This is a genomic window from Streptomyces sp. NPDC051452, from assembly GCF_044454765.1.
In the GTDB taxonomy this organism is placed as follows: domain Bacteria; phylum Actinomycetota; class Actinomycetes; order Streptomycetales; family Streptomycetaceae; genus Streptomyces.
Map to the genome: position 1 here is coordinate 112,213 of NZ_JBITEB010000012.1, position 113,435 is coordinate 225,647.

A 113,435-nucleotide genomic window follows, 5' to 3' on the forward strand; every position below is an offset into this window, starting at 1 on the left:
ATGCGCTCGTAGGCCGCGTGCGGATCGGCGGCGAACTCGGCGTCGTAGAGCGCGACGCGCGTCGCGGGGCTCGCGCTGCCGGGGGCGGGGATGGTCATCTGCGGGGCTCCACGAGAGATGCGGACGGGGTGTGCCGGGTGGTCAGGAACTCGATGAGCCCGATGAGCGCGTGCACGCAGGACCGGCGGTCCCGCGCGTCGCACTCGGCCAGCGGTGTGTCGGGGTCCAGCGCGAGCGCCTGCCGTATCTCGTGCAGGGGGTAACGGGGCGCTTCGGGGAAGACGTTGATGGCGACGGCGTACGGCGTGTGCTGCTCCTCCAGCAGGCTGAGCACCTCGTGGCAACCGTCGAGGTCCCGGGTGTCGACCAGGACCAGGGCGCCGAGCGCGCCTTCGGTCAGCCCTTGCCACAGGGGCCGGAACCGGGTCTGGCCCGGGGTGCCGAACAGGTACAGCACAAGGCGGTCGCCGAGCAGATGGATGCGGCCGAAGTCCATGGCGACCGTGGTGGTCGTCTTGTGCGGGGTGCCGCGCAGGTCGTCCACGCCGACGCTCGCCTCGGTGATCGGCTCCTCCATGCGCAGCGGTGTCACCTCGGACACGCTGCCGACGAAGGTGGTCTTGCCGACCCCGAACGCCCCGGCGACGACGATCTTCGCCGACCGGTTGACGGCCGGGGCCAGATAGTGGGGAGCGGGCTGGTCAGACCAGTTCGCGGAGTCCACGCAGCACCTCCTGTAGCAGGTCGAGTCCGGGCCGGCCCTCCTGGACGGGGACCGGGCTGGCCAGATGGCCGCTGTCCATCAGCGCGGAGACGATGATCCGGACGGTGGAGGGCGGCAGTTCGAGGGCCGCGGCGATGTCCGCCACGGCCAGTCCGCCGCGCCCCCCGGCGAACAGGCGCATCACCCTGCGGGCGTCCGGTCCCAGCTTCTCGGTGGAGCCGGCCGCCGCGATGACCACGGTCTCCACGCGGACATCCCGGCTGGGCCGGTTGCGTCCGCCGGTGCGGACGTAGGGCCTGATCAGGTCCGGGTCGTGCCGTGGACCGCTCACGGCGCGGTGCCGCCTTCCGGTGCGGAGCGGCGGTCGCCGACCTCCAGCTCGTGTCCGAGCCGGGTGGCCAGCCGCACCATGTGGTGGGTGATCAGGCCGACGTCGGCCTCGGGGCCGGTGGTGACCACCGAGAGCATGGAGTTCCTGGCGGCCGCGGTGGTCAGCCCGATCCGGCCCTGCGACTCGATCAGCAGCTGGCACATCCCCTTGCCGCCGACGTGTTCGTCCCACGCCTTGCCGGCGGCGCGCAGTGACGCGGTCACGGCGGCGAGTTTCTCCGCGTCCTCCTGGCCGATCGTCCGCGTGCGGGCCTGCAGCAGGCCGTCGCTGCTCATCAGCACCGCGTACTCGACTCCCTCGACGAGGCCGAGTTCCTGGTCGAGCAGCCATCCCAGGCTGTTGCTGTGCGTGTCGCGCATGGTCAGTGTCCTTCGGTGGTTCCGTGGTTTTCCTCGGTCTGGCGTCCCCGGCGGGTGCCCGCCGCCCAGGCGGCGGCCACGCTCGGCCGGCCCGGCACGACGGGCGCCTCGGGCTGGGCCGCGGGCGCCGGGCGTGCCGCGGCGGGGCGCCGGCGGACGGTGAGCCCGCTGGCCGTGGTCGCGGCGGGCGCCGGAACGGCGGCTTCCCGCGGGTCCGGCGAGCGCGTGGGCTCGAGCGGCCCGGCCGGCTCGGGCACCGCGCCCGTGCGGGGCGGCAGGTGCGGCTCGGGCGGCGCGGTGCGGGCGGGCGCCGCCGCCGGGGCGACGGCGGCGGGGAAGACCAGAAGGTTCTTCGGCAGCACCAGTACGGCCCGGGTCCCCTGGTAGATGTTCGGTGCGGTCAGCTCGACGCGGAAGCCGTAGTTCTCGGCGAGCAGCGAGGCGACCCGCAGACCGGTCTGCGGGTGGGCGCCCAGCTGGGTGATCTCGTCGCGCGCTTTGCCCGACATCACGTCGCTGGCCCACAGCAGCCGTTCGTCGTCCATCCGCAGACCGGCGTCGTCCACGACGAGGAAGCAGGCGTGGTGGCCCTCCTCCACGGAGACGTGCACCCGCGCGGCCGGCGGGGAGTAGCGCAGGGCGTTGTCCAGCAGCAGCGCCAGGGTGTGGACGACGGCCTCGACGGCGCGGCTCTGCACCGCGACGGTGTCCAGTTCGTGGTGTTCCACCCGCTGGTAGCCCTCGACCCGGCCCATCGCCGCGCGGATGACATCGGTCAGGGAGGTGCGTGGCCAGCGCCGGGAGAGCTTGTCGCCGGCCAGCACCGCGTAGCCCTGCGCGGTGAGCAGCATCTGCTGGGCGATGTGGTCGATGTGCACGAGGGTCGCGTAGGCCTCGTCGTCCTGGTGGGAGCGCACTCCCTGGCTGATCTCCCGGCTCAGCCGGGACGCTCGGGCCACCACGCTGGACGCGAAACCGCGCACGGCCGCCCGGGTGGCCTCCTGCGCCTCGCGGCGCGCGTCGGCGATCCGCCGGTCGGCGTCGGACCGGATCCCGGCGATGTGCCGGTCGGCCGTGTCCTGTGCGCTCTCCCGCACCCGGGTCACCGTGGCGGTCACCTGGCCGGTGAGGTCGCGGAGCCGGTCGGCGAGGGCGGTGCGGCTCAGCGGCGGGGGCAGGGTGGGCTCGACGGCGCGCTGCTCCCCGGGCCGGGCGTCCGCCAACGCCGGTACGTTGGCCGTGAGTTGTGCGAGGACGTATTCCACGGCGCCCAGCTGCTGGGCGAGCTGCTCCGCCCGGCTCCGCACCTGGTCGGCGCGGCTGCGCTCGCGTCGGTACGCGCGGCGGAAGCGCCAGGCGGTCACCGCGGCCGCCAGGGCCACCGCGGCAGTGGCGGCCAGTATCAGATGGGTCATCGAGTCCTCTCCAGGGTGTCCGGCTCGCGCACCGGTCGGCGCCGGGTGTCACGACCGGGCGGGACGGGGTCACCGGCTGCCGCGGCGACCCCGTTGTGGATGCGGGCATGACAGGTGGGGGAACGGGAGCCATGCGGGGCCGCGCCGTCCCCGGCGGCCGGGCGGGCCGATGACGGGGTGTGGCCCCGACCGGCGTCGGCAAAGGTGGAGATGGGCACGGACCACGCGCCGGCCGGGTCGCCGGCGGCCGCGACGGCCCGGGCACGACCGAGGTGCGCGGGCCTGCCGGATAAGGCAGGGAGGGCGGCGGGCACAGTGTCCTCCGGGTACGCGGTCCTGTCGTCCTGCGTCACGTCCGCGACGCCCGGGGGCCATGTCCGGTCTCTCTCGACCTTATCGGGAAAGCCACGGGTGTTCGACGCCCGCAGGCCCCAACCCTGTGAAAGATCGATGACAGTCCGTGCCAACCGGCCTTCCCCGTCGCTCCGTTGCGACGGGTGTGTCCCAAACGGGCCTGATATGAGGGTCGTTGAACGGTCAAAGTCATGGTGGGGCGGTCGGGAGGGCACCCGCTTCAGCGGCCACGGTTGCCGCCGGCCGCGCCCGCGGCGAGCCAGCGGGCCACGTGCCGTGGGTCGGCCGCCGTGCCGGCGGCGCGCAGCTCGCGATGGACCGCCCGGGGAAGCTCGGGGCGGTCGAGCAGCGGGGCGGCGGCCGGGTCGGCCGCGACGAGGGCGAGGACGAGGCCCGTCCAGGCCTCGGGTGCTTCCGGCTCGTCGGCCAGAAGGCGGGCGTAGGCGTCCGGGGCGGCGGGATCGCGGGCGACGAGAGCCCGGTCGGCGGCGGACAGTCCGGGGGCGGTCGGATCGGGGGTGGGCGGTCGGGGCCCGGCGAGCGCGCGCCGGATCGCGCAGGTACGGGCATGGGACCAGGAGGCGGCGAGGTCCGGGACGACGAGGGACCCGGCGATCGGACAGTCGGCCGCGGCACCGGCGGCGAAGGCCCGGGCCAGGGCGCGGACGTCGTCCGGGGCGGGACTCAGGTGCCGGATCCGCCAGCCGGTGCGGTGATCGGTGGCGGCGAACTCGGCGAGGGCGTCGATGTCCGGCCGGACGCGCCGGTCGGCGGCCCACGCGGACAGCCGCGCGGCCATGCCCCGCAGAAAGCGGCGTCCGTGCCCGGTCAGGCCGGGGTCGGCGCGCAGGACGCGCAGGGCGTCCTCGGTCTGCCGCCTGCGTAAGGCGAACTCGAACTGGGCGGGCGGGCGTTCGGACCGGGGCGCCGCGTCCAGATAGCGGGACCAGAATTCGGTGATGCCCAGGAAGGCGTACGCGCCCTGGAGCAGGCCGCCCAGCGGGCGGGGATCGTCGCGCCAGGGGGCGTAGTGCCGCGCGGTTCCGGCGTCCTGTTCCAGGGTCAGCAGATGCAGCAGCGCGCCCAGTTTGGTGTGCTGGAACTCGTGGACCACCGTCACCGCCAGGGTGGCCGGATCCGGCGGCAGCGACGCCAGTACGGCACCGAAGGCGTCGCCGGCGGAGGCGCTGTGCACCACCCGGTCCGACGTGGGCCGGACGGCGGTCAGGGTGCGCAGTCCCCCGGCGACGGCGGCGGCCATGTCCGGATCGATGGCGGCGAGCAGGCCCAGCGCGCCCTCGAACCGCTCCTGCCAGCGAGCGACCTCGTCCTTGTCGAGGCGCTCCGGGGGCAGCGGTTCGCTCAGGTCCCGGTACGGGTCGATGTCGTCGAGCCACACCTCCACCGGCCGCCCGGTCACCCGCGCCCGCAGCCGGCGCAGTCCCCGCCAGCCCGGGGCGTCGGCGTCGGCCATCCGGGGCGGGCCCACGCAGGCGCCGTACGGGTCGACCCGCAGCCGGTCCGGTTCGACCAGCACCTCCGCCGTTCCCCAGCGCGGGCGCCCCGGCAGGCGGGCCAGCCCGAGGGCCGGGAACATCACCGCGCCGTCGCGCAACGGCACGGTGGTGCGCAGCGGCAGCCCGGCCCGCAGGGCGGCGACGGAGCACACCGCGTGCACATGGCCGAGGTCGGTCCACAGGGGCCCCTCACCCCAGGCCGTGTGGGTCAGCCGCCTGAGGCCGTGCCCGAGCCAGACGCCGATCGGCGGATGCAGCAGCAGTTCCCGGAACGCGCGCGGCGCGTGCTCCTGGGCCGCCGTCAGGGTGTCCCAGACGCTGTCCACCGAGGGCAGCGGGCCCAGCGCGCCGGGGGTCGCGGCGATGGCGTCGAGCAGGGCCCGCAGCAGCAACAGCCGTCTGCTGTACTCGGTGGACCGCAGGAAGCGGATCGTCTCGGGGCCGCCCCGGCCCGCGGCCAGATCGTCGAAGTACGCCCCGGGGATGAGATGGTGCGAGGCTCGGGCGGGCTCGGAACGTCCGTCGGTCTGCACAGGTCTCCTCCCCCGGCGACCTCAGTCCGCGCGCACGGTCGGCGATCCGTCACCACCGCTGCCGCTGAAGTTGATGCGCGGCCGCTCGACCTGACGCAGCAGCCGGTTCAGTGAGCGCGCGTAGACATCCGGGCTCTGCGACCGGAGGGCGGAAAGCGGGACATCGCTGAGGTCGGCCAGTTCTGACCCCATGAACTCCGCGGACGTGTGCATACGACATCCCCCTGAGAACGCCCTACCTCCCGATGACTTCATGATGACGCATGCCGGAAGTGTTCGGGAAGACCGTGATCAGCCGGTCAGGCGCCCTGTTCCGGCGCCAGCCAGCGGGCCGCCCACTCCTTCAGCGCGCGCTGTTCCAGGGAGCCCGGCTCGACCAGGGCGACCGCCTCCACCAGTGCGGCCAGGCCGCCCGGATGCCGGCGGCAGGTGCGGACGATGCTGATGATGTCGGGGCGCGGCGCCCCCAGCCGGGGGATGGCGCCGGACAGGTCGGCGGGCAGCATGCCGAGCACCAGCTGGCGCTGGTCGCGGTCGTTCATGCCGGGCCATCCCGCCAGCAGGTCGACCAGTTCGCCCAGCGCCGCGTCGGGTACCGGTTCCTCCCGGCGGCGGGCCGCGGGGAAGGTGAGGTGGCGCACGTCGCTGGCCCAGGACCGGTACCAGAGCGAGGTGGGGCGCTGCTCCCCGTCGGCGAAGTTGTCGATGACGGTCCGCGCGAGCGCGCTCATGTCCGGCGGCCACGGTCCATCGGACGCCTCCAGGGCGGCGAGCGTGGCCCGGGAGAACGCGCCGGTCTGCCGGGCGGGGTCGTTGACCGCCCGCCGGCCGGGTCCGGAGGCCAGCAGCACGAACTGTTCCCGGTCCGGCAACCGATGCCCGCCCGGCGGGAGTTCGGCGGGCAGCGACCGGGCGAAGCCGAGATCCTCGACAAAGGTCTGACAGGAGTCGACCAACCAGATCTGGCGCCGGAAACCGGGCAGCAGATCGGTGGTGAACGCGGTCAGCCAGGCGTCCAGGTCCAGGTTCCGCTTGTCGTCGGCGGCGGCATCGGCGTAGAAGAGCCTGCGGTGGCCCTGGGGGTCGGTGACGCCGTGGCCGCCCCAGATCACCCAGAGCAGGTCGCCTTCCAGCGTGGGCAGCCGGCGGGTCAGCACCCGCTGCACCGCTTCCCGGTCGGCGCCGCCCGCCGCGACGTCGGTGTCCGGTCCGCCGGCCCCGGGCAGGGCGGCGAGCAGCAGGTGGATGTGGGCCGCGGGCACCCCGCGCCCGCGCAGCCAGGCGGTGAAACGGCGGGCGTCGGCCGCGGGGCCCGGCAGGTCCCAGGACGGTCCGGCGGCATGCCGTTCCACACCGACGACGACGGCGTGCGTACGGTCCGGGCGGGCGGCGGCGGTCACGGCAGCTCCCTCGCGAGGAGGCGGTACAGCTCCGGATTGCTCCAGTAGGCGCTGTGGGAGAGGGGGAAGGGCTGCCGGCTGTCGACGGCGACGTCCCGGACCCGGCCCGGGAAGACACCGGCGCCGACGTAGCCGAGCAGGTCCCGCCGGTCGTAGACGTTCAGCCAGCGCGGTACGTGCGCGGGCAGCGGGCTGCCGTGTTCCAGACTGGGCAGGGCGCCCAGCTCGTACAGGAACGGCGCCTGGGAGCCGACGGTCACCAGCAGCGCGACCTGCGGGAGCGGTCGCAGCACCAGCAGGTCCAGCGCGGCGATCCCGCCGAGGCTGTGCGCGAGCAGGACGACCGGCGGTCGCGCCGCGCGCACCGCGGCCGCGACGGCCTCGCGGATCGCGGCGCCCCGGGACAGATAGAGCAGTACGTCACCGGCGGCCGGATGGGCGGCGTCGGTGAGGGCCGAACGCCGTTTCACCGCCTGCGCGGAGGCCAGGGCGAGTGCCAGCCGGCCGGCCAGCCGGCCGACCCGGCGGGTCACCGGGCCGCGATGGGCGCCCGTCCCGTCGGCCCCGGGGAGCAGTGCGCCGATCGCGGCGACCGCCTCGTCCCGGGCGGTGCCGTCGAGGACCGGGGCGGATCCGTGCCGGGTGGTGCGCCTGCGGACCGACTCGGCGACGAACGCCCGGGCGGCCACCGCCGCCTCGCCGTCGGTGGCGGGGGTGCGCAGGAAGGCACGGCAGTCGGGCGCGGTGAGTACGGCGGCCACGGCGGCGGCGAAGTCCTCCTCGATCCCGGCCGCCCGCAGCACCGGACCCAGCCGGGCGTCTCCGGCGAGGGACAGGGTCGCCGAGGACAGTGCCTCGCCCGGCGGCCGCGCGCCCGGCGCCAACTCGGCCCGCACGGCGGGCTCGGCGGTGAGCAACCGCATCTCGAGCAGCGGGTCCAGGTAGAGAAGCCCCCAGAACTCCACGTCCGCGTCCGGGCCGTCGTCCTCCACGGGTCCTGGAACGCCCGCTTCCGGGACGCCGCGCCCGGTCGCGTATCCCGGCACGGAGGCACCGTTCGAATGCAGCGCCGATCCCGCGCTTCCCCCCCAATAGCAGGAAGATATGCGGAATTCCGGCCGTAACGACCGTAAGCCCTCCCGTACGAGTTCCAGAGTTTCGCTGAAACCCGGCTCCCGCACTCCGGTGCCGTGTACGAATATCACCGTCGCCACCGCAATACCCCCACCCCTGACGGCATATACCAAGTGCACTCAACAATAGGGCTGTTCGCCCTGGAACGGCTACACTCCGTACCGACCGTGCCACAGCGTGCGGCACATGCCGGAAGGGGGATGCCGGTGGGCACCGACTCCATCGTCACCCATGTCGCCGCCGCCCTCACAGTGGTGATCGCGGTCTCCTACGCCCTGGGCTCGGTGGCCCGCAGGCTCGGTCAGCCGCCGGTCGTCGGGGAGTTGTTCGCGGGCATCGCGCTCGGGCCCAGCCTGCTGGGCCTGGCGCCGGGACGAATTTACGAAACCCTCTTCCCGGAGCAGATCCAGCCTATTCTCTCCGCCCTGGCACAAGTGGCGCTGGTGCTCTTTCTCTTCGCCGTCGGCTATGAACTGGACCTGCGCCTGTTACGCGGCCGGGGCGCGGTGGCCGCCGTCTCCCTCGGTGGGTTCGCCATTCCCATGACACTGGGCGCCGGAGCCGTCCTGCTCTTTCCCGGAGGATTCGCCTCCGCCAACGGCGGTCATCCCGTCGACGCCACCTTCACCCTGTATATCGCGGTCGCCCTGTCCATCACCGCGGTCCCGGTGCTGGCCGGCATCATCCGGGACCAGGGGCTGGCCGGCGGCAGGCCGGGGGCGATCGCGATGGCCTCAGCGGGCATCATCGACGCGCTGAGCTGGCCGGTGCTGGCCGTGGTGCTGATGGGTGGCGGGCAGGGCTCGGCGCGGACCTGGACGGTCCGCGTGGCGCTGCTGGCGGTCCACATCCTGGTGATGGTCTTCGTCGTACGGCCGCTGCTGGTGCGGTGGATGCGCAGGCCCGGCGCCCTGCTGGCCCATCACGCGCCCGTCGCCGTCGCGGTGGCACTGGGGTCGGCCTGGGCCACCAGCGCGCTCGGGCTCCATGTGATCTTCGGCGCGCTGCTGGCCGGGATCATCATGCCCCGGCTGCCGGACGGGGTGGCGGACAGCCGGTTACTGCGTCCGCTCCAGGAGACGGGCGGCCTGCTGCTGCCGGTGTTCTTCACGGTCTCCGGGATGGCCGTGAAGCTCGGCGGGCTGCACCGGTCCGACCTGCTGCTGCTCGTGGTGATATGCGCCGCCGCGATCGTGGGCAAGGTGACCGCCGGGTCCCTGTCGGCCCGCGCCGCCCGGCTGCCCTGGCGGGACGCGCTGGTGATCGGCGTGCTGCTCAACACCCGGGGCCTGACCGAACTCATCGTCCTGAACGTCGGGTTGCAGGCCGGGGTGATCGGTCCCCGGCTCTACGCGCTGCTGGTCGTGATGGCGCTGCTCACCACGGCGGCCACCGGGCCGCTGCTCGGGCCGCTGCGCCGCCGGGCCGCCCGCCCGGACGACCACGACGACCGCGCCAACCGCGAGCGGACGACGGACACCGGGCCGGATCCGGGCCAGTCCCCCACGGCCGACGCCACACCGGCACCACAGCCCTGACTCCGGCCCCGGGGCCCCCACCCCCGGGCTTGGGCTCCGGCTTCGGCGGTGAGCCGGTCGGACCCGCGGCCCGACCGGCTCGTGCCCCGTGCCGCCGGGACGCCCGCCCGGACGACCACGACGACCGCGACGGCCGCGCCAACCGCGAGCGGACGACGGACACCGGGCCGGATCCGGTACGGCGGCCACAGCCGACGCCACGCCGGCACCACAACCCTGACTCCGGTCCCGGGGCGCCACCCCCGGGCTTGGGCTCCGGCTTCGGCGGAGAGCCGGTCGGACCCGCGGCCCGACCGGCTCGTGCCCCGTGCCGCCGGGACGGTTAGAAGGGCACCGGGGCGATGTCGACGTCCGCCCGCTGGCTGCTGGCGGCGGCGACGGTCGCGGGGTGGCCCTCGCCGAGCGTGCGACGAAAGCGCGTCAGGGTCTCGGTGTGCAGGACCGTGGCCTCGTCCGCGCGGCCGAGCGCGCGCAGGTCCAGGACGACGTTGTTGGCGCAGGCCAGCGTGGTCGGGTGGTCCTCGCCGTACAGCCGGGTCAGGGCGTCCAGGGCCTGCTGGTCCAGCTCCAGGGCCTGCGCGTGCCGCTCGCCTGCACTGTGCTGGTTGGCCATGCCGATGACGGTGGTCAGGGTGAGGATGTGCTCGTCGCCCAGTGACTCGCGCAGACCGGGCAACGCCACGTCGAGGTGCTGCCCGGCGGCGTCGACGTCTCCGAGGTGGCGCAGGGTGATCGCCACGTTGGTGCGGGCCGACAAGGTGTAGGGGTGGGAGTCGCCGAGTTTCGCCGCGTAACGCTCGACGGTCGCCTCGCCCAGCTCCCTGGAGCGCCTCAGCTGACCGTCCTGGCGCAGGTCGACGACGAGGTTGGCCGCGCAGGCGACGGCGTCCGGGTGAGCGGAGCCGTAGCGGCTCTCGAACTTCGACAGCGCCATCTCGCCGAGCCGCAGCGCCCCGTCGTGGTCGCCCGCCCGCCGGCGGCACACCGCCAGCACCCGGGCACAGCCGACGCTGGCGGGGTTGTCCTCGCCGTAGTGGTCGACATAGCGGGCGTACACGTCCTCCTGGTGGGCGACGGATCCCAGGTAGTCGCCGGTCTCCCGCATGTCGATGGACAGTCCGCTGAGGGTGTTCAGGGTGTCGAGGTGGTTCTCGCCGAGCGTGAGGGCGCGCAGCCGCGCCGTCTCCGTGTCGAGTTCGCGCGCCTCCTGGTACAGGCCCATCAGCCGCAGGCCGACGCCCAGGCTGTGGGCGGCGCGCAGGGTGGCCGGGTCGTCCTCGCCGAAGGCCCTCAGCGAGCGTTCGTAGACCGAGCGGTTGATCTCCAGCCCCCGCGTCATCTCGGCCCGCAGCCGCAGTCCGCTGCACAGCTGGATGAGGGCGTCGAGGGTGCCCTCGTCGTCCTCGCCCGCGATCCGGACGTAGGTGTCGGCGGTGCGCTGCATCATCTCGGCGGCTTCCCGGTACTCGCCCAGCATGCGCAGGATGAAGGCGAGCCACTTCGCCATCTCCAGCGTCTGCTGGTCCTCGGCGCCGAACTTCTCGGTCCAGATCTCCACCGCCTCGCGGGCCATCGACGCCGCGCCGTCGTGGTCGCCCCAGATGTAGAGGAACTCCACGATGCCGCGCACCAGGCCGCGCACCCAGGGCGAGTCGCACTCGACGGCCCGTGAGACGACCACGTGCGGCAGCAGGGCCTGGTAGCGCGGCCAGAGTTCGCGCGAGCCGGGGCTGTTGGGGTTGGCGTCGGCCAGGAGCAGGTGCGCACCGTGCCGCATGTCCGCCTGCTGCTGCGGGGACATGCGGTTGACCAGCACCGCCTGGACCAGACGGTGCAGCTGGACCGTGTCGTGCCGGTGCTCGATGCGGGCCAGGGCGTAGACGCCGATCTCCCGGATGGCCCGGCCGAGTTTGATCGGGTGGCGCAGGGCGTCGTCCAGCTCGGGGGCGATGGTGGTGCTCCGCGAGTTGTTGAACAGGCTGCGGGAGATCGGCTCGGGCGCGAAGAAGGAGCAGACCTGGAGGAGTTGGAGCGCGGCGGGGTTGCGCTGCTCCAGCTGGCGCAGTGAGACGTCCCAGGCCGCGGCCACCGACATGGGGTAGTCCGGGGAGGGGACGAGTTCGAGCATCAGCTCGGCGATCTTCTCGTTGATCAGCCGCAGGTACTCGGGCACGGACATCCCCGTGACCGCCTGCCAGGCCGCCGCCTGCTCGATGGCGAGCGGCAGGTCGCCGAGGGCCTCGGCGAGCCGGTCGGCGTCGAAGTCGCTCAGGTCGCGGGCCCGGCGGCGCAGCAGCGCCTTGCTCTCCTCACGGGTGAAGATGTCGACGGACAGCGTCCTGGCCACCCGGTCCCACTCCTGGTTCCGGGAGGTGATGAGGATCTTCCCGGTGCCGCCGGTCGGGAAGTAGGGGCGAACGGCCTCGACGTTCTCGGCGTTGTCGAACACCAGCAGCCAGCGGTTGTAGGGCTGGCCCCGGCGCAGCGCCTCGCGGACCGCGGGGACCGCCCGGTTGGCCTCGCTGCTCACGTTCAGGCCGAGCCGGTGGGCGAGTTCGGTGAGCGCGGTGAGGATCATCGTCGGCTGCTCGGACGGGATCCACCAGACGACGTCGTAGTCGGAGGCGTACCGGTAGACGTACTCGATGGCGATCTGCGACTTTCCGACACCGCCCATGCCGTGCAGGGCGTGCGGCAGCACGGCCGAGGTGTCACCGGTCACCAGCTGTTCGCGCACCTGCGCGAGCAGATCCTCGCGCCCGACGAAATTGGGGTTGTTGGGCGGCACGTTGCCCCAGACCGCGGGCACGGCGGCACGCGGCGACTGCGACTGCGACTGCGACTGCGACTGCGACTGCTGTGACTGTCGCGTCGGCTGGGACTGTTGCGTCGGCCCGGACTCCTGCGTGTGCTCGGCCTGATGTGCCGACGGGCCCGGAATCCCCCTGTGCGGGGTGCTGTTCGCGGTGCCCCCGTCTTCCCGCTGGTGCTGATTGGCGGTGGTGTCGGTCATGATCAGGCCATCCGTGTCGGAATTTATGTGTGCATTACTGGCATCGCTGACATCTCTGGCATCACTGGCATCGCTGACATCGTGGACCATTCGCTCCGCGTTCGGTGTGATCGACGCTCCCGGCGCCGCCCCTTCCAGGGCCGCGCTGACCCGTCGGGCGCGCAGCAGGTAGGGCCCCGAGAGGGCGCGCAGCACGGCCAGTTCCACGCGCACGAACGGCAGGCTCTGCGCCGTCACCGCCGGCACGGGCACCTCCTCCGGGGCGAGCAGGGCACCGTGCAACCGCCGGGCGGCCTCGGACCGGTCGCCGTAGAAGTCGGACACCGAACTGACCACCCGCGCGGTGTCCGCGCGCATCGCGGCGGACAGCAACTCCTCGCGCGCGCCGTCGACGAAGTCCAGTGGGATGTGGAGTTCGTCGTCGCCCGGCGCGTCGGGCGGGGTCTGTTCGAGCAGACCGCTCAGGAAGAGCTCGGCCAGATGTACCGGCTGGGCCTCCGGCACCAGCTTGCGCCGCACGTCGCGCACCAGGCGGGGTTCGAGGACCGCGGCGGCCAGATGGGTGGCCAGCCGGAAGGCGGTGGGGGTGGCGTGGCTCCGGAAGCGCCGGATGCGCTCGCGCACCGAGGGCGCCGGCGGTGCGGGCAGCGGCTCGCCGTCCTCGGGTGCGGGCCGGTCGGCGACGCCCAGCAACAGCGCGCAGGCGTCGACCCACCCGGGTGCCTCACCGGCCACCAGCGCGGCCCACCGGCCCAGCCAGTCGGCGTCCAGCTCCAGCACGGGGACGGCCGCCGACCAGGTGTCGGGGGTCGGGTCGAAGGGGTCGCGCCACTCGGCCGGGAAGTCCACCGACAGTTCGGTGTTGGGGGCCCCCGCGCGCGGGCTGCGCAGCCGCACCTGCCGGGGCACCAGCTCGGTGCGGTGCCAGTCCCGCTGGGACAGCAGATGCACCACGGCCACGGGCCCGGCCGCCGACCAGAGTTCCAGCGCCTTCCGTCCGGCCCCGGTCCGCCACAAGGGCCCGAGACCGTCGGTCAGTACGAGGACGATCCGGCGGCCCGTCCGGTCGATCAGCTCGGCGGGGTCACCGGCGCGGTCGTCGTCCGCGTCCGGGCCGAGCAGTACCGCCTCGTCGCCGCCGGGTCCCTCGCGCAGCCCCAGCCGACGCGTCCGCACGTCACGGAAGGCGCCGAGCTGCTCGGCCACGGCGGTGAACTCGGTGATCGTCTGCTGCCAGATCACCAGGGTGGCGTGGTCGTCCACCACGAGCACCAGCTCGAACCGGCGCTCGTCCGCCGACCGGGTGTACGGCAGCCACAACCCGTCCTCGGCGGCGTGCTCGGCGGTGGCCACCTCGTCCAGCTCGATCTCGGTCGCCGAGGGCACGACCTGCTTCAGGGGGCGCAGCCGCCGGCCGATCTCCGGCGCGTCCCGCAGATCCGGTGCCGGTGGGGCGGTCCCGGCCTTGGCGTGGGCGACCGGAACCTGCCGGTCGGGCGGCACGGCCCCGGGCAGCGGCGGTCCGGCGGGCAGCAGCAGCCACGGCAGCCGGCCCGGGTCGCCGCCCGGCGGCGCCGGCCACTCACCGCCGCCCGCGTCGCCCGGCGCGCCGGCCGCGCCGACGAGGTCCGCTTCGTCCCCCGCGTCCGGCACATCCGTCGCGTCCGCCGGGTCGCCCGCCGCCGGGTCACGGGGGCGCCCGGGCGTTTCGGGCGCCCCGGGTGACCCCTCCTCCCCGGGCCTCCCGAATGTCCCGGGTGTCTCGGGCAGCCCGGAGAGCCCGGACAGGGTCGGCGGCCGGGGTTGGGGCGGACGGTCCGAGGACGGCAGCCGTGCCGCCAGCGTCTGGTAGGCGTGCAGCCACAACGCCTCCGCCAGCTCGAAGGCCTCGGGGTACGGACGCGGGTCCTCACCCATCAGGGCGCCCCCGACAGCTCGCGCCACAGAGCGTCGAGCAGCTCGCCCCAGGCCCCGTCCTCGTCACGGACGCCGGCCGTCCGCAGGAAGACGGCGTTCAGCAACTGGTCCGTGGCCAGTCCCCCGTTCTCCCGGCTGCGCTCCACGAAGGCGCGGATCAGGGCGTCGTGCCGGCCGTCCTGGTCCCGGAAGTGGGCCGCGATCATGGCCGCGAGCTGGTCCTCGCGCGGCGGTGAGACGTCCAGCCGGACGCAGCGGCGCAGGAAGGCGGGCGGGAACTGGCGTTCCCCGTTGCTGGTGATGACGACGAAGGGGAAGGCCCGACAGCGCACCCGGCCGTCGGTCACCGTCACGGTGCTGTCCGGGTCGTCGGTGAAGACCTCCGCGTGCCGCTCCCGACGACGGGCGCGGACCAGTTCCGGGATGTCGTACGAGCCGTTCTCCAGTACGTGCAGCAGGTCGCTGGGCAGGTCGATGTCGCTCTTGTCCAGCTCGTCGATGAGCAGGGCGCGGGGCAGCTCGTGGGGCAGGAGCGCGGTGCCCAGCGGGCCCAGCCGCACGAAGTCCCCGATCCGCGGGACGCCACCGGTGCCCTGTTCCGCGTCCGCCCCGGATCCCCCGTCCGGTGCCCCGGCCGTCCCCCGCTCGCCCCGCGTCCCCTCCCTCCCCGGCGCCCCCGGTGTCCCGGTCGGTACGGGGGGCCCGCCCGGGCCGCGTCCGAGGGAGGCCTGGGCCCGGCCGATGGCGTCGTACTCGTACAGACCGGAACGCAGGGTGCTGCGGGAGGTGATGCCCCAGTGCAGGACGCGGCCGAGGCCCAGTTCGCGCGCGACCAGGTAGGCGAGCGTCGACTTGCCGATGCCGGGCCGGCCCGTGACGAGCAGCGGACGGCGCAGCAGCAGAGCCGTGTTGATCATGTCGATGTCGTGCGGGTTCTGCCGGGGGGTGGCGCGGCCCACGGCGCCGAGCCGGCGGTCGGTCTCGGCGCTCTCCGCGGGCACGGGCGGCAGGACGGGGCCGCCGTCGAAGTTCCGCCAGGCGGGCGGCGGCGGCAGGACGTCGGCGAGGCGGATGTCGGTCAACGGCTGCCCGGTGCCCCGGTAGATCCACCAGCTGCGGCTGCTGACGGAACCTCCGTTGCCGTTGCTGTGGGCCGGGTGCTGGACACCACCGGTCATGAATCCCCCTCGTCGTCGTGTCCACCCCGCGCGCCTTCGGGATCCGCGCCGGGGGCGGCGGACCAGTCGACGATGCGGTTCGGGTCGTCGAAGAGCACCGCGAGATGGCGTCCCGCGTGCGCGTCCCGTTGCGACGCGGCGGCGGTGGCCGCCTCGTTGCGCAGCTGCTGGAGCCGCTGCGGCAACTCGATCGCTTTGCCCTTGATGAGCTTCTTGACCCGTCTGCGGAACTCCCCCGGCGGCTCCGGCCGGCGGTCCCAGACCGCGAGGGGCACCCCGGCGCGCAGGGCGGCCTCCAGCGAGGCCTGGCTGCCGCCGGGACCCGGCAGCGGCGGCGCGTTGAGCGCGACGGAGACCAGCCGCTCGTCGGCGGTGAGTCTGCTGGTCCACTGGACGGGGTCGTGGCCGCGCCGGCCCGTGGTGTCCCAGTGGCAGACGATGCCCGCGTCCTGCGTCATCCGCTGCCAGCGGTTGTGCCACCGCCGGTGGAACTCCCGGGCGCGCATGCGCTCCAGGCTGCGCAGGACGACGGGGTAGCTCAGGCACAGCGCGGTCGCGGAGGAGGAGTGCGAGGCCATCGGCAGCCATTCCATGGGGTGGTTCAGCAGGTGCAGGGGCAGCACGAACTCCAGCACCGGCCTGCCGGGGCGGCCGGCCCACTCCTGCTCGGCGCGGATGACCAGCCGCTCCACGGTGGCCTCCACGTCGCCCAGGGCCACGATCTGGTCCTCCCCGCGCTCTGGCCGCCAGGGGCCCGGCCGTATCTGGTTCCAGTGGGAGAGCACGTACCGGTCCGGGCTCATCCCGTGTCTGCTGAGCTGGACAACGAGGCAGGCGGGAGCCGGTACCGCCGGGCCCCGGGTGATCTCCGCGCGCAGCGAGTCGAGCTGCGCGCCCAGGCCGAGCACCGCCGCCCGGCTGTCGTTCCATTCGCGCAGGCCGTCGGCGACGGGCCGATGGGCGTCCGTCTCCCGCAGTGCCGCGAGGACGTGCTCCACCAGTGCCATCACGGGGAGCAGGCCGTCGGCGCGGGCGTTGGCTCCGGCGAGGAAGTCGACGGCTTCCCGGAGGGTGGACACGCCCCGCTCCGGAAGAGGCAGGTCGCCGGCCGCCGCGTACAGCATTCCGCGGGCGTCGAGGTGGCCGACGCGGGCCAGCAGTGAGTGCAGGGCCCGTAACTCGGCCTCGGACAGGACGGCCAGCACCGGGGTGGTGACGACGAGGTCCCGGATCCTGAGCACGGGGGTGGAGTTGGGTGCGTAGTCGTGCAGGGTGGCGACCAGCTCGGGCAGCCCGTGGGGCTCCTGCAGGCACGCGCGGACGATCTCCAGCATCTCGAGCCGCGTCCGGCCGTGCCGCCGGATGTTGCCCAGCTCGGGTAAGCGGCTTGCCAGCATACTGATCAAGAGATCGCGCCCCTCCGGTGCGTCGAGTCCCGTCACCGCGCACATCTGATCGACCAGCTCACGCTCGAGTCCTGGCGCACGACCGCCGTGTCCTCCGCCGTACAAGCGTCCCCCCGTCTCGGCCCGCTCCCCTCAACTCCTCCTCGAAGCGGGGCAGTACGGGCTCCGCCGCCCGGTGTCCAGGGTATGGCCCACGCCTGACAGGTCGCCACCCTGCGCGACGACCCGATAACAGCCCACGGCCGACGACACCCGCGCCCCCACCGCACACGGAAAAACCCCCTCCGTCGGGAGGGGGCCGGGGATGTTTCGCAGATGAAAACGTTCCTGCACGGAAGTGGTGTGGTGGGGCGGGTGGGACTCGAACCCACGGCCGACGGATTATGAGTCCGCTGCTCTAACCGGCTGAGCTACCGCCCCATAGCGGCGTGTCGCGTACATGTGTGCGCGCCGTCTGCCGCAGCATAGCCGCTCATACGATCTCCTGCTTCGGATGGTCGGCTTCCGCGCTGCTCACGACCTTGAGGACATCCGCGCAGGCGCGGCGGTTCCCGCGGACATGAAAAAGGACCCCGGAGGGGTCCTCGTTCAGCGTGCTCCCCCGACTGGACTCGAACCAGTAACCTGCCGGTTAACAGCCGGCTGCTCTGCCAATTGAGCTACGGAGGACCGAAGCTCCCCCGACTGGACTCGAACCAGTAACCTGCCGGTTAACAGCCGGCTGCTCTGCCAATTGAGCTACGGAGGATCGCCTCGATTGCATCGAACGTGCCTACCTGGGTATTCGCCAGGGGGCGGGCGCTCGCTGCGACACATACATTAGCGCAAGCAGGGGGGTGCTCCGCCAATCGGTATCCCCCGGCGCCGACGCCGCACCAGAGACCTAGGCAAGGGAAGGGTGGCAGCCATGCGCTACCGGCTCACGTTCGTCGCCGGACTGGCCCTCGGTTACGTACTCGGCACGAAGGCCGGACGCGAGCGCTACGAGCAGCTGAAGAAGACCGCTCGGCAGATCTCGCAGAACCCCGCGGTCCGCAACACCGCGGAGACCGCGGCACAGCAGGGCCGCGTCTACGCCGGCAAGGCCTTCCACACGGTCAGCGACAAGGTCGGCGACCGCGTCCCGGCCTCCGTCGCCCAGCGGGTCCGCTCGCTGCGCGACCGCAATGTCAACGGCAGCGCGGAGGACGACTGGGGCACGAGCAACACCTAGCGCACCCCCGGCGCCGCCTCCCGCGCCGGGCCCCCGCCCGGCACGGGAGGCGCCCGGGGCCGGAGCAGGTCCGGCGGTACGGCAAAATCCTCGGTATGGGGATAGTCGCCGGGTTGGACAGCTCGCCTGATTTCACTCGCATCGTCGTCTGCGACACGGACACGGGCGCCGTGCTGAGGCAGGGGTATGCCCCGCATCCGGTCGAGGCGCCGGACGGCGCGAGCGGCCGGCCCAGCGACGTGGACCCGCAGGCCTGGCTGCTCTCCCTGGGCGAGGCAGCGGGCGGCGGTCTGCTGGAGGGCGTGCAGGCCATCGGCGTCTCCGCCCAGCAGAACGCGCTGATCCCGCTGGACGCCCAGGGCAACACCGTGCGCCCCGCGCTGGTCGGCGGCGACAAGCGGGCGCAGGTCGCGGCGGCCGATCTGGTCGACGCGCTGGGCGGCCGGGAGGCCTGGGCGCAGGCGGTCGGCTGCGCCCCGCAGGCCGCCCTGCCGGTCACCAAGCTGCGCTGGCTCGCCAAGAACGAACCCGAGAACGCGCTGCGCACGGCCGTCCTGCTCCAGGCCCACGACTGGCTGGTGTGGCAGTTGCTCGGCCGGCCCCTACGGCGCACCACCGACCGCGGCGGCGCCTCGGGCACCGGGTACTGGTCCCCCGCCACCGGGGGCTACCGGCCCGACCTGGTCGAGCTGGCCCTCGGGCACCACGCGATGCTGCCCGAGGTGATCGGCCCGGCGGACGCGGCCGGTACGACGCCGGAGGGGCTGCTGATCTCCGCCGGGACCGGGGAGACCATGGCCGCCGCCTTCGGCCTCGGGCTCGGCCTCGGGGACGCGGTCGTCTCGCTCGGGGCGTCCGGGTCCGTGATGGCCGTGCATCCCGAGGCACTCGCCGACCAGTCCGGCATGATCACCTCCCTCGCCGACGCCACCGGCATGCACCTGCCCGTCGTCACCACCCTCAACGCCGTACGGACCCTGCGCGGCGCCGCCGAACTGCTCGGGCTGGCGGACCTGGAGGGGCTGTCCGAGCTGGCGATGAAGTCGACCCCGGGCTCCCACGGCCTGGTGCTGCTGCCCTATCTGGAGGGCGAGCGGACACCGAACCTGCCGCACACCGCCGGGACGCTCGCGGGGCTGCGCCGTGAGTCGATGAAGCCGGAGCATCTGGCGCGGGCCGCGTTCGAGGGCATGCTGTGCGGGCTCGCCGACGCGCTGGACGTGCTGCGCGGACGGGGCGTGGACGTGCGGCGGGTCTTCCTGCTCGGCCCGGCCGCCGAGCTGCCGGCCGTGCAGGCGGCGGCCCCCTCCCTGTTCGGCGCGCAGGTCGTCGTGCCGCAGCCCGCGGACTACGCGGCGATCGGCGCGGCCCGGCAGGCCGCCTGGGCGCTCGGGGTGTCGCAGGGCACGCTCGACCCGCGCACCCCGCCGGCCTGGCAGGGCGCGGCGGCGCAGGTGCTGGAGCCGGGCGACGAACTGGCGGTGGGCCAGGCGGTCCGGCAGCAGTTCACCGCGGTGCGCGAGCAGACCCATCCCGGAGCGTTCCAGCCGTAGGACGGGCGAGGCCGCCGGGGGCGGGCGACCGCCCGGACGGCGGCAGGCGTGTCCGCCGTCGGGTTAATCGGTTGGGGTAACGCGGGTGGAGTGTTCCACGATAGGGGCCAGGGGCACACCCCGCCCCGACCGCCGACCGCGAGAGACCCAGCGTGCTCATACGACTTCTGCGGACCTATCTCAGGCCCTACAAGAAACCCATCGCTCTCCTGGTGCTGCTGCAACTGCTGCAGACCTGCGCCACCCTCTATCTGCCCACCCTGAACGCGGACATCATCGACAAGGGTGTCGTGAAGGGTGACACGGGTTACATCCTGTCCTTCGGTGCCCTGATGATCGGCATCTCGCTGGTACAGGTGGTGTGCAACATCGGCGCCGTGTACTTCGGCGCCCGGACCGCCTCGGCGCTCGGCCGGGACGTGCGCGGCGCCATCTTCGACCGGGTCCAGTCCTTCTCCGCCCGCGAGGTGGGTCACTTCGGGGCGCCCTCGCTCATCACCCGTACGACCAACGACGTACAGCAGGTCCAGATGCTGGCCCTGATGACGTTCACGCTCATGGTGTCGGCGCCCATCATGTGTGTCGGCGGCATCGTCCTCGCCCTCGGGCTGGACGTGCCGTTGTCCGGGGTGCTCGTCGCGGTCGTCCCGGTGCTCGGCATCTGCGTGACGCTGATCGTGCGCCGGCTGCGGCCGCTGTTCCGGACCATGCAGGTCCGGCTCGACACGGTGAACCGGGTGCTGCGCGAGCAGATCACCGGCAACCGGGTGATCCGCGCCTTCGTCCGCGACGAGTACGAGCAGGGCCGGTTCGGGAAGGCGAACGGCGAGCTGACCGAGATGCAGCTCGCCACCGGCCGGATGCTCGCGCTGATGTTCCCGATGGTCATGACGGTGGTGAACGTGTCGTCGATCGCGGTGGTGTGGTTCGGCGCCCACCGCATCGACAGCGGGGGCATGGCGATCGGCGATCTGACGGCGTTCCTCGCCTATCTGATGCAGATCGTCATGTCCGTGATGATGGCCACGTTCATGTTCATGATGGTGCCGCGCGCGGAGGTGTGCGCCGAGCGCGTACAGGAGGTGCTGGCGACCGACTCCAGCGTGGTGCCGCCGGTGGCGCCGGTCACCGAGCTGCGCCGGCACGGGCTGCTGGAGATCCGGGCCGGGGGCTTCCGCTATCCGGGTGCCGAGGAGCCGGTGCTCAAGAGCATCGACCTGGTGGCCCGGCCGGGCGAGACGACGGCCGTGATCGGCTCCACCGGCAGCGGCAAGTCGACGCTGCTCGGGCTCGTCCCCCGGCTGTTCGACGCCACCGAGGGCGAGGTGCTGGTCGACGGCGTGGACGTACGGGAGGTCGAGCCGCGGCTGCTGGCCCGCACGGTCGGGCTCGTCCCGCAGAAGCCGTACCTGTTCGCCGGCACCGTCGCCACCAACCTGCGCTACGGCAACCCGGACGCCACCGACGAGGAGTTGTGGCACGCGCTGGAAGTGGCGCAGGCCAAGGACTTCGTGAGCAAGCTGGAGGGTGGGCTGAACGCGCCCATCGCCCAGGGCGGCACGAATGTGTCGGGCGGTCAGCGCCAGCGTCTGGCCATCGCCCGCACGCTGGTGCAGCGCCCTGAGGTCTACCTCTTCGACGACTCCTTCTCCGCGCTCGACTACGCCACGGACGCCGCGCTGCGCGCCGCGCTGACCGAGGAGACCGCCGAGGCGACCGTCGTCATCGTCGCCCAGCGGGTGGCGACCATCCGGGACGCCGACCGGATCATCGTGCTGGACGAGGGCCGGGTCGTCGGCTCCGGCCGGCACCACGAGCTGATGGCGTCCAACGAGACCTACCGGGAGATCGTGCTCTCCCAGCTGACGGAAGCGGAGGCCGCCTGATGGCCGGTCCCATGGGACGCATGATGGCCGGGGGCGGCCCGGACCAGCGCTCGATGGACTTCAAGGGGTCGGGCAAACGGCTCGTCGCCCGGTTCAAGCCCGAACGGGGCACCCTCTACGGCCTGCTGTTCTGCGTGGTCGTCAGCGTAGGCCTGAGCGTGGTCGGCCCGAAGATCCTGGGCAAGGCCACCGACCTGGTCTTCGCCGGCATCATCGGCCGGCAGATGCCGGCCGGGGCGACCAAGGAACAGGTCCTGCGGTCGATGCGCGAGCACGGCCGGGGGCAGGTCGCGGACATGCTCCAGAGCACCGACTTCACCCCCGGCAAGGGCATCGACTTCGACGCCGTCGGGCATGTGCTGCTGCTCGCGCTCGGCACCTTCCTGCTCGCCGGTCTGCTGATGGCCGTCGCGACCAGGCTGACCAACCGGGCCGTGAACCGGACGATGTACCGGCTGCGGGAGTCCGTGCAGACGAAGCTGTCGCGGCTGCCGCTGTCGTACTTCGACAAGCGCCAGCGCGGCGAGGTGCTCTCCCGGGCCACCAACGACATCGACAACATCGGGCAGACGCTCCAGCAGTCGATGGGCCAGCTGATCAACTCGGTGCTGACCATCGTCGGCGTGCTGGTGATGATGTTCTGGGTCTCCTGGATCCTGGCGCTGGTCGCCCTGGCCACCGTGCCGCTGTCGTTCGTGGTGGCGACCCGGATCGGCAAGCGGTCGCAGCCGCACTTCGTGCAGCAGTGGCGCACCACCGGCAAGCTCAACGCCCATGTGGAGGAGATGTACACCGGGCACACCCTGGTGAAGGTGTTCGGCCGGCAGGAGGAGTCGGCGAAGCAGTTCGCCGAACAGAACGACGCGCTGTACGAGGCGGGGTTCCGGGCGCAGTTCAACAGCGGTGTGATGCAGCCGCTGATGATGTTCGTCTCGAACCTCAACTACGTGCTGGTGGCGGTCGTCGGTGGCCTCCGGGTCGCCTCCGGCGCGCTGTCCATCGGCGACGTACAGGCGTTCATCCAGTACTCGCGGCAGTTCTCGATGCCGCTGACGCAGGTCGCGTCGATGGCGAACCTGGTGCAGTCGGGTGTCGCCTCGGCCGAGCGGATCTTCGAACTCCTGGACGCGGAGGAGCAGGAGGCGGATCCGGTGCCGGGCGAGCGGCCGCAGGAGCTGACCGGGCGGGTGCGTCTGGAGCACGTGTCGTTCCGGTACGACCCGGAGAAGCCGCTGATCGAGGACCTGTCGCTCGCGGTGGAGCCGGGGCACACGGTCGCCATCGTCGGCCCGACCGGCGCGGGCAAGACCACGCTGGTCAACCTGTTGATGCGGTTCTACGACGTCTCCGGCGGGCGGATCACGCTGGACGGCGTGGACATCCGGAGGATGTCCCGGGACGAACTGCGGTCGGGTATCGGCATGGTGCTCCAGGACACCTGGCTGTTCGGCGGCACCATCGCGGAGAACATCGCGTACGGCGCCGCGCGGGAGGTCACCCGGGGCGAGATCGAGGAGGCGGCACGGGCCGCGCACGCCGACCGGTTCGTACGGACCCTGCCCGACGGGTACGACACGGTGATCGACGACGAGGGCGCGGGCGTCAGCGCCGGTGAGAAGCAACTGATCACCATCGCGCGGGCGTTCCTGTCCGACCCGGTGATCCTGGTGCTGGACGAGGCGACGAGTTCCGTGGACACCCGCACGGAGGTGCTGATCCAGAAGGCGATGGCCAAGCTGGCGGCCGGACGGACCTCGTTCGTGATCGCCCACCGGCTGTCGACGATCCGGGACGCGGACACGATCCTCGTGATGGAGAACGGGTCCATCGTCGAGCAGGGCGCGCACACGGAGCTGCTGGCGGCCGGCGGGGCCTACGCCCGGCTGTACCAGGCGCAGTTCGCGCAGGCCGTGGCGGAGGTGGACTAGGGCCTGTCCGACAGGGCCTGGGGGCGGGGGGCCGTCGGCCGGTGGCCGGTGGCCCCCGCTTCAGTCCAGGTAGCCGCGCAGCTGGTCCGCGAAGGCGTGGTCCCTGAGTTTGTTCAGGGTCTTGGACTCGATCTGCCGTATCCGTTCGCGGGTGACGCCGAAGATGCGGCCGATCTCCTCCAGGGTGCGGGGGCGTCCGTCCATGAGGCCGTAGCGCAGCTGGACGACCTTGCGTTCGCGTTCCCCGAGCGTGGACAGGACCGTCTCCAGGTGCTGACGCAGCAGCAGGAACGCCGCCGACTCCACCGGGCTGGCGGCGTCGCCGTCCTCGATGAGGTCGCCGAGCGCCACGTCGTCCTCCTCGCCGACCGGGGCGTGCAGCGACACCGGTTCCTGGGCGAGGCGCAGCACCTCCCCGACGCGTTCCGGCGGCAACTCCAGGTGGGCGGCGACCTCGTCGGCGGTCGGTTCGTAGCCCCGCTCCTGGAGCAAGCGCCGCTGGACGCGGACGACCCGGTTGATCAGCTCCACGACGTGGACCGGGACCCGGATGGTGCGGGCCTGGTCGGCCAGGGCGCGGGACATGGCCTGGCGGATCCACCAGGTGGCGTAGGTGGAGAACTTGTAGCCGCGCGCGTAGTCGAACTTCTCCACCGCGCGGATCAGCCCGAGGTTGCCCTCCTGGACCAGGTCGAGCATGGTCAGGCCGCGGCCGACGTACCGCTTGGCGACGGACACCACGAGCCGCAGGTTGGCTTCGATGAGGCGGCGTTTGGCCATCCGGCCGAGGACCACCAGCCGGTCGAGGTCGCCCGCCAGCCTGCTGTCGAGGTCGGGGGCGTTGGACAGTTTCTCCTCGGCGAACAGGCCGGCCTCGACCCGGCGGGCGAGGTCGACCTCCTCGGCGGCGGTGAGCAGCGGGATGCGGCCGATCTCGCGCAGGTACTGGCGGAACAGATCGGCCGAGGGACCCGCCGACTCGGCGCGGGCGGCGACCGGCGCCTCGACAGGCTCGACGGAATCGGCGGGCTCGGCGGGCTCCATGGCATCGACGGGATCGACGGGATCAACCGGATCGGTGGGGTCGGCCAGGTCCGCGAGTTCCCCGGCTTCCCCGGGCATCGCCTCCGGGTGCGTGCCGCCAGGCCCCTGCGGAGGCACGGCCACGAGAACCTCCCGGTCCGCGTCCGGCTCGTCCGCGGCGGTGCCGGAGCTGCTGTCGGTCTGGCTTCGGGTCTGGGTCTGCACGGGAGGCGACCTCCAGGATGATCGCTGCCAGGGGTGTGCGGCAGCGGTACTGCGGAAGCGGAGAGTCGACGGCCTGCGCTCCGAGGACTCGGGCACCGATCCAGTGTGGAGTACGACACATCCCCGCCACGAGGGGCGTGCGGTGACTTTTTGCGTCCGCTTCGTGACCCGCTGGTGACCGGCGCCGGGAAACCGGCCCGGCCGTCGCGCCCGCCGGGGCGTCAGAGGGCGGCGGCGCCGCGCGTCTTGAGGGCCTGGTCGTACTGCTGGAGGACCCACAGTTCGTTGCGCGCCGTGGCCAGCAGGGCGGGGTCGCCGCCCGCCTCCAGCCGTCTGACGGTGATCTGGATCTCCTGGACGCGCCGCTCCACGGCCCGCCGGCGGACGGTCACGAGCTGCTCGCCCGCGTAGTTCTCGTCGACCGTGCGGCGCATGATCGCCTCCACGGCCAGTTCCGTGACCATGGCGCGCACCGCGTCGTCGGGAGCCGCCTCCCGGACCCGGACCAGGTATTCCTGCGCGTCCCGCAGACCGTACTCGGCGCCGCCCGCGTCCATGATGGCCTGGCGTACGGCGGCGTAGGGGGCCGCGGTGAACTCGTCGACCCCGTAGGCGTCGAAGGCCGGGGAGACCAGCTCGGGGCGTTGCAGGGCGAGCTTGAGGAGTTCGCGCTCGGTGGCGAAGACGGGGTTGCGCAGCTGGAGGGCGGGGCCGCCGGTGGCGGGGCGCCGGGCGGTCTCGTACGGCTGCGGGCCCGCGGCGGACGCCGGTGCCTTGCCGCCTCGGTCCCGGGCCCAGCGGGCCAGCTGGGCCACGCGCCGGACCACGAACTGGGTGTCGAGGATGCCGAGCATGCCGGCCAGTTCGACGGCGACCTCGTGCTGGGCGCCGGTGTTCTTGATGCGGGCGACGATCGGCGCGGCCTCGTCCAGGGCGGCGGCTCGGCCGGCCGGGGTGTCCAGGTCGTAGCGCAGCACGACCTGGCGGAGCGCGAACTCGAAGAGCGGGGTACGGGGTTCCACCAGGTCGGCGACGGCCTCGTCACCCTTGGCCAGCCGCAGCTCGCAGGGGTCCATGCCGTCCGGCGCGATCGCGATGTAGGTCTCGGCGGCGAACTTCTGGTCGTCCTCGAAGGCGCGCAGCGCGGCCTTCTGCCCGGCCGCGTCGCCGTCGAAGGTGAAGATCACCCGGGCCGAGCCGTTGTCCATCAGCAGCCGGCGCAGGATCTTGATGTGGTCCGTGCCGAAGGCGGTGCCGCAGGTGGCGATGGCGGTCGGCACCCCGGCCAGATGGCAGGCCATGACGTCGGTGTAGCCCTCGACGACGACGGCCCTGCTGGACTTGGCGATCTCCTTCTTCGCCAGGTCGATGCCGTACAGCACCTGGCTCTTGCGGTAGATCGGCGTATCGGGCGTGTTGAGGTACTTCGGGCCGTTGTCCGCCTCGTAGAGCTTGCGGGCGCCGAAGCCGACGACCTCACCGCCGATGTCCCGGATGGGCCACATCAGCCGGCCCCGGAACCGGTCGATGGGGCCGCGGCGGCCCTCCTGGGCCAGGCCGGAGAGGATCAGTTCCTTGTCGGTGAATCCCTTGCCGCGCAGATAGCGGGTGAGGTGGTCCCAGCCCTGGGGGCTGTATCCGACACCGAAGTGGACGGCGGCGGCCTGGTCGAAGCCGCGCTCGGCGAGGAAGACCCGGCCGGTCTCGGCCTCGGAGCCGGTGGCGAGCTGTTCCGCGTACCACTGGGCGGCGATCTTGTGCGCCTCGACCAGGCGGATGCGCTCGCCGCGCTGGTGGGACGGGTTGTACCCGCCTTCCTCGTAGCGCAGGGTGATGCCGGCCTGGGCGGCGAGGCGCTCGACCGCCTCGGAGAAGGAGAGGTGGTCCACCTTCATCACGAAGGTGATGGTGTCGCCTCCCTCCTGGCAGCCGAAGCAGTGGAAGAGTCCCTTGCTCGGGCTGACCTGGAAGGACGGCGACTTCTCGTCGTGGAACGGGCACAGGCCCTTGAGGTTGCCGCCGCCCGCGTTCCGCAGCTGGAGGTACTCGGAGACCACGGCGTCGATCGGGACCGCGTCCCGTACCGCCTTCACGTCCTCGTCGTTGATCCGTCCTGCCACGCGTGAATTCTACGGGGGCGGTGTGACAGGGGCGGCGCCGCGCGGGTCAGGGGGCGAGGCTGTCGAGGGGTACGTGGGGGTCGGCGAGTGCCTCGGTGTTCACCGGGGCCTGGGAACGGATGAGTCGCTGGATCCGCTCTGTGACATCCCACACGTTGACGTTCATCCCGGCCAGGACGCGGCCCTGCTTCACCCAGAAGGCGATGAACTCCCGCTTGCCCGCGTCACCGCGGATCACCACCTCGTCGTAGGAGCCCGGGGGCGCCCAGCCGCTGTACTCCATGCCCAGGTCGTACTGGTCGGTGAAGAAGTAGGGCACGCGGTCGTAGGTGACGTCCTGGCCCAGCATGGCGCGGGCGGCGGCCGGGCCGCCGTTCAGGGCGTTCGCCCAGTGCTCCACCCGCAGCCGGGCGTCGTACCGGGCGAGTGGGAAGGAGGCCACGTCACCGGCGGCGAAGATGTCGGGGTCGGAGGTGCGCAGCCGTTCGTCGACCACGATCCCGCCGCCGTGCGCCCGGTCGGCCAGCTCCAGTCCGGCCGCCTCCGCCAGGGCGACCCGCGGGGCCGCGCCGATCGCCGCGAGGACGTCGTGGGCCGGGTGCTCCTCGCCGTCGTCGGTGCGGGCGGCCAGGACCATGCCGTCCTGGCCGACGATCTCGGTGAGCCGGGCGCCGAAGTGGAAGCGCACGCCGTGCTCGCGGTGGAGCTCGGCGAAGACGTTGCCCAGCTCGGGTCCGAGGACGCCGTACAGGGGGGTCTGCTCCGGTTCGATCACCGTGACCTCCGCGCCGTACTGGCGGGCCGCCGCGGCGACTTCCAGACCGATCCAGCCACCGCCCGCGATGACGAGGTGGCCGTTGTCCCGGCCGAGAGAGGCCAGTACGCCCTTGAGCCGCTCGGCGTGCGCGAGCCGGCGCAGATGGTGGACGCCCGCCAGGCCGGTGCCGGGGATGTCGAGCCGGCGGGGTTCGGCGCCGGTGACGAGGAGGAGTTTGTCGTAGCGCACGAGGGTGCCGTCGTCGCCGTAGCGGACCGTCTTGGCCGCGCGGTCGACGCGGTCGACGGTCTGGCCGAGGTGCAGCTCGATGTCGTTGCGCGCGTACCAGGCGGGCTCGTGCACGAAGACGCTGTCGCGTTCCTCCTTGCCCAGCAGATAGCCCTTGGACAGCGGGGGGCGCTCGTAGGGGTGGTCGCGCTCGTCGCAGATCAGTATCACCCTGCCGGTGAAGCCCTCCGCCCGCAGCGTCTCGGCCGCCTTGGCGCCGGCGAGGCCGCCTCCGACGATGACGTACGTCTGATCCGCGTCGACCACTTGTTGCCTCCTCGTAAGGGTGTCGCCACATGCGAGCGTCCCGCACCGGGCGTGCTGCGGGAAGAGGGAGTGACCCGATCAGGCCACCACCGGTCACGTTCCTCTCACATATGCCCGGTCAGTCTCGCGTGCAGCGAGCGCGCGGAGGCGTCGGTGAGGGAGGCGATGTGGTCCACGATCACCCGCTTGCGCGCGTGGTCGTCGGGGGCGTGGTCGAACAGCGCCCGGAACTGCGGGTCCAGGCCGTCGGGCGCGCGGGCGGTGAGCGCCTCGGCGAGTTCGGCGACGATCACCCGCTGGTCGGCGCGGAGCAACTCCTGTTCGGCGCGCTGCATCACATAGCGGTCGGCGACCGCCTTGAGCACCGCGCACTCCAGCCGGGCCTCGCGGGGTACGACGAGCGCGGCGTCGTAGCGGGTGAGGGGGCCGGTGCCGAACGCGGCGCGGGTGGCGCTCTCGGCGGCCAGGCAGAAGCGGCCGATGAGCTGGCTGGTGGCGTCCTTCAGCCGGGCCTGGGCGACCGCCGTGCCGTCGTAGCCGTGCGGCCACCACTCCTGGTCCTGGAGGCGGTCGAGGGCGGCGGCCAGTTCCGCCGGGTCGGTGCCGGCCGGGACGTACCGGCCGATGGCGACTTCGAAGACCGCCTGCCGTTCGGGTTCGGCGTGCAGGCAGTTGGGGTCGATGTGACCGGCGTGCAGGCCGTCCTCGACGTCGTGGACGGAGTAGGCCACGTCGTCCGCCCAGTCCATGACCTGTGCCTCGAAGCAGGTGCGGGTGCCGGGGGCGGACGCGCGGACCCAGTCGAAGACCGGACGGTCGTCCTCGTACACACCGAACTTGTGGGACGCGGGGTCGGTGGGGTGGGCGCCGCGCGGCCAGGGGTACTTGGTGGCGGCGTCGAGGGTGGCGCGGGTGAGGTTCAGCCCGACGGAGCCCTCCGGGGTGAAGCGCTTGGGTTCGATCCGGGTGAGGAGGCGCAGGGACTGGGCGTTGCCCTCGAAGCCGCCGCAGTCGTCGGCGAACTCGTTCAGCGCCTGTTCGCCGTTGTGGCCGAAGGGCGGATGGCCGAGGTCGTGGGCGAGACAGGCCGCTTCGACGAGGTCGGGGTCGCAGCCGAGGGCGGCACCGAGCTCGCGGCCGACCTGGGCGCACTCCAGGGAGTGGGTGAGCCGGGTCCGCGGGCTGGCGTCCCAGGCGGAGGTGCGGGTTCCCGGGGTGACCACCTGGGTCTTGCCCGCGAGCCGGCGCAGGGCGGAGCTGTGCAGGATGCGGGCGCGGTCGCGTTGGAAGGCGGTGCGGCCCGGACGTTTGTCGGGCTCGGGGGCCCAGCGGTCCTGCGCGTCCTGGTCATAGCTGAGGGGGGGTGCGGTGCCTTCCATGATTCGACAGTAAGCGGCGGCGCCGACATTCGTGGTGCCGAGGGGGGTCTGATCGTCTGTCCGGTGGCCGATTCCCGTTCCGCTCCCGTTCCCCGCACGTGGGAGGGCCGTGGGGGGAGGAAACCGGACGGGTGCCGCCGGCGTCCTCCTTGGTCGGAACCGATCGTCTCCCGGGGGGCCGTATGAAGATCCGTCGACCACGGTTGCCGCGCACCCGGGCCGGGCAGCGGCGGCTGGTGCGGGCCGTGGTGGCCGGGTGCGTGCTGGCGCTGTCGCCGGTGACCTGGCTGTACGTGTCTACGGCGGACCGGCTGCGCACCACGGCGGACGCGCCGAGCGCACCCGTCGCCGTGGTGTTCGGGGCGGGGTTGTCGAAGGGCGAGCCGTCGCCGTACCTCGCGCACCGGCTGGACGCGGCGGTCACGCTCTACCGGGAGGGGCGCGTCGAGGTCGTCCTCGTCACCGGGGACAACAGCCGCGAGGACTACGACGAGCCGGACGCCATGCGCGCCTACCTCACCCGGCACGGGGTACCGGACCCGCGGATCGTCGAGGACTACGCCGGCTTCGACACCTGGGACTCGTGTGTGCGGGCCAGGAAGATCTTCGGGGTGGACCGGGCGGTGCTGATCAGCCAGGGGTTCCACATCCGGCGCGCGGTGGCGCTGTGCGAGGCCGCGGGGATCGACTCCGTCGGTGTGGGGGTCGACGCCAAGCACGACGCGACCTGGTACTACGGCGGCACACGCGAGGTGTTCGCGGCGGGCAAGGCGGCGCTGGACGCGGTGTTCCGGCCGGGCCCGCGGTTCCTCGGGCCGAGGGAACCGGGGGTGGCGCGGGCCCTGGCGTCCGCCCGGTGACGCGCCGCCCGTGGGCGCGGGTGGTGTTCACGTAGGTTCGGGGCATGTCCGACCTGGAGAAGCGCGACCTCGACGCGTATCTGCGCCGCATCGGCTGGGAGGGGGACGCACGGGCCGACCTGGCGACCCTGCGGGGGGTGCATCTGGCGCACGCCCTGGCCCTGCCCTTCGAGAACCTGGACTCCTTGGCGGGCCGGGCCCCTTCCCTGGACCCCGCCGATCTGGTGGCCAAGCTGGTCCACGGCCGGCGCGGCGGCTACTGCTACGAGCACAACATCCTGCTGTGGCGAGCGCTCGAGGCGCTGGGGTTCCGCGTGTCGGCGCTGGCGGGACGGGTGGTGCTGGGGGCGGGGTCGCCGGAGAGCCGGCCGCGCACCCACGCGATGCTGCGGGTCGAGGTGCCGGGCGAGCCCCTGCCGTATCTGGCGGACGTGGGCTTCGGGGCGGTCGGATCGCTGCTGGCCCCGGTGCCGTTGGCCCTCGGTGTGGAGTCGGAGGGCGGCGGGCGCCGGCACCGGTTCGCGGTGCTCGCGCACGAAGGGCCGCTGGAGTTGTGGGCGTTGCAGGCCTACGACCGGGTGTCGGGGGACTGGGTGAGCCAGTACGCGTTCACGTCGGAGCCGTTCACCGCCGCCGACTTCGAGGTGTTCAACTGGCACGTCGGCACCAATCCGCGTTCCCCGTTCACCCGCCGCGCCTATCTGAAACGGACCACCGCCGCACACCATCTCTCGCTGGACGGAGGGGTGTTGACCGAGACCCGGGCCGACGGCGCGGTGTCCGTACGCGAGTTGTCCGACGAGGCGGAGGCGCGTCGCGTGGTGGAGGAGGAGTTCGGCATCGAGGTGCCCGAGGGAGCGAGGCTGCTCGGCTGACGCGCCGGGCCGGCTCCGTGGTGGGGCGGCGGCGGGGCGTTCCGTCGGCCCGGCCGGCGCGGTCGGCTCTAAGTGGATGAGTTATCCGCATGCCTGATACACTCGCGCTAACCGGATTACCTATCCGGATATTTGGTCGGCATAGGGGTGAGCGAGCCATGAAGAGGACCGCTGTGGTCACGGCCGGAACGGCCGGCATCGGCTTGGAGACGGCGCTTGGACTGGCCGCCGCCGAATTCTCGGTCACCGTCGTAGGCCGCGACGCCGACCGGGGCGCCCGGGCGGTCGACCGGATCAACGCGACGAGCCCGGCACACCCCGCCCGGTTCCTGTCCGCCGACCTCTCCGCACTCGACGAAGTGCGCACGCTCGCCGCCCGGATCGCTTCCGAGCATGCCGCCGCGGGTGAACCGCTGAGCGTGCTGATCAACAACGTCGGGGCGATGTTCCCGGACCGACGGGACCTGAGCGGCGTCGAGGCGTCCTTCGTCGTCAACCATCTCTCGCCGTATCTGCTGACCGAGCTGCTGCTGCCCACGCTGACGGCCGGCGCACCGAGCAGAGTCGTGAACGTGACCTCGGGTGCGGTCGCGACCGCGAAGCGGGTGTTCGATGCCGTCGAGCCGCCCGGCGGCTACTACGGCTTCCACTGGTACGGCCGCGCCAAGCTTGCCAACCTCGCCTACACGCTGGACCTGGCCAGGCGGCTGGACGGCACAGGCGTATCGGTCTTCGCCGCCGACCCCGGGGGCGCCGCCACCGACATGACCAACGGCACCCTGCTCGACCCGAAGATCGTCTCACCCGCACTGCGGCTGTTGTGGCCGCTGGTGCGCCGCAAGTTCGAACGCTCGACTTCCGGCCCGGCGTCCACGGCTGCCAGACCCTCGATCACCGCCGCCACCGACGGCGCCCTGACGGGTCGTACCGGCATCGTCGTCGGCGCCCGGTCTCGCCCGGTCGCGCCGCTCCGCACCGCCACCGACCCCCGTGTCGCCGACGCCGTCCGGCGACTCAGCGAGCGGTACGCGCCCCTCACGGCCACCTGAACCGCCCTGCGACGACGACACGGGCGACGGGTTATCCGGATGGGGCATCCACTTAAGATGTCCTCATGACGACGCCGCCACTGCGCAAGGACGCCGCCCGCAACCGGGACCAGATCGTCGCCGTCGCCCGTGCCCTCGTGGATGAGGGCACACCGTTGCAGCTCAACGACGTCGCCCGCCGCGCCGGAATCGGTGTCGGGACCGTCTACCGGCACTTCGCCACGCCGGAGGCGCTGCTGGAGACCGTCGCCACCCCCTGCCTGGAAGCCCTGGTCACACACGGCGATCAGGCCCTGGCCGACCCCGACCCCTGGCGCGCGCTGGAGGGCTTCCTGACCCGCACGGTCGAAGCGCAGGTCGGCGACGCCTCCCTGACCCCGGTCACCGCCGCACCCGAGAACGCCCTGCCGCGCACCACGGAACTCAAGACGTCGCTGTGGTCGGCCGGCACCACCCTCCTGGACCGGGCACGCGAGGCCGGGACGGTCCGCCCCGACCTGACCGCGACCGACCTGGTTGCCCTCATGTGCGGCGTCGCCTACGCCGTACACGTCCACGGCGGCACTCCCGCCGACCGGACGGTCACCGCTCGTCGCTACCTGGGCACACTCCTCGAGGGCCTGCGAGTCACCCCACCGAACGCCTGAGTCGCGTCCCGCGGCACGCGGACCGGCAGGAACGAGGGAACGAACACCGGCGCCAAGCCCTTCGCGCGCCCGGCGTCGCCTAGCCCTCCGGCACTGCGAACCACCGCTCCAGCGCCTCCGCCAGGGTGTCGACGCGGCCGACGCACCCCGCGGCGCGGGCCCGGAGGTCCGGGTCGTCGGTGAGGTGGAGCGGGAGCGCCCGGCCGCCGTGGAGGTGGTCCGCGCGGCGTGCGCCGTCGGCGAGTTCGGGGTCCGGGGTGCTGCTGCCGGTCAGCGGGCGCTCGCCCGGCAGCTCGTACCGCACCCCGGCGCCGTTGAGCCGCGCGGTGGGGTACGTGGTGCCCACGACCGGCCCCGCCAGGTCACTTGCCGCTGCACCTCGGCCGGCGCGGGCAGCATGCCCCCGGCGACAGAGCGCCTCGGCGCCGGGCGGGTGATCACCCCGCCCCTGATCTTCGCGTCCACTTCGGTCAGGCGCTCCAGGACGGCCAGCCGCGCGCCTTCGAGCCGGAGCTCGCAGGCAGGCGTCAGTCCGACCGGGCCCCCTTGGGCCACCACTACGTCCTACTCCATGGCGCCCAGCCCGATCGGGCGGTCGGGTCGTCAGGCGGTCAGCGCCGCGAGCTCCGCGTTGGCGCGCTCGGTGACCAGGGCGAGGACTCGGCCGGCAGCGGCCAGGTCCTCGGCGGGTATCCCGCCCCAGACGCGGGCGGCGATGGGGGCCGTCTCCGCGCCGGCGGCGGCGATCAGCTCGCGCCCCGCGGCCGCGGGGCGAAGGTGCGCGCCGTCCGCGACGAGCAACTGCTTGGCCAGCAGCTCGTCGAGAGTGCCCCTGATGTCGGCGGGATCGGCCTTGAGTGAGCCCTGGATCCGGGTGACGAGGTCGTCAGGTGTCTGCGGGGCTTCGGCGGTGACGGCTGCCCGCAGGGCGATGTGCTGCCGGAAGGTGATGCCGTGCCGGGCCAGGACGTGCTCCAGGACGCCGCGGGCGGCGTAGTGGGCCAGGCCGAGGGCACGGCCGTCGGCGACGGGCGCGCTAGCGGTGGACGCGGTGGTGGTCATGGTGTTCTCCCCTGAGCGCTCTGGTCGTTCGGCAGGAATGGAGCGAGAGGTGCGTCGAGCAGGGTCGTCAACTCGTCGGTGAACGCGCGCGTACGCGGGGCGTCGAGGCCGCCGAGCGGCTCCAGCAACTGCTGAAGCAGTCCCTGGACCACCGCGATGGCCCGCCTCGTGACGTCCTGGCCCTGCTCGGTGAGGGCCAGCTGTACGGCGCGCGGGTCGCGGGGATCGCGGGTGCGCTCGATCAGGCCGGCCGACTCCAGGGCGCGGGCCAGCTTCGAGACGTACAGCGCCTCCAGACCGGTGTGGTCGGCGAGTCGGCGCTGACTGGGACGCTCGCCGGCGCGCTGCATGCCGTACAGCGAGGCGACCAGTGAGTACTGCGCGTGGGTGAGGCCCAGCGGAGTCAGCGCGCGATCGACCGCGACACGCCACTTGTTGGCGAGCCGCCATACGAGGAAGCCGGGCGTGGGGCCCGGTGAACCCTTGCTCATAGCGAATAGATTACATGGCTACTATGTCCATGGCTACCATTTTCGGGCTTCCCGCGCCGGGACCGCGGAAGGCGGCGTGCTCGTCCAGCGGCGCTCGGGTCTGCCCCTACGACGGCCTCACCGCACCTTCGCCCGGCGGGAGTTGCCGAGTCCGACCGTCGCGGCGCACCATCAGCCGCCCACCACGGCCGACGGATCCCCGGCGCCGGACTTCGGGTGGGATGGCGGAAAAGATTCCATACCCCCACCGGCCCGCCACACATCTCCATGGAGGCGCTATGGACACGCTTGTCATGCCCGCTTAAAACTGTCTCGTCATCAGCGCCACCCCCACGCCTAGCTCGGCGCCTCCCCGAGGAGACAGATGAACCGGACACGGCAGCACGCCCGAGGAACCCGCCGGCTCGCCACGGCCGGTGTCGCGGTCACCACCGCGACCCTGCTGGCCGCCGCCCTCTCCCCCGCCGCCCAGGCCGCCGGCAGACCCAGCCGGGCCACCGCGGTCGAGAACGCGGCGTCGGCACTGCTCGCCCACGCCTCCGGGCTGGGCCTCACCTCCGCCCAGGACACCCGCGTCCGGGACGTGATCGTGGACAAGGACGGCACCCAGCACGTCCGGTACGACCGCACCTACCGGAAACTCCCGGTCCTGGGCGGTGACTTCGTCGTCCATCTGACGGCCGACGGCGGCTACCGCGGCGCCGACCGCGCCACGCGCAACCGGATATCCCTGCCCTCCGTCACCCCGAAGGTATCCGGCCCGCGCGCCGCCGGCCTCGCGGTGAACGCGCTGCGCGCCGCCCACCCCGGCAGCGGGCTGAAGCAGGTCAAGGCCGCCCCGGAGCTGGTCGTCGACGCCCTGCACGGCGCGCCGAGGCTGGCCTGGCGCACCACCGCTGCCGGGTTCGACTCGCTCGGCAACCCCGTCGCCCGCACGGTGCTGACCGACGCCCGCACCGGCGCCCGGATCGACGCCTGGGACAGCATCGAGACGGCCACCGGCGACGGCGCCTCGCTGTACAGCGGGCAGGTGCCGCTGGAGAGCACCCAGTCCGGGGGGTCGTACCAGCTCAAGGACCCGACGCGGGGCAACACCTACACCGGTGACGCGGCCAACAAGACCGACCTGTGCATCTTCGGCATCTGCATCAGCCGGGCCCCCGCCACCCTGTTCACCGACGCCGACAACCACTGGGGCACGGGCAGCACCGCCGACCGCTCCTCGGCCGCCGTCGACGCCCAGTACGGCACCAACGAGACCTGGGACTACTACAAGAACGTCCAGGGCCGCAACGGCATCGCCGGCGACGGCAAGGGCTCGTACAACCGCGTCCACTACGGCAGCAACTACAACAACGCCTTCTGGGACGACAGTTGTTTCTGCATGACGTACGGCGACGGTGACGGGACCACCTTCGGGCCACTGGTCGCCCTCGACGTCGCCGGGCACGAGATGACCCACGGCGTGACGTCCAAGACCGCCGCGCTGACGTACTCGGGCGAGTCCGGCGGCCTGAACGAGGCCACCTCCGACATCCTCGGCACGATGGTCGAGTGGTACGCGAACAACTCGTCCGACCCCGGTGACTACCTCATCGGCGAGAAGATCGTGAAGCCCGGCTTCGGCAAGGCGGCCCTGCGCTTCATGGACAAGCCGTCCAGGGACGGCAGCTCCGCCGACTACTGGAGCAGTTCGGTCGGCAACCTGGACGTCCACTACTCCTCGGGCGTCGCCAACCACTTCGCCTACCTCCTCGCGGAGGGCAGCGGCGCGAAGACCGTCAACGGGGTCGCCTACGACTCCCCGACGTACGACGGCTCCACGGTCACCGGCATCGGCCACGACAAGGTCGGCAGGATCTGGTACCGGGCGCTGACGGTCTACATGACGTCCTCGACGAACTACCAGGGGGCGCGGACGGCCACCCTCAGCGCGGCGAAGGACCTCTACGGCGCCGGAAGCACGGAGTACAACGCGGTGGCCGCCGCCTGGAGCGCGGTCAACGTGAAGTGATCGGGCGGTGACGTCGAGAGGCCGGTGCCCCGGGGCGGGCACCGGCCTCTCGCGCGTGCGGCGAGCGAGCCGTGTCTGCGCTGACAGCCCGTCACCCGTTCACCGGTGCCCGCCGCTCCATTCGTGTTCTTTTCATACCGGCTTCTCCGTCTGCCTCGGACACCGCCCATGACCTGCCGGAACCCGGCGCCGACTCACCCGTGTGGGGGGCACGGCCGACACCCGTTCACCGTATTCCTGACGGCCTCTCAGGAAGCGGGGCGCCCCGGGAGCCACTTATCTCGGTAGGGCACGAGTCGGACAAGCTCTGGGGAGCACCATGCGACGCATCGCCCGTCTGCTGACCGGTACCGCGCTCGCCGTGGCCGTCGGGGCACCCGCCCACGCCGTCGACGCCGGCCGCCTGGACGTCTACCCCTCCACCGTGGCGCCGGGCGACCAGGTCACGGTGAACACGGCCGCGTGCGGGGACAAGGGCTCCGCCACCGGCGACGCCGGCGCGGTCGGCGCCGGGGTCTTCACCCTCGCGCCCAGCACGCACGAGGGCGAGGCGATCGGCCAGTTCCGGGTGCCGCCCAGCGCGCAGATGGGGACGTACGAGATCGTCGCCACCTGCGCCGAGGGCGATCGGCAGGTGAAGGGCGACCTGATGGTGGCCCTGACCGCGGTGCACGAGCAGTTGCAGCCGCGGGGAAGTGTCAAGACGGGGGTCGGCGGCGCACTGGGCCCCGACCCCGTACAGACCGCGGCGGGTGTGGCGGCGCTTGCCGTCGCCGCCGCGGGCGGTACCTGGCTCCTGCATCGCCGGGCGAGAGGCGACGGGATCTGACGGACATCCTCCGCCGTCCGTCCGCCGGTACCGCACGTCCCGCCCCCTCCGGGTCCGATGCCCCTCGCGGCCCGGAGGGGGAGGGGGCCTTCGGGGGCCCGCCTCCGGGAGAGGGGTTCACATGCGCAAGCGCGCCAGACGCGACAGGCTCGGTGACACCGCGATAGCCGCGGTCACCGTCGTCGCCCTCGGTTCGGGGGTGTGGCTGCTCGGCGACGGCACCGGCGCGCACACGCCACCGCAGCCGTCCGCCGTCGAGGGCCGCCCCGACCCGGGGGGCGAGCGGCCGGCGGCCCCCGCCCTCGCACCGTCCCCGCCCACCCGCATCCGTATCCCCGCGATCCGGGTCGACGCCCCGCTGATGGGCCTGGCCCTCACCCGCTCCGGCAGCCTGGACGTGCCGCCCCCCGAGCAGAAGAACCTCGCCGGCTGGTACGAGGCCGGCACCCTGCCCGGCGAGACGGGCACCGCGGTCGTCGCCGGCCATGTCGACAACACCGAGGGCCCCGCCGTCTTCTACGACCTCGGCGCGCTCAGGCGGGGCGCCCGGATCGAGGTGGACCGCCAGGACGGCTCGGTGGCCGTGTTCGCCGTGGACGCCGTGGAGGTGTACTCGGCGCGCGCCTTCCCCGACGACAAGGTCTACGGCGCGGCCCCGCGCCCCGAGCTGCGCGTCATCACCTGCGGCGGCGGCTATTCGAGGACGACCGGCTACCAGGGCAACGTGGTGGTGTTCGCCCATCTGACGGGCAGCCACTGAGCCTGCGGCCGGGACCGGTCAGGCCAGCCACTGCTGGTACGCCAGGTTCGCCACCAGTGCGAAGACGACGGTCAGCAGCACGACCCGGACGAAGCCGCTGCCCTGTTTGAGCGCGGTGCGGGCGCCGAGGGTGGCGCCGGCCAGGTTGAACACGGCGAGCAGGGCCGCGAAGCGCCACAGCACCGTGCCCTGCCAGGCGAAAGTGGCGAGGGCGCCCGCGTTGGTGCAGCAGTTGACGATCTTCGCGGTGGCGGACGCGGTGACCAGGTCCAGCCGCAGGACCGCGGTGAGCGCGAGGACCAGGAACGTGCCGGTGCCGGGGCCGATCAGGCCGTCGTAGAAGCCGATGCCGAGGCCGGCCAGACCGATCGCGGCGAGCTTGCGGCGGCGGCCGACCGGGGCGGTGGCGGGAGCGGTGCCGAAGGCGGGGCGCAGGATCACGAAGGCGGCGACCGCGAGCAGCACCACCATGATCACCGGCTTGAGGACCTCCGTGCTCATGCCGGCCGCGAGGAGGGCGCCCGCCGAGGAGCCGGCCAGCGCGGCCAGGCCGATGCGGACGGCCGTGCCGACCTCCACCGGCGCCTTGCGCACGTAGGTCAGCGCGGCGCCGCCCGTGCCGACGATCGCGATCGCCTTGTTGGTGCCGAGCGTGTACGCGGCCGGGGTGGCGGCGGGCAGGCCGAGCAGCAGGGCCGGCAAGAGCAGCAGCCCGCCCCCGCCGACGACGGCGTCGATCCAGCCGGCCGCGAGAGCCGCCAGGCAGAGCAGGACCAGGACGAGCACGGGTATGTCGGGCATGATCGCGACCCTAGGAAGCCGACGGGTGTGGCGTCCACGTATCTGAGCGGCTTCTGAGGCTTCGCGTCCGTCCACGGACGGTGGCGACTCGCCGTGAGCCCCGTGCGGCCGGCCCGGCGGTGCCGTCCCGACAGGCCCTGGTCCCGACAGGCCCTGGTCCCGACGGGCCCTAGTCGATCCCGGACCGCTCCACCCCCGCCACGATCCACCGCTGGAAGCACAGGAACACCACCAGCAGCGGCAGGATCGACACGGCCGCCGCCACGAACAGCTCGTGCAGCCGCACCACTTGGGAGGTGGTGAACGACGACAGCGCCACCTGCACCGTCCAGGCGTTTTGGTCCTGCCCGATCACCAACGGCCACAGGAAGGAGTTCCACGCGCCGAGGAACACGATCGTGCCGACGGCCGCGAACACCGGCCGCGCGTTCGGCACGACCACCAGCCAGTAGGTGCGCCAGTACCCGAGCCCGTCGACCTGGGCCGCGTCCTCCAGCTCCCGGGGGAAGCCGAGGAAGTACTGCCGGAAGACGAAACAGGCGAAGGCGGAGAACAGGGTCGGCACGATCAGGCCGCGCAGGGTGGAGATCCAGCCCAGCGACGACACCAGCACGAAGCTCGGTACGAAGGTCACGGCGGCCGGCACCAGCAGGGTGCCGAGGATGCCGTAGAAGACCTTGTTCGCGTGCCGGTAGGGGATGCGGGCGAGGCCGTAGCCCGCGAGGGAGGCCAGGAGCAGTGTGCCGAGCGTCGTCGCGACGGCGATCAGCGCCGAGTTGAGCAGTGACCGGGCGAAGGGGACGGACGGGTCCTCGAACAGCTCCCGGACGTTGCCCCACCGCACCTCGTGCGGGAAGAAGGTCCACTCGGGCGAGGTGATGTCCCGCTCGGCGGAGAGCCCGTTGCGGACCAGCAGATAGAACGGGACCAGGAAGAGCAGGGCGAGCGCGCACAGCAGCACCACGCGCAGCGCCCGGCCGGCGCGCACCAGGGCGTCATCCATCGGTGTCCGTCCTTCCCAGCCTCAGCCACCGGGCCTGCCCCACCGTGACCAGGGCGATGATCAGAGCCAGGATCACCGCCCCCGCGCTGCCGAGCCCCAAGTCCTGCCCCTGGCCGAGGGCGAGGTAGTAGAGGTAGACCAGCGGCGGTCTGGCATAGGGCGGGTAGCCGCGCGCGTCGGAGAGCAGGTTGTAGAACTCGTCGAAGGCCTGGAAGGCGTTCACGACGAGGAGCAGCACCACCGCGACCGAGGTGGCCCGCAGCTGGGGCAGGGTGATGTGCCGCAGCACGGTCCAGCCGGGCCGGGCCCCGTCCACGGCGGCCGCCTCGTACAGCGCCGGGTCGATGCGCTGCAGCCCGGCGAGGAACAGGATCATGTAGAACCCGGTCTGGAGCCACAGCCGTACGGTGACGATCACCAGCCAGTACCAGGGCGGGTCGGTGGTCGACAGCCAGGCGACGGAATCGCCGCCGAACCATCCCAGCACGGTGTTGGCCAGCCCGAACCGCACCCCGCTGAAGACCGACATCTTCCAGATCAGCGCGGCCACGACGTAACTGCACGCGGCCGGGAGGAAGAACACCGACCGGAAGAAGGCCCGGGCCCGTCCGACACGGTTGACCATCAGGGCCAGGGCGAGCGCGGACACGAAGGTCACGGGCACGATGAAGGCGGTGAAGACGAGGAAGGTCCACAGACTGCCGACGAACGCGCCGTCCTTCAGCATCGCCGTGTAGTTGGCCGTCCCGACGAAGTGGGTGGGCGTGACGGTGTTGTGCGCGTCGAAGAAGCTCAGGCCCACGCTCCACAGCAGCGGAACGTAGGTGAACAGCGCCAGCCCCAGGGCGAAGGGCCCGACGAACACCCAGAACCACAGGGCCCGTCGGCGCCTCACGACTTCTTCTTCACCCGGTCGAGTTCGTCCGCCACCGCGCGTACGACGGCCCTCAGCTCACGCTCCGGATCGGCCCCGCTTCCGATGATCCGGCTGAGCGCGTCCTGGTAGGCGGTCTGGCCGGCCGGGGTCCACAGCAGCGGCTGGCTGTAGCCGTGGTCGGTGGCGAACCGCACGGCGTCGGCCGCGGCCCCCTTCCTGAGCTTGGCGGCCTTCTTGGCCAGGGAGATCCGGGCGGGGATGTGGAAGCCGTAGGACAGCGCGAAGTCCTCCTGATAGTCGGTGCGTTCCACCCACAGCCACTTCACGTACTCCTTGGCGGCCTCCTTGTGCCGGCCACGGGCGCTGACGGCGGCGGCGTAGGCGCCGACCGGCACGGACGGCCGCCCGTGGTCGCCGTCCTTCGGGAACGGCAGCACCCCGAAGTCGTCACCCAGCTCCTTTCGCACCTGCGGCAGCGCCCACAGACCGGACCACTGCATGGCGGTCAGCCCCTGGACGAAGGCCGCCGGGTCGGACCAGTCGGAGGGGGCGCCGAGGAGCAGGGACTTGTCGGCGTACAGCCGGTGCAGCTTGCCGAGGGTGCGGGCGGCGGCGGGATCGTCGAAGCCGACCTTTCCCTCGGCGGTGACGAGCTGAAGTCCGGCCGCGTAGAGGGGGGTTCCGCCGAGCACGCCCGCGCCGCCGTCATTGCCGAGGAACAATCCCTTGACCTTGCCGTCGGTGAGCTTCCGCGCGGCCTCGACCAGCGCGTCCAGCGTGGTGGGCGGCTCGATCCCCGCGTCCGCGAGCAGGCTCCGGCGGTAGTAGAGCAGTTGCATGTCGATGACCTGCGGGATGCCCCACACCCGGCCGTCGTACGTCTTGGGTGTGAGCACGGCCGGGTTGAAGTCGTCCTTCACCCCGGCCAGCAGTTCGGTCAGATCGAGCACCTGGCCGCCCTGGATCTGGTCCAGCGTCGGCCCGTTGACCTCGAAGACGTCGGGTCCGGAGTCGGTGAGCAGCGCGGCGGCGGTCTGCTGGTCGTAGTTGCCCGGCCGCCACTGGACGCTGACGTGGGCCTTCCGGTAGGCGGCGGCATAGCGCTGCACCGCCTGCTCGGCGCCGGGTTCGCCGTACTGGTGGTACCACTGCGACAACCGCGTCCCCGAACCACCGCCGCCGCGACCGGTGTTGGACCCGCAGGCGGTGAGCATCCCGGCTCCCGCCCCCGCGCCCGCCATCAACAGTGCCCTGCGGCTGAAACTCCCCATCGTGTGCCCCCTGACGCTCGCCATCGATGCACGGCCCAACGATCAACCATGCGCGGCGATTACGAAAGGGGCGTTGCGGGCGTGTGTCGGGCACGGGGTCGGGGGCTGGGGCTGGCTCGGAGGGTGGAGTCGGGGGGCTGCCATGGACAGATGTGGGGGACGGAGGTGCGCTGACGTCCACAGACATCTTCGAGCCGGGCCTGCGCGCCCTGCTCACGCGTTCGCTGCACGCCGCCTGGTCCGCCAGCCCGTCCTACCCCCTCACCGTGCGCGCCCTGTCAGACTCTCGTACTGGTCGCACAAGAGGTTCAGGACCCTTGCCAAGCGTCGGGCGTGACCGACGGCTCCGCCATATCGGCGACCAGGCTGGGCCTCGAGTCTGCTGCGCGCCTCCCACGCGCAGGACAGCGCACCGTATCCGGCGACACTTCCCCTGCCGACGCGCTCGGCGGCCTGCTCGACTTCGGGAATCAGCAGGGCGAGGTGACCGCGTAGTGCCAGCGCGAGGACCTCCAGTTCCCCGGCCGAGGGAGGCAACCCATCCGGGGCTGCGTCCGGACCCAGCAGCAGCCGCGCGGTCTCCCGCATGGTCCTGACGTCCACCGGCGAAAGGACGGTACGGCCCTCCTCCAGCACTCGCACAGTGGGTCGCTCCGCGGTGACCGCGCCGTACCGGTCCACCGTGTAGACGCGGAGGGTCATCTTGGCCCGAGGCGCGTTACCTCGGGCCGGGGCCGTGTCGTGGGTCATCTCGACGCTCCTTGTCAGGTTCGACCGCCTGACAGGAGATTGGACCGGTGGACCGGTCCAGTCAAGTCAACAGGGAAACATGGCACGCCAGTTCCCGTGTCACATCTGGTAGTCATCCGTTTGTTCGAACACGTGCGCCGGGACCACGCCTTCCTCACACACGAGCGGCAGCTGATCCTGGTCCCACGCCGTGTGCAGCACGACGGCCACCGCCGCAGGCTGGTCGAGTCCCAACAGCCGGGCCTCCTCGTCTCCTGCCAGGCGCACTGTCGTGACATCCGTACCGCCGATCGGCGAACGGCCCGTCTCCCGTCGGACGTAATGCGTGGTGCCCTCCGCGATGGGTCCCTTCGCGGCGAGACGCGGCGCGGCACCGGCAACCGACGGCGGGAACCATGCCGTCACCAGGCTGTGCGGGGATCCGTCATCGAGAAGTACCAGCCGGACGCGCCGCAACGCCTCCTCCCCCGGACCCAGCTGAAGCGCCTCGGCGATGTGCGCGGGCGGCACCGCACGGTCAGGGGTACCGAGCCGACGGTAAGGCGCGCCACCCCCGACACGCGAGGAGCCCGCCCTCCGGCCGCCTGCCGGCCGGGCGATCGGCGTCTGCACGACCGTGAATCCCGAACCCTGCTGGGCGACCACCAGACCGTCACCGCGGAGGATGTCGTACGCCTTGACGACCGTCGCGCGGGACACCTGCCACTGCTCGGCCAGATCCCGGCCGGAGGGCAGTAGTTCACCCGGGCTGAACTCACCGTTGGCGATGCGGGCACGCAGGTCTCCGGCAATTTGCTCATACTTCAGCAAGGGCATGTCGCGTCGCTCCGATCACTGGACTGGTCCACCGGTAAGCCATCAGAATGCCCTCATGACGAGCCCTGAGGTAGCTGTGGAGATCGTGAGGTTCTACACCGAAACTGTTGACGAGGCGAGCCGTCTGACCGTCGCGGCCGACGGCGTCCTGGAGATGGTACGCACCCAGGAATTGCTCCGCCGCCACCTGCCGACGCCACCCGCGCGCATCATCGACGTGGGAGGCGGACCGGGCGCGCACGCCAGGTGGCTGGTGCGGGACGGTTACGACGTCCACCTGGTCGACCCCGTGCGACGGCATGTCGACCAGGCCAGGGCGACCGGCGCGACCGTCGAGCTGGGCGACGCGCGGCAACTGACGGCGGACGACGGGTCCTACGACGTCGTACTGCTGCTGGGTCCGCTCTACCACCTGCCGGAACAGGCCGACCGCGAGCGGGCCCTCGCCGAGGCCCGGCGAGCGCTGAAGCCCGGGGGCATCCTCGCGGCGGCCGGCATCAATCGTTACGCGTCACTCTTCGAGCACACCGCCTTCGCGCACCTCCACCGGGAGCCGATGCGCAAGAGCATCGACGGCATTCTGGCCACCCAGGTCCACGACGGCAAGAAAGCGTTCACCACGGCCTATTTCCACAGCGGAGAGCAACTGCGCCAGGAAGTGGCGGCTGCCGGGTTCGCCGACACGCAGGTGTACGGCGTCGAGGGACCGGCCTGGTCCATGCTGGCGGCGGCCGAACGGAACACCGGACAGTCCTTCACCGGTACGGATCTCTTCGACTCGGCACTGACCGCGGCCAGACTGGCCGAGCCCTACCCGGAGTTGCTGGCAGCCAGCTCCCACCTACTGACCGTCGGACGCCGACCGGTTTGAGAAGCACGACCCGCCGGGACGACGCAGGGCCACTCGGGCCCGCACCACCGAGCAGCTCAGTGCACGCCTGAGAGGCCAAGGCCTCGGCCCCGCACACCCGCATACCCGCACGCACGGCAATCAGCCGCCTGTCGCTTGATGGGCCCTAAGCAAGGTCCTGTACGGCCTCCGTCCGCATGGCCCCAGCCGTCGGACTCAGATAGGACTCCAGCCACATCCTCGACCGCCATTGGTCGACGGGGATCGCCATGCCCGTGTACAGAGTCCAGAAGGAGATGAAGTCTGCGTGAACCGGCCCACCGCGCCTCCGGCCAGGAGGTTTGTCTCTGGCGGGGGGCGGATTATGCGGCCTGGGCCGTCTCTGGGCGGTGATCCTGAGGGTTTGACGACGGATTCAGCAGTCACCGCACCTACGAGTGCGCTCACCGCATGACACAAGCCGGCGAGCGGCCGTCTCCAGTTCGCATGGATCCCGGTCACGGATCAGTGACGATGCCCTCACGGGGCCTGCACTCGGGCGCATCATGCGGCGGAAGCCACGCCACGCATCGGGGGACTCATGCGCCGCACCGCCACCGCCATCCTGCTCACCGCTATCGGCCTAGCGGGCTGCTCAACTGCGACCGACACGCCCAGCGCGCCGAGCCCGGCGCAAAAACTCGCGGACATGGACGGCGACAACCGCCCTGCCAGCCAGTACCAGAGAGCGCTGGACACGTGGGCGTCCCGCTGCAACGAGGGTCCGGAGAAGCTGGCCGGATACGTGTACGCGACGGTGCAAGATCTTCAGAAGAACGGCATCAATGGCGAGACTGAGTACAGCGCGCTCACCCACTTGAAGGACTCGACGCCGGCCGGGGTGAAGATGAAGTGCGCGGACGTGGCGGCTGGTTATCTGACGTTGCGGGAGAGCGGGAAGTAGCGTCTCCCTCTGGTTGGACGTGGGCTTCAACGTGCGGCAGTGGGAACGCCGACTCCCAGGTGCCGTCGATGGCTTTGCGCGTCCGTCCCTCACTGCTCAGCATCAGGTGCGTGTAGGTCCGGAGCGTGAACCCTGGATCGCTGTGACCGAGGTACTGACTCAGCGCCCGGATGTTCTCTCCTGCGTCGAGCAGCACGGATGCGTAAAAGTGCCTGAGCGCGTGCACGCCGTGCTCCGGAGCGGACGCGTACCGCTCGCCCGCCTTCCGCGCGGGGATGATGCCTGCGGCAGCGAGAGCGGGCTTCCAGTGATGATCGTTGAAGTTGCTTACGCGGACGTGGTCCCCCCCGAGCCGCTGAAAATGAGCCGCAGACCGCCTTCCCCAACACCGCTTGACTGATCAACCGCATCGGATGTCTGTCTCCGCCCCGCTCCAGCCCGGCCGGCGCCCGGGCCGCGCGCACAGCATGCAGCCACCTGAGGCCAGAGAAGGGGTACGTCGTGGCTGGGGCGGTCGGCTCCACGGCTTTACGGAGCCACTTTGGCGCGAGCCTCGAAGATCATGGCCCCAAGTCGTGCTTTACCGGGCAGGTCCACTACCTGCCCGACGCGCCGGAAGCTTACGGGGCCATGATCACTCGCGCCAAAGCAGCGCCACCCCAAAGCCGCTCCGCCGACCTCTCATGGCCGCCCCAGAATCCTGGCCGCGACAACTAGGCCATCATTGCTAATGCTAGCCGGGTAGATTCGGATAGGCGCACTCGAATAATCACCCTGCGAGTCATCCCCCTGGAAAAAGAGGTCATCGGCATCCAATTCCAGCGATGACCCGTCTTCCTTGAGAGCTGAGTCGCGAGCGTAAGTTTTAGCCTCGAATTCTCGAATACCTGCAACCAATCGCCCAATATCCACCCCCAGCCATTCTGCCGCGGCAAGTAGACCGTCAACGTCTTCATGGAGGTCACTTTGACTAATCCGAATCACTCCATGTTCTAGATTATCGAGAAACTTCCATGCTACTTGCCCCAGATTAAGACGCAGGGAGGCTCTCTCGACTTGCCCCAGTGCCCGATATCGCTTGGCGTAGATTCGAGCAGAAGAGAAGTGTGCCGGAGCAAAAACCTGACTGAAGAAGTAATCGCGTAGATGATCTATGAGCCATTCACGGAATTCCCTCCAGTGCGAATCATCAGACATGCCGCGCGAGAACCATAGGTGGGACAACATCCCTTCCTTGCCCGAAATGCGCGCGGAGGGAAAGACTCGGGTCAGCGACTCTGGGATCCATTCCTCTTGCTCCATTCGATGGCTCCTGACGAAATCCCAGATGGCTTTCATCCTGCGCTCAGCAGACAACGGCGGCATGACTTTCCATCGCTGCAATCCATTGCCATAGGCGGGATGAAATTCATAAATACCTGAAGGGAACAGTCGTAGCATAGCTTCAATGAATGCCCTGCGCGTCGCCTTTCCTCCCGGGCCCGAAATAGCTACGGGAGAAGCGAATCGGTCGATGCTAATTTGGGCCGCCTCATCCACTGACCCGTCATCCAGCCAGGCCTCCTTTTCGCTTGTCGGGGTCACGAGGCCTACCAACACTTCCACTTGCGAAAACGTGACAGCACTGGCCAGAAGCCCTTCGATGGCTGCAGTGTCGGCAGAGAGCCGAAAGGCCACGTAGTCGCCGATGGATGCGTTGGCAAACCCCACCAGTGGCAAGCTATAGAAGTCGCTTATTTCGATGAAGTCGCCATCTATCGCACGCATGGCCTGCCGAATTTCACTTTTGGTGGCTGGCTCGCCAATTTCTTGCGTGTATCGCGCCGTAATCTCCACCGCGTCGTCGAAAAGAAGTGTACGAAACCGTGCTAAGCACTTGCAGAACACACCTCTGGAGCTCGGTAAGCTGATCATCGTAGATCCCCTTCCAGAGGTCCAGAGGCGACTCGAACGCCTGCAGAAGCCCCAGCGCAAGCTCTCTACTAGTTAGAGCCGATGCATCTTCTCCACGTGCAACGCTAGCCACACGGTCGATATAGAAGTGCGACAACCGTGGGTTAAAGTTTCGATGCTTGATAACTTCGACCCATTCCGCCTCTGCTAGAGGTTGCTGCAACACTGGATTGGCCTCGGAAAAAAAGATCTGCCGATATAGAACTTCCGCCCTCTCCAGCGCCGTCATATCCGAGGAGTCCATGATAAGGCGAGATAGATCTACGCTCGTATCCTGAAGTCTCTGATGGTGCATTTTCGCATTCGTCAAGATGTATTCCCGCGTAGTCAGGATCAGCCGCAAATTGTCTGAACGGCGGGCGTCCTGAAGCAGCCTGACGATGCGGGCATCTTCATTCTTTCCATCCAGGAAGGCGGTTCGGAGGGAGGATCCTAGAAAGTCGTCGTAGAAGACAACCTGCCGTTTTTCATCGTCCAACACCTCTTCCGCCTCATCGATGTTGTTGACTGCGACGACAGGATCCCACCCGGCCGAAATGCACTCGCCGATCAGAATTTTCGCAGCTGAAGTCTTTCCCACGCCTGGCGGCCCCGACAGGATTACTGCGCCCTCCGATTCGAGAATATTTCTTGCCCTGTCGACGTCACGGGTGTTAACAAGATAAGCGCTATCCCTGGCAAGTTCCTCTACAAGGTGCCTACTTCGCCTGATTTCTTTTGAGTGTAGGACGCGCTGCAGATTCAGCGTATTACCCACCCAGAGCTTGAAATGACGTTGCTCCACTCGGGGATGCCGAGCCAGCATGGACTCAAGATCTTCCCGGCCTAGAATTTGGGAGACGGAAAACCCTGCACCGTATAGCTTGGCAATCTCATTCTTTCCATGGATACTGAGAGGCGCAGTCGTGACGGCAAAATAGCGAAAGCTGAGGCGATGAACACCACGCTTTGCCTCTTTTTGAAAAGCCGCCCTTAGGCGAGCCAGGGTTGCCGTCGGATAGTGCTTAACCTGTGCTACCGCAAAACTTCCCTCCGGCAACGTCAGGGGAGAGGCGCACGGTCCATTGACCCTTAGATCAACGCCCCCGTCCGCCCCTGCTTGGAACCTCTCTACGTGAACGCCCCACTCTGCGGACAGTAGATCGCAAACGATCTCCTCCGCATCGCGGTCCGAAAGTTTCCCCCACTGGTACATCCTGGAACGCCTCCCCAAACCCTGATGCGAAGTGTGTCTGTTAGTGGTCGGAATACGCAACCAACGTGCTACGTCTGAGGGCCCCCAGGAGCGCCGTTTTGGTGCTTTTGGCACAGCCGTAGCGTCTCGCTCCATCGAGACACGAGCGGTAACGGGGCTGGAGCTGATGCGGTGCAGCGAGGTACGCGTGCCGGCTTGGTCGGCGAACCCCGCTCTCGTTACGACTGGTACATGGGCAGCTTGTACGACGCCGGCAGCATCGACTGCTGGACCACCTACGGCGACCTATACGAGGCGTTACGCGGTCTCTAGGAGCCTGCTCCACGTGCGAGGTCGCGCTGAGTGTCTGACTGCGTGACAACCACGACGCACAACCGCGAACAGCCGCGAACGTCAGCGGACCATCAGGGCAGGTGACAGGCGCAGCAGCCCAAGAGCAGCGATCATCCCGAGTTGCTTCGGGACGAAGAGGCCGTGGTCTCAGTCGCCGTTCGTTCCGGGGCGATCCGTCAACATCTGTTGAAGTCCGATGGTGCCTTTGACCAGGGGCGTGGGCGGCGCGGCGAACATCGGTGGACGCCTCCGGACCAAGATCGCACAACTCGTCATGCGTCGGTTTCGGTCTTGGCCGCGTTGGCCGTCAGCCTCGGTATTTGGCATCGCTGGGCGCATCGACTGACAATTCAAGCAACAACTCTCGGGCCTTTCTTTCCACCGAAACAAAATTCAACTCTGACGCGAGTACAGCTTCCACATCGATCCTGGCAGCAACGGGCTCACCGTCTTCAACGAGCCACTCCGCCCGTTTCAGCCTGGCTGACATCTTTTGCTCCTTGACGATGTCAGAGGAATCCAGAATCGATTCGATGTCCCTATAGGCCTCTTCATGATCTCCGGATTTTCGCAGCGCAAGCGCTCGACGGATGTGCGCAATGAAGCGCCGATTGTAGGTCGTCTCTGCTAGTTCAAGGATGGCCGTACGGTCCCGAACTGCAGAGCGCACATCCCCGTCGTCATCAAAAATATCGGCCCGATTGTTGAGTGCACAGGCACGAGACTCATCATCTGCGAACGGGTTCTCGGCGACCGCGGTGAAGTCTGCTTTGGCAGCTTCAGGGGCGCCGAGGCTCAACCACGAGATTCCGCGGTTGTTCAGGAGACCAGCGTGCACCTGCCAGTTCGCTTCACAGAGAGCTAGCGCCTTCGAGTAGAGATCATTGGCCCTGCGGGCATCACCTTCGTTGAGGACGAGGTTGGCTCGTCGAAAGTGGGCATTCACGATCAACTCGTCCATCGTCCCGCCGGACATAGATTCCTGCACAGACTGCAGACGCGAGAAGATCCAATCCAGGACAGGGTGGTCGCTGCGCTGAAGTAGCGGGATGCTCTCCAGGGCCATCTCCGCACACGTTGCTGGTGCCCCGGCCCAATCACCGGCGTCGAGCAAGTCCACAACTCTCGGGTGCTCTTTGTGGTCACCGACCGCGCGTTCCACGAACGCCCGATACGCTTCCTGGTCCTTCCGCCAAGCCAGTTTGAGCAAGGCCATCGCGGCAAGGCGCTCGGCGCCGGCCGTGTCTAGCCGATCGAGAACGTACAACTCGCCCAGGATGTCGGGCCGAACTCCATCAAGGAGATCATCAAGCGGCAGCGAGGAGAGGTCGCTGTACACGTCGGGCAGCAATCCGGTGGGCGGTTCAAACGTCTGAACGAGGTGAGCGTACGACTCGACCGAGAGGCCGCCGAGTGCAGTTCCCAGAATCTGTGCGTTCCGTATGTGTCGCACGCTCTTCGGTGAAGCTGCGGCGGCTTGCACCGTTTGCCCGTCCATGCGGGCGATCAGGCGTCGCAGCGCCGCGTCACGGTCAGCGCTGACACCGTTTCCGTCCAGCCAGTCCAACGCTGCGACGAGTGCGAAAAGCGGTCGCCCGTCGGGGTCGATCTTCTCGGAGTGGTCTGCGATGTCCTCAGCGTTCGTGGAAGACAGCACGACACCAGCATGTTCCGCGACGGCCTTCACCAGCTTGCGAATCTGTGGCCGCGGCAAGCCACCGAGCTCCCGCGGAAGACCATACGCGCGTTCCTGAATCTGAAAAGACTCCTCCATACGATGTGTTCGTTGCACCAGGTCCCACCAGGGTCCTTGGGCTCGACGCTCCAAGATCAGGATGCGCACTGGTGCATTTAGAACGCGCTGGCTCAATCGGAATAACGCATCCGAAAGCCACTCACCTCGCTGAGCGGCATAGTCCACAACCGCGAGCGTTGGGCGGGTCGGTTGGAGATCAGCCAAGGCACGCTGATTGTCTTCACGCAGAAACCCGGCATGCCATTCCCCGGCTTTCGCACGGCAGAGCTCGATCGCCAGGCGACTTTTCCCAGTACCGGCGGAGCCAGTCCAAAGCCACCACGAAAACGACGTATCTGCTTCAAGAAATGCCCCCAGCTCTCTGATCTCTTCCTCTCGGCCAACGCGAGCAACGGCCGTACTGGCGAAAGCGAGCAGGGATTCGGGAGAATCAAGATTTGGCAGCGCGAGCGCAAGAGATTCATCAGCCGGGCGAGCTCCCGATCGAAGCAACAGAAGGGCCCGTTGTTCGGCTTCGGCCTTCCACTGACGCAGGGTTTGCACTGTATGACGCGTAACGTCGCTATCGATGAGCTTGCCACAGTTCTGGCACAGCCAGAGCCCATTGGCTTCGGCAGAGCGCTCGGTGGAGGTGAGAGCGGGATCGTAACGTGGTCCCCCTGGGCTCGCTGCAGTTATGTGTGCGGCAACGCCGAGATTGACAGCACCGCCTTCCCCCAGTTTGGGTCCAGCCGTCACAGCCGAGCAGTCAGGGTTGCTGCAGCGGAAAGCAACCCTGGCAGCAAGGGTCTCCTTCACCCGCCTGCTGAAGTCGTCCCTCAAGCTCTTGGGCGTCTTCTCCTCCATGGGGCCCCCTGGACTCAGTTACCGACACTCGCCATCACGGCTCGGTCCCGACCTGATCCTAGGATCGCTCAATGCGAGCCGTCCTGGAGATGGAGATGCCGTACCGGTACAGCGCTCCCAGGCATCGTCTGCGGTACGCCAACAACTCCCTGACCCTAATTCGGGACAAAGTGGTCCATGGGCAAGACAGGGTTAGTCGGACACCCCCAGGTCCTCACGCATGATCCGGCGCATCGCGGTCAGTGCGGGTTCTGCCGCCTTCAGGTCGATGAGCGCCTGGTCCGCGCTCTCCCCTTCCCGGGCCAGACCCCGATCAATGCGCTTAGCAGTAGCGTCGATCGCGGCCAGGACGACGTTCAACTCGCGAGATGCCCTGAGTAAGGCTTCGGGGACGATCATCTGAGCCTCGGCGTAGCGATCCCGGTAGTCCCGCCGCGCCTCCTCGACCTGGGCGCGATCGTCGTCGGTGCCTCACGTGGGAGGGCACACAGAGGGCACAACGGCTCCAGACGGAGCCAACGGCAACCAACCCCAACAAACGCTATTTCGCCTGGTCAGCGACGTAGCTTGACAGTCTCCCCAGCTGACGCACGAAGAGGCGGCACCCCCGCACAGGGTGCCGCCTCTTCTCTTTCGTGTGCCGGAGCCGCCGCCGATCGGTCTGAGGGTCGGGGACCGACGACGGCTCCGGGGTTCGAGCGGCCCGAGGGCCTATCGGTGGTCGCTGCCCGCCGACTGGGTGGCCGCGCGCCCCGCCTCCAGGCGGGCGACCGGGATACGGAACGGGGAGCATGAGACGTAGTCCAGGCCGACCTCGTGGAAGAAGTGGACCGACTCCGGGTCGCCGCCGTGCTCGCCGCACACACCGAGCTTGAGGTCGGGGCGGGTGCGCCGGCCGGCCTCCGCGGCCAGCTTCACCAGGGAGCCCACGCCGTCGCGGTCGATCGTCTCGAACGGGGAGACGCCGAAGATGCCCTTCTCCAGGTACGCCGTGAAGAAGGAGGCCTCCACGTCGTCGCGGCTGAAGCCCCACACCGTCTGGGTCAGGTCGTTCGTGCCGAAGCTGAAGAACTGGGCCGCCTCGGCGATCTGGCCGGCCGTCAGCGCGGCGCGCGGCAGCTCGATCATCGTGCCGATCGCCAGCTTCAGCTCGGTGCCGGTGGCCGCCTGGACCTCTGCGATGACCTTGTCGGCCTCCTCGCGGACGATCTCCAGCTCCTGGACCGTGCCGACGAGCGGGATCATGATCTCGGCGCGCGGGTCGCCCTTGGCGCCCTTGCGCTCGGCCGCGGCCTCGGCGATGGCCCGCACCTGCATCGTGAACAGGCCGGGGATGACCAGGCCGAGGCGGACGCCACGCAGGCCGAGCATCGGGTTCTGCTCGTGCAGCCGGTGCACCGCCTGGAGCAGCCGGAGGTCGTTCTCGTGCGGCTCCTGCCGGGACTCGGCGAGCGCCACGCGGACCGACAGCTCGGTGATGTCCGGGAGGAACTCGTGCAGCGGCGGGTCCAGCAGGCGGATGGTGACCGGCAGGCCGTCCATCGCCTCGAACAGCTCGACGAAGTCCTTCTTCTGCAGCGGCAGCAGCCCCTTGAGGGACGCCTCGCGCTCCTCCTCGGTGTCCGCCAGGATCAGCCGCTCCACCAGCTCGCGGCGGTCGCCGAGGAACATGTGCTCGGTGCGGCACAGGCCGATGCCCTGGGCGCCGAAGCGGCGGGCGCGCAGCGCGTCCTCGGCGTTGTCGGCGTTGGCGCGCACCCGCAGCCGGCGCTTGCGGTCGGCGAAGGCCATCATCCGGTGGACCGCCTCGACCAGTTCGTCGGCGTCGTCCGCACCGGGGTGCATCCGGCCCTCGAAGTACTCCACCACCGGGGACGGGACGACCGGGACCTCACCGAGGTACACCTTGCCGCTGGAGCCGTCGATGGAGATGACGTCGCCCTCCTCCACGACGTGCCCGCCGGGGACCGTCATACGGCGGCGCTTGGTGTCGACCTCCAGCTCCTCGGCGCCGCAGACACAGGTCTTGCCCATGCCGCGCGCGACGACGGCCGCGTGCGAGGTCTTGCCGCCGCGCGAGGTCAGGATGCCCTCGGCGGCGATCATGCCGTCCAGGTCGTCGGGGTTGGTCTCCCGGCGGACCAGGATGACCTTCTCGCCCGAGCGGGACCACTTCACGGCGGTGTAGGAGTCGAAGACCGCCTTGCCGACCGCGGCGCCCGGCGAGGCGGCGATGCCCCGGCCGACCTTCTCGATCTTCGCGGACTCGTCGAAGCGCGGGAACATCAGCTGCGCGAGCTGGGCGCCGCTGACGCGCTGGAGCGCCTCGGTCTCGTCGATCAGGCCCTGGTCCACCAGCTGGGTGGCGATGCGGAAGGCGGCGCCGGCGGTGCGCTTGCCGACGCGGGTCTGCAGCATCCACAGCTGGCCGCGCTCGATGGTGAACTCGATGTCGCAGAGATCCTTGTAGTGGTTCTCCAGGGTCTCCATGATCTGCATGAGCTGGTCGTACGACTTCTTGTCGATACGCTCCAGCTCCGCCAGGGCGACCGTGTTGCGGATGCCCGCCACGACGTCCTCGCCCTGGGCGTTCTGCAGGTAGTCGCCGTAGACGCCCTGGTGGCCGGAGGCGGGGTCCCGGGTGAAGGCGACGCCTGTGCCGGAGTCGGGGCCGAGGTTGCCGAAGACCATCGAGCAGACGTTGACGGCGGTGCCCAGGTCGTGCGGGATGCGCTCCTGGCGGCGGTAGAGCTTCGCGCGGTCGCCGTTCCACGAGTCGAAGACCGCCTTGATGGCGAGGTCCATCTGCTCGCGCGGGTCCTGCGGGAAGTCCCGGCCGGCCTCCTTCTTGACGATCTTCTTGAAGGCGGTGACGAGCTTCTTCAGGTCCGCGGCCTCGAGGTCGGTGTCGACCGTGACCTTCTTGGCCTCCTTGGCCTTGTCGATGGCCTCCTCGAAGAGGTCGCCGTCGACGCCGAGGACGGTCTTGCCGAACATCTGGATCAGCCGGCGGTAGGAGTCCCAGGCGAACCGCTCGTCCCCGGCCTGCTTGGCCAGGCCCTGCACCGACTTGTCGGAGAGGCCGATGTTCAGGACGGTGTCCATCATGCCGGGCATGGAGAACTTGGCGCCGGAGCGGACGGAGACGAGCAGGGGGTCGTCGGCCTGGCCGAGCTTCTTGCCCATCTTCGCTTCGAGGGCGTCGAGGTGTGCACTCACCTCGTCACGCAGTGCCGCGGGCGCGGTGCCGCTGTCCAGGTAGACCTTGCAGGCCTCGGTGGTGATGGTGAAGCCAGGAGGGACCGGGAGGCCGAGGTTCGTCATCTCGGCGAGGTTGGCACCCTTGCCACCCAGGAGGTCCTTGAGGTCCTTGTTGCCCTCGGTGAAGTCGTAAACGAACTTCGCTGCGTGGGGTTCTTTGTTTTCCGACACGGGTCTCGACTCCTTGAGGCCACGGTGGCTGCCCTGACGTCGAGGAACATACCCAGATCGAAGGTTCATGGGTACGTCTGCCTGCGCGTCATGTGCCTGTAACCACCCGTCCGCCAGCGGATCGAAAGTCAAAGCTTGGCAAGCTCAGCCACTCCTTTGCGTTCACTTCTTGAACGCAAGCACGCTCACAGACGTCACTTCCTGCTCAAGTGAGCGAAGCTGGGCACGATTGATTTCGATCGATGAACGATCAGAGGGTGGCACCCAGTGCCACCCCTTGGAGAAGTGCAACCGCGCTTGATCCGCTCATCTGAGCGCAACCCTTATCAAGGGTGGCGAGAATCACGCTGCCACACACGCGCGGATTTCACCATGCGGACACCGGGCGCGGACCGAAACGGAACGCGAACACGCCTGTCACAGGGCCGCGCCTCGGGCCCTCACACACCCATCGCGGTGAGCCGTTCCTCGGCCCGGGCCGGCGTGTACAACCGCTCCACGACCAGCGCGCCCGCTCCGATGAGCGCGGCCCGCTCCCCCAGCCGGGACGTGACGACGTCCAGATGGGCCGTGGAGCGCGGCAGCGCCCGCTGGTAGAGCAGCTCGCGCAGGCCCGTGAGGAAGGGCGTCCCGGCCAGATCCCCCGCGATCATCAGCACCCCCGGGTTGAGCAGGGACACGACCGTCGCCAGCACGTCACCGACCCGGCGCCCGGCCTCCCGGGCCAGGGCGGCGGCCTCCGGGTGCCCGGCGGCCAGCAGGTCCCGGACGTCCGAACCGGAGGCGGCAGGCACCCCGGCCTCGGCCAGTCGCCCGGCCACCGCGCCGCCGCTCGCGACGGCGGCCAGGCAGCCGTACGAACCGCACCGGCACAGCGCGTCCCCGCCGACCCGGATGTGCCCGATGTCGCCCGCGCCGCCGTCGGCCCCCCGGTAGATCGAGCCGTCGACCACGACCCCGGCACCGATGCCCGTCGACACCTTCACCAGCACGAACGCCGTGCAGTCGGGGTGACCGGTGCGCTGTTCGCCGTAGGCCATGAGGTTGGCGTCGTTGTCCACCAGGACCGGCACGGCCGGGGCGCCGGTGTGCTCGGTGAAGGCGCGGGAGAGGCGGCCCCTGATGTCGTAGCCGTCCCAGCCCGGCATGATCGGGGGCTGGACCACCCGGCCGGTCTCGCTGTCCACCGGGCCGGGCACGGCCAGCGCGATGCCGCACACCTCCTCCGCCCGGCGCCCGGTCCTGGGCAGCAGCTCGCCGAACCAGGAGCCGAGTGCGGCCAGTACGGCCTCCGGGCCGTCCTCGACGACCGCGGTGCCGGAGTGTTCGGCGAGTATCTCGCCGGTCAGGGTGAGGACGGCCGCGCGGGCGTGCCGGGTGTCCAGGTCGGCGACGAGGACGACCGCGTGCGAGTCGTCGAACTCCAGCGTCACCGCGGGCCGGCCGCCGAGCGGTGAGCCGGCCGGGCCGCCGGCGCCCTCGCGCAGCCAGCCTGCCCGGAACAGCCGGTCCAGGCGCTGCCCGACGGTGGCGCGGGACAGCCCGGTGGCCTGCTGGAGCGCGCCCCGGGTCACGGCCCGCCCACTGCGCACCAGTTCCAGCAGATCGCCGGCGCCGGCCTGGCCGCCACCCTTGCCCGTCCTGCCGGGCTGTCCGGTCATGCGCACCCCCTTGTGCTTCTCAAGTTTGCATTACATATTGAGTTTTGCGTGTTAAATAGACGTAACCCTAGTGCTCGCACAACCAAACCTGGTCGGCCGGACGTCTTCGGGGAGCCCCGAGTGGATCGCACTGCCCAGCTCACTGCCCGTCTCCCGGGACGCGACATCGCATACGATCCGCCGGTCTGCGGCACGTCGCCGCACGTCAGGGCGGCCCGGGTGCTGGAGGCGAACTGGACGGGCGCCTCGACCGTGCCCTCCCGGAGCCTGTATCCCCACCAGTGGTCGTGGGACTCGGCGTTCATCGCGATCGGGCTGCGGCACCTGTCACCGCTGCGGGCCCAGACCGAGCTGGAGACGCTGCTGGCGGCCCAGTGGGGCGACGGCCGTGTCCCGCACATCGTCTTCAACCCCTCCGTGCCGCTCGACGCCTACTTCCCGAGCCCCGACTTCTGGCGCTCCTCCACCGCCGGCCACCGCGCGGGCGCCCCGCGCACCGTACAGACCTCCGGCATCGTGCAGCCACCGGTGCACGCCCTGGCGGCCTGGCTGGTGCACCGCGCCGACCCGGTCCTGTCCCGGGCCCGGGGCTTCCTCGCCCGGGTCTACCCCCGGCTGGCCGCCTGGCACCGGTATCTGCTGCACCGGCGGGACCTGGGCGGCGGCGGCCTCGCCTGTGTCGTGCACCCCTGGGAGCAGGGGATGGACAACAGCCCCTGCTGGGACGCCCCGCTCGCCCGCGTCACCCCGGCCCCGGCGCGTTCCTTCCGCCGCGCCGACCTCGCCCACGGGGCGCCCGAGGACCGGCCGACCGATCTGGACTACGGGCGGTACGTGCGGCTGGCCGCCGACTACCGGGACGCCGGGTACGCCGACGGGGGCCGCGGGCCCGGGGGCGCGAGCGGGGGCGGGGGGTTCGCCGTGGAGGACCCGGCGTTCAACGCCCTCCTCATCGCCTCCGAGCACGCGCTGGCGCGGATGGCGGCCGAGCTGGGCGCCCCCGGCACCGCCCGGCACGCGCGCGCCGAACGGCTCACGGCGGCCCTGGTCGAGCGGCTGTGGGACCCCGCGAGCGGGATGTTCCTCTGCCGGGACCTGCGCGCAGGCGACCGGCTGATCCCCGAGCGCGGCGTCTCCGGCCTGATCCCGCTCCTGCTCCCCGGCCTCCCTCGCGAGGTGGTGCGCACCCTGCTCGGCACCCTCGGCGGCCCCCACTTCGGGCTCGGCGAGCGCACCCGGCTCGTCCCGAGCTACGACCTGCTCGGCGACGCCTTCGACCCGCACCGGTACTGGCGCGGACCGGCCTGGTTCAACACGAGCTGGCTGCTGGAGCGCGGGCTGCGCACACACGGCGAGCGGGAGCGGGCGGACGCCCTGCGCGCGGCGGTGCTGCACCTGGCCGACGCCACCGGCTTCGCCGAGTACGTCGATCCGTACACCGGCGAGGCCTGCGGCGCGACCGGCTTCGGCTGGACCGCCGCGCTCGCGCTGGACCTCCACCACGAGCTGCACCAAGAGCTTCTCAAGCACCCCGGACAGGGCGTGTCCCCGACGGGCACCGGCACGTTCGACACGAGTGACAAGGGAAGGGACCGGGCATGACGGACCGGCATCATCTGCTCGTGCAGGGGACGACGTTCGCCGCCGTGGGCGACCGGGGCGACATCAGCGGAGTCCGGGGCGGCGGCTCCCCGGACGGGTTGTTCGTACGGGACGCCCGGCACCTCAGCCGCTGGCAGCTCACCGTCGACGGCGCGGTGCCCGAGGTGCTCAGCCCCGTCGCCGGCGGGGACGTGACGCGCTGCGTCCTGGTCCCGCGCGGCGGCCGGCAGGAGCCCCCGGCGCACACGGTCTTCCGTGAACAGGCCGTCGGGGACAGCGCGTTCGTGGAGTCGCTCCGGGTGACCAGCAACCGCCCGGTGCCCACCGCGGTCCGGCTCGCCCTCACCGTCGACGCCGACTTCACCGACCAGTTCGAACTCCGCTCCGACCACCGCACCTACGTCAAGGCCGGCGCCCTGCGCTCCCGCGAAGTCCTCGACGACGGCATCGAGTTCACCTACCGGCGCGCCGAATGGCGCTCGCGTACGACCATCACGGCCGACCCCGCCCCGCAGGCGGTGGAGGAGACCGGCACCGGCGCCCGGCGGCTGGTGTGGACGCTCGATCTGGCACCGCACGGTACGACGTCCCTGACGCTGCGGGTGATCGCCCGGCCGCACGGCGACAGGCGCACCCTGCGCATGCCGCGCGATCCGGCCTCCGTGCGCGCGGAACTCCGCGCCCGGGAGGAGGAGTTCATGGAGGGCGTGGCCTTTCCGACCGGCCGGCCGGAGCTGGCGGCGGCCTGCGCCCGGGGTCTGGCCGACCTGGCCTCGCTCCAGGTGCCGGCCACCGGGCCCGACGGCGAGGAGCTGCGCGTACCGGCCGCGGGCGCCCCCTGGTTCCTCACCCTCCTGGGCCGCGACGCCCTGCTCGCCTCGCTGTTCGCCCTGCCGTACCGGCCACGGCTGGCCGCCGCCACACTGCCCGCGCTCGCCGCGACCCAGGCGACCGGCACCACCGAGTCCCGGGTGGCCCAGCCCGGCAAGATCGTGCACGAGGTGCGCCACGGCGAGCTGGCCTACTTCGGGCAGGTCCCCTACGGGCGCTACTACGGCTCGGTCGACGCCACACCGTTGTTCCTGATCCTGCTCGGGGCGTACGTCGAGGCGACGTCGGACACGGCGATGGCCCACCGGCTGGAGCCGCACGCCCGTGCCGCCGTCGGCTGGATGCTGGACCACGGGGGCCTCACCTCGCGTGGCTACCTGGTGTACCGCGCCGACGAGGGCGGCCTCGCCAACCAGAACTGGAAGGACTCCCCCGGCGCGATCTGCTGCGCCGACGGCACCCGGCCCAGCGGTGCGGTGATGGCCGCGGGCGCGCAGGGCTACGCATACGACGCGCTGCGCCGCACGGCGTGGGTGGCGCGCACGGTGTGGGCGGACCGGACCTACGCGGAGCTGCTGGAGCAGGCGGCGGCCGACCTGCGGGACCGCTTCCAGCGGGAGTTCTGGATGCGGGAGCACTCCTTCCCGGCGCTCGCGCTGGACGGCGCGGGTCGGCAGATCGACGCGCTGGCGTCCGACGCCGGGCACCTGCTGTGGTCGGGGCTGCTGGACAAGGAGTACGGCGAGGTGGTGGGCCGGCGGCTGCTCGAACCGGACTTCTTCTCCGGCTGGGGCGTCCGCACGCTCGCCGCCGGGCAGCCGGCGTACCACCCGCTGTCGTACCACCGCGGCTCGGTCTGGCCGCACGACAACGCGCTGATCACGCTGGGCCTGGCCCGCTACGGCCTGCACGACGAGGCCCGTGCGGTCGCCCACGCGCTGGTGGAGGCGGCGACGGCGACCGGGTACCGGCTGCCGGAGGTGCTGGCGGGGTACGGCCGCGACACCCATCCGGAGCCGGTTCCCTGTCCGCACGCGTGCGTCCCCGAGTCGCGCTCGGCGGCGGCACCGCTCGCGTTGCTGACCGCGGTGGGGGGTGTGTAGCGGCCGGGGTTTGCCTGGTGTTTGCCCGGCGCCGTGAACAGGGGTGAGGAGCCCGCCGTACGAGAGGGCGTCACGGGTCTCGCACGGAAGGACCTCCGGGTTGTCTCAGCACACGAGCACGCGCCAGTCACCGGCCACGGCCGGCGACCCCGAGACCACCCCGGAGAACACCCCTGGCCCAGCCGACTCCGGCACCGAGGAGAAGACCCCCCGGGAGACCCCGGAGGCACAAGCACCGCCCGAGAAGACCCCCCGAGAGACCCCGGAGGCACAAGCACCGCCCGAGAAGACCCCCCGAGAGACCCCGGAGGCACAAGCACCGCCCGAGAAGACCCCCCGAGAGACCCCGGAGGCACAAGCACCGCCCGAGAAGACCCCCCGGGAGACCCCGGAGGCACAAGCACCGCCCGAGAAGACCTCCCGGGAGGTCCCGGAGGCACAAGCACCGCCGGAGAAGACCCGGGAGACCCCGGAGGACGACCCGCAGGAGATGTCCGGGAAGGCTGCCGGGCACGCCGAGCCGCAGGAGGCTTCGGAGGGGGAGGGCCCCGGGGGCGCCTCGGGGGCCCGGGGTGGCCCTCGGACGTGGGTGCGGCGGTGGCGGGGGCGGCATCCCGGGGGTGCTCGGGTGGTGTCGGTCTCGGTCACCGTGCTCGCCGTGGCGCTCGTCGTCGGCGCGCTCGTGCTGCCGAACACCGTCGTGGGTCTCGGGCCCGCCAAGTTCACCCGCATCCCCGGGGAAGCCGTCATCGGGGCCGCCGTACTGCTCGCGCTGCCGCGCCGGCCACGGGTGGCGCTGGCGGCGGTGTCGGGGGCGCTGCTGGGCGCGACGACCGTGCTGAACCTGCTCGACATGGGCTTCAACCAGTATCTCGGCCGCCCCTTCAACGTCGTCCTCGACTGGAGCCTGTTCGGCGACGCGGAGTCGTATCTGGAGGACTCCCTCGGCCGCACGTCCACCCTCGCCGCCGTGACCGGCGTGATCATCCTCGTGCTGCTGCTGCTCGTCCTGACCGCGCTGGCCACGGTCCGTCTGGCCAACCTGCTCGCCCGGCACAACGGCACCGCGACCAGGGGGACGCTGATCGCCGGGGTCGTCTGGATCACCTGCTCCTCGCTCGGTCTGCAGATATCCGGCGTGCCGATCGCGTCCGACCGCACCGCCACCGCGCTCAGGATCCAGGCCCGCCGGGTCTCCGCCACCCTCAAGGACGAGGCGGAGTTCCGGAAGGTGGCCCGGGTCGACGCCTTCGGGAACACCCCGGGCAGCCAGCTGGTGCCGGACTTGCGCGGCAAGGACGTGGTCTTCACGTTCATCGAGAGCTACGGCCGCAGCGCCGTCGAGGACCCGATCATGGCGCCGGGTGTCGACCGTACCCTCGACGTCCGCACCAAGGCGCTCGCCAAGGCGGGCTTCCATGCCAAGAGCGGCTGGCTCACCTCGGCGACCTACGGCGGCAGCAGCTGGCTCGGGCACTCCACCACCATGTCGGGCCTGTGGATCAGCAACCAGCAGCGCTACCGCACCGTCATGGCCAGCGATCACCTCAGCCTGACGGAGGCGTTCGAGAAGACCGGCGCGTTCGACACCGTCGGCGTCATGCCGGGCGTGCAGAAGGGGTGGCCGGAGCAGAAGTGGTACGGCCTGAAAAAGGTCTACAACGCGTTCCAACTCGGCTATCAGGGGCCGAAGTTCAGCTGGTCGACCATGCCCGACCAGTACGCGCTCCAGCAGTACCAGGAGCGGGTGCACAGCAGGAAGCCGGCCGCCGGCAAGTCACGGATGTCGCTGCTCATCCTGACCTCCAGCCACCAGCCCTGGGCGCCGATCCCGAAGATGGTCGACTGGGACCGGCTCGGTGACGGCTCCGTCTTCAAGGGCATCCAGGCGGCGGGCAACAAGCCGGCCGACGTCATCGCCGACACGAGCAAGTCCCGGCAGGAGTACGGCAAGTCGATCCAGTACTCGGTGACCGCCCTCACCCAGTGGCTGGAGCGTTACGGCACCGACGACACCGTCCTGGTGTTCCTCGGCGACCACCAGCCCATCGCCCGGGTCAGCGGCAACCACGCCAGTCGTGACGTGCCGGTGTCGATCGTGGCCAAGGATCCCAAGGTCCTGGACAAGGTCTCCGGCTGGGGCTGGACGGACGGCCTGCGCCCCGCCCACGACGCCCCGGTCTGGAAGATGAGCTCCTTCAGGGACCGTTTCCTGAGGGCGTACGGCTCGACCCCGCACCCGCGGAAGGGCTGACCGCCCGCCCCCGGGAGGGGGGATCGCTCAGCCGCCGGAGGTGTCCAGTTCCGCGTCCTCGCCCACGCCCGCGCAGTCGTAGGGGTCCTTCAGCCAGCCGTCCGGCAGCACGACGCGGTTGTTGCCGGAGGTACGCCCGCGGGGGCCGTCCGCCCCGGCCGGCCACGGCTGGTCCAGGTCCAGTTCGTCCAGCCCGGCCCGCAGCTCCGCCAGCGAGGACGTGATGGCGAGCCGCTTGCGCATCTCGGAGCCGACGGCGAAGCCCTTGAGGTACCAGGCGACGTGCTTACGGAAGTCGATCACGCCCTTGGACTCGTCGCCGCTCCACTCCCCGAGCAGGGTGGCGTGCCGCACCATGACGTCGGCCACCTCGCGCAGCGCGGGGCGGGCGACGTCCTCGGGCCGGCCCTCGAAGGCCGCCACCAGGTCCGCGAACAGCCATGGCCGGCCCAGGCAGCCGCGTCCCACGACCACCCCGTCGCACCCGGTCTCGCGCACCATGCGCAGCGCGTCCGGCGCCGACCAGATGTCGCCGTTGCCGAGGACGGGCAGCTCGGGGACGTGCTCCTTCAGGCGCGCGATGGCGTCCCAGTCGGCGGTGCCGCCGTAGTGCTGGGCGGCGGTGCGGCCGTGCAGGGCGATGGCCGTGACCCCCTCCTCGACGGCGATGCGGCCGGCGTCGAGATAGGTGATGTGGTCGTCGTCGATGCCCTTGCGCATCTTCATGGTCACCGGGAGGTCGCCGGCGCCGGACACCGCCTCGCGCAGGATCGCCCGCAGCAGGTTGCGCTTGTACGGGAGCGCCGAGCCGCCGCCCTTGCGGGTGACCTTCGGCACGGGGCAGCCGAAGTTCAGGTCGATGTGGTCGGCCAGGTCCTCCTCCGCGATCATGCGGACGGCCTTGCCGACGGTTGCCGGGTCGACGCCGTACAGCTGGATCGAGCGCGGCTGTTCGCTCGCGTCGAACCGGATCAGCTGCATGGTCTTCTCGTTGCGCTCGACCAGCGCGCGGGTCGTGATCATCTCGCTGACGAAGAGTCCCTTGCCGCCGCTGAACTCCCGGCACAGGGTGCGGAAGGGCGCGTTGGTGATTCCCGCCATGGGTGCGAGCACGACGGGCGGTGTCACGGCGTGCGGGCCGATGGAGAGCGGGTGGGTCATCGCGGGACTCCGGGGCGGTGTGCGGCACAGGGCAAGCACCCATTGTCCCCCACCCGGCGCCCCGCTCGTCCGCCGGTACCGTCGTCGGCCACCCAGGCTGGTGTATCGCTCATTAGTTAGACGCACTATTGAAATCCGCGTACGATGCCGACATGCACGACTTGAGCCCTCGCCGACGCCTGCTCGTGCTCGCGATCTGCTGCATGAGTCTGCTGATCGTGAGCCTCGACAACACCGTGCTGAACGTGGCGCTGCCCGCCCTGCAACGCGATCTGCACGCCAAGACCTCCGGGCTGCAGTGGACGATCGACGCCTACACTCTCGTCCTCGCCTCGCTGCTGATGCTCGCGGGCTCCACCGCCGACCGGATCGGCCGCAGGAAGGTCTTCATGGCCGGCCTGGTGGTGTTCTCCGTCGGCTCCCTGCTCTGCTCCATGGCGCCCGACCTGAAGCTGCTCATCGTCTTCCGGATGGTGCAGGCGGTGGGTGGCTCGATGCTCAACCCGGTCGCGATGTCGATCATCACCAACACCTTCACGGACTCCCGGGAGCGCGCCCGTGCGATCGGCGTGTGGGGTGCGGTGGTCGGCATATCCATGGCGGCCGGGCCGCTGGTCGGCGGTCTGCTCGTGCAGTCGGTGAGTTGGCGCTCGATCTTCTGGATCAACCTCCCGGTCGGCCTCGCCGCCCTCCTGCTCACGCTCCGCTTCGTCCCGGAGTCCCGCGCGCCCAAGGCCCGGCGCCCCGACCCGGTCGGCCAGGTGCTGGTTATCGCCCTGTTCGGCTCGCTGACCTACGCGATCATCCAGGCGCCGGATGCCGGCGCGGCCACCTCCGGCCCCTTCGGCGCGGTCGCCCTGGCGGCCCTGCTCGCCCTCCTGTGGTACGAGCCCCGGCGCGCCGAACCCCTCATCGACCTGCACTTCTTCCGCTCCGCTCCGTTCAGCGGGGCGACGGTGATCGCGATCAGCGCCTTCGCCGCGCTGGGCGGCTTCCTGTTCATGTCCACGCTGTACCTGCAGAACGTGCGCGGCCTCGACGCGCTGCACGCGGGCCTGTGGATGCTGCCGATGGCCGCCCCGACGTTCGTGTGCGCACCGCTGTCCGGCCGTCTGGTCGGCAGCCGGGGCCCGCGTCTGCCCCTCCTCGTGGCGGGTACGGCGATGACGGTGAGCGGTGTGCTCTTCGCGGCCTTCGAGGCGGAGACCTCCAACAGCACGCTCCTGATCGGGTACGTCCTGTTCGGCATCGGCTTCGGCTTCGTGAACGCGCCGATCACCAACACCGCGGTGTCGGGCATGCCGCGGGCCCAGGCCGGAGTGGCGGCCGCGGTGGCCTCCACGAGCAGGCAGCTGGGCCAGACCCTCGGCGTCGCCGTGGTCGGCGCGGTGCTGGCGTCCGGCATCGGCTCCTCCCCGTACAAGGACACCTTCGTCTCGGCGGCCCGCCCCGGCTGGTGGATCCTGACCGCCTGCGGACTGACCGTGCTCGTCCTGGGCCTGCTGACCAGCGGGCGCTGGGCGCGCGGGACCGCGGAGCGGACGGCGCGGAAGCTGGAGGCGGCCGAGGTGCGCCAGGTGGCGGGGGCCTCGGGCCGGCCCGCGTAGGGCCCCTCGCGAAGTCCCCGCCTGTCCCCCGGCCCTCCGGCACGACGCCTCAGTCGCACAGCGACAGCAGCTGCTCCAGCCGCTGCCGGGTCTCCTCGTTCTTCGGCGTGTAGGTCACCATGCGGGCGCCCTGTTCGGGTCCGAGCCACAGGTCGGTGTGTTCCAGGGTGAGGTGCCCGACGTAGGGGTTGAGGTACTCCTTGGTCTTGGAACGGGAGGCCACCACCTCATAGCGCCGCCAGTTCTCGCGGAACTCCGGGGACTCCTCCAGCCGCTTCAGGAGCATCTTCCAGGCGGGCTCGCCGAGATGGCCGGCCAGGGCGGCGCGCAGCCGGGCGGCCATCAGGCGCCGGCTCTCCTCCAGGTGGACGATCGCCGCCTGCCAGTCCTTGTTGGTGTGCACGAGGAGTATGCAGTTGCGGTCCTCCGGCGGGACCGCGTCCAGGTCGCCCATCAGCCGGCCGTAGGTCCGGTTGTAGGCGAGGATGTCGTACCGGCTGTTCTGGACGCAGGCCGGGATGGGCTCCAGCCGGCGCAGCATCTCGCGCAGGGCCGGGGTCACGCTGGGGCAGTTCGCGGCCGGGGTCGGGTCGGTGGCGCCGGCGAGCCGGAAGAGGTGGGCCCGCTCGCTCGCGTCCAGCCGCAGCGTGCGCGCGAGGGCGTCCAGGACCTGGACGGAGACCTGGATGTCACGGGCCTGTTCAAGCCAGGTGTACCAGGTGACGCCGACCGCGGAGAGCTGGGCGACCTCCTCCCGGCGCAGCCCGGGGGTACGCCGCCGGGCTCCGCGCGGCAGGCCCACCTGCTCCGGTGCGATCCGCTCACGGCGGCTGCGCAGGAACGCGGCCAGCTCGTGCCGGCGGATCTCCGAGCCTCGGGTGTCCGGCTGCCGGGTCTGCTGTGCCGTGGTCGTCATGGTTCCAGGGTGCCGCCTTCCTCATCCTGTTGCCAGGTACTTCGGCTACCAGGATCAGGAGACTCTGGTACCAGGCTGGGCGGGGCCGCAGGCTTGTGGTCATGAGCGAAACCGTCACCCTCGGCACCGTCCACCGGACGGCCGCCCCGCCCTCGCTCGGCGGGCTCGGTCTGTTCACCGTTCTGCTGGCCGCGGCGCTGCCGCTGGTCGACTTCTTCATCGTCAACGTCGCCCTGCCGGCCATCGGCTCCGACCTCGCCGCCGGCGAGTCCGTGCTGGAGCTGGTCGTGGCCGGGTACGGCGTCGCCTACGCCGTACTGCTCGTGCTCGGCGGCCGGCTCGGGGATCTGTTCGGGCGCCGCCGGCTCTTCCTGGGCGGGATGGCCGCCTTCGGGCTGACCTCGCTGGCCTGCGGACTCGCGCCCGGCGCCTGGAGTCTGGTGGCGGCCCGCGTCGCGCAGGGCGCCTCGGCCGCCGCCATGCTGCCGCAGGTGCTCGCCACCATCCAGGCCTCCACGACCGGCGCCCGCCGGGCGAAGGCCATGAGCCTGTACGGCGCCACGGCCGGCCTGGCGATGGTGGCGGGGCAGATCCTCGGCGGTGTGCTGGTAGCCGCCGATGTCGCCGGGACCGGGTGGCGGGCCGTCTTCCTGGTGAACGTGCCCGTGGTCGTCGTCGGACTGGTGCTCGCCGTCCGGCTCGTGCCCGAGACCCGCTCGCAGCGTCCGGAGCCGGTGGACGTGCCCGGCACGGTCCTGCTGGCGTTGTCCCTGCTGACCCTGCTCGCCCCGCTCACCGAGGGCCGGGCGGCGGGCTGGCCGCTGTGGACCTGGCTGTCGCTGGCCGCCTTCCCGTTCACCGCGGCGGCGTTCTGGGCCGTGGAGCGGCGCGCGGACCGGACGGGGCGCACCCCGCTGGTGCCGCCGAGCCTGCTGGCACTGGCTTCCCTGCGGCGCGGGCTGGTGCTGCTGGTGCCGTTCGCCATCGGCTTCAGCGGCTTCATGTTCGTGATCGCGCTGGCCCTGCAGCAGGGCGCGGGCCTGGATCCGGTGCCGGCCGGGCTGGCGCTCGCGCCGATGGCCGTGGCGTTCCTGTTCACCTCCCTCGCCGGTCCCCGGCTGATCGCCCGCTTCGGCAGCCGGGTGGTGGTCGCGGGGTCCCTCGTGCAGGGTGTGGGCATCCTGCTGCTGGCGCTCGCCGCCTGGCGGGACTGGCCGCATCTGGGCTTCGGCCCGCTGCTGCCGGGTGCCGCCCTGGCGGGTGCCGGGCAGGCGCTGCAACTGCCCAACGTGTTGCGGATCGTGATGTCCGAGGTGCCGGCCGCGCGGGCCGGTGTGGGCAGCGGGGTGATGGTCACGACGCAGCAGTCCGCGCTCGCCCTGGGCGTGGCCACCCTCGGCACGCTGTTCCTCACCCTCGTGCCGCACCTGGGCATGCGGGACGCGCTGCTCACCACGTTGCTGGTGCAGCTGGCCGGGATCGTGCTGACCGGCCTGCTCGGTCTGCGTCTGCCCCGCGAGGTCGGCTGACCGCCGGGCACGGCCGGCCGGGGCGGCGGGCGGCCCGGGTGGCCTCCGGGGCGCGGCGGGGTCAGCCTGGGAGAGGTCTGCGGGCCTCGCCCGGAAGGGGCCCATCGAGCGACGGGAGACGACCATGACCTCGGTACTCCGCAACCGCTCCGGCCGTGTGCTGGGCGCCGGCGCCCTTTCCGTGGCGCTGCTCTGCGGCTCGACCTCCGGCGCCTTCGCCGCGGGCGGCGCGTCGGTCCCGAACAGTGCGACGGGCTCGATCACCGTCAAGGCCGACAAGTCCTCCGTGAAGGCCGGGGACAAGGTGCGCTTCACCGGCCGCACCAAGGGGCTGAAGGTCGGCACCCCGCTGGTGCTCCAGCACGAGAAGTCCGCCGGCAAGTGGACGGCCCTGAAGGCCGCCACCAAGGTCAAGAACGGCAGCTCCTACGCGCTGGTCGCCAAGCTGAACACCAAGGGCAGCGAGCACCTGCGGATCACGGCGGGGAAGGTCCACTCGCCCACCGTCACCGTGAAGGTGAAGTGAGCCCGCGTATCAGCAGTTCCACCACGGCCGTGAACTCCTCCTGGATGCCGGGGGCGGTCCACTCCCGGGCGTAGCAGGGGTCGTGGAAGCGGCCGGTGGCCTGGAAGACGGCCCGGGCCGCGGCGGCCGGGTCGGGCACCGAGAAGGCGCCCGAGCCGGTCCCCGCGGCGATGATCCCGGTCAGCTGCCCGGTCAGGTCGGCGATGTGCTCGCCGACGACCGTGCCGTTCTCGTCGGTCAGCACGGTGTAGGTGGCGAACAGCTCCGGATCGTCGCCCGCCTTGTGCCGCTTGGCCTCGAAGAGGGTCGCCAGCCAGGCCCGCAGCCGCTGCTCGGGGCTGTCGTCGGCGACGGCGATCCCGGCCAGCCTCGCCGAGGTGCGGTCCAGCCAGCGCTTGGTGACGGCCTCCCGCAGCGCCGCCTTGGTGCGGAAGTGCCGGTAGACGCTGCCGTGGCTGACACCGAGCGCGCGGGCCACGTCGACCACGGTCGCCTTGGCCGGGCCGTGGCGGCGCAGCACCTCCTCGGTCGCTTCGAGGATGCGCTCGGCGGTGAGGATCTCGCTGGTCGGTGCCATGTCGTGAACGGTACCGGGCGGCGGGTTCAGCGCTCGCTGTCGAGGTGTGCCATCTGCGCGGTCGGGTAGCGGGCGCCGGCCGCCGCGTCCGCGGGGACGGCCCGCTCGATCGCCGCCAGGTCGGTCGCGTCCAGGGTGACGTCGAGCGCGCCCAGCGACTCGGCCAGCCGCTCGCGGGTGCGGGCGCCGACCAGCGGCACGATGTCCTCGCCCCGGGAGAGCACCCAGGCGATGGCGATCTGCGCGACGCTGACGCCCTTCTGCCCGGCGATCTCGCGCAGCGCCTCCACCAGGTTCAGGTTGTGCTGGAGGTTGTCGCCCTGGAAGCGGGGCGAGTGGGCGCGGAAGTCGCCCGGCGCCAGCTGCCGGTCACGGGAGAAGTGGCCGGAGATGAGGCCGCGCGAGAGCACTCCGTAGGCGGTGATGCCGATGCCCAGCTCGCGCGTGGTCGGCAGGATCTCCCGCTCGATGCCGCGCGAGATGAGCGAGTACTCGATCTGCAGGTCGGCGATCGGGGCGGTGGCGGCGGCCCGGCGGACGGTCTCCGCGCCGACCTCGCTGAGGCCGACGTGCCGCACGTGTCCCTTCTCGATCAGTTCGGCGATCGCGCCGACGGTCTCCTCGATCGGCACGTCCGGGTCGAGGCGGGCGATGCGGTAGACGTCGATGTGGTCGACGCCGAGGCGCTGCAGGGAGTAGGCGGCGAAGTTCTTCACCGCGGCGGGGCGGCCGTCATAGCCGCCCCAGTTGCCGTCCGGGTCGCGCAGCGCGCCGAACTTCACGCTGACCAGGGCCTTCTCCCGGGCGGCGGCCGGGGCGGTGCGCAGGGCCTCGCCGACCAGCAGCTCGTTGTGGCCCATGGCGTAGAAGTCGCCGGTGTCCAGCAGGGTGATGCCGGCCTCCAGGGCGGCGTGCACGGTCGCGATGGACTCGGCGCGGTCGGTGGCGCCGTAGAGGGCGGACATGCCCATGCAGCCGAGGCCGAGGGCGGCGGTGCGGGGGCCGGTGGTTCCGAGGTTTCGCGTTCGCGTCGTCATGCCTCCACCTTGCCATGACAGCTGACAGATTTCAATATCTGTCATTCCATCTCTGTTACCCGACGGCATCTACCGATGGCATCTACGGGGACCTGGTCCAGACCTCTTGACGAAAGGTCTGGACCACGAGCACTGTTCGTACCGTCGACTGTCATGCCTACGACACCTCGCCGCACCCCACCGGGAGGCCCCGCATGCTCCGCCGTACGCTGCGACTCGTCACCGCCGCCGTCACCACGGCCGTCCTCGGCCCCCTCGCCGTCGCCACCGCTCCCGCCGCGTCCGCCGCCGACACCTGCGCCGTGAAGTCGCGGCCCGCGGGCAAGGTGCTCCAGGGGTACTGGGAGAACTGGGACGGCAGCGCCAACGGGGTCCACCCGCCCTTCGGCTGGACCCCGATCACCGACTCCCGCATCCCCGCGCACGGCTACAACGTGCTCAACGCCGCCTTCCCGGTGATCCGTTCGGACGGGACCGCCCTGTGGGAGGACGGCATGGACAGCGGGGTGAAGGTGGCCACGCCCGCGGAGATGTGCCAGGCCAAGGCGTCCGGCCAGACGATCCTGCTGTCCATCGGAGGCGCGGCGGCCGGTATCGACCTGTCGTCCTCCGCCGTCGCCGACCGCTTCGTGGCGACGATCGTGCCGATCCTGAAGAAGTACAACTTCGACGGCATCGACATCGACATCGAGACGGGCCTGACGGGCAGCGGCAACATCAACCAGCCGTCCGCGTCCCAGGCCAACCTGATCCGGATCATCGACGGGATCCTCGCCAGGATGCCGTCCAACTTCGGCCTGACGATGGCCCCGGAGACCGCGTACGTCACCGGCGGCAGCATCACCTACGGCTCGATCTGGGGCGCGTATCTGCCGATCGTCAAGAAGTACGCGGACAACGGCCGCCTGTGGTGGCTGAACATGCAGTACTACAACGGCAGCATGTACGGCTGCTCCGGCGACTCCTACCAGGCCGGCACGGTCCAGGGGTTCACCGCGCAGACCGACTGCCTCGACAAGGGGCTGGTGGTGCAGGGCACGACCGTCAAGGTGCCCTACGACAAGCAGGTCCCGGGCCTGCCCGCGCAGCCGGGCGCCGGCGGCGGCTATATGTCACCGTCCCTGGTCTCCCAGGCCTGGCGGCACTACGGCACCTCGCTCAAGGGCCTGATGACCTGGTCGGTCAACTGGGACGGCGCGAAGAACTGGACCTTCGGCGACAACGTCAAGGCTCTTCAGGGGCGTTGAGAGCCCCGGCCGGAATCGCGGCGTAGTACGACCGAGGGCCCACCCGCCGGCCGGGGATCCGGCGGCGGGTGGACCCTCGACTGCGATCCGGGTCAGCAGCCCACCAGACGGCTGGCCAGGTAGCCCTCGATCTGGTCCAGGGACACGCGCTCCTGCTTCATCGAGTCACGCTCGCGCACGGTCACCGCGTTGTCCTCGAGCGTGTCGAAGTCGACGGTCACACAGAACGGCGTACCGATCTCGTCCTGACGGCGGTAGCGGCGGCCGATGGCGCCGGCGTCGTCGAAGTCGATGTTCCAGTTCTGCCGCAGGGCCTGGGCGAGACCCTTGGCCTTCGGGGACAGCTCCGGGTTGCGCGACAGCGGGAGCACCGCGACCTTCACCGGGGCGAGGCGGTGGTCCAGGCGCAGCACCGTGCGCTTCTCCATCTTGCCCTTGGCGTTGGGCGCCTCGTCCTCGACGTAGGCGTCCAGCAGGAACGCCAGCATCGTGCGGCCGACACCGGCCGCCGGCTCGATGACGTACGGCGTCCAGCGCTCGCCGGCCTCCTGGTCGAAGTAGGAGAGGTCCTGGCCGGATGCCTTGGAGTGGGCACCGAGGTCGTAGTCGGTGCGGTTGGCGACACCCTCCAGCTCGCCCCACTCGCTGCCGCCGAACCGGAAGCGGTACTCGATGTCGGCGGTGCGCTTGGAGTAGTGGGAGAGCTTCTCCTTCGGGTGCTCGTACCAGCGCATGTTCTCCTCACGGAGACCCAGGCCCCGGTACCAGTTCCAGCGCTGCTCCATCCAGTATTCCTGCCACTGCTCGTCCTCGCCGGGCTTGACGAAGAACTCCATCTCCATCTGCTCGAACTCGCGGGTGCGGAAGATGAAGTTGCCCGGCGTGATCTCGTTGCGGAAGGACTTGCCCATCTGCGCGATGCCGAACGGCGGCTTGCGCCGGGAGGTCGTCTGCACCTGGGCGAAGTTGGTGAAGATGCCCTGCGCGGTCTCGGGACGCAGGTAGGCGACGGACCCGGAGTCCTGGGTCGGGCCGAGGTGGGTCGACAGCAGACCGGAGAACTGCTTGGGCTCGGTGAACTGGCCCTTGTTGCCGCAGTTCGGGCAGTTGACGTCGGCCAGGCCGTTCGCCGGGGCGTGGCCCTTCTTCTCCTCGTAGGACTCTTCCAGGTGGTCGGCACGGAAGCGCTTGTGACACGAGGTGCACTCGGTCAGCGGGTCCGTGAAGGTGGCGACGTGGCCGGAGGCCACCCAGACCTCGGGGGCCAGGATGACCGACGAGTCGATACCGACGACGTCCTCGCGCGACGTCACCATGTAGCGCCACCACTGACGCTTGATGTTCTCCTTGAGCTCGACACCCAGGGGTCCGTAGTCCCAGGCGGCACGCTGTCCGCCGTAGATCTCACTACACGGGAAAACGAAGCCACGGCGCTTGCTCAGGCTGACGATGGTGTCGATCTTGTCGGCGGCCACGGTGCTCTCTTCATTACGACGACGGGCGTTGAAGCGAGATGCTTCCAGCGAATGATTCAGGTTACCGGCGCAGGCTCCCCCACGACCAAATCGGCCCCCTGCTCAGGGCCCCTGACGTGCGTTGTTGACAACGGTTTCCATCTTTGTTGAAAATGACTGTCATGAACGTACGACGACGCCTCATATCCACGGCCACGGCGGCCCTGGTCACCGCCCTCGGCCTCGGCTCCCTCACCGGCTGTTCCGGCGGCTCCACGGCCGCGGCCAACACCGGCAAGTTCGACGTCGTCGCCTCGTTCTACCCGATGGCCTTCCTCGCCGAGCAGATCGGCGGCAAGCACGTCCACGTCACCAGTCTCACCTCCCCCGGCCAGGAACCGCACGACCTGGAGCTCAGCACGCGCCAGATCGCGGGCCTGGAGGAGACCGACGCCGTGCTCTACCTGAAGGACCTCCAGCCCTCCGTCGACGCCGCGGTGGCCCAGTCCCCGGCCAAGACGAAGATCGACGCGGCCTCGCTCACCACGCTGGAGAAGCACGGCAACGAGGTCGGCGGCCACGCCGCCGCGCACGACACCCACGAGGGCGAGGACTCCGGCGGCAGGGACCCGCACATCTGGCTCGACCCGGTGCGCTACGCCCAGGTCGCCCGGGGGGTCGGCAAGGCCTTCGAGAAGGCCGACCCCGAGCACGCGGCCGACTACGCCAGGAACACCGCGCACCTGGTGAAGCGGCTGGACGACCTGAACACCCGGTTCAAGGAAGGCCTCGCCAACACGAGGACCAGGACCTTCATCACCACGCACGCCGCCTTCGGCTACCTCGCCGAGCGCTACGGCCTCACGGAGGAGGCCATCAACGGCCTCGACCCCGAGTCGGAACCGAGCGCCGCGCGCGTGAAGGACCTGGAGAAGCTGGCCGCCGCCGACGGCGTCTCCACCGTCTTCTACGAGACGCTGGTCAGCGACGACACCGCGAAGACGGTCGCACACGACGCGAGCCTGGGGACGGACGTCCTCGACCCGATCGAAGGCATCACCGGGAAGTCCCGGGGCACCGACTACTTCTCGGTCCAGGACGCCAACCTCAAGGCCCTGCGACGGGCCCTGGGCACCAAGTGACCGGCACGGAGGGCGACATCATGACCGAACCCGTCATAGCGATGCGAAAGGTGACCGCCGAACTCGGCGCGCGCCCGGTCCTGCGCGGCATCGATCTCACCGTGCACCGCGGCGAGGTCGTCGCGCTCCTCGGCGCCAACGGCTCCGGCAAGTCGACGGCCGTACGCACCGTCATCGGGCAGGTGCCGATCAGCTCCGGCACCATCGAGCTGTTCGGCACCCCGCGCCGGTCCTTCCGCGACTGGGCGCGCGTGGGCTACGTACCGCAGCGCACCACCGCCGCGGGCGGCGTCCCCGCCACGGTGACCGAGATCGTCTCCTCCGGCCGGCTGTCCCGCACCCGCTTCGGCCTCTTCGGCGGCCCCGACCGTCAGGCCGTACGGCACGCCCTGGAACTGGTCGGCATGGCCGACCGCGCCAAGGACACCGTGACCGCCCTGTCCGGCGGGCAGCACCAGCGCGTGCTGATCGCCCGCGCCCTGGTCGCCGAGCCCGAACTGCTGATCATGGACGAGCCGATGGCGGGCGTCGACCTCGCCAGCCAGGAGGTGCTCGCCCGGACGCTGCGGCGACAGGTGGACGCCGGCACGACCGTCCTGCTCGTGCTGCACGAACTGGGCCCGCTGGAGCCCCTGATCGACCGGGCGGTCGTCCTGCGCGACGGCTGCGTGCTGCACGACGGCCCGCCGCCCAGCGCGGTCGGCCAGCACGCCCTGCCCGGCCACGACCACGTACACCCGCACGCACCCGCGGGCGCCGAACCGATCCGCACGGGACTGCTGAGCTGATGGAATTCCTGAACTACGCCTTCATGCAGCGGGCGCTGCTGGCCGCCGTGCTGGTCGGCATCACCGCGCCCGCGGTCGGCATCTACCTGGTCCAGCGCCGCCAGGCCCTGATGGGCGACGGCATCGGACACGTGGCCATGACGGGCGTCGGCCTCGGCTTCCTGCTGTCCTTCTCCCCGGTGTGGATGGCGACCGCCGTCTCCGTGCTCGGCGCGGTCCTGATGGAGCTGATCCGCTGGTACGGCAGGACCCGCGGCGACATCGCCCTCGCCATGCTCTTCTACGGCGGCATGGCCGGCGGCGTGATGCTGATCAACCTGGCGCCGGGCGGCTCCAACGCCAACCTGACGTCCTACCTGTTCGGCTCCCTGTCGACGGTGTCCCACTCCGACGTGGTCGCGATCTGTGTGCTCGCCGCGTTCGTGCTGCTGGTCACCCTGGGCCTGCGCCGCCAGTTGTTCGCCGTCAGCCAGGACGAGGAGTTCGCGCGGGTGACGGGCCTGCCGGTCCGCGCGCTGAACCTGCTCACGGCCGTCACCGCGGCGGTGACGGTGACGGTCGCCATGCGCGTCGTCGGCCTGCTGCTGGTGTCCGCGCTGATGGTGGTGCCGGTGGCGGCGGCGCAGCAGCTCACCCGGAGTTTCACGGCGACGTTCGCGGTCGCCGTCGCGATCGGGGTGGCCGTCACGGTCGGCGGCACGGTCACGTCGTACTACCAGGACGTGCCACCCGGCGCGACGATCGTCCTGCTGACCATCGCCGGGTTCGTCGCGCTGACGCTCGTGGCCGGCCCGCTGGCCCGCCGACGCGCCCGCGCCGCCGCCGCGGCCCACCCGGCGGGGGACCCCGCGGAGTGCTCGATTCCGGTCACCAGGGCGGCCGGGGACGAGGTCGGCGTCTGACCGCGTGCTGCCCGGACTGGCACAATGGCCCGGGCAGACGCCAGACGTGAGGAGGCAACCCGTGACGACCGCAGGACAGCCCGTGAAGGGCCGCGCGACCCGGCAGCGTGCGGCCGTGGCGGCCGCCCTGGACGAGGTCGACGAGTTCCGCAGCGCCCAGGACCTGCACGACATGCTCAAGCACAAGGGCGACTCGGTCGGGCTCACCACCGTCTACCGCACCCTGCAGTCCCTCGCCGAGGCCGGCGAGGTGGACGTCCTGCGCACCTCCGAGGGCGAGTCCGTCTACCGCCGCTGCTCCACCGGTGAACACCACCACCACCTGGTCTGCCGCACCTGCGGCAAGGCGGTGGAGGTGGAGGGTCCGGCGGTGGAGAAATGGGCGGAGGCGATCGCCGCCGAGCACGGATACGTCAACGTGGCCCACACGGTGGAGATCTTCGGCACCTGCGCGGACTGCGCCTCCGTCGGCGGCTGAGGCCGCTACGAGGTGGAATCGCCCCTCATGGCCGCTTCCATGGCGAGGAGGTCCTCGTTCGGGACGGCACCGCCGAACCGCCGGTCGCGGGAGGCGAACTCGACGCAGGCCCGCCACAGGTCACGCCGGTCGAAGTCGGGCCACAGCACGTCCTGGAAGACCATCTCGGCATACGCGCTCTGCCAGAGCAGGTAGTTGGAGGTGCGCTGTTCGCCGCTCGGACGCAGGAAGAGGTCGACGTCCGGCATGTCCGGGTAGTACAGGTACTTCGCGAGGGTCTTCTCGTCGACCTTCGACGGGTCCAGGCGGCCCGCCTTCACGTCCTCGGCCAGTGCCCGGGCGGCGTCCGCGATCTCGGCCCGGCCGCCGTAGTTCATGCAGAAGTACAGGGTGAGCAGATCGTTGTCCTTGGTCTGCTCCTGGGCGATCTGCAGCTCTTTGGCGACCGACTTCCACAACCTGGGCATGCGGCCCACCCAGCGCACCCGGATGCCGAGCGCGTCGAGCTGGTCGCGGGACTTGCGGATGAAGTCGCGGTTGAAGTTCATCAGGAAGCGGACCTCGTCGGGCGAGCGCTTCCAGTTCTCGGTGGAGAAGGCGTACAGGGAGATGTTGCGCACACCGGCCTCGATCGAGCCCTGGAGCACGTCCAGCACGCGCTCGGCGCCGACCTTGTGCCCCTCGGTGCGCGGCAGCCCGCGCTCCTTGGCCCACCGGCCGTTGCCGTCCATGACGATCGCCACGTGGTTCGGGACCAGCTCGCCGGGCAGCTTCGGGGCACGGGCGCCCGACGGGTGCGGCTCCGGCGCCTGGTACTCGCGCTGCCGGCGACCGAGGATCCCGCGTACCACCATGTGTCTCTCGTCTCCCTCTGCGAATCTCGGGGTTTCGGGGCCGCTACGACTTCTCGACGTAGCGCAGCGAGCGCAGTCCGCGCTCCAGATGCCAGTGCAGGTAGGCGGACACCAGCCCGCTGCCCTCCCGGACGTACCGCGCCTCGCACGCGTCCGCCGTCCCCCAGTCTCCCGTAAGGAGGGCGCCGAGCAGAACCAGGGTCTGCGGGGACGGTACGACGCTGCCGGGGACCCGGCAGTCGACGCAGACCGAGCCGCCGGAGGCGACCGAGAAGAACCGGTTGGGGCCGGGCATGCCGCACTTCGCGCAGTCGCCGAAGCTGGGGGCGTAGCCGTTGACGGCGAGGGAGCGCAGCAGGAAGGCGTCGAGCACGAGGTGCGGGGCGTGCTCGCCCCGGGCCAGCGTGCGCAGGGCCCCCACCAGCAGCAGGTACTGCTGGACGGCCGGCTCGCCCTCGTGGTCGGTGAACCGTTCGGCGGTCTCCAGCATGGCCGTGCCGGCGGTGTAGCGGGCGTAGTCGGTGACGATTCCGCCGCCGTAGGGGGCGATGGTCTCGCTCTGGGTGCAGAGCGGCAGCCCGCGCCCGACCAGTTCGCTGCCCCGCGCGAAGAACTGCACGTCCACATGGGAGAAGGGTTCCAGCCGGGCCCCGAACTTCGACTTGGTCCGCCGCACCCCCCGCGCCACGGCCCGCACCCGCCCGTGACCGCGTGTGAGGAGGGTGATGATCCGGTCCGCCTCGCCCAGCTTCTGGGTGCGCAGCACGATGCCGTCGTCGCGGAACAGACTCATGCCCCCCATTCTCGCCCATGCCCGCAGGCGGCCGGCCCCGGACACCGGACACCGGCCACGGCCGACCGCGAGAGGCGCGGGGAGGGCGGGGCGGTCGCACGGGGTCAGGTGGGGGGAGTGAGGACCTCGCAGTTCCTGGCGGGGGCGCCCGTCGGCCAGGTCAGGGCGTCGAAGTGGACGTCCTTGGACGTGGGGTCGAGGCTGACCACGGCGACCGCCTTGTCGTACGGGCTGCCGTTGTTGTCGAGGCAGATCATGCCCGTCGCGCCGGCGACGCCGTTCACCGAGTACAGGTTCGCCCCCTGCCGGGCCACGGCCGTGAGCGAGGGCACCGCGTCGCTCCCGGCGCGGTACGCCCGCTTGATCTCCTGCACGGCCGTGTACACCGAGTCGTGGGAGGTCATCGCCCGGGAGTCGGTCCAGCTGACGGCCCCGCCCATGTCCTCGGCCAGCTCGGAGTTCAGCCGCTCCAGCCCGGCCATCTCCTGTCCGGCGGGGGCGTAGAAGGACCGCGCGGCACCCGTCAGGCCGCTGTGGCGCCAGGCGTCGGGATGCCCCGGGGCCGCGTACTGGACGACGACCTTGAGCCGGCCGCGGCTGTCGCGTGCGTCGAGGTCGTGCCAGTCCTTGGCGTCCAGCTGGAGGGCGACCGTGGAGGCGCCCGAGCCGGTGATGACCTTGTAGTTCCGCCGGGCGCACGGCGTCTGGGCCATGGCGCCGAGGAAGATCCGCAGATGCAGCGGGCGGCCGGCGAAGTAGACGTTGCGCGCGCCCATGTCGCAGAGCGCGGGCAGCATCTGCGCGAACTGGTCGGCGGTGTCGCCGGCCTCGTCGGGCCCCGGGGAGGTGAAGACCCGGTTCTTGGTGGGGATCGTCACGACCTGGCGGAAGGCGTCGGCGAGGGAGGCGTTGTAGGTGTCGCCGGGGCGGTCGTCCACGATCAGGACGGAGTCGCCCGCCGAGGTGCCGCGGTCGTACCGGACCAGGGCGCGGGCCTGCTCGGAGTTGGTGGGGACGATGCGGACCATGCCGGGATAGCGCTCCCGCCGCTTCCCGCCCGGCGCGTTGCTCAGGTCGTCGGCGGTGAGGGGGCCGCCGACGACGGGGATGCCGTGCTCCACGGTGAGGGTGCGCAGGGCGCGTTCGGTGCTGTCGACGCTGAGGTTGAACCCGGTGACCGCGCGCAGGTTCTGGCCGGAGTCGCGGGACATGGCGACGAGGGTGTCGGTGACCGGCCTCTCATGGGCGTAGTCCCATCCCGGGTTGGCGAGGACGAGCCGGATGGCCGGCCGCAGGACGCCCCATCTGCGGCTGTGGTTGGCCTCGTACTGGGCGAGGTAGGCGCCCTTCACCTCGTTGGCCACCTGCCGCTTCTCGGGTTCGGTGGCGGGGGTCATCGGCAGCATCAGCGCCACCGTCGCGTACAGGCCCGTCCGCTCGGCGCGCTCGTTCTCCCGCGCGATCCCGCGGGAGACCTTCGCCAGGCCGGGCAGGAAGGCGTCCGCCGAGGCGCCGTCGGTGACGCCGACGCACTGGCCGTCCACCTCGACCAGCTTCGGCCGCAGGGACATGCCCTGCCCGCAGCCGAGGCCGCCCGCGACGGTGGGGCCCGCCACCAGTCCGGCGGCCACCAGGCCGAGGACGGCCGCGCCGGACAGGCCGACGGCCAGCGGTCCGCCGCCGGACAGGTTCAGCGGCCGCCCCGGCTCCGCTGCCTCCTCCGGCCCGGGCAGGACGAAGGCGGTCCGGCCGGTTCGCGCGCCGCTCACCACGCCCTCGACGACGGCGATCTCCTCGCCCGGTCCGGCGCCGGTGTGGGCCACCACGACGGGGCAGCTGCGGCGGGGCACCGGGACGCCCGTCTGGTCCTGCCGCAGATGCCGCAGCAGTGCGCCGCCCGCGGTCCCCGGCTCGGCGCGCGGCATCAGCAGCAGCGGCAGCCGGGACCGGTTCAGCCGGCGCCCGAGGTGGTAGTAGGCGTCGACGTCCGCCAGGAACGCGTCCGTCAGCCACTGGTCCCAGATCTCGCGGGGCTCGTCCCGCACCCGGCACAGGGCCAGGTACATCATCTGCGGTCCGGGGGCGTCCAGCTTCCTCTGCAGCCAGGTGCGCGCGGGCCGGTGCACCCATACGTGCCGGACGAGCCACTCGACGAGCGGTACCAGCGTCAGGCCGGCGAGGACCGCGCCCGTGGTGTAGAGGGCCGCCGCCCCCCTCAGGTCCTCCTGGAGCGCGTGGCCCCGCAGCCGGTTGAGTTCGTTGAGCAGGCCGCCCCGCTCGTCGTAGGCCGCGCGCTCGCACCTTCGCTGGAGCTCGCGTACCTGGGTGGCGCCGCAGCCGCCCGCCGGATCGCTCCAGGCGCGGTAGGCCTGTTCGGCCATCCGGAAGCGGCGGAACCGGATCGGGCGTCGGCGCCGGCACATGCCCCGGATGCCGTACCAGTCGGCGACATCGCTCAGCAGCTCGGCGACGCACGAGGCGCCGGCCGCGCCGTCCTGGAACCGCCCCGGGTGGTTGACCGGTAACCGGCCGCCGTTCTCGGCGAGGCCGAGCATGAGGGCCAGGGCGTCCCCGGGCTCGCCGCCGCGCAGCTCCACCACCACCGGCCCGGGCGCCCGGCCCCGTACACGCCGGCGACCCCACCACCGTCCGGCACCGGCCAGCTCCGCCACCGCCTCGGCGAGCACGCCCGCCGCCCCCGACCAGATGCGCCTCATGTCCGCCCGCTCCCCCGTTGTCCGCGCCGCGTTGGACGTGTGGGGGAACCTACCGCCCCATGCCCCCCGGCAACCGACAATGCACCTAAAAATCACGGTAGTTGACATGGCTCGCGCACCGCCGTCGGGACGGCCCGTGGCGGCTACGCCATTCGTGTGCGCCGTCTTGACCGCCTCCGGGGGCCCTCCTATGGTCGCGCTACCGCATCGGACGTAGGACGTCCTATCTCCCACCTCGCTCCCCCTCTTCCGCACCCACACCGCTGGAGGACCCGTGCGCGACGACGACGTGACCCCCGACGTGCCGGCACCGCGCCGCCGGTCGTTCCTGACGTGCGCCGGGGCCCTGGGGGCGGGCGCGGTACTGGCGGGCTGTTCGGCCGGGCCGCAGTCCACGAACGACACCGGCGGCGGCAGGGGGAGGGACCGGACGCTGACCGCCGTGATCGGCTACGGCAACGACGGCAGCTGGGACCCGACGCAGACGGCGTCCGCCTTCGCGATGGCCGCCAACAACCACGTCTACGAGGGGCTGCTGGACACCGACCCGATCAGCCGGGCGCCGTATCCGGCGCTCGGCACCGGGGTGCCGGCGGATCCGGGCGCGACGACCTGGCGGTTCACGCTCCGCCCGGGCGCCGCCTTCCACGACGGCAGGCCGGTCACCGCCGACGACGTCGAGTTCGTCTTCGACCGCATCCTGGATCCGGGGACCCAGACCCTCGCCAAGGGCTTCTTCGCCGGCTGGCTGGAGAGCGTGCGGAAGACCGACGCGCGCACCGTCGAGCTGAAGCTCAGATTCCCCTTCCCCGACGGACTCTCCCGGCTCACCCTGGCCAAGGTCATGCCCCGGCACGTCTTCTCCCGGCCCGGCGCCTGGGACGACGCGGTCAGGGGGCTCGCGGTGGGCTCGGGACCGTACCGGCAGACCGCGCACCACCCGAAGTCGAACACCACCTTCGAGGCGTTCGCCGCCTACAACGGCCCCCGCAGGCCCGCCTTCCGGAAGATGAACTGGCTGACGATAGTGGACGCGGCACCGCGCGTCGCGAGGATCTCCGGGACCGGGGCCGGCGCCCAGATCGCCGACAACATCCCCTACGCCGACATCCCCCGCCTGGAGCGGGGCGGGCTGAAGGTCGACGGCGGCGCCGGGATGAACAACCTGTTCCTGATGTTCAACACCCGGCGCAAGCCCTTCGACGACGTGCGGGTGCGGCAGGCGCTGCACTACGCGATCGACGCCGAGAAGATGGTGCGGGTGGCGCTGAAGGGGCACGGGAGGCCCGCGTCCTCCTTCCTCGACGAGGGCAACCCCGGCTACCGGCGGGCGCGAACCGTCTACGGCCACGATCCGGCGAAGGCCAGGGCACTGCTCAGGGCCGCCGGCGTGGAGGACCTGCGGGTCGAGCTCCTCGCGGTCGACGTCAGCTGGATCGTGGACTGTCTGCCGACCATCAAGTCCTCCTGGGACGCGATCGGCGTGACGACGACCCTGGCGCCGCAGGAGACCACGGCCGTGTTCACCAAGATGGACCAGAAGCGGGACTACCAGGTGGTGGCGGCGGCCTCCAACCCCAACCAGTTCGGTCTCGACGCCGACCTGATCATGCACTACAACTACGGCCCCGGGAACCTGTGGATGGGGTACACGCGATGGGCCGGCCACCGGGACGCCAAGCGGCTCTTCAGGGACATGGACCGGGCGACCCGGGAGCCGGACCCGGCGCGGAAGAAGGCGATGGTCCAGGACTACATCGACGTCGTCGCCGAGCAGGCCGTGCTGTATCCGGTGGTCCACAACGAGCTGATGACCGCCTGGGACCCGCGCCGGCTCACCGGCATAAGGGCCCAGCCCTACCCGGGCGTCAACCTCCTCCAGGCGCACTGGGTCTGACGGCATGACGGCCGTCGTACGGATCCTGCTGCGCCGTGTCGCGCTGCTGGTGCCGCTGCTGCTCGGGATCGTGCTGTTCGTGTTCCTGGTGATGCGGTTCTCGGACGTGGACCCCGCCTCCGCGTTCTTCCAGGGCGCCAATCCGACCCCCGGGCAGCTGCACGACTTCCGGGAGCGGGGCGGGCTGCTGGACCCGCTGCCCGTGCGGTACGTCCACTTCGTCGCCGGCGTGCTCCACGGCGACCTCGGCACCAGCGCCCTGACCCGGTCCCCGGTCGTCGACCAGGTCACCACCGCCCTGCCGCTCACCCTTCAGCTGACCTTCCTGGGGCTCGGCATCGCGGTGGTGCTGGCGCTGGCCGGCGGGGTCACGGCGGCGGTGTACCGGGACCGGCTGCCGGACCAGGTCATCCGGGTGGTGTCGCTGGTCGGGGTCGCCGCGCCCGGGTTCTGGCTGGCGCTGCTGATGATCCAGTACCTGGCGGTGGACCGGGGCTGGTTCCCGACCGGCGGCTACGTCAACCCGGCCGACTCCCTCACCGGCTGGCTGCGCACCATGGCGCTGCCCGCGCTGGCCCTGTCCCTGCCGGTGGCCGCCCAGCTGACCCGGATCGTGCGGACGTCGATGGTGGAGGAGCTGGACCGGGACTACGTCCGGACCGCGATCGGGAACGGGCTGCCGCCCCGGGTCGTCGTGGGGCGGAACGTGCTGCGCAACGCCCTCGTCAATCCGCTCACGGTGCTCGGCCTGCGGGTCGGTTATCTGCTGGGCGGCGCGGTCGTCATCGAGACGATCTTCGCGCTGCCCGGCATGGGCAAGCTGATGATCGACGCCGTGCGCAACGGCGACCCGGCCGTCGTCCAGGGCGTCGTCCTCACCACGGCGACCGGGTTCGTCGTCGTCAACCTCGTCATCGACCTGCTCTATCTGCTCGTCAACCCACGGCTGAGGGCGGCCTGATGGTCACGCGCACGAGCCTTGCGGAACGGCTCCTCCGGCCCGGCGTCCGGCCGAGGGGATGGCGTCGGCTGCCACCGTCGTCGAAGGCCGCCGTCTGCTTCCTGGCCCTGGTCGCCCTGGTCGCCGTACTCGCCCCGCTGCTCGTCCCGGACGACCCGCTCGACCAGCTGGACCCGGTGGACGGCACCGGGCATCCGTCCGCCGCGCACTGGATGGGGCAGGACAGCCTCGGCCGGGACGTCCTGAGCCGGCTGATGTACGGCGCCCGCTGGTCGCTCGCGATCGGACTGGGCGCGACCGCGCTCGCCCTGGTCGCCGGGGCGCTGCTCGGGACGCTGGCCGCCACCTCCCGCAAGGGCGTCGACGAGACGCTGATGCGCTGCCTGGACGTGGTGATGGCGTTTCCGGGCATCGCGCTCGCGGCCGTGCTGGTCGCCGTGTTCGGCGGCGGGATCGGCGTGCTGATCTGCGCGATCGCCTTCCTGTTCACCCCGCCGGTGGCCCGCGTCGTGCGAGCCAACGTCCTGGACCAGTACGGCGAGGACTACGTCACCGCCGAGCGGGTCATCGGCGCCCGCACCCCGCACATCGTGCTGCGGCACGTGGCCGTCAACTGTGCGGCCCCGGTGCTGGTGTTCTGCACGGTCCAGGTCGCGGAGGCCATCGTCTTCGAGGCGTCGCTGTCCTTCATCGGCGCGGGCGTGCGACCCCCGGCCCCGTCCTGGGGCAGTGTCATCGCCGACGGCAGGAACATGGTGCTGACCGGCGGCTGGTGGGCGACCCTCTTCCCCGGGCTGCTGATCCTGCTCACCGTGCTGGCGCTGAACGTGCTGTCCGAGGGCGTCTCCGACGCCTGGGCGGCCCCGGTGCCCCGCGAGGTCGAGGTGCCCGCCGACCGGTCGCGAACGCCGGAGCCGGGCGGCGGCGAGGTGTTGCGGCTGCCCGGGCTGGCCGAGGCCGCCCGGCGGCTGCGCTCGCGCGCCCGGCCCCTGCCCGGCCGGGACGGACAGCCGGTGCTCGCCGTGGAGAACCTCGCCATCGGTTTCCCGGACCGGCACCGGGGCGTCGACGTCGTCGACGGCGTCGGTTTCGACGTGTACCCCGGTGAGGTGCTGGGCCTGGTGGGCGAGTCGGGTTGCGGGAAGTCGCTGACCGCGCTGACCGTCATGGGGCTCCAGCCGAAGGGCGCCCGGATCGGCGGCCAGGTCCGGTTCGGGGGGCGGGACCTGCTGGCCGAGCCCGCGCGGGTACGGCGGCGGCTGCTCGGACACGAGATGGCGATGATCTATCAGGACGCCCTGTCCTCGCTGAACCCGGCCATGACCGTCCGCGCCCAGTTGAGGCAGCTGGTTCGGCGCGGCGGCCGGCGCGGTCCCCGTGAGCTGCTGTCGCTGGTCGGCCTCGACCCGGAGCGCACCCTGCGCAGTTATCCGCACGAACTCTCCGGCGGCCAGCGCCAGCGCGTGCTGATCGCCATGGCCCTGTCCCGCGACCCGAGGCTGATCATCGCCGACGAGCCGACGACCGCCCTGGACGTCACCGTGCAGGCCCAGGTCATGGAGCTGTTGCTGCGGCTTCGCGCCGAGCTGGGGTTCGCGCTGGTCCTGGTCTCGCACGACCTGGCCCTGGTCGCCGACGTCACCGACCGGGTCGCGGTGATGTACGGCGGGCGGATCGTGGAGAGCGGGGTGACGGCCGACCTGGTGGCGGCGCCGGCCCACCACTACACGCGTGGCCTGCTGGGCAGCGTGCTCTCGCTGGAGTCGGCCGAGGACCGGCTGACGCAGATCAGGGGGGTCGTCCCGGCACCCGCCGACTTCCCGGCGGGCTGCCGGTTCGCGGACCGCTGCCCGCTGGCCACACCGGTGTGCCACACCCACGTCCCGGATCTCACGGGCACCCCCACGCACACGGCCGCCTGCCACCACCCGGCGGTGCGGCCGGAGTCGGCGGAGAACGAGGAGGCACTCCAGTGACCGCTGTGGTCGAGGTGCGCGACGCCCATGTCGTCCACAAGGCGCGCGGCGGCGGCCTGTTCGGCCGGGAGCGGGTGTACGCGCTCACCGGCGCCGATCTGCGCGTCGGCGCCGGTGAGACGGTGGGCGTGGTCGGCGAGTCGGGGTGCGGGAAGTCCACCCTGGCCAAGGTGCTGGTCGGTATCGAGCGGCCGGTCTCGGGGACGGTGGCGTTCCGGGGCCGGGACCTGTGGGCGATGCCGCCCGCCGAGCGCCGGAGCACGGTCGGCGCCGGCACCGGGATGATCTTCCAGGACCCGTCGACGGCCCTGAACCGCCGGCTGCCGGTGCGGCGCGTCCTGCGCGACCCGCTCGACGTCCACCAGCGGGGCACCAGGCCCGAGCGGGAGGACCGGGTCAGGGAGCTGATGGCGCTGGTCGGTCTCCCCGGGGCGCTCGCCGACGCCCTGCCCGGGCAGCTGTCCGGCGGGCAGCGGCAGCGGGTCGCCATCGCCCGCGCGCTCGCCCTGGACCCCGCGCTGGTCGTCGCCGACGAGCCGACCAGCGCGCTGGACGTCTCGGTCCGCGCACAGATCCTGAACCTGCTGCTGGACCTGCGCGAACGCCTCGGTCTCGCCCTGGTGTTCGTCTCGCACGACATCCAGACGGTCCGGCGAATGAGCGACCGGGTGGTCACCATGTACCTCGGCCGGATCGTGGAGGAGGCTCCGGCCGACCGGGTCACCGACAGCGCCCGGCACCCGTACACCCGCGCCCTGTTCTCCGCCACGCCCGGCCTGCTGGACCCCGTCGAGCCGATCGCGCTGACCGGTCCGGTGCCCTCGGCGACCCGGCCGCCGAGCGGCTGCCCGTTCCGCACCCGCTGCTGGCGGGCGGACGGGGTGTGCGCGGAGTCGATGCCGCACTTCTCGGCCGCGTCACGGCCCGGACACCGCTACCGCTGTCACCATCCTGTGCAGGAGGACCAGCCGACCCGAGACCTAGCGCGCCAGGAGCCCTGAATGACCTTCCCCGCCCCGCTCAGCGGTGTCGTCCCGCCCGTCTGCACGCCTTTGACGCCGGAGCGTGAGGTGGACGTGCCCTCGCTGCTGCGGCTGGTCGACCATCTCGTGGAGGCGGGGGTGCACGGGCTGTTCCTGCTCGGCTCGACCTCGGAGGCGGCCTTCCTGACGGACCGGCAGCGCAGGCAGGTGGTGGAGTGTGTGACGGCCCACGTGGGGGGCCGGCTGCCGGTCCTCGCCGGTGCCATCGACATGACCACCCCGCGGGTGCTCGAACACGTCTCGGCGGTCACCGCGGCGGGCGCCCAGGCGGTCGTCGTCACCGCCCCCTTCTACACCCGCACCCATCGCGCGGAGATCGTCCACCACTACCGCCGCGTCGCCGCCGCGAGCCCCGTCCCGGTCATCGCCTACGACATCCCCATGGCCGTGCACGAGAAGCTCCCCGCGGACCTGGTGCTGGGGCTCGCCGGGGACGGCGTCCTGGCCGGGATCAAGGACTCCAGCGGCGATCTGGCGGCCTTCCGCGAGGTCGTCACGGGCGCCCGCGCGCACCCCGGCTTCAGCGTCCTGACCGGCTCCGAGCTGGTCGCCGACGCCGCGCTGGCGCTGGGCGCCGACGGGATGGTGCCGGGCCTGGCCAACGTCGACCCGCACGGGTACGTGCGTCTCTACCGGCAGTGCCGGGCGGGCGACTGGGAGGGGGCGCGGGCCGAACAGGAGCGGCTGTGCGCGCTGTTCGCCATCACCCGCGCGGGCGACCCGGCGCGGATGGGCGGTGGTTCCTCGGCGCTGGGCGCGTTCAAGGCGGCGCTGCACCTGCGCGGGATCATCGCCTGCCCGGCGACGGCCGAGCCGCAGGTCCCGCTGTCCGGCGAGGAGACCGAGAGGATCGCCAAGTCCCTGGCCACGGCGGGGCTGCTCTAGGGCCTGGGCACGCGCAGGCGGCGGAAGCGGAGCGTCTCGTAGGGGCCGGCGGTCCCCGTCTCGTAGAGGAGACCGGTGGTGGTGGCGTCGAGCTGGACGAGGTCGGAGTAGGCGGCCGGGCGGTCCGGGAGGGTGAGCAGCCTGGTGAAGGTGCGGCCGGCGTCCGTGCTGGACCACACGGCCATCGCGCGGCGGGCGGTGGGCACGGACGGACCGGAGAAGAGCAGGGGCGCTCCGGCGCCGCGCAGTTGCAGGACGCTGCCCTGGACGACCGGGACCTCGTTCAGGGTGGGCTGGACGGCGTAGGGGCGGTCGAGGGTGCGGCCGCCGTCGCTCGAGTAGCTGTCGAGGCGGTTGCCGGGGGCGGTGCCGTTCTGGTCGCGGGCGCTGAAGTAGAGGCGTCCGTCGGGGAGCTGGGTGGCGCTCGACTCGTTGGCGTTGGTCTCGCCGTCGTAGACCGCGTCCACGAAGCCCAGGTGCCAGGTGCGGCCGCCGTCGTCGCTGTAGAGGGCGTGGCCGCCGTAGTACGCGGGTTCCCGGCCGGTGTCGTGGGAGCCCGGGGGCGGGGCCGCGGAGTGGTCGGCGGGGACCAGCAGCCGGCCGGCGTGCGGGCCCCTGAGGAGGGCGACGGCGTGGCCGGGGCCGGTGGCGTACCAACGCCAGCCCGGCGGTTTCACCTCGGCCGTGATGTCGGCCGGTGGCGTGAAGTGGCGGCCGTCGTCCAGGCTGCGCTGCACGAACACCCGGCGGCCCCGCTCGGGTGTGACCTCGCCGCGCATGATCTGCGCCTCCGTCACGGTCCCGGCGTTGGCGCAGGTCACCAGGACGACCGCTCCGGTGAGCGGGTCGACGACCGGCGCCGGGTTGCCCCGGGTGTGTCCCCGCCCGGCGGTCGCCACGGTCAGCCGGCCCCAGGTGCAGCCGCCGTCGGTGGAGCGGCGCACCACGACGTCGATGTCACCGGTGTCGCCCGGGCCGTCGCGCCGGCCCTCGGCGAAGGCCAGCACCGCGCCGTGCCGGGTGCGCACCGTGGCGGGGACGCGGAAGGTGTCGTAGCCGTCCTGGCCGGCCGTGTACGGCACCGAGGAGACACAGCCCGCCGTGGCGTGCGCGGAAAGGCGGACGGTGAGCGGGGTGAGCGAGGTGAGGAGTGCGAGGGTGGTGAGGAGGGAGCGGCTCAGCGGTGTCACGCACCCATGCTCCCCGGAATCACCAGCCCCGACTCGTAGCCGACGATGACCAGCTGGGCCCGGTCACGGGCGCCGAGTTTGCCCATGATCCGGCTGACGTGGGTCTTGGCGGTGAGCGGGCTCAGCCCCAACGCCTCGGCGATCTCGGTGTTGTTCAGGCCCCGCGCGACCAGCGTCAGCACCTGCCGCTCCCGGTCGGACAGGCACTCCGGGCCGCCCGTGGCCGGTACCGAGGGGCTGCGCAGGAACCGCTCGATCAGCCGCGCGGTGGGCCCCGGTGAGAGCAGTGCCTCGCCTGCCGCGACGGTGCGGATCGCGTCGAGGAGGTCGGCCGGCCGGGTGTCCTTGACCAGGAAGCCGGAGGCACCGGCGCGCAGGGCGTCGACGATGTGCTGGTCGGTGTCGTAGGTGGTGAGGACCAGCACCCGCACCCCGGCCAGGTCCTCGTCGGCGGCGATGCGCCGGGTGGCCTCGATGCCGTCAAGGCCGGGCATGCGGATGTCCATCAGCACCAGGTCGGCACGTGCGGTGCGGGCGAGGTCGACGGCCTCGGCGCCGGTGCCCGCCTGGCCGACGACCACCATGTCCGGCGCGGACTCCACGAGCATCGCGAACGCGGCCCGTACCAGGGTCTGGTCGTCGGCGAGCAGCACTCTGACCGGTCTCATGCGCTCTCCCCCAGCGGCAGCAGGGCCCGTACCTCGAAGCCGGGGCCGTCGGCGCGCGGCCCGGCGTCGACCGTGCCGCCGACGCTGCGGGCCCGCTCCCGCATGCCGAGCAGCCCGAAGCCGGGCGTGCGACGCTCGCCGTCGGCGCCCGTGCCGTCGTCGGTGACCCGGACCCGCAGGGCGCCCTCCTCCTCGTGGACACGCACGCGCACCGAGAGGCCGTCCCGGCCGCCGTGCCGCACAGCGTTGGTGAGCGCCTCCTGGACGATGCGGTAGGCGGCCGCGCCCACGGCGGGCGGCACCTCGCCGGCCGTCAGCGACAGGTCGACGTCGGCACCGGCTGTCCGCGCCAGGTCGGTGAGGCCGTGCAGGCCGGGCAGCGGGCCGCGGGCGTCGGGGTCGGCGGGGTCGCCGGGGTCGCGCAACACCCCGAGGGTGGTGCGCAGTTCACCGCGGGCCGTGCGGCAGGTCTCGGCGATGTCCTCCAGGGACCGGGCCACCGCCGCCCGGTCCAGGCGGTCGGGGTCGGCGGCCAGCACGTGTGCGGCGACCGAGGTCCGCACGCCGATCAGGGTGATGCTGTGGGCGAGCAGGTCGTGCAGGTCGCGGGCGATGCGCAGACGTTCCTCGGCGACCCGGCGGCGGGCCTCCTCCTCACGGGTGCGCTCGGCGCGCTCGGCCCGGTCCAGCGCGGCGGCGGCGTTCTCCCGGTGGGCGCGGATGTAGCCACCGAGGACGAGCATGGAGACGATCCAGCCGGTGATCTGGAAGGTCACCGTCAGCCCGGCCATCCCGTGGTCGATCTTCAGCACGACCATGAGCGCGACGACCGCGCAGCCGACGACGGCCGTGCGCCGGGGGCCGCCGGTCACCGCCACGGTGTAGAGGATCACCATGGAGGCGGCGGTCGGCGCGGAGTGGTTGTAGTCCTGCTGGTGGTAGACCGCGATCGACGCGATCATGATCGTCAGCGTGGTCAGCGGGGCCCGCCGGCGCCAGACCAGCGGGACGTGCAGGAAGAGCAACAGCGACCAGCCGAGGGCGTCGGGGTGCCGGCCGCTGCCGACGGTGACGGCGACGACGCCGGCGAGCGCGGCGAGACAGGCGGCGAGGCAGGCGTCCTGCCGGGCGGGGTCGAGGGAGGCGAAGGCCTGCCGGGGCCGGGTGACGGTGGTGGATGCCATGGTTGCCTGCACGGGTTCATCCTCCGTCACGGGCTCACGGGTTCCGGTGTGCGGTCCGCTGCCGGCACCGGACGCGACAGCCGGCCGGGCCACCAGATCGCCCGTCCGAGGGCCACGCTCGCGCCGGCCACCAGACAGGTGCGGACGAGGAAGGTGTCCAGGAGCACACCGGCGGCGATGACGAAGCCCAGCTCGACCAGCGGGACCAGGCCCATGTTCGTCAGCACGGCGAAGGTGGCGGCGAGGACCAGTCCGGCGGAGGCGACGACCCCGCCGGTGGTGCGCAGGGCGGTCAGCGCGGCCTGGGCCGGCTCGGCTCCCGCGAGGGACTCCTCCCGCATCCGGTGGGTGAGGAAGATGCCGTAGTCGACGCCGAGGGCGACCAGGAAGACGAAGGACAGCAGGGCGAGTCCGGGATCGGTGCCGGTGAAGCCGAACAGCGGGCCGAAGACCAGACCGCCGAGCCCGAGGGCCGCGCCCCACACGGCGACCACGGCGGCCACCAGGACCAGCGGCGCCACCAGGGAGCGCAGCAGCGCGACGAGGATCAGCAGCACGCACACCAGGACGACCGGCACGACCACGAGCCGGTCCCGGGCGTCGGTGTCGCGCAGGTCGAGCTGCTGGGCGCTGGGGCCGCCGACGTACGCGCCGGGCAGCCGGTGCCGCAGTGCCTCGATGGTGGCGGTCTCGGCGGCGGACTGGGGCGGCGCGGACGCGGTCACGGTGATCTCGGTCCAGCCGCCGCCGGTGCGGCCCTTGTGCGCCTCGGCCACGCCCCGGGTGCTCCCGGCGGCGGCCAGGGCCGCGTCGGCGCGTGCGGCCGGGGCGAGGACCTCGATGGGCTGCGCGGACCGCTTCGGGTAGGCCTCGGCGACGGTCCGCAGTGCGGTGACGGACTCGGGGCGGTCCACGAAGGTGTCCAGCTGGGCGAGGGCGCCGGGCAGGTTCAGGGTGCCGAGCGCGAGGGCGCCGAGCAGGGCGGTGCCGCAGGCGAGGACGGTCAGCGGGCGGCGGCCGGCCAGGGCGCCCATGGCCGTGAACGGGGAGCGGCGGGCCGGGGGCGTGCTGCCGTGGGCGGGGATCAGCGGCCAGAACAGCCGGCGGCCGAGCAGGACCAGGACGGCCGGTAGCAGCGTCAGCATGGCGGCGAGCGCGCACAGCACGCCGACGGCGCCGAGCGGGCCCATGCCCCGGCTGGAGTCGAGGTCGGCGGCGAGCAGGCACAGCAGGCCCGCGGCGACCGTGCCGGAGGAGGCGAGGACGGCGGGCCCGCAGCCGCGCAGGGCGGCCCGCATGGCGTCGTACGGCCGGGCGTGGCATCGCAGTTCCTCGCGGTAGCGGGCGACGAGGAGCAGGGCGTAGTCGGTGCCGGCGCCGAGGACGAGGATGGTCATGATGCCGGCGCTCTGGCCGGAGACCGTGGTGCCGAAGGCCTGGTGGAGTCCGTAGGCGGCCGCCCGGGCGAGGAGGTCGGCGAGGCCGGCGGCGAGGAGCGGGACCAGCCACAGCAGCGGGCTGCGGTAGATGAGGATCAGCAGGACCGCGACGACGCCGACCGTGGTGTACAGCAGGGGGCCGCCGAGGGAGGCGTAGACGGTGCCGGCGTCGGTGGCGAGGGCGGCGGGGCCGCCGACCCGCGCCGTCAGCCCGTTCTCGCCGTGGACGGTCCGGCGGACGTCGTCGACGAAGGCGTCCCGCTTCTTCTCGTCCGTGCCGGGCTCGTCGCTGGCGACCGGGTAGAGGAGGGTGGTGCCGTCGGCGGAGGGGATGCCTCGCGGGGTGCCGGTCAGCGCGTGCCGGTGGGCGACGGCCGCCACCTGTGCGGCCGCGGTGGCCCGGTCGGCGGGGGTGAGTTCGCCGGTGCGCCGGTAGACGAGGACGAGTTCGGTGCTCTCCCCGCCCGGCAGCCGGTCCTGTAGCCGGGCGACCCGGGTGGAGTCGGCGGACGCCGGGAGGTAGTCGGTGGCCCGGTCGTGCTGGACGTCGGCGAGTCGGGCGGCGAACGGCGCCGCCGCGGCCAGCAGGACCATCCACAGCCCCAGCACCAGCCAGGGCAGCCTTCTGTCGCTCCGTGTTGTCGCGGCCCTCATGGAAACGGGCCTCCCCTCCGCGTCGGTTGTCCGGATACGGCTTCCAGACTTCCGGCGGGAGGGCAGGCGATCGTCGGGCGTGCGGGCGAGTTCGGGCGTACTGCCCGGGGTGGCCTCGGGGCCCGGTTACTCCCCGGGGAGTAGGGCCGGGTCTTTCGGCAGCGGGGAGGCCGGGGTGCTCAGGAGGGCGTCCGGGCCGCGGCCAGCAGGCGGGTCACGTCGTCGGTGCGCAGGGTCAGGGCCGTGCCGATGGTGGTGAGGGCGTCGCGTTCGGCCGGGGTGTAGGGGCCGTCGGCCAGGGCGATGCGGGCGGCCTTGAGGAGCAGGGACTCGCGGCCGGCCGCCGCGAGGTGCGGGGCGAGGGGGTCGAGGGCCTCGTGCAGCTCTATGGTCAGGCCGGCGCCGCACGGCTGCTCGAAGACCCGGCCGGTGTCGGCGGCGAGGGCCTCGACGAGGGCGGCCAACTGCTCCTCGGTGCAGCCGTCGAAGCCGGCGGCGCGGACCGCCGAGGCGGCCGTCTCCAGGGCCGTACGGGAGCAGGTGCCGCCCGCGGCGAGGACGGCGAGGGCGATGGTGTGCACGGCGTCGCGGAGCATCCCGGAGAAGCGGCGGGTGGTGGGGTGGTCGAGGGCGTCGGTGCCGAAGTGGTGGCGGCAGGACGCGCACTCCACGACCGGTCCGGTCGCCCCGCGCGGCAGCACGGGCACGCCGAGCACGGTGAGCCGGCGGCGCCCGGTGAGCCGCTGGTAGTTGCGGTCGCCTCCGCAGCCCGGGCAGTAGAACTCGCCGTCTCCCACGGGTGTCCACGCGGTGCGGGTGCCCAGGATGCGCACAGCCCTGGCGGCACGGTCGTCTCGTCCCCGTACTGGCAGCACGTCGCACCTCCGTAACCACGCGGCATCATCGCCGCGCTGGCGTGATGTTAGCCACATCCTGGAGGCTGAGTCAGTACCCCGTGAGAGACCTTTCTGTGACCTCGCCGGCGCGATGGCCGGGAAACGACGGGCCCCGGCCGCCGGTTACGGCGGCCGGGGCGTCGAAACCACCGGTCAGAGGGGTCAGCGGGTCGCGCGGTTGACGGCCGAGACGATCGCCTTCAGCGACGCACGCGTCGTGTTCGCGTCGATGCCGATTCCCCACAGGACCTTGTCGTCGATCGCGCACTCGATGTACGAGGCGGCCTGCGCGGAGGCGCCCTCGCTCATCGTGTGCTCCTGGTAGTCCAGCAGGCGTACGTCGACGCCGATGGACTGCAGGGCGTCGAAGAAGGCCGAGATCGGACCGTTGCCCGAGCCGGTCAGGACGGTGTCCTCGCCGTCGACGGTGGCCTCGACGGTCAGGGCGTCCACGCCGTCGGTGTCGGTGGTCGACTGGCCGGTCCTGACCTGGATGCGGCCCCACGGGTTGGCGGGGTTGGGCAGGTACTCGTCCTGGAAGGCCGCCCAGATGTCCTTCGGCGTGATCTCGCCGCCGTCGGCGTCCGTCTTCGCCTGGATGATCTTCGAGAACTCGATCTGCATCCGGCGGGGCAGGTCCAGCTTGTGGTCGTTCTTCAGGACGTAGGAGATTCCGCCCTTGCCGGACTGCGAGTTGACGCGGATGACGGCCTCGTAGGAGCGGCCGACGTCCTTGGGGTCGATGGGCAGGTACGGCACCGCCCATTCCAGGTCGTCGACGGTGACGCCCTTGGCCTTCGCGTCGGCCTCCATGGCGTCGAAGCCCTTCTTGATGGCGTCCTGGTGGGAGCCGGAGAAGGACGTGTAGACCAGGTCGCCCACGTACGGGTGGCGCGGGTGGACCTCCATCTGGTTGCAGTACTCCCACGTACGACGGATCTCGTCGATGTCGGAGAAGTCGATCTGCGGGTCGACGCCCTGCGAGAACAGGTTCATGCCCAGGGTGACCAGGTCGACGTTGCCGGTGCGCTCGCCCTGTCCGAACAGGCAGCCCTCGACACGGTCGGCGCCGGCCATCAGGGCCAGCTCGGCCGCGGCCACGGCGGTGCCGCGGTCGTTGTGCGGGTGGACGGACAGGCAGACGAACTCGCGGCGGGAGAGGTTGCGGTGCATCCACTCGAAGCGGTCCGCGTGCGTGGAGGGGGTCGAACGCTCCACGGTGGCGGGCAGGTTGAGGATGATCTCGCGGCCCGGGCCCGGCTGGTAGACGTCCATGACCGCCTCGCAGACCTCCAGGGCGAAGTCCAGCTCGGTGTCGGTGAAGATCTCCGGGCTGTACTGGTAGCCGAACTCGGTCTCCGGGCCCAGCAGCTTCTCGGCGTACTCCATCACCAGGCGGGTGCCGTCGACGGCGATCTGCTTGATGTCGTCCTTGGAGCCGCGGAAGACGACCCGGCGGAAGACCGGGGCGGTCGCGTTGTACAGGTGGACGGTGGCCCTGCGGGCGCCCTTGAGGGACTCCACGGTCCGCTCGATCAGGTCCTCACGCGCCTGGGTCAGCACGGAGATGGTCACGTCCTCGGGGATCGCGCCCTCTTCCTCGATGATCGAGCGCACGAAGTCGAAGTCGGTCTGGCCGGAGGCGGGGAAGCCGACCTCGATCTCCTTGTAGCCCATGGCGACCAGCTGGTCGAACATGCGCCGCTTGCGCTCGGGCGACATCGGGTCGATCAGGGACTGGTTGCCGTCGCGCAGGTCGGTGGAGAGCCAGCGGGGAGCGGCGGTGATCCGCTCGCCGGGCCAGGTGCGGTCCGGGATGTCGACCTGCTCGTAGCGGCCGTACTTGTGGATCGGCAGAGAACTGGGCTGCTGGCGATTGACCATGATGCGTAAGGCTCCTCAGGGTGTCCGGAAGGACGGCCGACGACGCAACGCCAAGCACCGCGGGGAGGGGGTCGGCCTCGACTACAGGCCCTCGCCGCGGCAGCTAAGGAGAAGCAGCCCGAAACGCATGATGCCTCGCAGCCTAGCCGAGCCGCCCCGGACGCGGGGACGCGTTCCAGTATGCGGGACCGCCACACCAAAAGGGACAAAAAGTGCGCCGTACCACATCGTCACGGAGCGTGGCGCTCCCTGTCCCGGTATTTCACCAATCATGGTGTCACCTAGTGACATCACCATCACTCAGTGCGATGGTGCGGGCATGACGACCAACGGGGGCTCACAGCCCGTCTTCTGCACGATCGTGCCGCCGCACGTCCTCGACAGGCTCGCGCAGGCCGAGGACCCCGCGCTCGCCGGACCGGCCCGCCGGTCCCTGGAGCACGACGCCTACCAGCGCACCAAGCGGCGCCTGACCACGGTGATCGGCGCGCCCGCCGTCGCCCCGCCCGCCGGAGCCACCGCCGACCGGCCGCACCGCACCATCTACGACGCCGCGCACACCGAGGACCTGCCCGGCACCGAGGTCCGCGCGGAGGGCTCGGACCCCGGCACCGACGCCAGCGTCAACCGCGCCTACGCCGGCCTCGGCGCCACCTTCGAGCTGTATCTGAACGCCTACGGCCGGCACTCCATCGACGGCGAGGGCCTGCCGCTGGACGCCACCGTCCACTACGGCGAGGGCTACGACAACGCCTTCTGGAACGGCGAGCAGATGGTGTTCGGCGACGGCGACAACGAGGTCTTCCTCGACTTCACCATCCCGGTCGACGTCATCGGCCACGAACTGACCCACGGCGTCACCCAGCACACCGCCAACCTCGCCTACTTCGGCCAGTCCGGCGCGCTCAACGAGTCGGTCTCCGACGTCTTCGGCTCGCTGATCAAGCAGTACGCGCTCGGCCAGACCGCCGCCGAGGCCGACTGGCTGATCGGCGCCGGGCTGCTCGCCCCGCGGGTCACCGGCACCGCGCTGCGCTCGATGAAGGCCCCGGGCACGGCGTACGACGACGACGTCCTCGGCAAGGACCCGCAGCCGGCCCGCATGAAGGACTACGTCCACACCGGCCGCGACAACGGCGGCGTGCACATCAACTCCGGCATCCCCAACCACGCGTTCTACCTGCTCGCCACGGCCCTCGGCGGGCGCGCCTGGGAGAGGGCCGGACAGATCTGGTACGACGTGCTGACCGGCGGCGAGCTGAAGGCGGAGGCCCTGTTCACCGACTTCGCCACGCTGACGGTGAAGGCGGCGCGGGAGCGGTACGGCGCGGGGGACGAAGTGCGGGCCGCGCAGAAGGCGTGGGAAGAGGTCGGGGTGCGGACGCTGTAGTTCCGTACTACACAGGGACCCATGCGTATTCGAGTACGGCGTACGGGCGGTTTCGCGGGCATCGAGCGCCGGGCCGAGGTGGACACCTCGGGCCGGCCCGACGCCCCCGAGTGGCAGACCCTGGCCGAGCGGGTGCTCGCGTCCGGCGACCGCACACCACCGGCCGGAGTGCCCGACGGCTTCCACTACGAGATCAGCGTGGACGACCGCACGGTCCACGCGGCCGACCCCCGGCTCACCGAGGAGCAGCGGGAGTTGGTGAGCAGGGTGCTGAAGGAGGGGGCCTAGCAGCCGCCGGGAGCGCCGCAGGTGTTCGCCAAGTTCCCTTCCGTGCACGGGCGTTGACGTCGGCTGCCCGGGGTGCGGATGATCCGGTCATGGCGACTGACTCGGGCGCTTCGATCCCCCGTTTCCCGGACGGCTTCCTGTGGGGTGTCTCGACCTCCGCGCATCAGATCGAGGGGGCGGCCGACGAGCGCGAGCCCTCGGTGTGGGACGTGTTCACGGCCGAGCCGGGGCGGGTGAAGGACGGTTCGACGGCGGCGGTGGCCTGCGACCACTGTCACCGCTACCCGCAGGACGTGGCGCTCCTCGCCGGCCTGGGCGTCGACGCGTACCGCTTCTCGGTGTCCTGGCCCCGGGTGAACTCCCCCGGCGGCCTGGACTTCTACGACCGGCTGGTGGACGCGCTGTGCGCGGCGGGCATACGGCCCGTACCCACGCTCTTCCACTGGGACCTGCCCGCCACACTGGACTGGCTGCGGCGGGACACGGCGGACCGGTTCGCCGACCACGTGGGCGTGGTGGCGAAGCGCCTCGGCGACCGGGTCGGCACGTGGATCACCCTCAACGAACCGGCGGAGCACACCCTCCTCGGCCATGCGCTCGGCGTCCACGCCCCCGGCAGGCGGCTGCTCTTCGACGCCCTCCCGGTCGCCCACCACCAGCTCCTCGCCCATGGGCTCGCGGTGCGGGCGCTGCGCGCGGCCGGGGCCCGGGACATCGGCATCGCCAACTCCCACGGCCCGGTCCGGGCCGCCTCGGCGGAGCCGCCCGACGTGGCGGCGGCGGCCTTCTACGACCTCCTGCTCAACCGGCTGTTCGCCGAGCCGGTCGTCCTCGGCCGGTACCCGGAGGGCATGGCCGAACTGATGCCGGGAGACGTGGCGTCCGATCTCGCCGTCATCGCCGAGCCGGTCGACTGGTACGGCGTCAACTACTACGCGCCGACCAGGGTCGGCGCGCCCGGCAGCGGCGACGCCGAGTACGGCGGCATCGCGCTCCCGGCGGAACTCCCCTTCTCCGTACGGGAGATCGAGGGCCACCCGGTGACCGACTTCGGCTGGCCGGTCGTGCCGGAGGGACTCACCGAGCTGCTGTGCGGCTTCCGCGAGCGCTACGGCGAGCGGCTCCCGCCGATCGTGATCACCGAGAACGGCTGCTCCTACGAGGGCATCGACGACCAGGACCGCATCGCCTACCTGGACGGCCATCTCCGGGCCCTGCACGTGGCGCTGGAGGCCGGGGTGGACGTGCGCGGCTACTTCGTGTGGTCCCTGATGGACAACTTCGAGTGGGCGGAGGGGTACGCGCGCCGCTTCGGCCTGGTGCACGTCGACTTCACCACCCAGAAGCGCACTCCGAAGGCGTCCTACCGCTGGTTCCGGGACGTGCTGCGGGCGCAGAGACGACCGCTGTCCGGCTGAGGGCGGCAGGAACCCGCACCACGCCTCAGAAGCCCAGCCTCCGCAGCTGCTTGGGGTCGCGCTGCCAGTCCTTGGCCACCTTCACGTGCAGGTCCAGGAAGACCGGCGTGCCCAGCAGTGCCTCGATCTGCTTGCGGGACTTGATGCCGACGTCCTTCAGCCGCTTGCCCTTGGGGCCGATGATGATGCCCTTCTGGCTGGGGCGCTCGATGTAGACGTTGGCGTGGATGTCCAGCAACGGCTTGTCCGCCGGACGGTCCTCGCGCGGAAGCATCTCCTCCACGACCACCGCGATGGAGTGCGGCAGCTCGTCCCGCACGCCCTCCAGCGCGGCCTCGCGGATGAGTTCCGCGATCATGACCTGCTCGGGTTCGTCGGTGAGGTCGCCCTCGGGGTAGAGGGCCGGGCCCTCGGGCAGCAGCGGGATCAGCAGGTCGGCCAGCAGATCGACCTGCTTGGCGCCCACCGCCGAGACCGGTACGATCTCCGCCCACTCGATGCCCAGGTCCTTGCCGAGCTGGTCGATGGCGATGAGCTGCTCGGCGAGCCGCTTGGAGTCCACCAGGTCGGTCTTGGTGACGATGGCGACCTTCGGCGTCTTCCGGATCCCGGCGAGTTCCTTGGCGATGAACCGGTCGCCGGGGCCGATCTTCTCGTTCGCCGGCAGACAGAAGCCGATCACGTCGACCTCGGCCCACGTGGTGCGCACGATGTCGTTGAGCCGCTCGCCGAGCAGGGTGCGCGGTTTGTGCAGACCAGGGGTGTCGACCAGGATCAGCTGGGAGTCCGGCCGGTGCACGATGCCCCGCACCGTGTGCCGCGTGGTCTGCGGCTGGTCCGCGGTGATCGCCACCTTCTGCCCGACCAGAGCGTTCGTGAGGGTGGACTTGCCCGCGTTGGGGCGGCCCACGAAACAGGCGAAGCCGGCACGGTGGACGGACTCGGCCGGCTGTTCGGATGACTGGGTACGAACGCTCATGGCGTTCATTGTCCCTGATCCACGAGGCCGCGCCGTACCAGTGGCCGCCACCGGGTCCCCGACGCCCTTCGCACGGTGAGCTTCCGGAAACACGGACGCAACGAAACGTCACGGAAACACATCCGTACGCGACCGGAAACCCGCGCCCAAGACCCTCTGACGAGCCCCCGCACCGTTGGAGACGCCCGTGACCCTCGCCGCCGCGCACGTCGACACCGGCGACACCGCCTGGCTGCTCGCCGCGACCGCCCTCGTCCTGCTGATGACCCCCGGCCTCGCCCTGTTCTACGGCGGCATGGTCCGCGCGAAGAGCGTCCTCAACATGCTGATGATGAGCTTCGTGTCGATCGCCCTGGTCACGGTGGTGTGGCTGGTCGCCGGCTACACGCTGGCCTTCGGCGACGACGCCTTCGCCGGGCTCGTCGGCGACCTGGACCACGCCGGTATGCGGGGCCTCGGCCCGGACAGCGTGCACGGCACGGTCCCCACCCTGCTCTTCGCCACCTTCCAGCTGACCTTCGCGATCGTCACGGCAGCCCTGGTCAGCGGTGCCGTCGCCGACCGGACGAAATTCTCGGCCTGGCTGGTCTTCGTCCCCCTGTGGACGCTCCTCGTCTACGTTCCCGTCGCGCACTGGGTGTGGGGCCCGGACGGCTGGATCCGCGAGCGGCTCGGCGCGCTGGACTTCGCGGGCGGTCTGCCGGTCGAGATCGCCTCCGGTGCCTCCGGACTCGCCCTGTGCCTGGTCCTCGGGCCACGGCTCGGCTTCAGGAAGGACGCGATGCGCCCGCACAACCTGCCCATGGTGGTGCTCGGCGCCGGTCTGCTCTGGTTCGGCTGGTTCGGCTTCAACGCGGGCTCCGCGCTCGGCGCGAACGGCCTGGCCGCCGCCGCGTTCCTCAACACCCTCGCCGCCGGCTGCACCGGCCTGCTCGGCTGGCTCTTCGTCGAGCAGCGGCGCGACGGCCACCCGACCACCCTGGGCGCGGCCTCCGGCGCGGTGGCCGGTCTGGTCGCCATCACCCCGGCCTGCGGCGTGGTCTCGCTGCTCGGCGCGCTGGTCGTGGGGCTGGCCGCCGGTGTCGTCTGCTCCTACGCCGTCGGCTGGAAGTTCAGGCTGGGCTACGACGACTCCCTGGACGTGGTCGGCGTCCACCTGGTCGGCGGGGTGATCGGCACCCTGCTGATCGGCCTGTTCGCCGAGAAGGCGATGACCGGCGGCGCGCGGGGCCTCTTGCACGGCGGCGGGCTCGCCCCCCTCGGCAGGCAGTTCCTCGCCGTGGTCGTCGTCGGGGGGTACGCCTTCGCGATGACGTACGCCCTCGGCAAGCTGCTCCACAAGGCGATGGGCCTGCGCGCCGACGAGGAGCAGGAGTACACCGGTCTGGACCTTACGGTGCACGCCGAGACGGCCTACGATCACGGGGTCCTGGGCCATGGCGCCCCGGTCTCCCACTCCGCCGTCCCCACCGCTCAGAAGGTCAAGACGCAGGCATGAAGCTCATCACCGCGATCGTCAAGCCGCACCGCCTGGACGAGGTCAAGACCGCCCTGCGGGAGCTGGGCGTGCACGGCCTGACCGTGACCGAGGCGAGCGGCTACGGCCGGCAGCGCGGCCACACCGAGGTGTACCGGGGGGCCGAGTACCGGGTCGACCTGGTGCCGAAGGCGCGCATCGAGGTCGTGGTGGAGGACGCGGTGTCGGACGATGTGATCGACGCGATCGTCACGGCCGCGCGGACCGGGAAGATCGGGGACGGGAAGGTGTGGGCCGTGCCCGTGGAGACGGTCGTGCGGGTGCGGACCGGCGAGCGCGGCCCCGACGCGCTCTGACCAGCAGCACCCCGGTGGACACGCCGACGGCGAACACCAGCGCCACCAGCAGCCAGGGCAGCGCGAGGAACGAGGCGCTCGCCGACTGGCGGGTGCCCGGCGCGCGCACGGTCAGCGTCACCCGGGCCCGGTCCAGCTGGGGCGCCCCGTGCCAGGTCTCGGTGAGCCGCACCCGCTGTCCGGGCAGCAGCTCCGAGGGCACGCGGGTCAGGGCGCGGTCGAGCAGTGTGCGCCCGAACAGCCCGCGCACCTTCAGCCCTACCTTTGGGTCGAGGGTGACGTTTCCGGTGTTGCGCAGCGTGTAGGAGATGGTGGCCGTGCCGGCGCCGAGGCCGGGCAGCAGGGGCTGGTGGTGGCCGATGCGCACGTGCTCCACGGAGAGCGCGGGGAGCGTGGGCCCGCCGACCCGCAGGTAGACCCGGGCGCCGACGGCCCGCCGAACCCCCAGGGCGAGCCGTCCGCCGCCGGGGTCGACGCGTTCGTCCAGCGCGACGATCGCGCCGGGGTGGTCGCCGGGGGCGGCCCCGTCGGGGACGCGCAGGGTGAAGGGCACGGTGACGGTCCGGTGACCGGGGACCGTGATCCGGGACTTCGCGGGCTTGGCCCAGGCGCCCACCCCGCGCATGCGCTCCTTGACGGTCCGCACGGCGAAACCGCCGTCGCGGGCGGTGTTGTAGGCGTCGGCCGCGTACAGCCGGAAGGTGAGCGGACGGCCGGTCTTGTTCTGGACGGCGACCCGGTCGGTGAGGGTCTGGCCCGGGTCGGCGGAGAGGTAGAAGTAGGGGCGCGCGGCGATCTTGGAGGCGACCGGGTAGACGGACCAGCTGCCGTTGTCGGCGGCCCGCGCCGGGGTGGCGAGGGCACCGAGGGCGCCGAGGAGGAGCGGGAGCAGGCTCAGGAGGAGGACGTACGGCTTGCGCATGGGTGCGGACCCCCCGTGGGCTCGGGGTGGTGGCGGTCGGGCGGGTGCGGCCCCGGTCGTGGGGCGGGGCGCCCGGCCACCGGTGTCGGGGTGCGGATCGGGTCGTCCTGGGTGCGGATCGGTGGGGGCGAGCGTCAGGTGAGGGTCAGGGTCAGGACGCCGGAGTACGAGCCCGGAGGCGTGAACGCCGGTACGGCCAGGGAGAGTCCGGCGTCGACGGTGAACTCGCCACCGGTGAGCGTGCCGTCGGGGGTCGACGCCAGGGTCGCTCCCGAGGTGCCCACGGTGCCCGCCGAACCGGCCTTGCAGGTGCTGGGACTACCCGGCTTGGTCGCACACGCGGGGGTCCAGCTCAGCCCGCTCGCGTCGATCTTGGCGCCGGGACCGGTGAAGTCGGTGACCTTGCCGGTCAGGGACCAGCCCGCGGGTCCGCCGCGGAAGTCCTTGACGGTCACCGTCCGCAGCGCACCGGTCGAAGCCCCGCCCTTGCCGAAGTCGACCGCCGACAGCGCGACGGAGTCCCCGGCCTGGGACATGGACAGCGTGCCCGCCTTGACGCTGGTGGTCAGCTTCTGGCTGCCGGCCGGGACGGGCGTGTCGCCCTTGACGACGTAGGCCGCGGGGCCCGCGCCCTTGTCCGCGTTCCAGGAGGCGCCCTCGTAGGCCACGACGCCGGTCGTCGTCTTGTCGTTGACGACCAGTGAACCGCTGAAGGCCCCCTGGGCGTTCGCGGTCACGGTGGCGGTGTCCGCGGTCTGGGTGTCGCCGGCCCGCCCGGCCAGGGTGACCGTCGCGCCCGGTGTGAAGCCGCTGCCGCCGACGGTGACGGCGGCACCCGCGTCACCCGAGGCCGAACTCAGCGTGATGGCCCGGGTGTTGGCCGGTGTGCCGTCGGTCGCCGTGACGGTCTGGGACACCGGAGCGGGCGGGGCGGTGACCGTGCACGGGGTGTCCAGTTCCAGGATGTAGCTGGTGTGGATGTTGTAGTCGCCGGGCGAGAGGGTGATCTGCCCGGCCTTGGTCACGGTGAACGTGCCGGTCATGGAGAAGGACGGGAAGGCCGCCTTCCCCGGCACCGGCGGGTTCTTCTTCGGTCCGGCGACGGTGACGGCACCGGTCTGGGCGCCGCCGAGGGTGACCTTGCCGGTCGGGGTCATGATGTCGGCCGGCAGGGCCAGATCGGTGGGGTTGCTGGCGGCGGCCTTGACCACGGTGTAGGTCACGGTGACCGTGTCGCCGACCTTCGGGCTGGTGTTGTCCGCCGACACGCTCGCGGTGGTGGTGCCGTCGATCGGCGGAAGACCCGAGACGGCGGGCGGGATGCAGTGCGTGGCGAAGTCCACGTCGACTCCGGCGGCTCCGGCCGGACAGGCGAACGCGCCGCCCGCGGTGACCGCGAGGGCGGTCGCCCCGAGCAGTGACGCCCAGCGCCACCGTCGGGATCTTCGGGGTGTCGAACCCATGGGGCCCCCTCCTGAGGGTTGTGGGCGCAGCGGCTCGTCTGCGCCGACAGGGGGCATTGATGTGGAGCGGGGGTGAGAAGTCAATGGAGATGCCGCAGAAAGCTGACGGTTCATCAGTTTCCGCGGCATCCGGAACAGATCGCTCAGTTGAAGACGAACGGGCCGGGCGACTGCGGGCCGCTCGCCTTGCAGGTGACGGTGATTCCGAAGATCACCATCTTCAGCGAGCCGCCATAGGCGTCCAGCCTTGCGCCGGGGGCGACGGTGCCGGCGAGCGGGCCGACACTGACCGGTGCGCCGCTGCCCATGGCCGGGTTCCTCGTCCCGCCGAAGACGACCGTGCCGCCGCCCGCCTTGGCCATGGTGAGGGTGGAGGTGATCGAGTCCTGGGCGACCGCGACCGGCGTGGTGATCGCGGAGGAGGTGAGGGTGAGGGTGGCCGAGGTGCCGCTCTGCGTGGCGGTGAGGGTGGCCGCGCCGCCGCCGAAGATGCCGCAGCTCGCGGTGATGGTCGCCGTCTGGGGAGTGACGGCGGCCGCGGTGGGCGCGAAGGCGAGTGCGGTGACCGCGAGGGCCCCGGCGGCCAGCGCCGCTCCCGTTGCCGTGCGTGTACTCATGATCCGCTTCCCTTCCCTGGGGAATGCCATGTGGGGATGGTCGGAAGGTGCGCCGACGCGCGGCAGGCCGGGCGGGTGGATGCGGACACACGGCACGGCGATGCGGATCTGACGGGTCGTCGGATACTGCGGGACCATTGACCCGCGGGCGGCAACCCCCGGCAAGGCCGAAATCCGGCCGACCTGTCTTCGGGGCGGAACGACGGTCCGGCGCACGAGCGGCCTCGCACGAGCGGCCAAGCACGAGGGGCCTTGCACGAAGGTCCGGTACGGGGGGGAAGGGGGGCCGGACCACCCAGGGCCCCCGGACCCCCAAGCTCCCGGCCCCCGCGTCTCAGCCCCCGGCCCCGGCGTCTCAGCCCGCGGAGACGGTCAGGCGTACCGCGCCGTCGACCCCGGCCAGCAGCACCGGCGTCGCAGCCCCGCCGAGGTCGGCGACGGCGGCCAGGTCCTCCGCCGGGAGCGCCTCCGCCTCGCTCACCACCGCCGCCGCCTCCAGCGACGTCGCGCCGGAGGCCACCGCCATGGCGACGGCCGTACGCAGCGCGCTCAGCCGCAGCGAGGCGAGCTGCACCGACCCGGCGACGTAGGTACGCCCCGTCTCGTCCCGTACGGCCGCCCCCTCGGGGACTCCGTTGCGGGCCCGCGCGGAACGGGCCAGGGTGACGATCTTGCGGTCCTCGGGATCAAGCGCGCTGCTCTCGGTCATGCCCAGAGCATACGAAGCCGCGGCCGGGTCATCCCGCCACGGGGTACATGGCGCCCCGCCGCCCCTCGGGAGAGGCCAGCCACTCCAGCTTGGCCGCGGTGTTCGCCTCCTCCAGCGGGGTGTGCAGCACGATCATGAGGTCGGGCCGGGCCGGCACCTTCAGGGCCGTCGACTCCACCACCAGCAGTCCGGCCAGCGGATGGTGCAGCTCCTTGCGGACCTGCCCCTGGTCCTCGATGTCCCGCTCGGCCCACAGCGCGAGGAACTCGGGGCTGCGCTCGGAGAGCTCGGTGAGCACCGCCTGGAACCCCTCGTCGTCGGGCCGGGCCGCGCACGCCGCCCGGAACTGCGCCACGACCGTGCGCGCGTTGCGCTCCCAGCTGTTGCTGCGGGACCGGTAGAGCGGATCGGTGAAGAAGTCGACGAGACAGTTCTGGGTGATGCCCGGCCGCATGCCCAGCACGATGGCGGCGGCGTCGTTGTACAGCACGCAGTTGTAGTACAGGTCCATGATGTGCGCCGGGTACGGCATCCAGGTGTCGATCAGCCGCCGCAGGCCGTCGCACATGTCCCGTCTGTCCGGAGTCACCTCGGGGGTGGGCGGGTTCAGCCCGGCCAGCAGGTACAGATGCCGGCGTTCGGCGTCGCTCAGCCTGAGCACCCGCGCGACGGCGTCGAGGACCTGCGGGGAGACGGAGATGTCCCGGCCCTGCTCCAGCCACTGGTACCAGGAGGCGCCCACACCGGCGAGTACGGCGACCTCCTCCCGGCGCAGTCCGGGCGTACGGCGCCGGCCGCCGGCCGGCAGTCCGGCCTCCCCGGGACTGACCCGGGCCCGCCGGCTTATCAGGAACTCGCGCAGCTCGTTGCGCCGTTGACTTCTCATCGTCCCCGCAGCAGGCACGTACCCGCCCCTCCCCCGTCGTGTCTGGTGGTGCCACCACCACCATAAGTTCCGACTCCCCAGGATTGTTCCGGCCGCCGCAAGCTCGTGCCATGGCGATCGACACCACCACACGACCCACCGCCCCCGCGGGCGCTTCGCTCGACACCCCCCGGTTGTCGACGCGTGACAAGCTCGTCCTCTTCGTCCTGTGCGCGGCCCAGTTCATGGTCGCGCTGGACTTCTCCGTCCTGAACGTCGCCCTGCCCCGGCTCGGTCCCGATCTCGGGATGAGCCGGTCCGCCCTGCAGTGGGCGGTGACCGCGTTCGCGCTGCCCTCCGGCGGCTTCCTGCTCCTGTTCGGCCGCGTCGGCGACCTGTACGGCCGGCGCAGGCTGTTCCTGGCCGGTCTCGGTCTGTTCGGCGCGGCCTCGCTGCTGGCGACGCTGGCATGGGACCCGGCGTCCTTCCTCGCCGGGCGGGCCCTGCAGGGACTGGGCGCGGCGGCCATCGTGACGACCGGCATGTCCCTGCTGACCACCACCTTCCCCGAGGGCCCGGCCCGCGACCGCGCGCTCGGCATCTCCGGCACGCTGCTCTCGCTGGGCTTCACGGTCGGCATGGTCACGGGCGGCGTGCTGACCGACGCGCTCGGCTGGCGCTCCACGATGGCGTTGCTGACGGTGTTCGCGCTGATCGTGCTGCCGCTGGCCCCCGGGCTGCTGCCGGAGTCGCGCACCCAGGGGCGCCCGCGCCTTGACGTGCCCGGCGCGGCCACCGTCACCGCCGGTCTGCTGTCGCTGATCTACGCCCTGTCCACGGCCGCCGACCACGGCTTCGGCCGCGCGGACGTCGTCACCGCGCTGATCGCGGGCGTCCTGCTGCTGATCGCGTTCACGGTCGTCGAAGCCCGGGCGACGGCCCCCCTCGTCTCCCTGCCCATGCTGCGCCGGCGCACGGTGGCGTGGGGCAACGTGGGCGGGCTGGTCACCTTCTCGATGATGTCGACGGTCGTCTTCGTGCTGACCCTGTACCTCCAGGAGGTCCTGCGCCTGTCGGCCTTCGAGACCGGCCTGGTCTTCGGCTTCCAGGGTGTGCTGTCGGCCGTCGCCGGAACCTTCGCGCCGAAGGTGATCGGCCGCTTCGGCGCCCGCCGCACCCTGGTCGGCTCGCTGGCCGGCCAGGGCGCGCTGGTGGCGGCCCTGCTGCCGCTGAGCGCCGACAGCTGGTCGGTCTGGCTCGCCACGGCCGCCGTGTCCCTGGCGAGCATGTGCCACCTGGGCGCGATCATCTCCTACGGTCTCACCGTCACCTCCGGTGTCCCGGACGACGAGCAGGGCCTGGCCACCGGCCTGGTGACCTCCACCCAGCAGGTCGGCATCACGGTCGGCATCCCCCTGCTGGGCGTCCTCGCCACCACCTCGGACGACCTGCTCCAGGGCGTCCACACGGTCCTCGCCCTGGACACGGTGATCGTCCTGGCGGCCGCCGTCCTGATCGGTGTGGGCCTGCGCCGGGGCGAGCGCCGGGGTCAGTCCAGGACCTGATCGATCCCGCTGCGCGCGGCCGTGTGCACCACGCGGCCGCGCGCGCCGTTGACCAGCGTCAGGCGGGGCGCGACATGCCCGCACTCGACGTCGGCGACGATCGGCACGCCGAGCGGGCCGAGGGCGTCGAGGACTGCCTCGTGCTGGGTGAGGGTGCGGCCGTCGGGGGCGTGGGTGCGGCCCACGAGGACGGCGGCGGCGCGGTCGAAGAACCCGGCGAGGCGCATGCCGTGCAAATTGCGGCAGATGGCGAACGCGTTGTCCTCGCCGGCCTCGACATAGACGAGCAGCGGCTCGTCGCCGGCGAAACGCGAGGTGTCGAGGTAGGGGGTACCCGCGAGGTTGGCGAGGGTCTCGACGCATCCGCCGATCAGCCGGCCCTCGGCTTCCACGTCGCCGGTGCCGTCGAGCCGGGTCCAGGTGCCTTCGGCGTCCAGGGTGAGGTCGCGGACGCCGGGGTGCCGGGCCCAGTCGTCGTACCCGCCGGACCGGTGGCGGCCGGGCGGGGTCTGGGCGAACGCCTCGCCTCTCGGCGCGGCGACGATGTCCAGCCAGGACCTGAGTCCCTTCGGCGTCCGGTAGGGCGTGTCCATGAGGTTGCCGCCGTGGACGGTCGCGATCCCGGTGAGCAGAGTCAGCGGGGTGATCAGGGTCGACATGTCCGAGTAGCCGACGAGCCAGGTCGGCTCGGCCCGCCCGATCCGCTCGAAGTCGAGCAGGGGCAGCAGGTCGATCGCGGTCTCCCCGCCCCACGGAGGCACCACGGCCCGGATCGTGGGGTCGGTCAGCATCCCCGTCAGTTCGGCGGCGCGCTCGGCGGCCGGCGCGCTCACGTGCGTCGTGCCGTCCATGCACCGGCCGACGACCACCTCGTACCCCCGTGACCGGACCTCCTCGATCGCGACGTCGAGTCGCTCCCGTAGTGCGTCGGCCACCCCGCTGGACGGGGAGGTCACACCGACACGGTCACCGGGGCGCAGGGGGCGCGGGTATCGCACGGACATGCCCGGATCCTGACATGCACCCGGCGCCTCCGGACAGCGATTTACGGCCGGTCGAGCCGGAGTCGTTCGGTTCTGGGCAGGCCTGCGACGACCAGGTCGTAGGAGTCCTCGACCAGTTCGCGGACCAGCCGGTCGGGGAGGTCGGCGTCGGCCGTGACGGTGTTCCAGTGGCGTTTGTTCATGTGCCAGCCGGGGACGATCAGCGGGGCGTGCTCGGCGCGCAGGCGGAGCGCGTCCTCCGGGTCGCACTTGAGGTTGACCTTCAGGGGCCGGGCGTCCAGGTTCGTCAGGGCGAACATCCTGCCCAGCACCTTGAAGACCGAGGTCTCCGGGTTGAACGGGAAGTCCTCCACGGCCTCGTTGAAGGACAGGCACAGGGCGCGCAGCTCGCCGGGGGTCATCCTGCTCTCTCCGGGCTCTCGTCCAAGCTCTCCTGCGGCGCCGGTTCCACCAGCACCGTGACGATCTTGTTCCGGCGTCCGGCGGCCGCCTCCGCCGTCAGCTTCAGCCGGCGCCCGTCGGGCAGTTCGACCTCGGCGGACGCGCCCGCGATGGGCACCCGGCCCAGCGCCTTGGCGAGCAGACCGCCGACGGTCTCCACGTCCTCGTCGTCGTACTCCTCCAGGCCGTACAGCTCGCCCAGGTCGGTGATGTCGAGACGGGCGGTGACCCGGTGCCGGTCGGCGCCGAGGTCCTCGACCGGCGGGAGTTCCCGGTCGTACTCGTCGGTGATCTCACCGACGATCTCCTCCAGGATGTCCTCGATGGTGACGATGCCTGCGGTGCCGCCGTACTCGTCGATCACGACGGCGACGTGGTTGCGGTCCTTCTGCATCTCGCGCAACAGGTCGCCGGCGTTCTTGGTGTCGGGCACGAAGACGGCCGGGCGCATGGCCGTGGACACCAGGTCGCCCTCGGCCTCCCGGCTGATGTGGGTCTTGCGGACCAGGTCCTTCAGATACACGATCCCGACTATGTCGTCCTCGCTCTCGCCGGTGACGGGGATCCGGGAGAACCCGGAGCGCAGCGCGAGGGTGAGGGCCTGCCGGATGGTCTTGTACCGCTCGATCACCACGAGGTCCGTCCGCGGGACCATCACCTCGCGCACCAGGGTGTCGCCCAGCTCGAAGACGGAGTGCACCATCCGGCGCTCCTCGTCCTCGATCAGGGACTCCTTCTCGGCGAGGTCCACCAGGGCGCGCAGCTCCGCCTCGGAGGCGAACGGACCGCGCCGGAAGCCCTTGCCGGGCGTGAGGGCGTTACCGATGAGGATCAGCAGGGACGGGATGGGACCCATGATGCGGGCCAGCGGCAGCAGCACGTACGCCGCCGCCGTCGCGGTGTTCAGCGGGTGCTGGCGGCCGATGGTGCGCGGGGAGACACCGACGGCGACGTACGACACCAGGACCATCACGCCGAGGGCGACGAGAAGGGCCTGCCAGGTCGCGTCGAACTGCTGCAGGCAGGCGTAGGTGACCAGGGTCGCGGCCGCCATCTCGCAGGTGACGCGGACCAGCAGGGCCACGTTCAGATAGCGGGTCGGGTCGGCGGCGATCTGGGCCAGCTTGTCGCTGCCGCGCCGGCCGGACTTGGCCGCCTCCTCGGCGCGGAAGCTGGAGACGCGCGCGAGGCCCGCCTCCGCGCAGGCGGCGAGCCAGGCGACGACGACCAGCGCGATCGCGCCGATCACGATCTGCGGAGACATCCGGCCCGCTTACGAGACGGTCGGCGCCGGGGACGGCCCGGTCAGGCCGCGCTCGCCCCGCCATCCGTCCACGATGGCGGCCTGGAGCCCGAACATCTCGGCCTTCTCGTCGGGCTCCTCGTGGTCGTACCCGAGCAGGTGCAGCACCCCGTGGACGGTGAGCAGCTGGAGCTCCTCGTCCATGGAGTGCTGCGTGTCCGCCTCCGCGCCCTGCTTGGCGGCGACCTCCGGGCACAGCACGATGTCGCCGAGGAGGCCCTGCGGCGGCTCGTCGTCGTCCTTCCCGGGCGGCCGCAGCTCGTCCATCGGGAACGACATGACATCGGTGGGACCCGGCAGGTCCATCCACTGGATGTGCAGCTGCTCCATGGCGTCGTCGTCCACGACGATCACCGAGAGCTCGGAGAGCGGGTGGATACGCATCCGAGCGAGGGCGTAGCGGGCGATGTCCAGGATCGCCTGCTCGTCCACCTCGGTGCCGGACTCGTTGTTGACGTCGATCGACATGGTGTTGCCGTGTCTCTACTTCCCCTTGGGCCCGGACCGGCCCCGGCCGCCCTTGTGGGTGCCGTTCTCGGTGCCGTGCTCGCTGTCGTACTGCTCGTACGCGTCGACGATACGGCCCACCAGCTTGTGCCGTACGACATCCTGCGACGACAGCCGGGAGAAGTGCACGTCGTCGACGCCCTCCAGGATCTCCTGCACCTGCCGCAGACCCGACTTGGTGCCGTTCGGCAGGTCGACCTGCGTCACGTCACCGGTGATCACGATCTTCGAGTCGAAACCGAGGCGGGTGAGGAACATCTTCATCTGCTCGGGGCTGGTGTTCTGGGCCTCGTCCAGGATGATGAAGGCGTCGTTGAGCGTCCTGCCGCGCATATAGGCGAGCGGCGCGACCTCGATGGTGCCCGCGGCCATCAGACGCGGGATCGAGTCGGGGTCGAGCATGTCGTGCAGCGCGTCGTACAGCGGGCGCAGATAGGGGTCGATCTTCTCGTAGAGCGTGCCGGGCAGGAAGCCGAGCCGCTCGCCCGCCTCGACCGCGGGACGGGTCAGGATGATCCGGTTGACCTGCTTGGACTGCAAGGCCTGTACGGCCTTGGCCATGGCCAGGTAGGTCTTGCCGGTGCCGGCGGGGCCGATGCCGAAGACGATCGTGTGCTTGTCGATCGCGTCGACGTACCGCTTCTGGTTGAGGGTCTTGGGGCGGATCGTGCGGCCGCGCGAGGACAGGATGTTCTGCGTCAGCACCTGGGCCGGGGTCTCCGGGCCGTCGTTCGTGCCGTCCTCGCTCGCCTTGAGCATGGCGATCGAGCGTTCCACTGCGTCCTCCGTCATCGGCTGTCCGGTGCGGAGCACCAGCATCATCTCGTCGAACACGCGCGAAATGAGGGCGACGTCGACGGGGTCGCCGGCCGCGCTGATCTCATTGCCCCGGACATGGATGTCGGCCGCCGGGAAGGCCTTCTCGATCACGCGCAGGAGGGAGTCGCCGGAGCCCAGTACGGTCACCATGGGGTGCTGGGCGGGGACGGTGAGCTGTGCTCTCGCCCGCTCCTGCGCGGGGGTGTGAGCTGTGGGTGTCTCTGTCATGGGCCGGCGCTTAAGGCCTGCGCTTCCTCCTCGTCACGGCCGCACGGCTGAGGGCGGCCTCCCGGTTCCCAGAGTACGACGCAGGACCGACAAGACCGTAGGCCTTTTCCCCAACCGCCCCACGGGGCCTCCCGGCGGCCGCCCCCCTCGTCTCACTGGAACCGGCGGAAGCCGATCGTCGGGACCGCGCGGCGCAGGGGCCACGGCCGGTCCAGTTCCTCCGGTACCAGCGTGTCGAGGAACGCGTACCGCCGGAGCGCGGCCGGTGCCTGTTCCGGGACGGACTGCACCCGCCGCCACCAGGCCCCGATCTCCGACCATCCCGGCGCCGACAGCGACCCGCCGAACTCCTGCACCGACAGCGCGGCGGTGAGCCCGGCGAAGGCCAGCCGGTCGGCGAGCGGCCAGCCGGCCAGGGACCCGGTCACGAATCCGGCGACGAACACGTCCCCCGCCCCCGTCGGGTCCAGCGCCTCCACGGCGATCGCCGGCACCTCCGCGGTCTCGCCGGTGCGCCGGTCCACGGCGTACGCCCCCTCGGACCCCAGGGTCACCACGGCCACCGGCACATGCTCGGTCAGGGCGTGCGCGGCGGCCCGCGGGCAGTCGGCGCCGGTGTACCGCTTCGCCTCCTCGGCGTTGGGCAGGAACGCCTCGCAGTGCCGCAGGTCGGCCAGTCCGCCGAGGTCCCAGGCGCCGGTGTCGTCCCAGCCGACATCGGCGAAGATCCGGGTGCCCCCGCGGGCGGCCTGGGCGATCCAGGGCGCGCGCGTGCCCGGCGTGAGGGAGGCGACGGCCGCCCGCGCGCGGGGCGGGCAGTCCGGCGCCGGTTCCTCGGGGGGCGGCTCGTGCCCGTGGGACACCATCGTGCGCTCGCCCTCGTAGGCCATGGAGACGGTCACCGGCGAGTGCCAGCCGGGCACGGTGCGCGACGCCGTCAGGTCGATGCCCTCGCCCTGGGCGAGCGCGTCCCAGCAGTATTCCCCGTAGTGGTCGTCGCCGAAGGCCGCGGCGAGGGAGGTCCGCAGGCCGAGGCGGGCCAGCGCGGCCGCCATGTTGGCCACGCCGCCGGGGCTGGAGCCCATGCCCCGGGCCCAGGACTCGGTGCCGCGCACGGGCGCCGAGTCCAGGCCGGTGAAGATGATGTCGAGGAACACGGTGCCCGTGAGGTAGACGTCCCACGGCGGGTCGCCGGTGGCGCGCAGCGCGGCGAGCGGGTCGACCTGCGTCTGCCGGCGCGCGGCCTGCGTGAGGTGTTCCGGTTCCTCTCCGGCGATCGTGTGCGACGGGGTCACGGTGCGCTCCCTGACGTGGTGCGGTTCTGGCCAGTGTGCACCAGGCCGACCGCCACACCGCCGTCGCGCGCGTCACCAGCGGGGCATCACCGGTGTCCGCCAGCCGGGTTCGGCCGTCCGCATGGCGGCCGCGTCGTCCCGGTCGCGCAGGCCGGTGTCGTCCTCGGCCCATCGCCGGTGCAGACGGGCCAGTTCGTCCCGGTCGAGCGTGACGCCGAGGCCGGGCGCGTCGGACACCGTCACCGAGCCGTCGGTGAAGGCGAGCCGCTCGGTGAGGACGTCCTCCGACTGCCAGGGGTAGTGGGAGTCGCAGGCGTGGTGGAGGTCAGGCACGGTCGACGCCACGTGGGTCATCGCGGCGAGGCTGATCCCGAGATGGGTGTTGGAGTGCATGGACACCCCGACGCCGAAGGCGGCGCAGATCGCGGCGAGCCGCTGGGTGTTGCGCAGTCCGCCCCAGTAGTGGTGGTCGCAGAGCACCACCTGGACGGCGTCCCGGGTGAACGCCTCCTTGATCTCCCCGAAGGTGGTCACGCACATGTTGGTCGCGAGCGGGACGTCCGTGCCCGCGGACACCGCCGCCATCGCGGGGGTGCCCAGGGACGGGTCCTCCAGGTACTCAAGGACGTCCCCGAGTTCCTTCGCCACGCGCAGCGAGGTCGCCACGGACCAGGCGCCGTTGGGGTCCAGGCGCAGCGGGTGGCCGGGGAAGGCCTCGGCGAGGGCGCGTACGGCCGCGATCTCCTCGTCGGGCGGGAACACCCCGCCTTTGAGCTTGAACGAGCCGAACCCGTGCCGCCGCCGCAACTCCCCGGCCTGGGCGACGATTCCGGCGGGGTCGAGGGCGGCGCCCCACGCGTCGGGCTCGGCCGGCACGCCCGCCGGGTGCCGGTCCCACTTGTAGAACAGGTAGGCGCTGTACTCCACGGCGTCGCGGACCTTGCCGCCGAGCAGGGCGTGTACCGGCAGCCCGAGGGCCTTGCCCTGGGCGTCCAGGCAGGC

At 71.5% G+C, this 113,435-nt stretch carries 94 protein-coding genes, 3 tRNA genes and 1 pseudogene (2 of these 98 only partly in view); 36 read left to right on the forward strand and 62 right to left on the reverse strand.

The features are described from left to right. The 9 genes from ACIBA9_RS26010 to ACIBA9_RS26050 form a co-directional block, all read right to left on the reverse strand. A protein-coding gene (locus ACIBA9_RS26010; protein WP_399366607.1) for a cytochrome P450 crosses the window boundary here: on the reverse strand, positions 1–98 show its 5' end (the start). It extends 1,120 nt beyond the left edge of the window; only the first 98 of its 1,218 coding nucleotides appear in the window; its start codon is at positions 96–98; its stop codon lies off the left edge, out of view. Further along, entirely contained in the window at positions 95–724 is a 630-nt protein-coding gene (locus tag ACIBA9_RS26015; RefSeq protein ID WP_393898393.1) for an ATP/GTP-binding protein, read from the reverse strand. The genes ACIBA9_RS26010 and ACIBA9_RS26015 overlap by 4 nt, the downstream gene beginning before the upstream one ends. Continuing rightward, positions 702–1,055 (reverse strand): DUF742 domain-containing protein, encoded by a 354-nt coding sequence (locus tag ACIBA9_RS26020; protein WP_362156957.1) that lies wholly within the window; start codon positions 1,053–1,055, stop codon positions 702–704. Before ACIBA9_RS26020 ends, ACIBA9_RS26015 begins: the two co-directional genes overlap by 23 nt. Beyond that, positions 1,052–1,474, reverse strand: coding sequence for a roadblock/LC7 domain-containing protein (locus ACIBA9_RS26025; RefSeq protein ID WP_362156955.1), 423 nt, complete (start codon positions 1,472–1,474; stop codon positions 1,052–1,054). The genes ACIBA9_RS26020 and ACIBA9_RS26025 overlap by 4 nt, the downstream gene beginning before the upstream one ends. A 2-nt stretch (positions 1,475–1,476) precedes the next feature. Next, a complete protein-coding gene (locus ACIBA9_RS26030; protein ID WP_399366610.1) occupies positions 1,477–2,889 on the reverse strand; it encodes an ATP-binding protein in 1,413 nt (470 codons plus the stop codon). A gap of 574 nt (positions 2,890–3,463) precedes the next feature. Then, on the reverse strand, positions 3,464–5,293 hold the full coding sequence (locus tag ACIBA9_RS26035) for an HEXXH motif domain-containing protein (protein WP_399366612.1): 1,830 nt from the start codon (positions 5,291–5,293) through the stop codon (positions 3,464–3,466). A 21-nt stretch (positions 5,294–5,314) separates the two neighbouring features. Further along, the gene (locus ACIBA9_RS26040) at positions 5,315–5,506 is read right to left on the reverse strand and encodes a hypothetical protein (protein ID WP_362156916.1); all 192 of its coding nucleotides are present in this window, start codon (positions 5,504–5,506) and stop codon (positions 5,315–5,317) included. An 86-nt stretch (positions 5,507–5,592) separates the two neighbouring features. Continuing rightward, positions 5,593–6,693, reverse strand: coding sequence for a caspase family protein (locus ACIBA9_RS26045; RefSeq protein WP_399366614.1), 1,101 nt, complete (start codon positions 6,691–6,693; stop codon positions 5,593–5,595). Beyond that, entirely contained in the window at positions 6,690–7,685 is a 996-nt protein-coding gene (locus ACIBA9_RS26050; RefSeq protein ID WP_399366616.1) for a hypothetical protein, read from the reverse strand. Before ACIBA9_RS26050 ends, ACIBA9_RS26045 begins: the two co-directional genes overlap by 4 nt. A 348-nt stretch (positions 7,686–8,033) precedes the next feature. On the opposite strand from ACIBA9_RS26050, the gene ACIBA9_RS26055 reads away from it, so the two are divergent. Then, positions 8,034–9,365, forward strand: a complete 1,332-nt coding sequence (locus ACIBA9_RS26055) for a cation:proton antiporter (protein WP_399366618.1) — start codon at positions 8,034–8,036, stop codon at positions 9,363–9,365. A 322-nt stretch (positions 9,366–9,687) separates the two neighbouring features. Here ACIBA9_RS26055 and fxsT read toward each other — a convergent pair whose 3' ends face one another. The 6 genes from fxsT to ACIBA9_RS26085 all read right to left on the reverse strand — a co-directional run bounded on the left by fxsT (position 9,688) and on the right by ACIBA9_RS26085 (position 17,627). Next, positions 9,688–14,295, reverse strand: coding sequence for an FxSxx-COOH system tetratricopeptide repeat protein (gene fxsT, locus ACIBA9_RS26060; protein ID WP_399366620.1), 4,608 nt, complete (start codon positions 14,293–14,295; stop codon positions 9,688–9,690). Further along, the gene (locus ACIBA9_RS26065) at positions 14,295–15,473 is read right to left on the reverse strand and encodes an AAA family ATPase (RefSeq protein ID WP_399366622.1); all 1,179 of its coding nucleotides are present in this window, start codon (positions 15,471–15,473) and stop codon (positions 14,295–14,297) included. The genes fxsT and ACIBA9_RS26065 overlap by 1 nt, the downstream gene beginning before the upstream one ends. Continuing rightward, the gene (locus ACIBA9_RS26070) at positions 15,470–16,924 is read right to left on the reverse strand and encodes a hypothetical protein (protein ID WP_399366624.1); all 1,455 of its coding nucleotides are present in this window, start codon (positions 16,922–16,924) and stop codon (positions 15,470–15,472) included. The genes ACIBA9_RS26065 and ACIBA9_RS26070 overlap by 4 nt, the downstream gene beginning before the upstream one ends. A gap of 298 nt (positions 16,925–17,222) precedes the next feature. Beyond that, positions 17,223–17,299, reverse strand: a tRNA-Ile gene (locus ACIBA9_RS26075). A gap of 176 nt (positions 17,300–17,475) precedes the next feature. Next, positions 17,476–17,548, reverse strand: a tRNA-Asn gene (locus tag ACIBA9_RS26080). 6 nt (positions 17,549–17,554) lie between these two features. Next, a tRNA-Asn gene (locus ACIBA9_RS26085) sits at positions 17,555–17,627 on the reverse strand. Positions 17,628–17,786: 159 nt separating this feature from the next. On the opposite strand from ACIBA9_RS26085, the gene ACIBA9_RS26090 reads away from it, so the two are divergent. The 4 genes from ACIBA9_RS26090 (at position 17,787) to ACIBA9_RS26105 (ending at position 23,459) form a co-directional block, all read left to right on the forward strand. Further along, the gene (locus ACIBA9_RS26090; protein ID WP_399366626.1) at positions 17,787–18,092 is read left to right on the forward strand and encodes a YtxH domain-containing protein; all 306 of its coding nucleotides are present in this window, start codon (positions 17,787–17,789) and stop codon (positions 18,090–18,092) included. Between the two features lie 95 nt (positions 18,093–18,187). Further along, positions 18,188–19,645: an FGGY-family carbohydrate kinase gene (locus ACIBA9_RS26095; protein WP_393898403.1), complete on the forward strand. Its 1,458-nt coding sequence runs from the start codon at positions 18,188–18,190 to the stop codon at positions 19,643–19,645. Positions 19,646–19,797: 152 nt separating this feature from the next. After that, on the forward strand, positions 19,798–21,531 hold the full coding sequence (locus tag ACIBA9_RS26100; RefSeq protein WP_399366628.1) for an ABC transporter ATP-binding protein: 1,734 nt from the start codon (positions 19,798–19,800) through the stop codon (positions 21,529–21,531). Then, positions 21,531–23,459 carry an ABC transporter ATP-binding protein gene (locus tag ACIBA9_RS26105; RefSeq protein WP_399366630.1) on the forward strand — a complete coding sequence of 643 codons (1,929 nt, stop codon included), beginning with the start codon at positions 21,531–21,533 and terminating at the stop codon, positions 23,457–23,459. The genes ACIBA9_RS26100 and ACIBA9_RS26105 overlap by 1 nt, the downstream gene beginning before the upstream one ends. 60 nt (positions 23,460–23,519) lie before the next feature. Here the strand turns inward: ACIBA9_RS26105 and ACIBA9_RS26110 are convergent, their stop codons facing one another. The 4 genes from ACIBA9_RS26110 to ACIBA9_RS26125 all read right to left on the reverse strand — a co-directional run bounded on the left by ACIBA9_RS26110 (position 23,520) and on the right by ACIBA9_RS26125 (position 29,518). Further along, on the reverse strand, positions 23,520–24,707 hold the full coding sequence (locus ACIBA9_RS26110; RefSeq protein WP_399366632.1) for an RNA polymerase sigma factor: 1,188 nt from the start codon (positions 24,705–24,707) through the stop codon (positions 23,520–23,522). A 221-nt stretch (positions 24,708–24,928) separates the two neighbouring features. Further along, entirely contained in the window at positions 24,929–26,827 is a 1,899-nt protein-coding gene (gene dnaG / locus ACIBA9_RS26115) for a DNA primase (RefSeq protein WP_362156888.1), read from the reverse strand. Positions 26,828–26,873: 46 nt separating this feature from the next. Then, complete coding sequence (locus tag ACIBA9_RS26120; RefSeq protein ID WP_399366634.1) at positions 26,874–28,139, reverse strand: NAD(P)/FAD-dependent oxidoreductase; 1,266 nt, start codon at positions 28,137–28,139, stop codon at positions 26,874–26,876. A gap of 104 nt (positions 28,140–28,243) precedes the next feature. Further along, entirely contained in the window at positions 28,244–29,518 is a 1,275-nt protein-coding gene (locus ACIBA9_RS26125) for a deoxyguanosinetriphosphate triphosphohydrolase (protein WP_399366636.1), read from the reverse strand. 182 nt (positions 29,519–29,700) lie between these two features. On the opposite strand from ACIBA9_RS26125, the gene ACIBA9_RS26130 reads away from it, so the two are divergent. The 4 genes from ACIBA9_RS26130 (at position 29,701) to ACIBA9_RS26145 (ending at position 32,949) form a co-directional block, all read left to right on the forward strand. After that, positions 29,701–30,378 (forward strand): vancomycin high temperature exclusion protein, encoded by a 678-nt coding sequence (locus ACIBA9_RS26130; RefSeq protein WP_399366638.1) that lies wholly within the window; start codon positions 29,701–29,703, stop codon positions 30,376–30,378. Between the two features lie 44 nt (positions 30,379–30,422). Next, positions 30,423–31,253: an arylamine N-acetyltransferase gene (locus tag ACIBA9_RS26135; RefSeq protein ID WP_399366640.1), complete on the forward strand. Its 831-nt coding sequence runs from the start codon at positions 30,423–30,425 to the stop codon at positions 31,251–31,253. 158 nt (positions 31,254–31,411) lie between these two features. Next, positions 31,412–32,302 (forward strand): SDR family NAD(P)-dependent oxidoreductase, encoded by an 891-nt coding sequence (locus ACIBA9_RS26140; protein ID WP_399366642.1) that lies wholly within the window; start codon positions 31,412–31,414, stop codon positions 32,300–32,302. Between the two features lie 65 nt (positions 32,303–32,367). Beyond that, positions 32,368–32,949: a TetR/AcrR family transcriptional regulator gene (locus ACIBA9_RS26145; RefSeq protein ID WP_399366644.1), complete on the forward strand. Its 582-nt coding sequence runs from the start codon at positions 32,368–32,370 to the stop codon at positions 32,947–32,949. A gap of 79 nt (positions 32,950–33,028) precedes the next feature. Here the strand turns inward: ACIBA9_RS26145 and ACIBA9_RS26150 are convergent, their stop codons facing one another. From ACIBA9_RS26150 to ACIBA9_RS26160, 3 genes are all read right to left on the reverse strand, one after another. Next, positions 33,029–33,295 (reverse strand): hypothetical protein, encoded by a 267-nt coding sequence (locus ACIBA9_RS26150; protein ID WP_399366646.1) that lies wholly within the window; start codon positions 33,293–33,295, stop codon positions 33,029–33,031. Between the two features lie 257 nt (positions 33,296–33,552). Further along, on the reverse strand, positions 33,553–34,011 hold the full coding sequence (locus ACIBA9_RS26155; protein ID WP_399366648.1) for a MarR family transcriptional regulator: 459 nt from the start codon (positions 34,009–34,011) through the stop codon (positions 33,553–33,555). Then, on the reverse strand, positions 34,008–34,502 hold the full coding sequence (locus tag ACIBA9_RS26160) for a MarR family winged helix-turn-helix transcriptional regulator (protein ID WP_399366650.1): 495 nt from the start codon (positions 34,500–34,502) through the stop codon (positions 34,008–34,010). The genes ACIBA9_RS26155 and ACIBA9_RS26160 overlap by 4 nt, the downstream gene beginning before the upstream one ends. A 364-nt stretch (positions 34,503–34,866) precedes the next feature. Here ACIBA9_RS26160 and ACIBA9_RS26165 point away from each other — a divergent pair, with 364 nt between their 5' ends. From ACIBA9_RS26165 to ACIBA9_RS26175, 3 genes are all read left to right on the forward strand, one after another. Further along, the gene (locus ACIBA9_RS26165) at positions 34,867–36,516 is read left to right on the forward strand and encodes a M4 family metallopeptidase (protein ID WP_399366652.1); all 1,650 of its coding nucleotides are present in this window, start codon (positions 34,867–34,869) and stop codon (positions 36,514–36,516) included. Positions 36,517–36,835: 319 nt separating this feature from the next. Continuing rightward, positions 36,836–37,345, forward strand: a complete 510-nt coding sequence (locus ACIBA9_RS26170) for a hypothetical protein (protein ID WP_362156864.1) — start codon at positions 36,836–36,838, stop codon at positions 37,343–37,345. Positions 37,346–37,466: 121 nt separating this feature from the next. After that, positions 37,467–38,105, forward strand: coding sequence for a class F sortase (locus ACIBA9_RS26175; RefSeq protein WP_399366654.1), 639 nt, complete (start codon positions 37,467–37,469; stop codon positions 38,103–38,105). An 18-nt stretch (positions 38,106–38,123) separates the two neighbouring features. Here the strand turns inward: ACIBA9_RS26175 and ACIBA9_RS26180 are convergent, their stop codons facing one another. The 6 genes from ACIBA9_RS26180 to ACIBA9_RS26205 all read right to left on the reverse strand — a co-directional run bounded on the left by ACIBA9_RS26180 (position 38,124) and on the right by ACIBA9_RS26205 (position 43,623). Further along, the gene (locus tag ACIBA9_RS26180) at positions 38,124–38,906 is read right to left on the reverse strand and encodes a sulfite exporter TauE/SafE family protein (RefSeq protein WP_399366656.1); all 783 of its coding nucleotides are present in this window, start codon (positions 38,904–38,906) and stop codon (positions 38,124–38,126) included. Between the two features lie 169 nt (positions 38,907–39,075). Beyond that, positions 39,076–39,909: a carbohydrate ABC transporter permease gene (locus ACIBA9_RS26185; protein ID WP_399366658.1), complete on the reverse strand. Its 834-nt coding sequence runs from the start codon at positions 39,907–39,909 to the stop codon at positions 39,076–39,078. Further along, complete coding sequence (locus tag ACIBA9_RS26190) at positions 39,902–40,804, reverse strand: carbohydrate ABC transporter permease (protein ID WP_399366660.1); 903 nt, start codon at positions 40,802–40,804, stop codon at positions 39,902–39,904. Before ACIBA9_RS26190 ends, ACIBA9_RS26185 begins: the two co-directional genes overlap by 8 nt. After that, positions 40,801–42,057: an ABC transporter substrate-binding protein gene (locus tag ACIBA9_RS26195; RefSeq protein ID WP_399366662.1), complete on the reverse strand. Its 1,257-nt coding sequence runs from the start codon at positions 42,055–42,057 to the stop codon at positions 40,801–40,803. The genes ACIBA9_RS26190 and ACIBA9_RS26195 overlap by 4 nt, the downstream gene beginning before the upstream one ends. A 261-nt stretch (positions 42,058–42,318) precedes the next feature. Continuing rightward, positions 42,319–42,807: a DUF6415 family natural product biosynthesis protein gene (locus tag ACIBA9_RS26200; RefSeq protein WP_399366664.1), complete on the reverse strand. Its 489-nt coding sequence runs from the start codon at positions 42,805–42,807 to the stop codon at positions 42,319–42,321. Positions 42,808–42,906: 99 nt separating this feature from the next. Next, positions 42,907–43,623: a GntR family transcriptional regulator gene (locus tag ACIBA9_RS26205; RefSeq protein WP_399366666.1), complete on the reverse strand. Its 717-nt coding sequence runs from the start codon at positions 43,621–43,623 to the stop codon at positions 42,907–42,909. A gap of 55 nt (positions 43,624–43,678) precedes the next feature. Here ACIBA9_RS26205 and ACIBA9_RS26210 point away from each other — a divergent pair, with 55 nt between their 5' ends. Next, a complete protein-coding gene (locus ACIBA9_RS26210; RefSeq protein WP_399366668.1) occupies positions 43,679–44,494 on the forward strand; it encodes a class I SAM-dependent methyltransferase in 816 nt (271 codons plus the stop codon). A gap of 559 nt (positions 44,495–45,053) precedes the next feature. Then, the gene (locus ACIBA9_RS26215) at positions 45,054–45,416 is read left to right on the forward strand and encodes a hypothetical protein (protein ID WP_399366670.1); all 363 of its coding nucleotides are present in this window, start codon (positions 45,054–45,056) and stop codon (positions 45,414–45,416) included. Here ACIBA9_RS26215 and ACIBA9_RS26220 read toward each other — a convergent pair. From ACIBA9_RS26220 to ACIBA9_RS26250, 7 genes and pseudogenes are all read right to left on the reverse strand, one after another. Next, positions 45,322–45,762 (reverse strand): annotated as a pseudogene (locus tag ACIBA9_RS26220) (tyrosine-type recombinase/integrase); the annotation flags it as partial. The gene ACIBA9_RS26215 and the pseudogene ACIBA9_RS26220 overlap by 95 nt on opposite strands. Positions 45,763–46,097: 335 nt before the next feature. Next, positions 46,098–47,252: a hypothetical protein gene (locus ACIBA9_RS26225; protein ID WP_399366672.1), complete on the reverse strand. Its 1,155-nt coding sequence runs from the start codon at positions 47,250–47,252 to the stop codon at positions 46,098–46,100. After that, the gene (locus ACIBA9_RS26230) at positions 47,197–48,564 is read right to left on the reverse strand and encodes a hypothetical protein (protein ID WP_399366674.1); all 1,368 of its coding nucleotides are present in this window, start codon (positions 48,562–48,564) and stop codon (positions 47,197–47,199) included. The genes ACIBA9_RS26225 and ACIBA9_RS26230 overlap by 56 nt, the downstream gene beginning before the upstream one ends. A 640-nt stretch (positions 48,565–49,204) precedes the next feature. Beyond that, positions 49,205–51,499, reverse strand: coding sequence for a hypothetical protein (locus ACIBA9_RS26235; protein ID WP_399366676.1), 2,295 nt, complete (start codon positions 51,497–51,499; stop codon positions 49,205–49,207). A gap of 192 nt (positions 51,500–51,691) precedes the next feature. After that, positions 51,692–51,898, reverse strand: a complete 207-nt coding sequence (locus ACIBA9_RS26240; protein ID WP_399366678.1) for a hypothetical protein — start codon at positions 51,896–51,898, stop codon at positions 51,692–51,694. A 312-nt stretch (positions 51,899–52,210) separates the two neighbouring features. Then, positions 52,211–54,931 carry a pyruvate, phosphate dikinase gene (gene ppdK / locus ACIBA9_RS26245; protein ID WP_399366680.1) on the reverse strand — a complete coding sequence of 907 codons (2,721 nt, stop codon included), beginning with the start codon at positions 54,929–54,931 and terminating at the stop codon, positions 52,211–52,213. A 440-nt stretch (positions 54,932–55,371) separates the two neighbouring features. After that, a complete protein-coding gene (locus tag ACIBA9_RS26250; RefSeq protein WP_399366682.1) occupies positions 55,372–56,592 on the reverse strand; it encodes an ROK family protein in 1,221 nt (406 codons plus the stop codon). 120 nt (positions 56,593–56,712) lie between these two features. On the opposite strand from ACIBA9_RS26250, the gene ACIBA9_RS26255 reads away from it, so the two are divergent. The 3 genes from ACIBA9_RS26255 (at position 56,713) to ACIBA9_RS26265 (ending at position 62,382) form a co-directional block, all read left to right on the forward strand. Beyond that, positions 56,713–58,194: an MGH1-like glycoside hydrolase domain-containing protein gene (locus ACIBA9_RS26255; protein ID WP_399366684.1), complete on the forward strand. Its 1,482-nt coding sequence runs from the start codon at positions 56,713–56,715 to the stop codon at positions 58,192–58,194. Next, positions 58,191–60,128 (forward strand): glycogen debranching N-terminal domain-containing protein, encoded by a 1,938-nt coding sequence (locus ACIBA9_RS26260; RefSeq protein ID WP_399366686.1) that lies wholly within the window; start codon positions 58,191–58,193, stop codon positions 60,126–60,128. The genes ACIBA9_RS26255 and ACIBA9_RS26260 overlap by 4 nt, the downstream gene beginning before the upstream one ends. Positions 60,129–60,618: 490 nt before the next feature. Continuing rightward, positions 60,619–62,382: a CDP-alcohol phosphatidyltransferase gene (locus ACIBA9_RS26265; protein WP_399366818.1), complete on the forward strand. Its 1,764-nt coding sequence runs from the start codon at positions 60,619–60,621 to the stop codon at positions 62,380–62,382. A gap of 27 nt (positions 62,383–62,409) precedes the next feature. On the opposite strand, the gene dusB is transcribed toward ACIBA9_RS26265, so the two are convergent. After that, the gene (dusB, locus tag ACIBA9_RS26270) at positions 62,410–63,543 is read right to left on the reverse strand and encodes a tRNA dihydrouridine synthase DusB (RefSeq protein ID WP_362156830.1); all 1,134 of its coding nucleotides are present in this window, start codon (positions 63,541–63,543) and stop codon (positions 62,410–62,412) included. A gap of 152 nt (positions 63,544–63,695) precedes the next feature. Between dusB and ACIBA9_RS26275 the strand changes: the two genes are divergently transcribed. Then, positions 63,696–65,150, forward strand: coding sequence for an MFS transporter (locus ACIBA9_RS26275; protein ID WP_399366688.1), 1,455 nt, complete (start codon positions 63,696–63,698; stop codon positions 65,148–65,150). 49 nt (positions 65,151–65,199) lie between these two features. Here the strand turns inward: ACIBA9_RS26275 and ACIBA9_RS26280 are convergent, their stop codons facing one another. Continuing rightward, a complete protein-coding gene (locus tag ACIBA9_RS26280) occupies positions 65,200–66,066 on the reverse strand; it encodes a helix-turn-helix transcriptional regulator (protein WP_399366690.1) in 867 nt (288 codons plus the stop codon). Positions 66,067–66,167: 101 nt separating this feature from the next. Between ACIBA9_RS26280 and ACIBA9_RS26285 the strand changes: the two genes are divergently transcribed. Both ACIBA9_RS26285 and ACIBA9_RS26290 read left to right on the forward strand, forming a co-directional pair. Next, entirely contained in the window at positions 66,168–67,595 is a 1,428-nt protein-coding gene (locus ACIBA9_RS26285) for an MFS transporter (RefSeq protein WP_399366692.1), read from the forward strand. A gap of 124 nt (positions 67,596–67,719) precedes the next feature. Continuing rightward, a complete protein-coding gene (locus ACIBA9_RS26290) occupies positions 67,720–68,121 on the forward strand; it encodes a hypothetical protein (protein WP_399366694.1) in 402 nt (133 codons plus the stop codon). Here ACIBA9_RS26290 and ACIBA9_RS26295 read toward each other — a convergent pair. Further along, positions 68,102–68,698 (reverse strand): TetR/AcrR family transcriptional regulator, encoded by a 597-nt coding sequence (locus tag ACIBA9_RS26295; RefSeq protein ID WP_399366696.1) that lies wholly within the window; start codon positions 68,696–68,698, stop codon positions 68,102–68,104. The genes ACIBA9_RS26290 and ACIBA9_RS26295 overlap by 20 nt on opposite strands. 26 nt (positions 68,699–68,724) lie before the next feature. Then, positions 68,725–69,735, reverse strand: coding sequence for an aldo/keto reductase (locus ACIBA9_RS26300; protein WP_399366698.1), 1,011 nt, complete (start codon positions 69,733–69,735; stop codon positions 68,725–68,727). A 194-nt stretch (positions 69,736–69,929) separates the two neighbouring features. On the opposite strand from ACIBA9_RS26300, the gene ACIBA9_RS26305 reads away from it, so the two are divergent. Then, positions 69,930–70,982 (forward strand): chitinase, encoded by a 1,053-nt coding sequence (locus ACIBA9_RS26305; protein ID WP_399366700.1) that lies wholly within the window; start codon positions 69,930–69,932, stop codon positions 70,980–70,982. A gap of 92 nt (positions 70,983–71,074) precedes the next feature. Here the strand turns inward: ACIBA9_RS26305 and ACIBA9_RS26310 are convergent, their stop codons facing one another. Continuing rightward, positions 71,075–72,457 (reverse strand): glycine--tRNA ligase, encoded by a 1,383-nt coding sequence (locus ACIBA9_RS26310; RefSeq protein ID WP_362156817.1) that lies wholly within the window; start codon positions 72,455–72,457, stop codon positions 71,075–71,077. A gap of 161 nt (positions 72,458–72,618) precedes the next feature. On the opposite strand from ACIBA9_RS26310, the gene ACIBA9_RS26315 reads away from it, so the two are divergent. From ACIBA9_RS26315 to ACIBA9_RS26330, 4 genes are all read left to right on the forward strand, one after another. Next, positions 72,619–73,578 carry a metal ABC transporter substrate-binding protein gene (locus ACIBA9_RS26315; protein ID WP_399366702.1) on the forward strand — a complete coding sequence of 320 codons (960 nt, stop codon included), beginning with the start codon at positions 72,619–72,621 and terminating at the stop codon, positions 73,576–73,578. 20 nt (positions 73,579–73,598) lie between these two features. Further along, positions 73,599–74,366: a metal ABC transporter ATP-binding protein gene (locus ACIBA9_RS26320; RefSeq protein WP_399366704.1), complete on the forward strand. Its 768-nt coding sequence runs from the start codon at positions 73,599–73,601 to the stop codon at positions 74,364–74,366. Then, complete coding sequence (locus tag ACIBA9_RS26325; RefSeq protein WP_393900646.1) at positions 74,366–75,268, forward strand: metal ABC transporter permease; 903 nt, start codon at positions 74,366–74,368, stop codon at positions 75,266–75,268. Before ACIBA9_RS26320 ends, ACIBA9_RS26325 begins: the two co-directional genes overlap by 1 nt. A 61-nt stretch (positions 75,269–75,329) precedes the next feature. Beyond that, positions 75,330–75,746 carry a Fur family transcriptional regulator gene (locus ACIBA9_RS26330; protein ID WP_399366707.1) on the forward strand — a complete coding sequence of 139 codons (417 nt, stop codon included), beginning with the start codon at positions 75,330–75,332 and terminating at the stop codon, positions 75,744–75,746. A gap of 5 nt (positions 75,747–75,751) precedes the next feature. On the opposite strand, the gene ACIBA9_RS26335 is transcribed toward ACIBA9_RS26330, so the two are convergent. From ACIBA9_RS26335 to ACIBA9_RS26345, 3 genes are all read right to left on the reverse strand, one after another. Then, a complete protein-coding gene (locus tag ACIBA9_RS26335) occupies positions 75,752–76,600 on the reverse strand; it encodes an isoprenyl transferase (protein WP_399366709.1) in 849 nt (282 codons plus the stop codon). A 43-nt stretch (positions 76,601–76,643) separates the two neighbouring features. Then, complete coding sequence (gene recO / locus ACIBA9_RS26340; RefSeq protein WP_399366711.1) at positions 76,644–77,393, reverse strand: DNA repair protein RecO; 750 nt, start codon at positions 77,391–77,393, stop codon at positions 76,644–76,646. A gap of 104 nt (positions 77,394–77,497) precedes the next feature. Further along, entirely contained in the window at positions 77,498–80,110 is a 2,613-nt protein-coding gene (locus ACIBA9_RS26345) for a hypothetical protein (protein ID WP_399366713.1), read from the reverse strand. 274 nt (positions 80,111–80,384) lie between these two features. On the opposite strand from ACIBA9_RS26345, the gene ACIBA9_RS26350 reads away from it, so the two are divergent. From ACIBA9_RS26350 to ACIBA9_RS26370, 5 genes are read left to right on the forward strand one after another with little or no spacing between them, the layout of a single operon-like run. Next, positions 80,385–82,007 carry an ABC transporter substrate-binding protein gene (locus tag ACIBA9_RS26350; RefSeq protein ID WP_399366715.1) on the forward strand — a complete coding sequence of 541 codons (1,623 nt, stop codon included), beginning with the start codon at positions 80,385–80,387 and terminating at the stop codon, positions 82,005–82,007. A 4-nt stretch (positions 82,008–82,011) separates the two neighbouring features. Continuing rightward, complete coding sequence (locus ACIBA9_RS26355; RefSeq protein ID WP_399366717.1) at positions 82,012–82,968, forward strand: ABC transporter permease; 957 nt, start codon at positions 82,012–82,014, stop codon at positions 82,966–82,968. Further along, positions 82,968–84,944 (forward strand): dipeptide/oligopeptide/nickel ABC transporter permease/ATP-binding protein, encoded by a 1,977-nt coding sequence (locus ACIBA9_RS26360; protein WP_399366719.1) that lies wholly within the window; start codon positions 82,968–82,970, stop codon positions 84,942–84,944. The genes ACIBA9_RS26355 and ACIBA9_RS26360 overlap by 1 nt, the downstream gene beginning before the upstream one ends. Further along, entirely contained in the window at positions 84,941–85,945 is a 1,005-nt protein-coding gene (locus ACIBA9_RS26365; protein WP_362156791.1) for an ABC transporter ATP-binding protein, read from the forward strand. The genes ACIBA9_RS26360 and ACIBA9_RS26365 overlap by 4 nt, the downstream gene beginning before the upstream one ends. Further along, complete coding sequence (locus tag ACIBA9_RS26370) at positions 85,946–86,872, forward strand: dihydrodipicolinate synthase family protein (RefSeq protein ID WP_399366722.1); 927 nt, start codon at positions 85,946–85,948, stop codon at positions 86,870–86,872. It abuts the gene before it with no gap. Here the strand turns inward: ACIBA9_RS26370 and ACIBA9_RS26375 are convergent. From ACIBA9_RS26375 to leuA, 6 genes are all read right to left on the reverse strand, one after another. After that, positions 86,869–88,062 (reverse strand): exo-alpha-sialidase, encoded by a 1,194-nt coding sequence (locus ACIBA9_RS26375; RefSeq protein ID WP_399366724.1) that lies wholly within the window; start codon positions 88,060–88,062, stop codon positions 86,869–86,871. The two genes, ACIBA9_RS26370 and ACIBA9_RS26375, sit on opposite strands and share 4 nt — an antisense overlap. Continuing rightward, positions 88,059–88,730 carry a response regulator transcription factor gene (locus tag ACIBA9_RS26380; protein WP_362156771.1) on the reverse strand — a complete coding sequence of 224 codons (672 nt, stop codon included), beginning with the start codon at positions 88,728–88,730 and terminating at the stop codon, positions 88,059–88,061. Before ACIBA9_RS26380 ends, ACIBA9_RS26375 begins: the two co-directional genes overlap by 4 nt. Next, positions 88,727–89,914, reverse strand: a complete 1,188-nt coding sequence (locus tag ACIBA9_RS26385; RefSeq protein ID WP_399366726.1) for a sensor histidine kinase — start codon at positions 89,912–89,914, stop codon at positions 88,727–88,729. The genes ACIBA9_RS26380 and ACIBA9_RS26385 overlap by 4 nt, the downstream gene beginning before the upstream one ends. A gap of 26 nt (positions 89,915–89,940) precedes the next feature. After that, the gene (locus ACIBA9_RS26390) at positions 89,941–92,007 is read right to left on the reverse strand and encodes an MMPL family transporter (protein ID WP_399366728.1); all 2,067 of its coding nucleotides are present in this window, start codon (positions 92,005–92,007) and stop codon (positions 89,941–89,943) included. Positions 92,008–92,186: 179 nt separating this feature from the next. Continuing rightward, positions 92,187–92,882, reverse strand: coding sequence for a TerB family tellurite resistance protein (locus tag ACIBA9_RS26395; protein WP_399366730.1), 696 nt, complete (start codon positions 92,880–92,882; stop codon positions 92,187–92,189). Positions 92,883–93,065: 183 nt separating this feature from the next. Continuing rightward, a complete protein-coding gene (leuA, locus tag ACIBA9_RS26400) occupies positions 93,066–94,787 on the reverse strand; it encodes a 2-isopropylmalate synthase (protein WP_399366732.1) in 1,722 nt (573 codons plus the stop codon). 319 nt (positions 94,788–95,106) lie between these two features. Between leuA and ACIBA9_RS26405 the strand changes: the two genes are divergently transcribed. From ACIBA9_RS26405 to ACIBA9_RS26415, 3 genes are all read left to right on the forward strand, one after another. Next, positions 95,107–96,177: a M4 family metallopeptidase gene (locus tag ACIBA9_RS26405; protein ID WP_399366734.1), complete on the forward strand. Its 1,071-nt coding sequence runs from the start codon at positions 95,107–95,109 to the stop codon at positions 96,175–96,177. 21 nt (positions 96,178–96,198) lie between these two features. Further along, positions 96,199–96,465, forward strand: coding sequence for a protealysin inhibitor emfourin (locus ACIBA9_RS26410; RefSeq protein ID WP_399366736.1), 267 nt, complete (start codon positions 96,199–96,201; stop codon positions 96,463–96,465). Positions 96,466–96,554: 89 nt separating this feature from the next. After that, positions 96,555–97,883: a GH1 family beta-glucosidase gene (locus tag ACIBA9_RS26415; RefSeq protein ID WP_399366738.1), complete on the forward strand. Its 1,329-nt coding sequence runs from the start codon at positions 96,555–96,557 to the stop codon at positions 97,881–97,883. A gap of 25 nt (positions 97,884–97,908) precedes the next feature. On the opposite strand, the gene era is transcribed toward ACIBA9_RS26415, so the two are convergent. Next, a complete protein-coding gene (gene era / locus ACIBA9_RS26420) occupies positions 97,909–98,862 on the reverse strand; it encodes a GTPase Era (protein ID WP_362156751.1) in 954 nt (317 codons plus the stop codon). 187 nt (positions 98,863–99,049) lie between these two features. Between era and ACIBA9_RS26425 the strand changes: the two genes are divergently transcribed. Together ACIBA9_RS26425 and ACIBA9_RS26430 are read left to right on the forward strand one after the other, a co-directional pair. Continuing rightward, positions 99,050–100,360 (forward strand): ammonium transporter, encoded by a 1,311-nt coding sequence (locus ACIBA9_RS26425; protein ID WP_399366740.1) that lies wholly within the window; start codon positions 99,050–99,052, stop codon positions 100,358–100,360. Beyond that, a complete protein-coding gene (locus tag ACIBA9_RS26430) occupies positions 100,357–100,695 on the forward strand; it encodes a P-II family nitrogen regulator (RefSeq protein WP_362156747.1) in 339 nt (112 codons plus the stop codon). The genes ACIBA9_RS26425 and ACIBA9_RS26430 overlap by 4 nt, the downstream gene beginning before the upstream one ends. Here the strand turns inward: ACIBA9_RS26430 and ACIBA9_RS26435 are convergent. The 5 genes from ACIBA9_RS26435 to ACIBA9_RS26455 all read right to left on the reverse strand — a co-directional run bounded on the left by ACIBA9_RS26435 (position 100,589) and on the right by ACIBA9_RS26455 (position 105,292). After that, positions 100,589–101,617 carry a WxL protein peptidoglycan domain-containing protein gene (locus ACIBA9_RS26435; RefSeq protein WP_399366742.1) on the reverse strand — a complete coding sequence of 343 codons (1,029 nt, stop codon included), beginning with the start codon at positions 101,615–101,617 and terminating at the stop codon, positions 100,589–100,591. The genes ACIBA9_RS26430 and ACIBA9_RS26435 overlap by 107 nt on opposite strands. A gap of 134 nt (positions 101,618–101,751) precedes the next feature. Further along, the gene (locus ACIBA9_RS26440) at positions 101,752–103,080 is read right to left on the reverse strand and encodes a beta-xylosidase (RefSeq protein WP_399366744.1); all 1,329 of its coding nucleotides are present in this window, start codon (positions 103,078–103,080) and stop codon (positions 101,752–101,754) included. Positions 103,081–103,223: 143 nt separating this feature from the next. After that, on the reverse strand, positions 103,224–103,697 hold the full coding sequence (locus ACIBA9_RS26445; protein ID WP_399366746.1) for a hypothetical protein: 474 nt from the start codon (positions 103,695–103,697) through the stop codon (positions 103,224–103,226). Between the two features lie 355 nt (positions 103,698–104,052). Beyond that, positions 104,053–104,406 carry a cytidine deaminase gene (locus ACIBA9_RS26450; protein WP_399366748.1) on the reverse strand — a complete coding sequence of 118 codons (354 nt, stop codon included), beginning with the start codon at positions 104,404–104,406 and terminating at the stop codon, positions 104,053–104,055. A gap of 28 nt (positions 104,407–104,434) precedes the next feature. Next, a complete protein-coding gene (locus tag ACIBA9_RS26455; protein WP_399366750.1) occupies positions 104,435–105,292 on the reverse strand; it encodes a helix-turn-helix transcriptional regulator in 858 nt (285 codons plus the stop codon). A 110-nt stretch (positions 105,293–105,402) separates the two neighbouring features. On the opposite strand from ACIBA9_RS26455, the gene ACIBA9_RS26460 reads away from it, so the two are divergent. Further along, positions 105,403–106,836, forward strand: a complete 1,434-nt coding sequence (locus tag ACIBA9_RS26460) for an MFS transporter (protein WP_399366752.1) — start codon at positions 105,403–105,405, stop codon at positions 106,834–106,836. Here the strand turns inward: ACIBA9_RS26460 and ACIBA9_RS26465 are convergent. The 7 genes from ACIBA9_RS26465 to ACIBA9_RS26495 all read right to left on the reverse strand — a co-directional run. Next, the gene (locus ACIBA9_RS26465; RefSeq protein WP_399366754.1) at positions 106,821–107,840 is read right to left on the reverse strand and encodes a S66 peptidase family protein; all 1,020 of its coding nucleotides are present in this window, start codon (positions 107,838–107,840) and stop codon (positions 106,821–106,823) included. The two genes, ACIBA9_RS26460 and ACIBA9_RS26465, sit on opposite strands and share 16 nt — an antisense overlap. A gap of 41 nt (positions 107,841–107,881) precedes the next feature. Further along, entirely contained in the window at positions 107,882–108,241 is a 360-nt protein-coding gene (locus tag ACIBA9_RS26470) for an MmcQ/YjbR family DNA-binding protein (protein ID WP_362156730.1), read from the reverse strand. After that, positions 108,238–109,545 carry a hemolysin family protein gene (locus tag ACIBA9_RS26475; RefSeq protein ID WP_399366756.1) on the reverse strand — a complete coding sequence of 436 codons (1,308 nt, stop codon included), beginning with the start codon at positions 109,543–109,545 and terminating at the stop codon, positions 108,238–108,240. Before ACIBA9_RS26475 ends, ACIBA9_RS26470 begins: the two co-directional genes overlap by 4 nt. A gap of 9 nt (positions 109,546–109,554) precedes the next feature. Continuing rightward, entirely contained in the window at positions 109,555–110,052 is a 498-nt protein-coding gene (gene ybeY, locus ACIBA9_RS26480) for an rRNA maturation RNase YbeY (protein WP_362156725.1), read from the reverse strand. Positions 110,053–110,067: 15 nt separating this feature from the next. After that, the gene (locus ACIBA9_RS26485) at positions 110,068–111,138 is read right to left on the reverse strand and encodes a PhoH family protein (RefSeq protein ID WP_362156722.1); all 1,071 of its coding nucleotides are present in this window, start codon (positions 111,136–111,138) and stop codon (positions 110,068–110,070) included. A gap of 152 nt (positions 111,139–111,290) precedes the next feature. Next, on the reverse strand, positions 111,291–112,433 hold the full coding sequence (locus ACIBA9_RS26490) for a carbohydrate kinase family protein (protein WP_399366759.1): 1,143 nt from the start codon (positions 112,431–112,433) through the stop codon (positions 111,291–111,293). 72 nt (positions 112,434–112,505) lie between these two features. Beyond that, positions 112,506–113,435: the 3' portion of a glucarate dehydratase family protein gene (locus tag ACIBA9_RS26495; RefSeq protein WP_399366761.1), read on the reverse strand. 360 nt of this gene lie beyond the right edge of the window; 930 of the gene's 1,290 nt are visible here — the last part of the coding sequence; the start codon falls outside the window, past its right edge — the gene reads right to left on this strand; it ends in the stop codon at positions 112,506–112,508.

Excerpts from the sequence above, each read along its gene's own strand:
- ACIBA9_RS26025 (WP_362156955.1), bottom strand. The coding sequence starts at position 1,474 with ATGCGCGACACGCACAGCAACAGCCTGGGATGGCTGCTCGACCAGGAA.
- ACIBA9_RS26030 (WP_399366610.1), bottom strand. The coding sequence starts at position 2,889 with ATGACCCATCTGATACTGGCCGCCACTGCCGCGGTGGCCCTGGCGGCC.
- ACIBA9_RS26040 (WP_362156916.1), bottom strand. The coding sequence starts at position 5,506 with ATGCACACGTCCGCGGAGTTCATGGGGTCAGAACTGGCCGACCTCAGC.
- fxsT (WP_399366620.1), bottom strand. The coding sequence starts at position 14,295 with ATGGGTGAGGACCCGCGTCCGTACCCCGAGGCCTTCGAGCTGGCGGAG.
- ACIBA9_RS26065 (WP_399366622.1), bottom strand. The coding sequence starts at position 15,473 with ATGACCGGTGGTGTCCAGCACCCGGCCCACAGCAACGGCAACGGAGGT.
- ACIBA9_RS26070 (WP_399366624.1), bottom strand. The coding sequence starts at position 16,924 with ATGTGCGCGGTGACGGGACTCGACGCACCGGAGGGGCGCGATCTCTTG.
- ACIBA9_RS26090 (WP_399366626.1), top strand. The coding sequence starts at position 17,787 with ATGCGCTACCGGCTCACGTTCGTCGCCGGACTGGCCCTCGGTTACGTA.
- ACIBA9_RS26095 (WP_393898403.1), top strand. The coding sequence starts at position 18,188 with ATGGGGATAGTCGCCGGGTTGGACAGCTCGCCTGATTTCACTCGCATC.
- ACIBA9_RS26105 (WP_399366630.1), top strand. The coding sequence starts at position 21,531 with ATGGCCGGTCCCATGGGACGCATGATGGCCGGGGGCGGCCCGGACCAG.
- ACIBA9_RS26125 (WP_399366636.1), bottom strand. The coding sequence starts at position 29,518 with ATGGAAGGCACCGCACCCCCCCTCAGCTATGACCAGGACGCGCAGGAC.
- ACIBA9_RS26130 (WP_399366638.1), top strand. The coding sequence starts at position 29,701 with ATGAAGATCCGTCGACCACGGTTGCCGCGCACCCGGGCCGGGCAGCGG.
- ACIBA9_RS26135 (WP_399366640.1), top strand. The coding sequence starts at position 30,423 with ATGTCCGACCTGGAGAAGCGCGACCTCGACGCGTATCTGCGCCGCATC.
- ACIBA9_RS26140 (WP_399366642.1), top strand. The coding sequence starts at position 31,412 with ATGAAGAGGACCGCTGTGGTCACGGCCGGAACGGCCGGCATCGGCTTG.
- ACIBA9_RS26145 (WP_399366644.1), top strand. The coding sequence starts at position 32,368 with ATGACGACGCCGCCACTGCGCAAGGACGCCGCCCGCAACCGGGACCAG.
- ACIBA9_RS26155 (WP_399366648.1), bottom strand. The coding sequence starts at position 34,011 with ATGACCACCACCGCGTCCACCGCTAGCGCGCCCGTCGCCGACGGCCGT.
- ACIBA9_RS26160 (WP_399366650.1), bottom strand. The coding sequence starts at position 34,502 with ATGAGCAAGGGTTCACCGGGCCCCACGCCCGGCTTCCTCGTATGGCGG.
- ACIBA9_RS26165 (WP_399366652.1), top strand. The coding sequence starts at position 34,867 with ATGAACCGGACACGGCAGCACGCCCGAGGAACCCGCCGGCTCGCCACG.
- ACIBA9_RS26170 (WP_362156864.1), top strand. The coding sequence starts at position 36,836 with ATGCGACGCATCGCCCGTCTGCTGACCGGTACCGCGCTCGCCGTGGCC.
- ACIBA9_RS26175 (WP_399366654.1), top strand. The coding sequence starts at position 37,467 with ATGCGCAAGCGCGCCAGACGCGACAGGCTCGGTGACACCGCGATAGCC.
- ACIBA9_RS26180 (WP_399366656.1), bottom strand. The coding sequence starts at position 38,906 with ATGCCCGACATACCCGTGCTCGTCCTGGTCCTGCTCTGCCTGGCGGCT.
- ACIBA9_RS26185 (WP_399366658.1), bottom strand. The coding sequence starts at position 39,909 with ATGGATGACGCCCTGGTGCGCGCCGGCCGGGCGCTGCGCGTGGTGCTG.
- ACIBA9_RS26195 (WP_399366662.1), bottom strand. The coding sequence starts at position 42,057 with ATGGGGAGTTTCAGCCGCAGGGCACTGTTGATGGCGGGCGCGGGGGCG.
- ACIBA9_RS26200 (WP_399366664.1), bottom strand. The coding sequence starts at position 42,807 with ATGACCCACGACACGGCCCCGGCCCGAGGTAACGCGCCTCGGGCCAAG.
- ACIBA9_RS26205 (WP_399366666.1), bottom strand. The coding sequence starts at position 43,623 with ATGCCCTTGCTGAAGTATGAGCAAATTGCCGGAGACCTGCGTGCCCGC.
- ACIBA9_RS26210 (WP_399366668.1), top strand. The coding sequence starts at position 43,679 with ATGACGAGCCCTGAGGTAGCTGTGGAGATCGTGAGGTTCTACACCGAA.
- ACIBA9_RS26215 (WP_399366670.1), top strand. The coding sequence starts at position 45,054 with ATGCGCCGCACCGCCACCGCCATCCTGCTCACCGCTATCGGCCTAGCG.
- ACIBA9_RS26230 (WP_399366674.1), bottom strand. The coding sequence starts at position 48,564 with ATGTACCAGTGGGGGAAACTTTCGGACCGCGATGCGGAGGAGATCGTT.
- ACIBA9_RS26235 (WP_399366676.1), bottom strand. The coding sequence starts at position 51,499 with ATGGAGGAGAAGACGCCCAAGAGCTTGAGGGACGACTTCAGCAGGCGG.
- ACIBA9_RS26240 (WP_399366678.1), bottom strand. The coding sequence starts at position 51,898 with ATGATCGTCCCCGAAGCCTTACTCAGGGCATCTCGCGAGTTGAACGTC.
- ACIBA9_RS26250 (WP_399366682.1), bottom strand. The coding sequence starts at position 56,592 with ATGACCGGACAGCCCGGCAGGACGGGCAAGGGTGGCGGCCAGGCCGGC.
- ACIBA9_RS26260 (WP_399366686.1), top strand. The coding sequence starts at position 58,191 with ATGACGGACCGGCATCATCTGCTCGTGCAGGGGACGACGTTCGCCGCC.
- ACIBA9_RS26265 (WP_399366818.1), top strand. The coding sequence starts at position 60,619 with ATGTCCGGGAAGGCTGCCGGGCACGCCGAGCCGCAGGAGGCTTCGGAG.
- dusB (WP_362156830.1), bottom strand. The coding sequence starts at position 63,543 with ATGACCCACCCGCTCTCCATCGGCCCGCACGCCGTGACACCGCCCGTC.
- ACIBA9_RS26275 (WP_399366688.1), top strand. The coding sequence starts at position 63,696 with ATGCACGACTTGAGCCCTCGCCGACGCCTGCTCGTGCTCGCGATCTGC.
- ACIBA9_RS26280 (WP_399366690.1), bottom strand. The coding sequence starts at position 66,066 with ATGACGACCACGGCACAGCAGACCCGGCAGCCGGACACCCGAGGCTCG.
- ACIBA9_RS26285 (WP_399366692.1), top strand. The coding sequence starts at position 66,168 with ATGAGCGAAACCGTCACCCTCGGCACCGTCCACCGGACGGCCGCCCCG.
- ACIBA9_RS26290 (WP_399366694.1), top strand. The coding sequence starts at position 67,720 with ATGACCTCGGTACTCCGCAACCGCTCCGGCCGTGTGCTGGGCGCCGGC.
- ACIBA9_RS26295 (WP_399366696.1), bottom strand. The coding sequence starts at position 68,698 with ATGGCACCGACCAGCGAGATCCTCACCGCCGAGCGCATCCTCGAAGCG.
- ACIBA9_RS26300 (WP_399366698.1), bottom strand. The coding sequence starts at position 69,735 with ATGACGACGCGAACGCGAAACCTCGGAACCACCGGCCCCCGCACCGCC.
- ACIBA9_RS26305 (WP_399366700.1), top strand. The coding sequence starts at position 69,930 with ATGCTCCGCCGTACGCTGCGACTCGTCACCGCCGCCGTCACCACGGCC.
- ACIBA9_RS26315 (WP_399366702.1), top strand. The coding sequence starts at position 72,619 with ATGAACGTACGACGACGCCTCATATCCACGGCCACGGCGGCCCTGGTC.
- ACIBA9_RS26320 (WP_399366704.1), top strand. The coding sequence starts at position 73,599 with ATGACCGAACCCGTCATAGCGATGCGAAAGGTGACCGCCGAACTCGGC.
- ACIBA9_RS26325 (WP_393900646.1), top strand. The coding sequence starts at position 74,366 with ATGGAATTCCTGAACTACGCCTTCATGCAGCGGGCGCTGCTGGCCGCC.
- ACIBA9_RS26335 (WP_399366709.1), bottom strand. The coding sequence starts at position 76,600 with ATGGTGGTACGCGGGATCCTCGGTCGCCGGCAGCGCGAGTACCAGGCG.
- recO (WP_399366711.1), bottom strand. The coding sequence starts at position 77,393 with ATGAGTCTGTTCCGCGACGACGGCATCGTGCTGCGCACCCAGAAGCTG.
- ACIBA9_RS26345 (WP_399366713.1), bottom strand. The coding sequence starts at position 80,110 with ATGAGGCGCATCTGGTCGGGGGCGGCGGGCGTGCTCGCCGAGGCGGTG.
- ACIBA9_RS26355 (WP_399366717.1), top strand. The coding sequence starts at position 82,012 with ATGACGGCCGTCGTACGGATCCTGCTGCGCCGTGTCGCGCTGCTGGTG.
- ACIBA9_RS26360 (WP_399366719.1), top strand. The coding sequence starts at position 82,968 with ATGGTCACGCGCACGAGCCTTGCGGAACGGCTCCTCCGGCCCGGCGTC.
- ACIBA9_RS26370 (WP_399366722.1), top strand. The coding sequence starts at position 85,946 with ATGACCTTCCCCGCCCCGCTCAGCGGTGTCGTCCCGCCCGTCTGCACG.
- ACIBA9_RS26380 (WP_362156771.1), bottom strand. The coding sequence starts at position 88,730 with ATGAGACCGGTCAGAGTGCTGCTCGCCGACGACCAGACCCTGGTACGG.
- ACIBA9_RS26385 (WP_399366726.1), bottom strand. The coding sequence starts at position 89,914 with ATGGCATCCACCACCGTCACCCGGCCCCGGCAGGCCTTCGCCTCCCTC.
- ACIBA9_RS26390 (WP_399366728.1), bottom strand. The coding sequence starts at position 92,007 with ATGAGGGCCGCGACAACACGGAGCGACAGAAGGCTGCCCTGGCTGGTG.
- leuA (WP_399366732.1), bottom strand. The coding sequence starts at position 94,787 with ATGGTCAATCGCCAGCAGCCCAGTTCTCTGCCGATCCACAAGTACGGC.
- ACIBA9_RS26405 (WP_399366734.1), top strand. The coding sequence starts at position 95,107 with ATGACGACCAACGGGGGCTCACAGCCCGTCTTCTGCACGATCGTGCCG.
- ACIBA9_RS26410 (WP_399366736.1), top strand. The coding sequence starts at position 96,199 with ATGCGTATTCGAGTACGGCGTACGGGCGGTTTCGCGGGCATCGAGCGC.
- ACIBA9_RS26415 (WP_399366738.1), top strand. The coding sequence starts at position 96,555 with ATGGCGACTGACTCGGGCGCTTCGATCCCCCGTTTCCCGGACGGCTTC.
- era (WP_362156751.1), bottom strand. The coding sequence starts at position 98,862 with ATGAGCGTTCGTACCCAGTCATCCGAACAGCCGGCCGAGTCCGTCCAC.
- ACIBA9_RS26430 (WP_362156747.1), top strand. The coding sequence starts at position 100,357 with ATGAAGCTCATCACCGCGATCGTCAAGCCGCACCGCCTGGACGAGGTC.
- ACIBA9_RS26435 (WP_399366742.1), bottom strand. The coding sequence starts at position 101,617 with ATGCGCAAGCCGTACGTCCTCCTCCTGAGCCTGCTCCCGCTCCTCCTC.
- ACIBA9_RS26440 (WP_399366744.1), bottom strand. The coding sequence starts at position 103,080 with ATGGGTTCGACACCCCGAAGATCCCGACGGTGGCGCTGGGCGTCACTG.
- ACIBA9_RS26445 (WP_399366746.1), bottom strand. The coding sequence starts at position 103,697 with ATGAGTACACGCACGGCAACGGGAGCGGCGCTGGCCGCCGGGGCCCTC.
- ACIBA9_RS26450 (WP_399366748.1), bottom strand. The coding sequence starts at position 104,406 with ATGACCGAGAGCAGCGCGCTTGATCCCGAGGACCGCAAGATCGTCACC.
- ACIBA9_RS26455 (WP_399366750.1), bottom strand. The coding sequence starts at position 105,292 with ATGAGAAGTCAACGGCGCAACGAGCTGCGCGAGTTCCTGATAAGCCGG.
- ACIBA9_RS26460 (WP_399366752.1), top strand. The coding sequence starts at position 105,403 with ATGGCGATCGACACCACCACACGACCCACCGCCCCCGCGGGCGCTTCG.
- ACIBA9_RS26465 (WP_399366754.1), bottom strand. The coding sequence starts at position 107,840 with ATGTCCGTGCGATACCCGCGCCCCCTGCGCCCCGGTGACCGTGTCGGT.
- ACIBA9_RS26470 (WP_362156730.1), bottom strand. The coding sequence starts at position 108,241 with ATGACCCCCGGCGAGCTGCGCGCCCTGTGCCTGTCCTTCAACGAGGCC.
- ACIBA9_RS26475 (WP_399366756.1), bottom strand. The coding sequence starts at position 109,545 with ATGTCTCCGCAGATCGTGATCGGCGCGATCGCGCTGGTCGTCGTCGCC.
- ybeY (WP_362156725.1), bottom strand. The coding sequence starts at position 110,052 with ATGTCGATCGACGTCAACAACGAGTCCGGCACCGAGGTGGACGAGCAG.
- ACIBA9_RS26485 (WP_362156722.1), bottom strand. The coding sequence starts at position 111,138 with ATGACAGAGACACCCACAGCTCACACCCCCGCGCAGGAGCGGGCGAGA.